The sequence below is a fragment of the Endozoicomonas sp. GU-1 genome, assembly GCF_027366395.1.
Taxonomy (GTDB): Bacteria; Pseudomonadota; Gammaproteobacteria; order Pseudomonadales; family Endozoicomonadaceae; genus Endozoicomonas.
In genome coordinates this window covers 4,957,850-5,073,192 of record NZ_CP114771.1, presented here as the reverse complement: position 1 = coordinate 5,073,192, position 115,343 = coordinate 4,957,850, and the positions used below count along the sequence as shown (strand labels likewise).

Sequence of the window (115,343 nt, the reverse complement as noted above, 5' to 3'; positions counted from 1 at the left end):
TAATGGTAAAACCCTGACCTAAGGAGCCATGGTCTTCCCAAGGGTGACGTCTCTGGTTAAATCCACCTCCTGCTCAAATCGTTCAAACGCAGCAATAAGTCCAGACACTATCGTTTCCAGCCTACTCTGTCTTTCAGCTTCTTCCAGCCCGGATAACCCCAGATATTCCACAACATAACCCATTATCTGATCAATCATCCGCTCATCAGGCTTGAGATGATCCAATGGCGATTTACCCTGGTTGTCCAGATTTTCCAAACTCGGCCAGGCTCCTTCTGCTAACAATAATGCAAATACTTTAACCCTCTCGGGATGTTCACTTCTGCCTGCGTGATGAAGTGGCCTTACACCCGCATTGGTCGGATGATTGATGGCGATTTGATAGTCAGGGTCAGCCCTGAACATATCACAGTACCACCGCACCACCTCCTCCCTGCCACCGGCTGCCAGATTAAACCGGTTATTACCTGTATTATTGGCAGCCTGCCCCTTTAAATCCCCCGGAGTTAATATTGCCTTGATGGATCGAAACAGTTGGTAATATTCCGTCCGCAGCGCTTCGGGAGCACTGTTTAACAGAAAAACCAGTATTTGATCCGGGCAATCCCTGTTTATTGCCGGACCCACTTTACCAGCAACTTCATAGGCCATTTCATCGACTGATCTGGCCCCATTGGGTTCATTAAACAGTGATACAATCCGCTCACGGGAAACTGAATGACAAATCACCTGAAATGCCTGAGAGTCTGCCGCTGCACATGCCCAGTGAAGAGGGTTCATACCAAGAGGGCAATCAACCTCCCTGCCAATACGTAATGCTTCAACAGCCATAGAAGCCAGAGGTTTTGCCTTTTCAGCAAAATCAGATACGTGTCGGCACCTGGAAAAATCAAGCACCTTCTGCTCCATAGTTGAAGCAGTTCCACCACTGGCAATCGCCTCACCAGACACATGTCTGTACGGATCAACAGGCTGAGTTCCGGGGGCATCCATCAAAATATCCTCTCGACACTAAGTAGTTTGATCTTTTGATTAGCAATCCAGCAAAAAGTTTCGTCCAATATTCCTTATACAAAAATGGAACCGGAAAATCACCGCAAGCTCAAACGGTGATATGTAAAGTCCTGGTGTGCAGGGTGTCTTTTGAAAGCAATAGCATCCACTCATTCCCCCCGAAGCCTGCCTAGTGTCAACAACAAACCGGTTCAAATGGGATTCCTGACCGCGCCGGATGCGGTGGATTATGAGCGGGGTGGCTGATTGTTGGAAAACACTATTTGGTATTCTCAGCTGCGATAGATCAGCCAGTACCATAAATACCCGGCGTACTCTCTGAAAGCACGTTCACTGTCGCTCAAATGACGGGCACTGGGCAACCATCGACGGATACGGAAATCTTTTGAGGCATTGGCCAGCATACCCGGTGCCGGAATCACCTGAAAACCCGCTCGTGCAAAGCTGAGAACGGCCCTTGGCATGTGCCAGCCATGGGTCACCAGTAAAACCGACTGAATATCCTCAGGCAGCATTGCACGGGCATACACTGCATTTTCCCAGGTTGTAGTACTTTGATCCTCCAACCACCGTGTTTCCACTGCAAAATCCTGTTTAAGACTTTCTGCCATGATGGCGGCTTCCGGTCGGAAACCGCCACCACTGACCATCACCGGCAGCTCAGTCTGACGGCTCAGCCATGCGCCATAACGGAGTCGCTCCAGGGTAAACATGGAAGGGCGAAAGCCTGACATCTCGGGGCTAATACGAGGTAAACCACCACCAAGAATCACCACTGCCTGAGGTTCTACAGGGTGGGTTTGCCCCGGCGTAAAGACCGGGTAGCGCTCAAGGCTGCGAATAAGCAGCGATGCGACCGGCTGGGTTGAGAGCAGATAAAGAATGACCAGTACCAGCCAGGCAATCCATGACTTAAAAATCAGTCCCATTATGATCAGCCAAATCAGCAACATGAAAAAAAAGAGTCCACTTGTTTTTCTAAACGACCCCACATGCCATCCGGAAAGGGAAAACTTTAGTGACGACACGGTATTGTGACACGCTCATTGAAAATCGGACAATCCCAACCTGTTTGATCAACTATCCTGAACAGTCCCATAGTTTTAACGATAAGGTTTACGCTGTGCAAGGACCGTTTGAGCATCTTGTTCTGGAAATGGCTGTCATCTTTGGTGGCGCATCGTTACTGGGCACCCTGTTTGTCTGGCTGAAACAACCCATTATTCTCGCTTATATAGGCCTTGGCATGCTGATTGGTCCCCAGGGTCTGAATGTGGTCATGGATGATGGACATATTGAAGCAATCTCCACCATGGGGATTATTCTGTTAATGTTTCTGCTGGGGTTACACCTGCACCCCAGAAACCTGCTGAAACAGTTAAAACAAACGGCGCTGGTAACCTTTCTCTGCCTGAGCGCTGTTGGTGCCATGATCTGTGCCACTCTTGCCCTGCTCTTTGGTTTTCCATTAACAGAAGCGTTGATCGCTGGCCTGTCTCTGGCCTTTTCCAGCACTGTACTCAGTTTAAAGCTGATCCCTACCACAACACTGCACCATAAGAGAACCGGTGAAGTGATGATCAGTATCCTGCTGTTTGAAGATATTCTGGCCATTCTGACCATTCTGATTCTTTACAGCAGCAATGGTGGGGCCCATATCGAAGCGCTATTACTGCCGTTGAAAACCTGTGCATTTGCCCTGGGGGCCTGGTGTTTTGTCCGCTACGTCCTGCTACCGCTAATGGGGCGTTTCGACATTATCTCTGAGTATATTTTTCTGGTGTCTCTGGGCTGGTGCCTGACAGCGGCGCAACTGGCGGAGTCTTTTGGTCTGTCCCATGAGATTGGGGCTTTTATTGCCGGAGTCAGTATTGCTACATCGCCAATCTCACTGATTATTGCCGAGGGTTTGAAACCGTTGAGGGAGTTCTTTCTGATTCTGTTTTTCTTTTCGGTTGGAGCCCAGTTTGAACCGATGCTGAAAAGCCATCTGCTGTTGGCTATTGTATTGACGTCAGTGATCGTATTAATGGCCAAGCCCATACTGTTTAAATATCTGCTGAAGCATCTGGCAGGCGAACGACACGATAATGCGGCAGAAATGGGGTTACGCTTGGGGCAGAGCAGTGAATTCTCACTACTCCTGGCCTATGGTGCCATGACGGCAGGAAGAATCCAGCAGGAGACCGCATTACTGATCGAAGGGGCGGCAATTCTAACCTTTATAGTTTCTACGTACCTGGTGGTATTCAGACTGCCAACACCGATATCACCCAACAATGAGTTAAGAAGTGATTGATACTCTGCTGAGTTATTAATGCCACAGAGTCACTGAGGATTCGATTCAACCACATAATAGATTATGCCTTCATGTTCAATCCACTGGGAGTTCGGAGGCAATTCATCTGGATGATTAGCTATTTGAATCTCACTGAGCGAACCATTAGCGGGGTTTATCTGGTCTCTGATGTGTTGCTCAACAGCCGGATGCTCCCTGATATGTTGATCAACCTCTGACAGCAGGGCTTTCTGGTTACAATTGCTAAAGGGGCAGAGAACAATCAGATTATCCAGAAACGTCCTAGTCTCTATACTGTAGCTGGTTAATGTTTTGCCGGTAACGATAATACCATCGCAATTATGCTCTCCTGTTGCTAATGAATCGTTGTTATCTATGCAAGGTTGGCAGATCGTATGATGACAGCCATCAATTTTCCTGCCGTTGTAGGTGATATTTCTGCATTGAATGCATTCCAGGCTACTCAGTGCGGATATCTGCGATGAATCATTGCTAAAGGCAACATCTACCTGTCGACCTGAGGGTGTGATCACTGAAAAGGACTGTAAAACGCCAGGCATAATCTGAGTTCCTCTAGATCCTCTGAAACAACAACCGGTTATATTTTCTGGTACTAAGACGGCTTTGACCATTACCAGCGCTGTTTAGTTCCAGCCCTCAGGACAGTTCCTTACATGAGCCCCCACAGCAACACTGCCAGTATCTGCGGCGACAAAATTCTCAAACACATCACCAGCGGATAAACCGTTGCGTAGGACAGTGCCGCTGCTCCAGACTTTTCATGCAGACTGTTGGCAAAGGCCAGCGCAGGTGGGTCCGTCATGGAACCTGCCAGCAGGCCACAGAGGCTCAAATAGTTAAGCCCACCAAACATACGGCTGGTAATACCGATCACCAGCAACGGCACCAGGGTGATCACTGCGCCGTAGAGCATCCATTGCACACCATCCCCATGCACCAGGATATCCACAAAGTTTTCCCCGGACTTTAAACCAACCACGGCCAGAAACAGAACAATACCAATCTCCCGCAACGCCAGGTTGGCACTGGGCGGCATAAACCAATATAAACGACCAATACTGCCTATTCGACCAAGAATCAACGCCACCAGCAGAGGTCCACCGGCCAGCCCCAGCTTGAGCGCCGCAGGCAGGCCCGGGATAGTCAGTGGCACAGAGCCCAGCAGAATCCCCAGACCAATACCAATAAACACCGGCATCATCTGAACCTGTTGCAGCTTCTGCTGGGCATTGCCCACCTGATTGGCCACCGCATCAATCGACTCAGGGCGACCAACCAGGTTGAGAATATCACCAAACTGCAACGTCGCGTCCCGGTTGGGCACCAGCTCCACACCAGAACGGTTCAGGCGAGAAACCACCACGTCATAACGCTGCTTGAATTTCAGGTCGATCAGCTTTTTACCCAGCACCTTCTCATTGGTTACCACCACCCGGGAAGTTCTGAGCTCCGTCCCCTTGGTGGTCAGGGACGCGTCCACCTCTTCGCCGAGAATAAGGCGGGCATTCTGCAATTTCTGCCGACTGCCAACCAGATGGAGAATATCACCCAACGCCACTGTCGTATTGCCCCTGGGGACAATCAGTTCTTCCCCACGCTTCAGTCGGGAACAGACCAGCTCACCGTCATTCAGCCCCGGAACATCCTGAAGCGCCAGACCATCAATATTCGGGTTTCGAATGGCCACATTGATGGTATACAGACTTTCCTTTCCGGTACCGGACACTTTCTCAAAGGCTTCCGCTTCCTCGTTAACGTCTATTTTGAACAGTCGCCGGATAAACCACATGCTCAGCAGAATGCCACAAATACCGAACGGATAAGCCACCGCATAAGCAGAACCTGGCAGTGCCAGCATGTTCTCTGGCGTCCCCAGCTCGGCCAGAATGCCGGTACCCGCCGCCAGAGAAGGCGTATTCGTCACAGCGCCCGAATAAACCCCCAGGACAACGGGCAGGGGAACATCAAACATCAGATGAAGCACGGTGGCCACCACCCCGCCCAGCAGTACCAGCCCTGCGGCAAAGGCATTCAGTTTCAGACCGCTGCTTTTCAGCGATGAAAAGAAACCCGGCCCCACCTGAATCCCGATGGTGTAAACAAACAGAATCAGGCCAAACTCCTTGATGTACTCCAGTGTGTGGCTGTCCAGATGGATATCCATCTGATAGACAAAGTGCCCCACCAGAATACCCCCGAACAGCACGCCACCTATGCCCATACCGACGCCACGGATGCGCCAGTTACCTATCCACAGGCCCAGCACGGCCACCAGCGACAGGATCGATATGGATATCGCGATATCGCTCATTATGTTTTCCAGAAAGTGAGAATGAATGATGAAGATTAAAAAAGGATCGCCACCTTACCAAACACTGACAGTCAGGCCGGATGATATAGATCAATACGAGACAATCTGTGTGGATAAATCATCAGGAAAAGTGCAGTTGCGCAGGCAGTGTTGTATCCTTGCGGGTTATTAGTTTCCCTGACTCTTTGATTGGTTTTCCACAAAGCTTTCCTCACCGGACTGCTTTCAGGAAAGCATCAAAGCGATCCTTTACATTAAGCCCGTTGAGCGATGATGGAAGAGCATTACCAACCGCATCAGATTGAGAGCGAAGCCCAGAAATTCTGGGAAGACAATGACAGCTTTGCTGTCACCGAAGGCACTTCACAAGAGAAGGGCAAAGAAAAGTACTACTGCCTCTCCATGTTCCCCTACCCCAGTGGCCGACTGCACATGGGGCACGTTCGTAACTACACCATTGGTGATGTGATTTCACGCTACCAGCGTATGCGCGGCAAGAATGTCCTGCAACCGATGGGCTGGGATGCCTTTGGCCTGCCTGCCGAAAATGCCGCCATCAAAAACAAGACGGCACCAGCCCCCTGGACCTACGAAAACATTGATTACATGAAAGGCCAGCTCAAGCGCCTGGGCTTCGGCTATGACTGGAACCGTGAGCTGGCAACCTGTAAGCCGGATTACTACAAATGGGAGCAGTGGTTCTTTACCCAGCTCTACGAAAAAGGCCTGGTATACAAAAAAATGGCCACCGTTAACTGGTGTCCAAACGACGCCACCGTACTGGCTAACGAGCAGGTTGAAGATGGTCGCTGCTGGCGTTGTGATACGGTCGTTGAACGTAAAGAACTGCCTCAGTGGTTTGTCAGAATCACCGCCTACGCCGATGAACTGCTGGCCGACCTCGATAAACTCGAGCACTGGCCAGAACAGGTCAAGGCCATGCAGCGCAACTGGATTGGCCGCTCCGAAGGCGTACAGATGACCTTCAAGGTTGCCAATGGGCCTGAAGGTGCCCCAGAGGAGTTCAAGGTTTACACCACCCGACCAGATACCCTGATGGGCGTGACCTACGTGGGCATTGCCTCAGAGCACCCATTGGCCAAAGCGGCAGCGGCCAATAACCCTGCCCTTGCCACCTTCATCCATGACTGCAAATCCAATGCCGTGACTGAAGCCGAAATGGCCACCATGGAAAAGGTCGGTGTCGATACCGGCATCCGGGCCATTCACCCAGTCACGGGGCGTGAATTACCCGTATGGGCGGCCAACTTTGTACTGATGGATTACGGTACCGGTGCAGTGATGGCCGTTCCCGGCCATGACCAGCGGGACTACGAGTTTGCCACCCGTTTTGGTCTGCCCATCGAACAGGTTATCGAGCCTGCCAATGGCGAAGCCATTGACCTTGGCGCAGCGGCTTTTACGGACAAGGGTAAGCTGGTGAACTCCGGTGAGTTTGACGGCCTGAGCTCAGAAGAGGCGTTCAATGCCATCGCCGACCGCCTGATTGCAGAAGGCAAAGGTGAGCGTCAGGTGAACTATCGCCTGCGCGACTGGGGTGTCAGCCGTCAGCGTTACTGGGGGGCACCAATTCCGATGCGCTACCTGGAAGACGGTACTGAGGTTCCTGTTCCTCTGGAAGATCTGCCGGTGCTGCTGCCAGAAGACGTGGAAATGGACGGGGTTCAGTCACCCATCAAAGCCGATCCCGAGTGGGCAAAAACCACCCACAACGGCCAGCCTGCCACCCGTGAGACTGATACCTTTGATACCTTCATGGAGTCCAGCTGGTACTACGCCCGCTACTGCTCGCCACAGTCTGATGACCAGATGCTGAACCCTGAGCAGGCCAACTACTGGCTGCCGGTGGATCAGTACATTGGTGGTATTGAACATGCAGTGATGCACCTGCTCTACTCCCGTTTCTATCACAAGCTGCTGCGTGATGCCGGCCTGGTCGACAGCGATGAGCCGTTCAAGCGCCTGCTCTGTCAGGGCATGGTACTGGCTGACACCTTCTACAAGCTTGATGAAAAAGGCGTCAAACAGTGGCTTGCCCCGACCGATGTCGACAGCGAGTTTGACGACAAAGGACGTCTGGTTAAGGCTACCCTGAAAGCGACAGGTGAAGTGGTTGAACATGCGGGCATGAGCAAGATGTCCAAATCGAAAAACAACGGTATCGACCCGCAGGACCTGATTGATCAGTACGGTGCCGACACGATCCGTCTATACACCATGTTCGCTGCGCCACCGGAGCAAACCCTGGAGTGGTCTGAAAGCGCTGTAGAAGGTGCCAACCGTTTCCTGCGTCGCTTCTGGAAGCAGGCCGCAGAGCATATTGCCGGTGGTGCTGTGGCCGCTCTTGATCTGAACGCCCTGACCAAAGAGCAAAAGGATCTGCGCCGTAAAGTGCATGAAACCATCAATAAGGTTTCTGATGACTGTGAGCGCCGCCTGACCTTCAATACCGCCATTGCCGCGATCATGGAGTTGAATAACGCCATCGCCAAGTTCCAGGTGAGCCATGCACAAAGTCAGGGCCGCGCCGTCATGCGCGAAGCCATTGAGGCTACCACGCTGATGCTGGCACCGATCGCACCTCATGCCATGCACAGTATCTGGCAGGCTCTGGGTCACTCTGAGCCGGTACTGGATGCTTCATGGCCGGTAGCTGACGAGGAAGCGCTGAAGAAAGAGGCCATCACCCTGGTGGTTCAGGTCAATGGTAAGGTGCGGGCAAAACTGGAAGTACCGGCAGGCCTCGATAAAGACGCCATTGAGAAGCTGGCCCTGGAGCATGAAAACGTCAGCAAGTTTACCGATGGCCTGACAGTCCGCAAGGTGATTGTGGTTCCCGGTAAACTGGTGAATATTGTTGCCAATTAATCGCAAGCTGATGACTACCCTACCGGTGCCAAGCTACTAATACTGATCTCAAGGTCTATCCCATACCCGCCCCGTTAGAAACGGGATGGGTATCAGGAAGGGGTTTTGTGATTATTAAGCAGATAACCAAATGAAATCCTGTTTTTTTGACTAAGTTGACAGACACTCTGGGCCTTACAAAGTATCTGTCCACTTAGCCAGAAATATACGATTCCATTTGCCCAACTACTTATCGACAGTTACTTTTAAGGCAAGCACGCGTTTTTCTGCAATGGCTACATCACCAACCAGAAACGCATTATTAGTGCGAAAAATCAAATCAGGGTCATCTTTGAACAGGATGGCGCTATTTTCGACACTAACATCATAAGACTCAATGGTTCCTTCTACAGGAATTGGATCTGAGCCTGTTTCACTTTTACACGCGGTGTTGATGTCTCCACCACTATATCCACATCCAGCATCCGTAATTTTTTTGTTCATCGTTACCATCATATTGATGGTGGGCTTGCAAGATGAGCTTTCATCGTGAAAGTGGTACCAGCCATGCTCCGTTTTATCCGATGTTACTTGCGCAGTTACAGGGTAACGTAGAATTTCGGCTGTCGGAATATTTATGGTGTGGCCACCCAATTGCAACTCAAAAGCCATTCTTTTAATCGCACTGAATAACAAATTGATAACTGCATCCGAGTTAACATATTTTCTGAGTTCAGGTTCAATAGCTTCTCTGTTCATAAGTTCGCAGCGGTCATCCAGGAGGAGGCCGGTAATGCCGGGCCCACTATCACCGGTCAGAGGAATGTGAAAAAAAGCAGGACTGTATTCAGGAATAACCAGTGCCGATTTGCAGAATGATTTCGTCGATTCATAAATGGTACGTATCTGATACTTCACAGATCGAAGTTCTGACTCTGGATAGCCTTTGATAACGCTATTGAAATCAGGATTTGTTTCATCATCAATAACTTTATTGGCAGCCTTGAGTTCAAATTCCGGAATGACATCATATAATTTGACGAGTCGGCCACGAAATGTGCATTGCGAGTTTTTTCCTTCTGCCTGCTTATCTTCAGTTTGATCCTGAGACTTCACGGCGTTGGAAACCAGATCCCGATTCTTAAAATTCGATGCGAGAGAGTCCATAATTTGATACTAAATACAGTTCGTTGTTTGGAAATACATCCTTTTGACACATCGATCAGGAGATAGTTCAGTTTCTGATTAAATCTTCAACATGATCTGGTAAAAAAATTTAGCTCTTGATTACATGAAATTTGAGATAATTAATCCATTATTTTCTTGCCTTATTGAGCAGCGGTAAGATCGGTGTACTTTTGGCCTGAATGGACAGACAATTGCCTTTATTCATCATCATCAAAGGGCTCAAAAGGCTCCTCATCAAATAGAAAAGACGCCCCCGTACCTTCCCTCTCTTTTCTTCCTCTTCTTTAAGTTCTTTCCTGCTTTTCCTTCTTTTATCGAGCCGATTGCCAGGATTTGTATTTGGCAAAATAATGGGAGGCAGCTGCTTTGGGCCACTTTCCACAGCCAGAGGTGGTTGTGCTGCGATATTGGCCAACCCCATTGAAGCAAGCAACTGGTTTAACGAACCCATTGCCTGAGCGGAACTGATGGCCGTTGCACTATTATTGACGCTGGTATTGGCACTGGTATTAATAGCGACCTTGTTACCTGACTCAGGGCGAACAGCTTCATTTGCACTTTTGTTCCCCGGGGAAACAGGCCCTTCCCCGTTTTTCAGCCTGTTCTCGCCATGCCCATTATTCACCCCGGACTTTGCTGGTGCAGATAATCCATCATGCTCCACTCCAGTGCCAAGCCCATTAACTACCCCTGGCTTAAATACATCCGGATGGTATTGCCGATTAACAAGAGCAAGTCCTTTTTCAGGGGCAATTTCAGCGTTAGTGGAGTACTGATTAAAAAGAGAGTCAACTTCTTGCAATAAAGCAGAGTCTGTCAGTGAGTTAGCATCTTTTAAAGCCTGCGACAGCTTCTCCGCCAATCTGGATAACTCCATCGCTTTTTGAATATCTTCCGGACGCCCCTGCAACATGAGACTGTTAATAAGGTTACCTAACAGTTCACTGATTGAATGTTGTTGAGACAAGGGCACCCTGCCCCCCTGGGACGCTGCGTGATCCTCAGGCTCCCCCTGTCCGGCATCAATGATCTGAGCACTGCCACCCGTTAACAGGGCAATCAGTTGTGCTACTTTTGCTATCACCTCAATGATACTTTGCGCTGACGGACTTTCTGTCAGGTCAGGTCCACAGACCACAACATGCAGTGCAGGTGGTGTGGTAAAGAGAGAGGCAATCGACCTATCAGGTAAGGCCGTCCATATCCTGTTACCTGAGGCCGCATTGCTGATAAAAGCTGGCGGTGAAACCGCTACTGGCATTAAAGGCAGCGCTGTAAGCGAAGATGGTGTCTGCGGGCACTGGCTTGTAATATTCCTCCCAATGACCTCTCTTAACTCACTTCCTAATGGCTTGGCAAAAAGCCTGTTTTGAACAGTCCGCAGCTCCCAACGCTCCACCAGCCGCACCTGCCTGGAGTTACCCATAGCATCGGTAACATACAGATTCTTTTCTTTGGTCAGTTCAGTACAGCTGACATTGGCTGTTTGGCCGGAATTGGGCAAATCCGGCGGCATGGATGCCGCCGGTTGCGTGGGTACCGCTAATTGCATGGATACAGCTTCTGCCATGGGGCCACCTGCTTAGTCCGAAGCAGAGAATGCACTCTGCCATCATATTGAGATAATTATTATTTTTCCCTATAAATAGTAAGACACTGAAAATCCGGATAAGTTCCGGCATGGTGGGACGGCCAGCCTCCCGGAACCTGGCAACAATCAGCAGGAAATCCCCCCCCGCAAGTAAGTAGTTATCCAAATGGAATCGTATATTTCTGGCTAAGTGGGCAGTTACTATGCAAGGCACAACGTAGGGAGCATAGTCGTAGCTATGTGACCGTAGTTGTAACGCCGCAGAGTGACTGCCCACTTAGTCAGAAAATACGATTTCATTTGGTTAACTACTTATCATTTAACCAAGGGTAAAGAGTGGGTTAAACGCACCACGCACGCGCTGTTCATTGATAAAAAATGTAGTCAGGCAGTCATTAAGTTCCTGACTCTTGGCAAAACCCGCGAAGAACCTAAACTTCCTGATGAAGTGATGGTATTCAAGTTCAGGGAAAAAGTACCTTACCCCAGAAATGAACAAGGAAATCTGACCGCAATGGTCCACAAAAAACTTCGTAAAATACTGATAGAAAAGAAGAAATATTGACATAAATTAAAACAACAACACGCAAGTCAAATAATGACTCCGATTTAATCCACTTGAAGAACCGGACAATGAATAAACCCCACTCTGGAAAATGCCCCTTTATGCACGGTGCGGTAACTGAGAGCGGCAAGTCGAATGTTGACTGGTGGCCAAAAACCCTGAACCTCGACATTCTACATCAGCATGATCAAAAAACTGACCCGATGGAGCCGGAGTTTAACTATCGGGATGCGGTGAAAACTCTCGACTTTGCTGGCCTGAAGCAAGACCTTAAAGATCTGATGACCAACTCCCAGCAGTGGTGGCCTGCCGACTGGGGACACTACGGCGGCCTGATGGTACGTATGTCCTGGCATGCTTCCGGTACTTACCGTATTGCCGATGGCCGTGGCGGTGGCGGTACCGGTAACCAGCGTTTTGCACCACTGAATTCCTGGCCCGATAACGCCAACCTGGACAAAGCCCGTCGTCTATTATGGCCGATCAAGAAAAAGTACGGTAACAAACTGAGCTGGGCTGACCTGCTGGCTTATGCAGGCACTGTCGCTTATGAATCCATGGGGCTGAAGACCTTTGGCTTCGCTTTCGGCCGGGAAGATATCTGGCACCCTGAAAAAGATATCTATTGGGGCTCTGAAAAAGAGTGGCTGAAGCCAAGCACTGAAGAAGGTGGACGCTACTCCGGGATGCGTGACCTGGAAAACCCATTGGCAGCGGTGATGATGGGTCTGATTTACGTCAACCCGGAAGGTGTGGATGGTAATCCTGATCCACTGAAAACCGCCCACGACATGCGCGTCACCTTTTGGCGTATGGCGATGAACGCTGAGGAAACCGTAGCCCTTGCCGCCGGTGGCCATACCGTAGGTAAGTGTCACGGTAACGGTAAGGCAGAACTGCTGGGTGAGGCTCCGGAAGGTGCTGAACTGGAAGATCAGGGCCTTGGCTGGCTCAACAAAACCAGCCGTGGCATTGGCCGCAATACCGTGACTTCCGGTATTGAAGGTGCCTGGACCACCAACCCGACCCAGTGGGATAACGGCTACTTCCACCTGCTGTTCAAATACGACTGGGAACTGAAGAAGAGCCCGGCCGGTGCCTGGCAATATGAGCCCATTAACATTGCCGAAGAAGACAAGCCAGTGGATGTGGAAGACACATCCATCCGCTACAACCCCATCATGACCGATGCGGATATGGCGCTGAAGGTGGATCCGGAATATCGCAAGATCTCCGAACGCTTCCGTGATGACCACGCCTACTTCTCCGATGTGTTGCCCGTGCCTGGTTCAAGCTGACCCACCGGGATATGGGACCACAAACCCGTTACATCGGCCCGGACGCACCACAGGAAGCACTGATCTGGCAAGACCCGGTACCTGCTGGCAAGACCGATTACGATGTGGCTGCGCTCAAGGCCAGAATTGCCGCCAGCGGCCTGAGCAACAGCGATATGATCACTACGGCCTGGGACAGCGCCCGTACGTTCCGTGGCTCCGATAAGCGCGGTGGTGCCAACGGTGCCCGTATCCGTTTCGATTTCCAGAAGGATTGGGAAGGCAACGAACCCAAACGCCTGGACAAAGTACTCTCGGTACTGGAACCGATTGCCGCTGAAACCGGTGCCAGCCTGGCAGACGTGATTGTTCTGGCCGGGAATGTCGCTCTGGAAGCCTCTATCAAGGCCGCTGGCTTTGACGTTAAGGTGCCTTTCGCTGCGGGCCGTGGTGATGCCACGCTGGAGCAGACGGATGTCAAGTCCTTCGAAGTGCTTGAGCCTCTGCACGATGGCTTCCGCAACTGGCTGAAGCGGGATTACGCCGTGGCAGCGGAAGAGATGCTGCTGGACCGTGCTCAATTAATGGGACTCACCGCCCACGAAATGACCGCACTGATCGGCGGTATGCGGGTTCTGGGCACTAACCATGGTGGCAGCAAACACGGGGTCTTCACCGATCGCGAAGGTCAGCTGACCACAGACTTCTTCGTTAACCTGGTGGATATGAACTACACATGGAAACCGACCGCTGATGGTCTCTATGAGATCCGCGATCGCAAGACCGATACCGTGAAGTGGACCGCTACCCGTGTTGACCTGGTATTTGGTTCCAACTCAATTCTGCGAGCTTACGCAGAAGTGTACGCCCAGGATGATAATCAGGAAAAATTCGTTCGTGACTTTGTCGCCGCCTGGACCAAGGTGATGAATGCTGATCGCTTTGACCTGGCTTAATCGCAACACCGGCTAAAACCCGATAAACACGCCGCATTCATTGCGGCGTGTTTGACCCGGATGCCTGGACCATGAGCGTACTGAAAAATATACAGAATGAAGAGCTGGATTATGAATAACCATTCATTCTCCTGGCCATACAAATACTGACCAGGCAATGGCTCTGCTTCATTGATAAGGGATTCTTAAAAAAATATCAACAAAGCACTAGATCAACGCAAGGTGGCAAAGTAAGGGTGAGACAGTGCTTCAGTGGGGGATAACCGGTCCGCAGGGTCCAGTTCCGTTAATGACAAGAATAGGTCAGCAGCTTCCTGACCTTCTTTTTCCAAAAGCTCCTCCCATGTCTGTCTTCTCAATGATTTTATTGCTTTCACAGCCTCATTAAAGGGCATGTCATCACCTACTGGCATTACCGAGTAACCCAGACGCATTTCCGCGAACGTACAACCCAGGGACCAAGAGTCGGCCCTGTCATTCTTCTGATCATCCAGTCTATATAGTTTTTCCGGTGGCTTATACCAGGAGGTTCCACTAAGGACCTGAACACTTCCGCCAAGTGGTTCTGCTAACACGAAATCACAGATTTTTACCTTGCCTTCATCATTAATCAAAATATTTGCAGGCTTTATGTCATGATGCTGATAACCGGCCTGGAATAGCGTACTGACCCCATTAACCACCTGAAAAAAAGCCTCTTTCAGCTCTACACCTTTGAAACGAACACCCTCTTTTAACGACTCACGTAAATCCTTACCTCCGTACTCTAAAAGGGCGTATTTTTTATTTGATCTTCCTCGACTCAGGGCAATGAGGTTGACAATATTCTCTGAGTTCCCGCCTGTTCTTGCGACTGCACGCTGAATTTTTATCAATTGTGCACATTCCAGTCTGCGCTCATCATCATCAGCCACTATTTTAAGGGCAAGGTTCTGACTGGTATACCTGTGAACCATAAGAATCACAACACCAAATTCTCCCGTGCCTAACTTCCTGCTCTTATACAAATCTTTTTGGGGTACGATCGGATAGTTGTACTCTGGATCGATGGTGGCACCTGTAAAAGTAATCGGTGCTGCTGGTTGCAGGTTATCAATCTCAAAGGAGAGCGCGTTTCGTTGCACAAGAGGTGTTGGGGCTTTCCCTGTTAGCGTCTCACCTTTTTTTGGGCTGACGTAAAATTGCCCTGCCACCTTAGCCACAGATTGCCCAGCAAAGTCATCTTTCCTTGGCTTAGGATTTTTTGGTGGATGAGGCTGCAAGGGAGGCCTCATGCCACCTTCAATTTTTCGAGGCATGTCTCTTTGGCTCCAGAATCCAATAAATAAGAACAATATTCTTATTTTTCTTTGTATAAAAAAGCGGCATATCAGTAGCAGGCTTGAATATAAATGTCCTGATTGCCACTGAATTTATGCTGACTTCCATCAGTAAGCGGCCCACAATCGCAATAATTTTCTTTTTTCTGCCTACCGCCGTCATGGTAGAATTACAGGTCGAATTTGGACACTTGAAGCATCATTGCTGGAGCGATCATGACCTACCCCTTTCGTTCAGTGAGCACGCTGACTTTGCTGCTGTTAACCAGCCTGTTAACGGCCTGTGGCTTCCATCTGAGAGGCGCAATGAGTACTGCCAGTGAAGTCAGCCAACTGTCCATCACCGGCAATGATCCTGTCTATATACGCTCCCTCTCCAGAGCCATGGAACGCAGTGGCATCAATATCAGCGAGGTGGCTCCATGGCGCATCAACATCATCCGCGTTGAACGTGACACCGACCAGCAGACCGTTGCCAGTGCCGGCTATTTTGAGCAGAGAATTACCATGCAGGTGGTCTATCAGTTACAAACCGCCTCTGGCCTGCCTCTGGGCGCTCCGGTTCAGTTAACCCGTGAACGCTACATCACCCTGAGCCAGGATGCGCCGAATGCGGCGGAATCCGAACAAGGAGTTATCCTTTCTGAGCTACAGCAGGAGCTGGTTGCCACAACCCTGCGCCGGATTCACAGCCTGTCTGAGGCTGAGCTGTCAGCGGCCGCTGAACAAGCCAGGGCTGCGGCGCAAGCCCAGATGGAAAGCATTGAATCCAACCGGAACCCTCTGCCTTGAAGCTTCGTATTGACCAACTGGGCGCACAGCTTAAGAAACAACTGGTACCTGTCTACATCGTCAGTGGTGATGAACCGCTTCAGGTTGCCCGGTGCTGTGATCAGATCCGCCAATATGCCAGGAACGCAGGGTTTTCCGAGCGCCATGTTTATCATATTGAAAACGGCTTTGACTGGGGGGGACTTTCTCAGCACGGCCAACAGCCTGTCGCTGTTTGCCCAGAAGCAGATTCTTGAACTGCGAATACCCAATGGCAAGCCCGGAGATGCAGGCAGTAAGGCGCTGCTGGAATACCTCAGCCACCCCTCACCGGACAATCTGCTACTGATGATCACGGATCGTCTGGACAATACCCTGCAAAAATCAAAATGGTTCAAGGCGCTGGAACAGGCCGGAGTATTTATTCCCATCTGGCCAATCGAATCCGGACAGCTACCAGGCTGGCTCGCTCAACAGCTTAAAGTGGATGGCTACCGGGCAACCCCGGATGCCCTGAGCCTGATTGCCGAGCGTGTGGAAGGGAATCTTCTGGCGGCATCCCAGGAACTGGAAAAGCTCAAGCTTCTGGCCAGGGACAAAACCATTGATGAAGCAACCGTGCGAGAAGCGGTGTCGGACAGCGCCCGATATGATGTGTTCCAACTGCTGGACAGCGCCCTGGAAGGCAATATCAAACAGTGTGTGCGCATCCTGGGCATTCTGAAAGGTGAGGGCATTGAGCCTCCGATCATTCTCTGGGCTCTGGCCAGGGAGATACGCCTGCTTAGCCATCTGAGCCGACAGCTATCCCGGGGCATGGCAAGGGATCTGGCCATTGAACAATCCGCTAAAGCGCTGGGGTTTGTGCCATTTATGCTCAAGCGCAGGTCATCACTGCTGGAAAAGGCCATTCGCCGGAGCAGCGAGCGAAACCTGCGTCAGATGCTGCTGGATACAGGAAAGATTGATCGTTGTATCAAAGGGTTAGAGAAAGGTAACGCCTGGGATAAACTGCTGACCCTGACCCTGAATCTGGCAGGTTTACCCCCCATTCCGGTCATCAACTGACTCATTCATCAATAACCTGCCCTGAACCCTGTCGGCGAACATGACATGGAACCTAATCTGGTACGAACGGTCTAAAAGTTAAAACAATGTTTAAGGGACTATGCAGTATGAACAGATCTTTTCTTGTTAAAAAGCCATCACTGGACGGCAAATTCTGGTGGGATAACAACAATATTCCCGGCTACCTGATGAATTCGGACATCGAAAAGGCGCTTGCGACCTTTCGCCGGATAAAGGAGTTTCAGTACATTGAGTTCAATCAGGGCAGGCCTACTTATGTGTTTTTGATGGAAGACGTGTGTCCGCATACCCCCTACGATAAGGTAATGGTCTCCATTACTGACCGGGGCGATATGAAATATGTCTTTGTATACAACGACCCCCGGCCAGAAGAGCGGTGGTGGATCGTTTATCAGCCCATTAATGAATCAGGTGTGCCGATTAGCACTGAACGCTGTGTCGGCTGGTTTATTGATGAGTATGCCGCGCTGGAAAAAGCCAGGGATGTCCTTGCCAAACCGGACAGAACCAGCAAAGTTAATTAAAAGACTGCTGGCAAAGCACTATACTTCGCAGCCAATACAACATCACGACACATAGAAGTAGTAGCAGGCCATGGCAAAGTGCTGCCAGCGCTACGAAAAAGAGCCACGCTGATCAACCGGCTGTGTGGCATCCTGCTGATTCTGGTGGCTCTTCGTATTCTGTGTATGTAAGTAGTTAACCAGATGGAATCCTATTTTTCTGACTCAGTGATCAGTCAAAAAGGCTCAAATCCCGAACAGCACCCTTATCGGCACTGGTGACCATACGGGCATAAGCTTTAAGCGCCGTGGAGACCCTTCTTGGCCTGGGCTTAACCGGCTGCCAGGCAGCTTTCCCCCGGGCCTCCATGGCTGCGCGTCTTACGGCCAGCTGGTCTTCGGTCAACTGGACATTAATGCTTCGGTTGGGAATATCTATCCGAATGATATCCCCATTTTCCACCAGACCAATGGCACCACCGGATGCGGCCTCAGGAGAAGCATGACCAATGGAGAGTCCGGAAGTCCCCCCCGGAAAAGCGTCCATCCGTCAGCAGCGCACAGGCCTTACCCAGCCCTTTCGATTTCAGATAACTGGTGGGGTAGAGCATTTCCTGCATACCCGGCCCACCTTTTGGTCCTTCGTAGCGAACAATCACCACCTCTCCCGGCTGCACCCGGTCTTCCAGAATAGCGTTGACCGCGTCCTCCTGACTTTCACAGATATGGGCCGGACCTTCGAAGACCAGGTTATCATCATCAACACCGGAGGTTTTGACGACACAGCCATCGGCGGCAATGTTGCCATAAAGCACTGCAAGCCCCCCCTCAGTACTGAAGGCATGTTCCAGTGAGCGAATACAGCCTGCTGCCCGGTCATCATCCAGTGTCTCCCAGCGATAATCCTGACTGAAGGCTTTTGTCGTACGAATACCGGCAGGACCAGCCTTGAAGAACGTTGTTACCGACTCATCACGGGTTTGGATAATATCCCAACGGGACAGGGCTTGACTGACGGTGGCGCTGTGCACCATGGGAATATCATTGTGCAATAATCCAGCACGATCCAGCTCACCAAGGATACCCATCACCCCACCCGCCCGGTGAACATCTTCCATATGGTATTTCGGGGTGTTGGGTGCCACTTTGCATAACTGGGGAATCCGACGGGATAACTCGTCAATATTACGCATATCGAAAGGTATGCCACCTTCCTGGGCAGCTGCCAGCAGATGCAGGATGGTATTGGTCGATCCACCCATGGCGATGTCCAGACTCATGGCATTTTCAAACGCCTTGAAACTGGCGATGGATCTGGGCAGTACACTCTCATCGTCGTGTTCATAATAACGCCGGGTGATGTCAACAATACGGCGAGCGGCTTCCAGAAACAGCTGCTCACGGTCAGCGTGAGTAGCCAGCATGGAACCATTGCCCGGCAGGGAAAGACCCAGCGCTTCCGTCAGACAATTCATGGAGTTGGCGGTAAACATCCCTGAGCAGGAACCACAGGTTGGACAGGCTGAACGCTCATACTCGGCAACGGTTTCATCATCGGCATCTGAAGCGGCGATCACCATGGCATCAACCAGGTCAAGCCCATGTTGTGACAGTTTGGTTTTACCCGCTTCCATTGGCCCACCTGACACAAAAACCACCGGAATGTTCAGGCGCATGGCCGCCATCAACATGCCCGGGGTGATTTTGTCACAGTTGGAAATACAGACCAGCGCATCGGCTGTGTGGGCATTGACCATATATTCGACGGAGTCAGCGATGATGTCCCGGCTGGGCAGGGAATAGAGCATGCCATCGTGCCCCATGGCGATGCCATCATCCACGGCAATGGTGTTGAACTCTTTCGCCACACCACCATGCTGCTCAATTTCACGGCAAACCAGTTGCCCCATGTCCTGCAAATGAACATGGCCAGGCACAAACTGGGTAAATGAGTTAGCGACAGCAATAATGGGTTTGTTGAAATCCCCATCGTTCATACCTGTTGCCCGCCATAGCGCACGGGCTCCGGCCATATTACGGCCATGGGTGGATGTTCTGGAGCGATAGGCTGGCATGAAACAGTCCCTCTACTAACGGTCAATGGCAAATGGTTTTATTCTTGCTTCTGTCTGTACACGGTAACTTTTTAGAAAGCCAATGCACTCCATTGCTGACGGGGTTTTCATCGCCATCCAATGGCGGCCAGTTAGAATATCAAAATTCAGGCGATTTGTCTGACTATGTGGCAATACCACTGGAAAAACCGGAATCGAATCCACGCTTCAAAGTCATCACAGAAAATAAGACGTAATCATTGAAAAGTGGCCATTAAAAAAACGCTCAGCCGGCAAACTGGTGCTGCCGGGCGCTGTGTTTTTCAATCATGATATCAATGGCTTCCTGGTCATAGGGCCGCAAACCGGAGAGAATCATGGTTTTCTCCCCCATCCCCACCACATCGCCATTTTCACGGTAAACAAAGTTAAGCGTTACCTTACCGCGCTTGCCATTAACGTCCAGAGTCGCGCCTGCTGCTTCCAGATGCGGGTTTACCAGGTCAACACGTGCCATTTTCAGGGTCATACTGTCGTAGATGACCAGCGGTTTGACGGTATTAATCATAACCCCATGGGATTTCATCAGCGGCACAAAGACATTAGGGAAGTTCTCACCGGAGAAAGCCACATAACTGCGCACCAGCTGCTCAATCATCAACGTATCGTGACTGCTGGCTCCGTGACGCTCAATATCCAGATACAGCTTGCCGGAAAGATCATAAATGCTCTTATGTCCTTTATCGTTGGTACAGATTTCCAGCTCAACACCGTCGGTGACCATACCATTGAAAGTGACACGCATATCGCTATACAGGCCTTCACTCAGCAGTATTTTGGCAAATAGCAGATCACCCGGAACGCAGAAGCGGGAGTTATCCACATCATGCAAAGGGTTAAAATCATTGGCAATGCGCTTCGCAAACTGGCTGGCCTGTTCGCGCGTAAAGGAAAAGCGGTTGTCTGCCAGAGAGGTACAGTATTGATCAATAAACATAGTGTTAAAGCTGAATTCCTGCCGCAGTCATCCCTTCAGTCAGACGGCACTCAATGCCGCTGGCTATCGGATGTTCAGTCATTAGTGACAAATACCCATGTAAAACAGCGAATATTCTACCCTGCTCTCGTCCACAGAACAGTAGGGACGGGAAAGCGGCTATTACTCAGAGGCATAAGAGCAATAGCCAGCACCTTACCATAAGTGGTTGACCAACCACTTTTTTTGAATATCAAGCAAGCATTGCGAAGGCCGTAGTTTCAGGAAACACATCTTAAGTGAGTAGCCCTCTGAAGCCTACCAGTAAATCGTAGCTTTTTGTTTAAAGCATCATTACCGAACTTAACGTTATTGCCGTGGTCTAAAAGTATAAAGTTCAACCGCAATTCAACCCTGACGTTAGACCCAAACCGATGGCAAACTCTTATAACCTCTCACCTCATCTACCGTTTGTCCCTCAAACCTCAAACGATCACGGGGCATTTCTGGAAGCATTAGCGTTAACTGAAGCGATAACGACTTTGAAGGCACATCTGCCAAAAGAGGGGCAAACACAGGAACCACTGGATCTACGTAACCGATCTGTCAAAGCAACTGAACATCCGGTTGTTCAGTACACGAAAGCACAACTGGAAACGAAAAAAAAGCTGTGTCATCGAGGGAACAATGCCACTTTAGAAAGAGAAAAACGATATTTTCAAACACCATCAGCAGAAACACTCTCTCATCTTCTGGACCAGTTTCAGGTTACTTATGCGAAATTCTGGGAGCTACAGGAAGTCGTGGAAGCCAGACCAGAGAGTATGCCAAAGAGCTTATTAAACATAGCGGATGATCTTGAACAGTTTGAAAATCACACTATTGATTTTTTACTGAGCTGCATGCCTTCCGATCCGGAGCAAATTCAGGATCTTTTCTTAATGGCTATTTGGTTACAGTGGACAAAAAACTCTAAACGTGAAGTAGAATCGGCCAACTATGTTTTAACCAGCAAACGGATTTTATCATTTTTCGAAAATGACAAAATGGCCAATATACCACTTGCAAAAATGAATCATAGAGTCATTTGCTGCGACCTAAAGAGTCAGAAAATGGAGCCTTTTGATGAAGACTTACTGCCCACATTTATCATCACAAGTATTACCAACTCATTAAAATACATACTTTTTTTTAGAGATACTGAAACTATAAAAGCTAATATCATTGAATTTGTTTACGACTCTGAATTATTTAAAAGAAAGCAAGACACGCAACAATTGCTTGCAAAAAGTTTAACTATCGCAGAACTGTGCGAATCAGCATTCAATTTGGTTAACAAATTGAAATGCAGTAATCTTGCTATCATTCCCGGCTCAACAGACATTCCTGATTTAAATCCGAATTCGTTATTATTCTACGTGTTTCGGTTTGGTGAAAACGGTCAGCTGGCATATAACTCACCGGACATTAGCCTGTCAGCATTGGAACAGCTCATCCGTTTCCTCCAGATCCCCGAATTCAAGAAAAAAGTATTACCTTTAATAGAGAAATTTGCATCAACAGAAATAGACCTGCCAGTTTTGAATACTATTTGTAATTTTCTGATCAATCAAGATACCTTCCACCTTATCGATATCCCCAACAAAGACAGCAGGCTCTATTTATCCGCGGTTTTGTACTACCTGAAAAACGAACCTGAAAAAGCAGCAAGTGAGCTGTTAAAATCCCGGGTCCCTGAAGCCCGATGGTTACTCAGTAAGGTGTATGAGCAAAGCAACCGATTAGAAGAAGCCATTCACCACTCCAGACTGGCCATACAACAAGGTATCAGTGCGGCCAACCTGCAACTGGCTTTGCTGCTGATCAAGAACAGCAAGAATGATCTCGGTTCAATAGAGGAAGTTATTACCCTTTTGCAGAGGGCTATAGAGCACTATGATTTTATTGATGCCAAAGACGTATCATTCTATATTCAGGGAATTATCGATGAACTGGAACTCTCCGAAACAAAACCACTCGCTCTGGAAGCGACATCTGACGAAATGACATCTGACGAAATAAAGGGATCCAGAAAACAACGACGCCGTCCAGGCTCAACCAGAAAAGAGAAAACCACAAAAATACCGGGTAAAAAAAGATTTCAGAGAAGTGTACCCAGAGACCTGAAAGATCAAAAACCAAGCCCTGGCGAAGATCAATGTTCTATCAATGCCAGCCCTGTGCGCTCTACAAGCATCGAAGAAACACCCATTCAAAGGGAAAGCATTAAATCAATCCCTCGAATCCGGCTGTCCTACATCAGCCTCTCCGTTACACAGTTATTGCACAACAGCGACTTTGAACAGGCTCGAACCGTATTAGAACACTTCTGTCAGGAAACTCAGCTCACAATACAACAGGCAAGCTTTGCTCACATGGATTTATGGAGCCTCAGGGTGATAGCAAAAGGATCTGAACATCTGGAAGCCTTCAATGCGTCAGCCAAACAAGAACAGAAGTCCGGTGAGTTAAACATACTGGCTCAATCCGGCAAAGCACTAACCGATTACGGTCTGGACCGGAAGGCTTGCGGCACGGTTTTATTATCTGACGACATTCCAAAAACCCAACTGGCCATTCGAAAACTGATTATTGATAAAGCGCTGGGCTGGCTATGCTGCCTCCACCCTCGTGACCAGACTTTAGTCGACTATAAGGCTCAGTGGATCATTCAGCCCTGCGCTATAGCCAGGCATCATTTAGCCGAATTTGAACATAGCCTGTCACTGACATTCGTCACCGGTTCTTTTTTATCCCTTATTGGCCACATACATGGTGATATGGCATCAGATTGTGATGACCAAAAAGAGAAAAACAGGCTCAAACAAAAATCGGGGGAATTTTATAGCACGGCCAATGAGTTTAATAGTTGGAGAATTCGATTAAAAAACGAACCCTTGTTACGTCATCGAATCGCAAAAAAAACCCCTTTAGGTGATATTCAAAGAGTAAGGAAAAAACTGGCCAAAGAGCGATAGACTCAAAGATGGGGGGATTGCCTCCCCCCCATTCGTATCAAAGACCAACGTTGTTCTTCTGTAAGACTTGCTCCGCACGATAGCTGGATCGCACCAGCGCACCGGAAACGACTTCAAGAAACCCTTTTGCTAATCCCCATTGCCGATATTTTTCAAACTCTTCCGGCGTCACATAACGCTCAATGGGAAGATGGTTAACCGTTGGCTGCAGGTACTGGCCAAAGGTAACGATATCCACATTAATGGCTCTCAGATCATCCATGGCTTCCAGAATCTCATCATCGGTTTCACCGAGCCCCAGCATCAGGCTGGTTTTCGTCAGGACATCAGGACGGTATTTCTTGGCATGCTCCAGCACCGCCAGTGTCTGTTCGTAACTGGCCCTGGGATCACGCACGGGGTGAGTCAGTCGGCGCACGGTTTCTACATTCTGGGCAAAGACCGCGATGGGGCTATCAACAACCTTTTCAACGTGGGACATAACACCGAGAAAATCAGGTGTCAGAACCTCTACATCAGTTTCCGGGTTTTCTTCTTTAACCCGGCGAACCACTGCAGCGTAATGTCCGGCTCCGCCATCCGGCAGGTCATCCCGGTTCACCGAGGTCAGCACCAGATATTTCAGATTCATCAGCTTGACCGAGTTAGCGGTGTGCTCTGGTTCATCGTGATCCAGCCACCCTTTGGGATTCCCGGTATTCACAGCGCAGAACCGGCAGGCCCGGGTGCAGGTATCACCCATCAACATGATGGTTGCAGTACCAGAGCTCCAGCACTCGTTGATATTCGGGCACATGGCCTCTTCGCAGACCGTACTGAGCTTATGCTCATGCACGGTACTTTTGACTTCTTTGTATTTTGTGCCGTGACTTGCTTTTATTCTGAGCCAGGATGGTTTCCGCTGAATCGGGGCATGCTGCCCCCCGGCACTGGCTTTAATGCCATTTTTAATGGCTGTGATACCTTTGTCATTGACAAATTTGGTGCCACTTTCTACTTTGACGCTACCGTCTATTTGCACGATAGGAATAATGTTTTCCGGTTTCATCCGTGGGCTTTCTCCGGTGAGGCCGCTATTCACCAGCTCATGACCTTTTAATGGCTCATGGCTGTCAAACGATTCAAGACCGCTGTTTTCGGAATGAGTAGACATGCCTCCCCCTGTTTTTTTGGATTACTGGTAAACGGGTTAACCTTTATCTCCGCTATCTGCCGTCAACAGCTCATCAATCGCCGTTCTTTCATCAATATTGATGTAACTGAGTGCTTTCTGAAAGCATACCAGTAAACGCCGACTCACTTCCTCCCTATCGACATTTCCCAGCAGCGATGCCATATCCACCACATTAAGCCCGCGATAACCACAGGGATTAATTCGGTTAAATGGTTCCAGATCCATATCGACGTTCAGGCTTAAACCGTGGTAAGAACACATCTTACGGAAGCGAAGCCCAAGGGATGCAATCTTGGCACCATTGACATAAACACCCGGCGCATCCGGCCTGTTCTGTGCCTCTAAACCATAACTGGCCAGCATTGCAATGACGGCACTTTCCAATGCAGAAACCACAGCCCTTGGACCACTCTTCTTCCGGCGCACATCCATCAGGAAGTAAAACACCAGCTGCCCCGGGCCATGATAGGTAACCTGGCCACCACGATCCACCTGAATAACCGGGATATCTCCCGGGAACAGAACATGTTCCGGCTTGCCAGCCTGCCCCTGGGTGAAAACCGGGGGATGTTCCACCACCCAGAATTCATCCCGGGTCTGATCATCCCTATTGGCAGTAAAGGCTTTCATAGCCTGCCAGACAGGCTCGTAGTTTCTCCGCCCGAGATAACGGACGATCAGGTCATTTTCAATACCGTCAGACTGTCGGGTGCTTTCAGCCATCAAAGCCCTGTCCATTACAAAACCATCTGAATACGGCCACTGGCTTTCAAATCTTCAAAGAGCGCCTGCAGTTGAGGTTCGCCAGTGGCATGAATAACCACGGTCACTGACATGTACTTGCCATTTCGGCTGGTTTTCATTTTGGCATGGCCATCGAAGTCTGGTGCGTGTTTGGCCACCACCCGCAGCACAAAATCTTTATAATCGGGAGCGGAGTGCCCTACGATACGAATAGGGTAATCACAGGGGAATTCAATTTTCGGGGCCTGTGGCTCATTCATAACCATCTACCTACATCATTGTCGGACTGAACGTCGGACTATAAACAGTAAAAGCGCTGCACCCTGGCCGGGAATACAGCGCTTTTCACGCTTATCTTTAACCCGGGTTATGCAAACAGCCCGGTAAAGAACAAGACAATACTATCCCAGATACGCTTGAAGAAACCTCCCGGCTCAACAGCCTGCTGAGCAATCAGCGGCACCTCACGAACCAGTTCATCTTCCAGCATAACGTTCACTGAACCGATGGTCTGACCTTTCTTGATGGGTGCTTCCAGCTTTGGGTCGATCTTCAGAGAGGCGGTCAGGTTCTTACCCGTCCCCCTGGGCACAGTGACAATCAGGTCTTCGGTAATACCCGCAGTAATTTCACTGATGTCCCCTTTCCAGACCTTAACGGTTTGCAGAGGCTCGCCACCTTTTTTCACGTCCACATTTTCAAAGAAGCGGAAGCCATAGGTCAGTAGTTTCTGGGCATCATCCGCACGCTGCTTCTCACTGGCGGAGCCCAGCAGCACCGCAACCAGACGGCGGTCATCACGCTTGGAGGTTACTGCCAGGTGGTAGCCGGTGTCTTCAATATGTCCGGTCTTCAGACCATCCACATAGGGGTTGGTCCAGAGCAGACGGTTACGGTTTGCCTGACGACGCAGGGGTTTGCCGGTTTTTTTATCGACGCCGTACTGAAAATACTTCTCCGCATACCAGCCGTAATATTCCGGATAGTCCTGAACGATATGCTTGCCAAGAATGGCCAGGTCACGGGCGGTCGAGTAATGGTCATCTATTGGCCAGCCGGAAGCATTCTGGAACAGCGTATTGTTCATGCCAAGCCGCTGGGCGGTACTGGTCATCAACTGGGCAAAGGCTCCCTCGCTGCCAGCGATGTGTTCAGCAACCGCAACGCTGGCATCATTACCGGAAACGATAATGATACCTTTCAGCAAATCTTCAACCGTTACCCGCTCCCCAACTTCAATAAACATAGTGGAGCCGCCCAGGCTCCATGCTTTTTCACTGACCAGAACCTGATCGTCACGGTGGATGTTGCCCGCAGCCATTTCCATTTCAGCCAGATACGCGGTCATCATCTTGGTCAGGCTGGCCGGATGCATGGGCTCATCGGGATTCTGTGAGGCCAGCACTTCACCGCTGGCGGCGTCCATCAGAATGTAACTTTTCAGGGACACTTCCGGTGGTGAAGGAATCTGTCCATAAGCACTGGCCTGGCCGACAAAAACAAGACCAGTCATGGCCAACGTTCTCAGCCAGTGGGGGGCCACCAGCTTATGAAGGGAAGATAAAATTCTTTTGCCCATGCAGGTAAATGCTCTGAATATATGGATTTTCATCATTATAATGTTCAAGTCTTTAGAGGTTAACTGCAACTTGCAACAACTGATAACAATTCATCGATTGGCACAGCAGATCTTCCGTCAAGTCAGACGCGAGCAGGCCTATTACTCATAAGGAATATTGTTTTCCCATGATAGATATCCTCATGAAAAGTACGCCAACCCAACTGCTCATAAAAGTTCACTTGATCCGGAGTATACAGGAATAGCGGACCCAGGTTCTGCTGCCGTGCATATCCCATTGCCTCCTTTACCAGCTGCTGACCATAGCCATGCCCCCGCTTCGACGGTTCCACATAGACATTGGCCAGCCATGGTGAAAACTCTGGATAGTTTGGCAGATCCTCTTTGAGAATGCTGACTGATCCCCAGACACGCCCTCCCTCTGCAAGCACCCAGGTTTGCGGGATCAGGTCGGTCAGCAAAGAAGCTTCCATATCCTTCCGAAAGTCACTCAAAGCACTCCCGGGGTATAAAGCCCCCCACTCCCTGTAATGCCAACGCGCAACCGTTTCGATGCATGAGGGCAGGTCTTGCAAATTAACAATTTTCATCAGGATTAATAGCAAAGAAATCTATAACCATGATTGTACCCCAAAGCACTGAAAAACCTGACCTTGCGTAAAGCACGGTAGATAAAAAAACGCTACCAGCCTTACACCCCAAAGCCTTGCGATGATAATGAATTATTCGGGCAAGGTTGCCAAACGCCCTCTATTTTTACCTGTGAATACACGACTATGAGCCAGCAATGCCTTTCAACCGTAACAGTAATCAATAACTCTATGATTGATAAAACATGGGACAGTGGGAGTGACACAATGTTAAATGAAGACCTGTACGAGTGTCTGATTGAGCTCGGTATCAATGAGCCCAAAGCCCGGGCGGCGGCAAAAGAGAACGCCAAGCTGACGGAGATGAGCGAAGACATTGTCACCATACGACAAACGGTCTTTGAACTCACCCGCCAGAGCAGCGGGATGAATGAGCGCCTGATCAATGTTGAAGAACTGATGAAAGCTCTGATTCAGCGCATTAACAGCATGGAGCAGTGGCAAACTCAAACCGATGAACATCTGACGGATTTTGAAGGTCGCCTGACGGGGGTAGAAGGGAAATTGATCGGTGTTTCAGGCAGGTTAACCGGCGTTGAAGATCGTCTGACCCGTGTAGAAGATGAGCTGGCCGAAATCAAAGGCATGCTGAAAATACTGGTTGATAGAGAATAGGACAGAGTTCATCCATCCTATCCATAGCCCGAATCTTATGGGGCTTTGACTACCTTTTCAGACTGTTCTGCCTCTACTTCAGTCACCATCTTTTCGGAAGTTCCCGCATCACCCATGGACTTTTCATCGACAGGCTTTTCATACACAAGATAGGGCGACGCAAACTCAGCCGAGCTTAACCCCTCCAGCAACTCCTCCAGATGATCAGGACTTTCTACCGGACCAATCCTCACCCGATACAGTGGTTCTGGTGCATCCCCCTTGACCACTTTCGCCTGGACACCCGCCCGGGAAAAGAGATCCCGACGTAAAAGCTGCGCATTATGGTAGTTTTTAAAGGCGGCCAGTTGCAGGTAAAGCAACTCTCCATCCCGTTCATGGGCGGGAGAACGGGCAAAGGTCTCCGGGTCAATGCCTTCTATTGCCACATTCGCCAGCCCTGAATCAGCGAACCCCAGCTTTTTTGCCGCAACATAAGAAAGATCGATCAGTCGGTCACCATGAAATGGCCCACGGTCATTGACCCGCACCACCACCGACTGACCATTCTCCAGATTAGTGACCTTGACATAGGAGGGCAGTGGCAATGTTTTATGGGCCGCCGTCATCTTGAACATATCATAGATTTCACCGTTGGCCGTCTGCTTCCCGTGAAACTTGGTGCCATACCATGAAGCCTCGCCCTTCTCTGCATAACCATTGGCAGAGGCCATCGGCTGATAGTGAATCCCACCCAGGGTATAGGGTGTATTTTTAACAGGGACCTGTATCGGCGATGGGACTGCATCGGGAATGGTACTGATATCAACGGAATCCGCCGGTGGGCCATCCTGAACCTGTGGACTACTGCTACAGCCAACCAGGGCTGATAGCATGACGACCGGAACCAGCCGGAACCCCCGGGTGTTAATTCCCACGATGTTCTTCATTGATAGCAAGCCTGAGAGACCGGCTCCAGATCGTCCCATTTGATCAAACATACTTTTCAACGTTAACAAATAATATTCCTGAGGGTTCGTTATCAATCAACCGGGAAGCCGCCAAAGGCTCACCTTACAGTGAGCCTTCAGCAAAGACCAGCCCGGGAAAACCATCACCCCTGTTTACCTTTCGCAACCTGCTTGTGCAATGCCAGAGACCGTTTATAACTGTCCTTCACTTCTCTGGACAACTGATAAACGGCAAGGGCATACATCTGGCTACGGTTGTAGCGGGTAATGACATAAAAATTATGCAGTCCTACCCAATACTCAGCGCCAGCACTGCCTTCATGTTTCATTGCCAGAACTTTAGAAGATTTTGGTACCATTTTCGGCACAGCCCACCCGGCCTTCTGTACAAGACTCAGTTTTTTGTCCGGTTTCAATCCTGAAGAGACGATCTGCTCATGCTTAACGCCTGACACCTTTGCCTGCACTGCCACACCACTGCCGTATTTCCAGCCGTGTTTTTGCAGATAGTTGGCAACACTGGCGATGGCATCTTCATCGCTCAGCCAGATATTTGCCTGCTGATCGCCGGTATAATCAACCGCATAGGCACGGTAGCTGGACGGCATGAATTGTGGAATGCCCATGGCTCCGGCATAGGACCCGGTCAGTTCATCAACGTCCAGATTCTGTTCACGGGCGAGCAGCAGAAAATTTTTCAGCTCTTTGCGGAAAAACTCACCTCTTCGGGGAAAGTCAAAGCCCAGCGTCGTGAGCGCATCCAACACTTTAAAGCCACCGGTCTGCCGACCGTAATAGGTTTCCACGCCAATAATCGCCACAATAATATTGGCTGGCACCCCCAGCTCCTGTTCAACACGGGCCAGGGTTTCGGCATTTTCTTCCCAGAAGCTGACACCCTTCGCTATCCTTTCTGGCGTGATAAATATCTTGCGGTAGTCTTTCCACTCCAGAGTCCCTTCGGCAGGGCGGCTGATCAACTCCAATGCCCGCTCGGAACGCTCCGCCCCGGCCAGAATATCCTCAAGCTCTGTCCTGGAAAAACGGTGTTCAGTTACCAGCTCATCAATAAAAGCATCAACATCCTGCCTGCCCAGATAGTCACTGTCGTGATTTTCCTGGGCTAGTGCCCAGGTGACAGGAGTAGCAACCACAGCAGCCATCAGCAGGCCACCACGAAACATTCGACGGAATACCCCGGGAAAATTTTTCATGTATCCGTACCTATTCAAAAATAACAAACTCAGGGTTCTCACAAACACCAAAACAACGACAACAATACATAACCCAACCTGCCTCTACATTAATCGACAGTGGTTTTGAATTCTATGCCAGAAAGGTAAAGATCTATTGGGAAGCCCTCAGAAAAGAGCGATGGGTATGTATCGACATCAGAAAACCAAAGCCGGCCAGCAGGGTCACCAAAGAAGTCCCCCCCCCGGCTAACCATGGGTAATGGAACACCCACTACTGGCAGGAGTCCACTGACCATCCCGATATTCACGAAGATATACACGAAAAACGTCAGTGTAATACTACCTGCCAATAAACGGCCAAAGAGCGTCTCGGCATTCAGGGTGATGAATAGTCCCGCCCCAGAATCAGGGTATACAGGGCAAAGAGCACCAGACATCCCATCAGGCCAAACTCTTCCGCCAGAACGGCAATGATAAAATCCGTATGGCTCTCTGGCAGAAAATCAAGATGCGATTGCGTGCCCTGTAACCACCCCTTGCCATAAAGCCCACCGGAACCAATGGCGATGGTGGATTGGATGATATTCCAACCGGCTCCCCACGGGTCACTTTCAGGGTTCAGAAATGTCAGCACCCTCCGCTTCTGATAGTCATACATAAAGAACTGCCAGAACACATAGATCGCTGGTGCCGCAAGACAGATGGCAGAAAATATCATGCGCTTGCGCAAACCGGCCAGCAGCAGCACAAACAGGCCCGAAGAGCCAATCAAAATAGACGTGCCAAGGTCAGGTTGTTTGGCAATAAGTACCACCGGTACAGCAATAATAATCAGTGAGAAAATCACATCTTTAAACGAGGGAGGCAGTGGACGCCTGGCCAGAAAAGCCGCCATGGTGATCGGCATAATCAGCTTGATCACTTCCGATGGTTGAAACCGGAAACCCGGCAGCTGAATCCAGCGCTGCGCACCTTTGGACTGTACGCCCATAAACAGAACGGCCAGCAATAGCAGCACCCCGGCCACATAAAACCACTTGGCCCACTGCATCAGCACCCTTGGCGGAATCTGGGCCACGATCAGCATGCCGGTCAGACTGATGCCCAGGTAGGTTGCCTGTCGAATAACAACCGACATATCCCGACCGGTGGCACTGTAAAGAATAAAGAGCCCCGCACCACAGAGTAAAAGCAGAAACCCAAGCAGCATAAAATCAATATGCCAGCGCATGGACAGTCCCGGGCCGCGGCCAAACCCGTGGAGATCGATCTGGCGAACAAAATCCTGGTTGGCCATTATTTCTCCCCCTTCACTTGATGGCTGTTGGCCGTTAATCTTGGCAGCAGGTAGGAATCCATAACCTTTCTGGCGACATTGGCAGCACCATTGCTGTTTTCCAGAATAACAGCAACGGCAATCAGGGGATCTTCTACCGGTGCAAATGCGACAAACAAACTGTGATCCCGCTCGAACTCTTTCAGCTTCTCAGCATCGTACTCCTCTCCCTGGGGAATACTGACCACCTGCGCTGTTCCGGTTTTACCGGCCATACGATACTTGAGTCCCCGACCGATTCGCCAGTGTGCGGTTCCCCCCGGAGAGTGAACAACATCTTCCATGGCTTTGATAATGAGTTCCCAGTTCTTGGCTTCCGCCTCGGGAGTCCGGCCAATGGTAATGTCATCCCCCCAGAATTCCCCCTGGATTTCAGGAATATCCTCTTTCACCAGACGGGGCTGAACATACTTGCCACGGTTGGCGATAAGTGCCGTTGACTCTGCCAGTTGCAAAGGGGTTGCCAGCATATACCCCTGCCCGATGATCGCAATCACCGTTTCACCCGGATACCAGGGCTGGCCATAGGCACCTCGTTTCCACTCACTGGAGGGCAAAAGGCCCGGCCGCTCTTCCCTTATATCAATACCGGTTTTGTGGCCAAAGCCGAACTGATCAGCAAAATCATGGAGATTATCGATACCCAGCTTCCCGGCCTGAATATAGAAATAGGTATCATTGGATGCTGATATCGCGCGGGATAAATCAACCCAGCCATGACCGGAACGTTTCCAGTTACGAAAACGGTGATCACTGCCCGGTAGCTGAAACCAGCCTTTATCAAAAATTCGGTCCTCCGGTTTGACGATATCATTCGCCAGCAGTGCCAGCCCCATCACCGGCTTTACTGTGGAGGCGGGTGGGTACTCACCTAATGATGCCCGATTGTACAACGGTCGCTCGATATCTCTGTTGAGCGCATTGAACGTTTTACTATCAATCCCCGTCACAAACAGATTGGGGTCAAAGGATGGATTGCTGGCCATTGCCAGCACCCCACCGGTTTTCGGGTCCATGGCCACCAAAGCCCCTCGGCGGCCATTGATCGCATCAATCGCCACCTTTTGCAGCTCACTGTCCAGATAAAGGTTAAGATCCTGCCCGGCGTGCGGGCTAACTTTTTTCAACACGCGCAATACCCGGCCACGTGCATTGGTCTCTACCTCCTGGTGACCGGGTTTACCCAGAAGTACCGACTCGTAGGCGCGCTCTACACCAATCTTGCCTGTGGTATGAGTCCCGGAGTAGAGAGTCGGGTCCAGACGTTTCAAGTCCCGATCATTGATTCGGCCTACATAGCCGATGCTGTGGGCAAAACGCTTTCCTTCGGGGTACTGCCGAATCAGTTCAGCATTGATATCCACCCCCGGCAAACGGAAAAGATTCACCGAAATGCGGGCAATCTCTTGGCGGTAAGATCAAACTTCAGAGGGACCGCTTCATAAGGTCGGCGTCGTTTCACCCGTTGATGAAAACGCTGCAGCTCACCGTCGGTCAGAGACAAAATATGACCAATATCATCCAGCAAACCAGCAAGATCTTTGGTCTGCTCCCGAACAATCGACAATATATGGCTGGGCTTGTTAACGGCAAGAAGCTTGCCATTGGTGTCGTATATCAGGCCACGGGTAGGAGGGATTGGCTGAGCCAGTACACGATTCTCATCCGATTGCGTTGACAACTCATTGTAGCGAACAACCTGAAGATAGAAGAGGCGGGAAACCAGCCCCATAGCAAGGAGCACCATAAAGCCAATGGCAACCCAGATCCGGATATTTACCAGTCTTTTTTCTGCCCCATGGTCCTTTAAGGTATCCTGCGGCATGTTATATCTCAGTCATCAGTCGTATGGTCAAAGGGCTGCTCTTAAATGCATCAACTGATACATTAGCCTGTTAATACACAAATATTAAACGTAAAAAATGCAGTGTTTCTCAAGAAAAAACACTGCATTTCAAATAAAAACTCTCACCAGAAAGCTAGCCTTCACTTTTACTTGAGTGAAAGTACTTCGTCAATCAAGGTTACATCAGTTTTACTTGTGGTAGGGATGATTGTGAAGAATGCTCCAGGCTCTGTAAACCTGCTCAGCCACCACAACCCGGACCAGCGGGTGCGGCAATGTTAATGGCGACAATGACCAGCGGAGATCCGCCTTTGCCAGGCATGATGCATGTAAACCTTCCGGCCCGCCGACCAGTAAACTGACGTTGCGGCCACTGTGCAGCCACGCTCCCATGTTGTCCGCCAGCTTCTCTGTGCTCCAGGCCTTGCCCATAATTTCCATGGTGACCACCAGGTCGCCTGAACCCACAGCAGCGAGCATCTGGCCAGCCTCTTTCTCCTGAAGGCGATTAATATCAGAGCCTTTACTGCGCTTACCGAGAGGAATCTCAACAAGCTCCAGTTTCACGTCCGCACCCAGCCGACGACTGTATTCCCTGTAGCCCTCTTCAACCCAACCCGGCATTTTTGAGCCAACCGATATCAGCCGAATCCGCATCAGGAGGGCTCAGCGACAACCAGGTCAGCACTGTCCCAAAGTCTTTCCAGGTCATAGAACTGGCGGGTAGCAGGCAGCATCAGGTGGACAACGACATCACCAAGATCCACCAGAACCCACTCGGACTTGTCCTGACCTTCAACCCCTAACGGTCGAACACCCTGTTTCTTACACTGCTCAATGACATTATCCGCCAGCGACTTTACATGGCGGTTGGAGGTACCACAGGCAATCACCATAAAATCGGTCACACTGGTTTGACCCGAAACATTCAAACAGGTGATTTCATTACCTTTTACTTCTTCAATAGCTTCGACAACAAGCTGTTTTAACTCATCAGAATGCATAGACTGCAAAATTAACCTCGTATTGACGATCCGGCAGAGCATGGTTTGTTACCCTGTGCCGAATCAGGCCATTTAAACAGGGCAGGCTCTCAGCATTAATCATAGAAGTCAATGCCCGATACCCTCCAGAGGCGGAAATCCACTATCAGAGCAGTAAGTAGTTAACCAAATGAAATCATATATTTCTGACTAAGTTGTCAGTCACTCTGCGGCGTTGCAACTCCGGTCACATAGCTACGGCTATGCTCCCTACGTTGCGCCTTGCATAGCAACTGCCCACTTAGCCAGAAATATACGATTCCATTTGGCCAACTACTTATCACTGGCGAATATGGCCATCCCCAAAAACCACATACTTTTGCGAAGTCAGCCCTTCCAGGCCGACTGGCCCACGGGCATGGATTTTGTCGGTAGAGATACCAATTTCAGCACCCAGCCCATATTCAAACCCGTCGGCAAAACGGGTGGATGCATTCACCATAACAGAGCTTGAATCCACCTCCCGCATAAAGCGGCGGGCACGGGTAAAATCTTCAGTGACGATGGCATCGGTATGATGAGAACCGTAGCGATTGATATGAGCAATTGCTTCATCCATATCCAGAACCACTTTAATGGCCAGAACAGGGCCAAGATACTCTTCTGACCAGTCTTCTTCTGTTGCTGCTATCGCACCGGGCAGAATCTCACAGGTGACGGGGCATCCCCGCAGCTCAACACCCTTCTGGGAATAAAGTCCTGAAAGCTCCCGCAGCAAAGGCTGAGCCACATCCTGATGCACCAGCAACGTTTCCATGGCATTGCACACACCATAGCGATGGGTTTTTGCATTCATGGCAATCCGGACGGCCTTGCTGTGATCTGCCCGATCATCCAGATAGACATGGCAGACACCGTCCAGGTGTTTAATCACCGGTACCCGGGCGTCGGCACTGATGCGCTCAATCAGTCCCTTGCCACCACGAGGTACGATCACATCGACATACTCAGACATGGTGATCAGCACACCGACAGCGGCACGGTCAATAGTTTCAACCACCTGCACCGCATCTTCAGGCAGCCCTGCCTGGGCCAGCCCCTGCTGAATGCACCGGGCAATAGCCTGATTGGAATGAATGGACTCACTGCCTCCACGGAGAATAACCGCATTGCCAGATTTCAGACACAGGCTTGCTGCTTCCACGGTGACGTTCGGACGGGACTCATAGATAATGCCAATGACGCCCAGAGGCACCCGCATTTTGCCTATCTGAATACCGCTGGGCACATACTTCATATCATCAATAGTGCCGATGGGGTCTGGCAGGGCGGCCACCTGACGGAGACCTTCAATCATGGTATCAATTCGGGCATCGGTCAGTTCAAGGCGATCCAGCATGGCGGCATCAAGCCCACGCTCCCGGCCAGCGTCCAGATCCCGGGTATTGACAAACTTCAGCTGAGAACGATCCGCTTCCAGTGCGTCTGCTATCGCCAGAAGTGCCCTGTTTTTCATCGCAGTATCAGCAACGGCCATCTCCTTACTGGCCTGCCGGGCTCTCTGGCCCAGTCCATGCATGTACTCCGTCACTTGATCAGCCAATGTCTTTTCTCCCGGCAACTTGCATCACCACTATCGTTTATTCTCTGCAATAAAAGGCTGCAAAACAGCCATATTATCAGTCCGCAATCGGCATGGTAAATTCAAATATCGTCCCGCCTTCCGGGTGACGCTGGAATGTCAACCGACCACCATGGGACTGAATAATGGAGTGACACACTGTCAGCCCAATACCCATACCATCCGCCTTGGTGGTGTAAAACGGCGTAAACAGTTTTTCTTCGGCATCATCTGCCAGACCATGGCCACGGTCAATGACCGACACTTTGACAAAGTTATCATCCAGCTTTTCGGTGCGAACATAGACACCGATACTGCGGGTCTCCATATCTCTCATCGCTTCCATGCCATTACGAATCAGGTTCAATGCCACCTGCTGGATCTGCACAGGGTCAACCTTCACATTCGGAAGCCCCTCTTCCTGCTCCAGATGAATTTCCATGTGGTTGTTACGGGCGTCAACTTCGGCAAGCTTGTAGGTATCCTGAATCAACCGGTTGGGATCGACGCTGCCGAGAACATGGTCCGGCTTCTTCACAAAAGAACGAATACGGGCAATGATTTCCCCGGCCCGTCGGGCCTGGGTATTGACTTTTTCCATGGCCTCGGAAAGACCAAGGTCATCGGCCAATTCCAGCCGGGCCAGCATTCTTCTGGCCACCTGGGCGTAATTGGAAATCGCGGTCAATGGCTGATTTACCTCGTGGGCAAAGCCAGCGGCCATCTCACCCATGGTGCTCAACCGGGAGACGTGGGTCAGCTGCTCTTTCTGGCTTTCCAGTTCATCCAGGGCCTTCTGCAGGGCTTCCTGCTGCCTTTTTTTCTCGGAAATATCCCTGAACACAACCACTGCGCCACTGGGGGCACTGTTTTCCATAATCGGCGTACAGGAAAAATCCACCGGAAACGGCGAACCGTCACTGTGCAGGAACGTGGCATTTTCAACGGTTTTACTGACACCCTTGCCCAGGGATACCTCAATCGGTGCCAGTGGCCCTGATGGGGCATCTTCACTGCCTTTCATTAACTGAATCAGGTTCTGGCCCGTCAGTTGTTCTATGGACCAGCCGGTCATGGCAGAGGCTGCCGGGTTGGCAAAGGTAATCAGTCCCAGTCGATCAAGGCCGAATATCCCTTCATTCATACTTTCCAGAATGCGGGCCTTATCAGCCTCCAGCTGTCGATTTCTCGCGGAAAGTGCCTGTTCAAGCTTATGGATTTTCAACTGGGTCTGTACCCGGGCAATGACCTCTTCCGCTTGAAATGGCTTGGAGATAAAGTCCACTGCGCCGGTTTCCAGGCCCCTGACCTTGTCTTTGGTATCATCCAGGGCGGACAGGAAAATCACGGTTATATTGCGGGTTTCCGGGCTTTCCTTCAGCCGTTGGCAGACCTCATAGCCATCCATGCCGGGCATCATAATATCCAGCAACACTAAAGCGGGTTTTGCCTTGACAGCGATCCTGAGAGCACTCTCTCCATTCTTGGCAATAAGAAGCTTATAGCCACGGCCACTGAGGGTTTGCAGTAATACCTGCAAATTGGTCGGATTGTCATCCACAAGAAGAATACGCTCTTCTTCATGCTGCTCTACAGGAGCTTCAGCCAGATACATCGTCAGCAGATCCTGATTTCAGAAGGTTCATCAATGTAAAAATAGACGGAAATAAGTGGCTTATCTTACTATAACTTCGGCTTTTATCAGAGACCTTACTGCCATCAATCACTCTGGCCAATGTTTTCAACGTTGAGAATTCTTTTCCTGAGTCCTCTTATTCATGTTTCAATAGAGCTATTTCCCGTATTGATCCAATGGCGTTGAATGGCCCGTGATCATTAACTCATAACGACCGAGTGCTTATGAAAATACTATTGATTGGTGGTACCGGGCTGATCGGCCAGGAAGTACAACGGTTGCTCCTTGACAAGCAGATCCATTGTATCGTTCCGAAAAGGGATGAATTAAATCTGGAAAATCCTGAGTCCATTGATGCCTGCCTGAAAAATTACCAGCCAGATATTGTGTTCAACTGTGCAGGTTATAACGATCCGGTGAAGGCCGAAAACGAGCCCTCCAAATGCTTCCGGATCAACCGGGATGCCATGGCAACACTGGCGGATGGTTGCCACCGACAGCAGGCCATTCTGGTCTATATCTCGACCTACCGGATTTTTGATGGCAACAAAAAGGAAGCTTATACCGAAAAAGATATACCTAATCCTGCCGGTGTTCTGGCCACCAGCCGATGGCAGGCAGAACAGCAAATCAGTGAGCGCTGCCCAAGGCATATCATTCTTCGTCTATCCTGGGTCATCAGCCACCGACGCACCAACCTTTTAAAGTACCTACTGGACCAGATCAGCAAAGAGCAAGAGGTTGCCGTGGTATCCGATCAACAGGGGTGCCCGACCCCCAGCGACGATGCGGCAAGAGTTATTGTCGCGATCATCCAGCAACTGGGCTGTGGGGCTGAACCCTGGGGTACTTATCATTACGCTGGTGCAGAATCTATCTCTGAAAACCGCTTTGCCGAGGTGGTGATTTCTGAGGCATCGCAATTTCAGGACCTGAAAATCCGAAAACTGCGTATGGATAAATTGAATGATCGTAATGGTATTCAGGCACCAGCCAATGCAACCCTCTCCTGCCGAAAAATTTTAAGTACCTTTGGCGTTCATAATAAACCCTGGAGAGGAGCCCTCGCCCGGATGATCAGAAGCTATTATGAAAGCGGTAACACTGAAATAACGTCATGAGGATAGCCATTAATGCCCGGTTCTCTTTTCTCTGCAACACTCTTTAAGACTGAACAGCTCAGTGCCAATACACTGCAGCTGAGCTTTGAGTTGGTACAGGACGAAGCAGCGAGTTTCAATTTTATTGCCGGACAGTTTGTGCAGCTGCAGTTTGAGATGGATGGAAAACTTCATAAACGAAGTTACAGCATTGCCAACGCACCGGAGGACTTTAAGGCAACCGGCCTGCTGCAAATAGCGCTCAGCCTGGTCAGTGGTGGGGTTGCTTCCGGGCTTTTCCAGAAAGCCCCTGCCGGAACCGAACTGAATATTTCTGGCCCGTTCGGGGCCCTCACGCTGCCGGACACCTTTCCCGGACAGCTTCTTCTGGTGGGAACTGGCACAGGGATTGCCCCCTATCGAAGCATGATTCCGCAGTTGAAAACGCTTAGTGATAAGGGAACAGCTGTCACCGTTGTAAAGGGTTTCAGGTATCGAGAGGAAAGCATTTATTCTGAAGATTTTGCCCAACTGCCGAACTTAAAGTACCGCACCTGTTTAAGCCGTGAGTCCGCCGTAAATACGGTAAACCATGAGTACACGGGCCACGTGCAAGACCAGTTTGACGCCCTCAACCTGAACCCTGAAAACGATGTGGTTTATCTCTGCGGAAATCCGGGCATGATTGATGATTGCGTGACCCTGCTCAGAGACAGAGGGTTATCCCCCCGGCAAATCAAACGGGAAAAATACGTTTACTCCGGGCATTGATTCCGCTTTTCAGCGCAAGAGCAACCAGTCCCCAGAATAAACCAAGGCACAACCCCGTCATAACGTCGCCAAACCAGTTAACCTGCAAAACCAGCCGGGCAAAAGCGTCAATCATCACCAGCCCCAAAGCAACACTCCCCGATAGCCATTGGACTTTAAACGGACGGTTTACTGCTACCGAGGCAACAAAAGAAAACAGTACATAGACGAAGACTGTTGTATGCACAGAGGGGAAAGCATAAAGATCAAGCCATGTCACAGACCTGTCACTGCCTGCCAGCCCGTTGATAAGCCAGACAGAACAAACCATTAATACACCACCAAAAAGCAGACTGAACAGAGTGGCAACCCGATTAGAACGGTAAAGCCAGAATAAGCCACCTGCGGAAACAATACCCAAAACAGGAATACTGCCAATCTGGGCCACCCAGTACATCACCTTTTGCAACCAGGGCAATTGAACCGCTTTCAGCCATTGGTCAACACCTTGATTAACGCTCTCCAGCAACCCTGCCCGGTGAGCAGTAATCAGTAAGGTAAGCAGCCCTGATACCAGCACCAGATACCCGATAAACCGAGGCTTGAAGTGACGATGAGCACTGATCAGCAATGGCGGAAGCAGGATGGCAACACCGGTAATCGCTGACAACACAACCAACAATTGATCGGGCACCTTATCATGCCACTGAAGTGCGGCTCCCGTCAGATAACCCGGAAGCAGGTAAAACGGAGACCAGGCCAAGGCTGAGAGAATATTAACGGTAAAAAAGTAACTGGGAACCATACCCATCATACCCGCCACTGCCGGTATGATGGGGCGGACAGGACCAACAAAGCGCCCGATCACAATGCTTAAAAAACCATACTCCCTGAAGAAATCTTCACCACGTTCCAACCATTGGGGATGACGATGAAATGGCCACCAGCCCCTGACTCGCTCGTGGTAATGATAGCCAAGCAGGTAACTGACCCCATCGCCGACAACAGCCCCCAGAAAAGCCCACAGGAGGATTGGATAGATAGAAATGGAAGCCGCCCCGGCAATAGCCGCTAATGCAAACAGCAGGGCCACACCCGGCAGAACAATACCCACCACAACCAGTGATTCCAGACAGGCCACCATTGCTACAGCAGGACCAATCAGGCCAGTGTTCTGCTGTAACCATATATGAATGGCATCAAAATAAGCGTTATCCATGAGTTACCGTGGCCTTGGTGGGAAATACATTGCTATTGATCTGGACTGATGTGTTATCAGAATTAGACTACAGTTTCATTCTAATAGACTACCTGGATGACATCGGACCCTTACCAGAAATATTGCCAGATGCTTGATCGTAAACAGCCCGAGCTTACCGGTGTAACCGGCCAGAATCATAAAACCCACAATTTATCAGCTATAACGGGCAATGGGCTAATAATCCTTCCTGCTGGTACAGCCTGATTTGCAAAGCAGGCCTGAGCGTTTAAACTGCGCCAGTTTTACCGGGTAAATGCGGGCCTGTTGTTACCCGATAACCTAAAGCATCAACACAATATCTGCCGCCAATCTCAACAAGGGTGTGCAGCCAGGGAGTTACAGGATGAGTGATGTACTGGAAGAACTGATTAACCAACTGAAACTGGAACCGATTGAAAACAATATATTCCGGGGCCAGAGTCAGGACCTTGGTTGGGGGCGGGTATTTGGTGGCCAGGTATTAGGCCAGGCACTGTCTGCGGCAAGGCAGACGGTGGATCCAGAACGTCATGTTCACTCCTTCCATAGCTATTTTCTTCGCGAGGGCGACAGCAGCAAGCCGATTGTTTACACGGTGGACTGCATTCGCGATGGCAGAAGCTTCAATACCCGCCGGGTAGTCGCCGTGCAAAATGGACGCCCTATTTTCAATTTGTCCGCATCCTTTCATTTAAACGAAAGTGGGTTTGAACATCAGGACCCGATGCCACACGTCATACCCCCGGACGAAGCCCTGAGCGAAAAAGCCCTGATTCAAAGGCACAGCGACCTGATCCCCAAGCCGCTGCAAAAACGACTGCTCAGCGATACCCCCATTGAGATTCGCTTTGCTGACCCGGTTGATCCAATGGCAGATGACACCAGGGCACCACATCATAAAATCTGGATAAGAGCCAATGGAAAACTGCCCGATAATCCCGGACTGCATAAATACCTTCTGGCCTATGCCTCAGACTTTCAGTTCTTACCCACCAGCATGTATCCCCATGGGGCTGCCGCTTTCCAGAAACCCGTTCAAATAGCCAGTCTGGACCATGCCATGTGGTTCCACCGCCCATTCAGGATGGATGAGTGGTTACTGCACTCTATTGAAAGCACCCATGCCAGCGGTGCCAGAGCGCTGGTAAGAGGCCAGATATTCAATCAGGCTGGAGTAATGGTAGCGTCTACCATCCAGGAGGGGCTGGTCAGGCCGATCAGGGTTCAGACCAAGGTCTAAAGGAAGAATGAGCTGACCGCTCATAAACTTCTAATTGTTCGCTATTGAAACCTAGACCACCAATCAGCCCCTGCCTTTGCTGATCGGTGGTTTTTTTTGTCCGGATGTAGGACATGGAACCAGGCTCTGGATACCTGAGTAGCCAAAAGTGGTCATTAGTACGATAGTAAATCCCCCTTGTTGAAGGTTAAAATCCCAGCCCGGATATTTCATCAACTGCCCCGAATCCCGCTGGGGGAAACCGTATTAAGGGAATACTGTGAGCTTGTCATTTCTGTTGAAGCCCGTTGTGGGTAAATTGAGGCAATACCTGCCCTGCATTTTTACACTGCTCTCGATAATCCCGGCCTTGAGTCAGGGATCCGGTTCTGCAGTCATATTGCAATATCACCATGTCAGTAATGAAACCCCGAAAATCACCAGCGTCACCCCCGAGACATTCAGGAAACATATCAACTATCTTGCGGAGAATAAATTCAATGTGATGCCACTGGTTGATGTGGTTGAGGCACTTCGCAATAAAAAGGCATTACCGGAAAAAACAGTCGCCATCACTTTTGACGATGCCTATCTGAGCATTTACACCGAGGCATTTCCAATACTCAGGGAACAGGGGTTGCCATTTACCATTTTTGTCACACCCGCACCGGTGGATAAAAACTATCAGAAGTTTCTCAGCTGGGCGCAACTGCGGGAAATGACGGAAGCAGGTGCTACCCTGGCAAACCACACCATGAACCACGCCCACAGTGTAGAAAGACTGCCCGGAGAAACCAGGGCACAGTGGCTTTCCCGGTTCCGACAGGACCTGGATATGACAGAAGCCAGAATCCGGGAACAAACCGGTCAAAGTGTTAAGATGTTTGCCTGGACTTTTGGCGAAACCACCCCGGAACTCAGAGTGACACTGGATGAAATGGGTTATACAGGATTTGGTCAGCAGTCCGGAGCCGCTGGTGAATATTCTGACTTCACTCGCCTGCCCCGTTTCCCCATGGCGGGCATTTATGGGTTGAATGACTTTGCCATTAAAGTCAACAGCAGGGCTCTGCCAGTGACCAGCCAGACCCCCGACTCATCACTGATCATTCAGGATAACCTTAAGCCCGAACTGGAGCTGGCCCTGACTGAAGGGGATTACCAGAAAAAACAGCTTAAGTGTTACGCCTCCGGCCAGGGTGAGCTGAAGGTCACCTGGTTAAATAAAGAGATGACTCTGTTCAGGACTCAAGCCAATAAACCATTACCAGTAGGCCGAACTCGCTACAACTGTACTGCACCATCCAACAGTGGCCGACACTACTACTGGTACTCCCATGCATGGCTCAGATTGACAGATGAAGGTAAAGCGCTGGATTGACAAGGTTGAATGACCAGGATTGACGTTTCGCTGCGTGCCTGCAACGAAACGTCGATAGGCTCTAACATGTAGTGGCACACGTAAAGTGGCTTATTAACCGCTCTATCAATTTAAGTGAAGTCGATGGTTTGATGAAAATAGTCTTAAAAATCAAAAAAATAGTACCAGTCGCCGTTTTTCTTCTGGCTGGGTGCACTGACCAGCAGTCTGCTACTCAAATTCAGCCGCCCCCCCAACACCTTGAAGCAGCACAGGCAAAAGCGATGCAGCTCTGCGCGGGGTGCCATGGCCCAACCGGTATTGGTACAACGCCACTAAACCCTAATCTGGCCTGTCAGAAAAAAGAATACATGGTTAAACAACTGCAATACTACCGAAACGGTGCCAGAACCACTCACCAGCCAATGAGTAATATTGCCAGGCTGATATCTGAAGAAGAAGTCGAGAGTATCAGCGAGTGGTACTCAATAACCGGATGCTTATAAGTTTCTTCCAAATTGGGATGTCCCGGTAAATTAACAAAACCCGGATGCCCCCTTTAAGATCTGTTTTTCTCCCCATCACGCCAGGATCTATTAAATTTTCAAGTAAAGGTGGGAACCTTAATTGCTTTTGTTGGTCTAACTATCAAACCGACATATTAAGTGTGCTTGAAATGACCGTATTATACCCCCCTGCTGGCATTTCCCCCAACGCATCACCCCCTTCTACTGATGCCTCACTGAGCCACAGTGATGAAGGTGGCAACAGCTTTGGCAGAAAAATCGTCAGCATTTTTACCAAAACCCGCATGTCCGCCAGCTCCAGTGAAGAGCATTCCGCATGGAGTAATATCTCAAGCTTTTTCAAAGGTCTCCACAGTCGGGCGGTAAAGCTTGTCAATTATGTGTCCAGACACTTGGGTGAAATGTTACCGCCCTTTTTTACCAAAACCGGAATTGGCAGTGTGGCAGGGTTCGTTATAGGTGTCTTAACCCCTGTCGGGCCGCTTTGGGGGACTGTTGGCGGATTGCTGATTGCTACAGGCTGGCAACTGGGCGTTGAGTATAATACTGATCGGGATAAACCCGATTTAACCAATCTTAAGTCGTCTCAACCTTGATTGGGGAAATCTCTTCCCCTTTTTATTTATCAGGCTTGAAACCCCTCCCACAGCAACTAGTTTTATATAGGTAAACGTATTTTATCTCTACAGGCATGGAGCCCATCATGGAAGATCAAAACATCGAGAAACTGGCGCTGATCATATCCGCCAACTGCATTCGTCAATCCACCATCGAAGAGTGTCAGAAAAAGGGACAAATAAACGATCAACAATTGAATCAGATCAATAAAGAAATGTCTGATCGAATCTTTACCTTCCTGACTTATCTGCTGAAAAAACCGGCTGATGAATATACCGTCATGATGGAAGCAATGGCCAAACACTACCCGGAGAACTGGGAACAGCCTGAGCTGAGCCAGCTTATTCTCCAGCAACAGGCCCAGACCGCTACTTCTGCGTCAACTCAGCATTAATAACCTGTTAAGAGGACCAGCTATGCTTGTCCCTGCGCCATCTTCAGGGACAAAAACAATGCCCGGCTGGAAGAGTCGATTCCATTACCGATTCAATTACCAGCGGTTTCTGGTAGGGACACTCATGTATCTTTCCATGCTTTCCCAGGCGGATACCGTCGATCCTGGTCAACACTATAAAATGCTCACGTTAACACTGGATGAATTGTTAACAGAGCTGTGCATTTCCCATGCCCCTACCCTGGAATCCATGATCGATACCACCCAGGTCTGGCGCAGAAAACCGGGACAGGAACGGTGGGAATTACCAGGGCTGGATATATCAACAGACAAAAGGGACAAAGTCCTTGATCTGCTTGAAAAGCTTGGACTCATATCCCCCATCGGGCCATTAACCAGGCAATATGATTATGCATTGCTATTGGGAGCCACTGCCCCTGGCATGAAACGCAGGCTGGACTTGTTAACTGAGTGGTGGCGTCAGGGTGTCCGATTCAAGCGTTTGATTTTTCTGGTGGGCCAACGCCCTCTCACCCCGGGGGCTGACTACCTGGACATTCTCACCAAAAAGTCTGACCAGAAGACCCCGGACCCACTTCCTTTTACCGAAACAGAGGCGGCAATCATGCTGCATCAACTGGTGCCCATGCCAGAGGCAATGAAAGCCCTGCCGGTTGAGTTTATTGATACGCCAAGAAACTGGAGGAGCGGATTCTGGCACAGGCCCAATACCCGCGACACACTCAAGCACTGGGTAAAATCAGGCCCACTACCGGGAACTGCCCTGGTTATCTCAGAACAGCCCCATGGGATTTACCAGAAAGAAGTCGTAAGACAGGAGTTGCCGGGTTTTGACATTGATCTGGCGGCAGGTCCGGCAGACCCGGCAACCAATCTGCCCATCTACCTGGATGCCCTGGCGTTATGGCTTTACAACCTGAAGCCTTTTATTCCGGGGGCAGAACAACCAGCCCCTTCAAAGACAATGATCCCCCCAGGACGGCATTAACTTCTGGGAAATTCCCAGCTGATCCAATATCCGGGCAACAATAAAATCGACCATGTCATCCACGGTTTCCGGCCGATGGTAAAAGCCCGGAGACGCAGGAAGAATAACACTCCCCATCCGGCTCAATTTCAACATATTTTCCAGATGTATTTCAGAATAGGGGGCCTCCCGGGGCACGATGATCAGCTTACGTCGCTCCTTTAATACCACTGTTGCTGCCCGCTGTGTCAGATTATTACTTAAACCACAGGCAATGGCCGACAAGGTTCCGGTACTGCAGGGGCAAATCACCATTGAGCTGGGAGCACCACTGCCTGAAGCAACAGGCGACATCCAGTCATCCTCACCAAACACACGAATCTGTCTGGGAGCAGCACGGTATCGGTGGGTAAAAAATTGCTCAATAGCGTCCGGCGTATCACCGATCTCAAGGTCCATTTCTGTGGCCAGAACCACTTTGGCCGCCCTGGAAACCAGAACAAACACCTGCCGCTCTGCCGCAACGAGGCTTTCCAGTAGCCGAAGCCCGTACTGGGCTCCGGAAGCCCCCGTGATGGCTAATGTCACTCTTTCAGGATTTGACCGACTCATCACTTAACCTTAATTTTTCTTGAGTTTTGCTTTCAACCCACTGGCTATACGGCCATGAATCCCTTCAAACCCACCATTACTCATCACCAGCAAATGGTCACCAGCCGAGGCGGTATCAACCAGATAACGCACAATGGCTTCTGTGGAATCCATAACCGATGACTTTATCGCGCTATCCTGCACTAACTCGGCCAGTGGCCAGTCAAGCCCCTGTGGCTTAAACCAGATAACTTCGGAAGCCTCTGCGGTAGACGCGATCAATGTCTCCTGGTGCACGCCCATTTTCATGGTGTTTGACCGGGGTTCAATAATCACACGAATATTTGCATTTTCCCCCAGTTTGGCCCTCTGCCCGGCCAGAGTGGTAGCAATCGCCGTTGGGTGATGGGCAAAATCATCATAAATCCGTATTCCCTCAACCTCGTCAACCATTTCCATCCGCCGCTTTACCCCCTGAAAGACAGAAAGCGCCTCACAGGCTGTATCTGGCAAGACTCCGACATGGTGAGCTGCAGCAATGGCGGCCAGGGCATTGGCAACATTATGATCACCTTCCTGCTGCCAGTTCACGGTTCCGACCTCAGTGCCTTTATAGAAAACCTTAAAGTGGCTGCCATCGCTACTGACCGGTGCAACTTGCCAAGGGCTGTGACTGCCACCCAACTCTTCCTGTTCAGACCAGCAGCCCATAGCCATAACGGCTTCTATCTCGGGAGTACCGGCAGGATAAATAATTCGACCCGTACCCGGAATGGTCCTGACCAGATGGTGGAACTGCCGCTGGATAGCCGCAAGATCATCAAAAATATCCGCATGGTCAAACTCAAGATTATTGACAATCAGAGTGCGTGGCTGGTAGTGAATAAATTTTGAGCGCTTATCAAAGAAAGCGGTGTCGTACTCATCCGCTTCGATCACAAAAAAGGGGGTACTGCCAAGTCTTGCGGAAATCCCGAAATCTTTCGGTATGCCCCCGATCAGAAAGCCCGGAGACATACCGGCATACTCCAGGATCCAGGCCAGCATACTGCTGGTGCTGGTTTTACCGTGGGTACCGGCAGCCGCCAATACCCAGCGGTCAGGGGCTATGTACCTGGCAAAAAATTCGGGTCCTGAAACGTAGGGAAGCCCCTTCTCCAACACGTACTCTACAGCCGGAATCCCCCGTTTCATGGCATTGCCAACCACCACAAGATCCGGTGACGGGTTGAGCGCTTCAGCACCATATCCCTGAAATAATGAAATACCCTGTTCTTCCAGTTGTGTACTCATCGGGGGATAAACGTTCTCATCAGAGCCTGACACGTCAAACCCAAGCTCTCTGGCCAGCATGGCCAGACTGCCCATAAAAGTTCCACAAATACCCAGAATATGTATGTGCATTCCCGATCTCTCCAAAAAAAATGCTCTCAGGTTCTGTTGACAATCAGCTGGCAGCACTAAACAGACCCTAAAGTCCCTGATACCAGAATTTTGACATTGTTTTTGCCTTGTGCGCAAAAGGACGTTGACATTGAAAGACCATCAGCCCATAAAGTTGATACATAACAGCGCTACCAATAAACTCTTGATCGGGTATCATCTGCAACCAGTCAAGAACACAAAACAACACACAGCAACACCCGGAATTTAACCGATGACATTGAAGCACGCTTTTTACGCACAGTCTGGCGGTGTTACCGCTGTTATCAATGCCAGCGCCTGCGCGGTTATTGAAACAGCTCGTCGTTACCCGGATAAAATCGGTAAAGTCTACGCAGGGCATAATGGCATACTGGGCGCTTTGCGTGAGGAGCTTATCGACACCTCCTACGAGTCCGATGAAACCATCGGCGCATTACTCAGGACACCCGGCGGTGCCTTTGGTTCCTGTCGTTACAAGCTGAAGTCATTTGAAGAGAGTGAAGCGGAATATCGTCGGTTAATTCAAGTCTTTCAGGCCCATAACATTGGCTACTTTTTCTACAACGGTGGCAATGACTCCATGGATACTGCCTGGAAAGTGTCCCAGCTCAGTGAAAAAATGGGATACCCGATCACCTGTATCGGAGTCCCCAAAACCATCGATAACGACCTGGCGGTTACCGATAACTGCCCGGGCTTTGGTTCGGCGGCCAAATACCTTGCCGTATCCACCAAAGAGGCCAGCCACGATATTGCTTCCATGTGCGATACCTCAACCAAGGTGTTTGTCATGGAAGTCATGGGACGACATGCCGGCTGGCTGGCAGCCGCTACCGGCCTTGCTGCCCGCCAGGATGGTGATCCACCGCACATTATCCTGTTCCCTGAGTTGCCGCTGGACAAAGAAAAGTTTCTCAAAAAAGTCCATGAAACCGTCAATAACGAAGGTTATTGCGTGATCGTTGCCTCAGAGGGAGCCAAATACGAAGATGGCAGCTTTATCTCTGCGTCCACAACCGTAATTGACTCCTTTGGCCACCAGCAACTTGGCGGTGTAGCTCCGGCCCTGTGTAATATGATCAAGCAGGAGCTGGGTTACAAATACCACTATGCTGTCGCCGATTACCTTCAGCGCTCTGCCCGCCATATCGCTTCACGTGTTGACGTAGAGCAGGCCTACGCTGTGGGTAAAGCAGCGGTTGAACTGGCCGTAACCGGTCACAATGCCGTAATGCCTGCCATCGTTCGAGAGTCTGACATGCCCTATCGTTGGGCGATCAAAGAGGTAGCACTGGAAAAAGTCGCCAACTTTGAACGCACCATGCCATTGGACTTTATCAATGAAGATGGCTTCAACATTACCCAAACCTGTCGGGGCTACCTTGAACCATTGATTGAAGGCGAGGAGTACCCTGCTTACCTGAACGGCTTACCTCGTTTTGCCAGGTTGAAAAAAGTGTTTGTCGAGAAACAGCTGGATACAGCATTCGACGTGTAATGTTAACTTAAGCATTCATTGATTAACCCGGATATTTCATAAACGTGCTCCCGTTCTCGCTTGTCCTTTGTCGCTCTGAGGGAGTTTTGCTCAGTCGACCGTACTCCCCGGTACGGCGCACCCTCACAAAACCCCTTAGAGCAACAAAGCCCTCGGCTTTGGCATCCTGCGTCGTCCTACCTCCCACATCCATGTGGTCGTACGCGAGATTCGGGGCAGTTTATGAAATATCCGGGTTAAAATTCACCGATCAATTTTACTGGCAGCCTGGATATAGAGCATATCCAGTGCCACTGTTGCTGCAGCCAGGGCGGTAATGTCGGCGCTGTCATAAGCGGGAGCCACCTCAACCACATCCATTCCGACAATATCAAGCCCTTGCAAACCACGCACCAGCTGCAAAGCACGGTCTGATGTCAGACCACCACAAACCGGCGTACCGGTTCCCGGTGCATAAGCGGGGTCCAGACAGTCGATATCAAACGTCAGGTAGGCAGGGCGATGCGCTACTGTCATATGAACCCGGTCAATAACCTCAGTGACTGGCACCTCATTGACGTAGCCCGCATCAAATACCTGAAAGGGCGTATTCTCCTGATCGTGATGGGTGCGTATACCAATCTGTACAGACGATTCAGGATTGATCAACCCTTCCTGTACCGCATGATAAAACATCGTGCCATAGTCAAATGGTCCTCCCTGGTCATAATCATCCGTATGAGCATCAAAGTGGATAAGCGACAGTGGTCCAAATTGCCGGGCATGGGCGCGAAGCAGTGGCAGGGTGATGAAATGATCTCCGCCAAAGGTAAGCATCTTTTTACCTTCAGCCAGTATTGCCTCAGCATGTAACTGCAGCGACTCGCACAGATCGCTGGCGTTACCTGGCTCAAACACCAGATCACCACAGTCGGCTATAGACAGGTAGTCAGTTAACCGGAACCCCCAGGGCCAGCGCGGGGATTCCCAGGCGAGATTCTTAGGGTAGACATTAAGGCCAAGTTGTTGTGAAACAAGGGCTGTAGAGCAGGTATGTAATCAAGTATTGCGATTCTACTTCATTGCACATACCCATACAGCCCAGAGAGCTCGTTTCTGAATTCTTATACGGGAGGTCAGAAACACCCCTACAGCCTTTACCAATAAAGGGCTTCGCTTAATGTCTACCCTAAGAGGCGAGATTAACCGATGCCTTACGTATGGCTTCAGGGCCAAAACGACTACCGCTCCTGCCGGTGGTGGCAAGATCAAAAGGTACACCGGTTACTATCCATTCGGCATCACTATTGACTGGGTCAAAATCCAGTGGCTGCCGTAAAAAACCAAAAGCATTGGAATAGAGCGAAAAGTCTGGCTTTTTTTCCAGGGTTGTCATTTCCTGCTCCTTATGGCTCTTTTCGTATCGCAAACTGCTGACTATTTTTGTTGAAAAAAAGCGAACACGGGTATTGTTCATGAATTCGGGCTGGATTGCCAACCCCATTTCTTGAGAACTGACCGCCGGAATAGCCCGGTACTTTCACTGTGCAGAGTGACCAGCAATTAGTGGTAAATGACAGTGAAGGACGTGGTTAGCATCAGTCAACCAGCCAGTTACGCAGCAGTTAGGCAGTCGAAAAGCATTTTTTGTTTTTCCCCGGGCAATAGACGTTTGACCACTAGCAAGGGATGCCGGTTTGAGCCAATCGGGTACAATCTCACCTAACAGGGGGCTTTGCAAAGTTTGAGCAGGATTGCCTGAATTAACAGAAACGTTGCTTTTACAGGCCTCCAAGTAGATTGTTAACAGCTCTTCGACCTTTTCGTGAACCGCATTTATGCTTTTCAAAAGTTCACTTCGGGAAGCCGTTATATCAACAATTAATTTATTGTCGTCTGATCTGTTCCAGAAAAGGTGCTGAAATTTAGCAAATAAATCGTCAAAATCCGAAGTATTGATGACCCTGTTAAAAAAATCATTCTGAAAAAAATGTTTGGAATAAGTTTCGCTCAACTTAACCAGCTCCTGCTCGACAACATCGAGAACAGGCATACCATCAATATCACCCGCACGCTTAAGATATTCCGGGCATTTAGTCATTACTGACAAAAAGTTTGCCTTTTCATAATCGGTGATTGCATCAATAATTTTGCCCATTTCTTTTTTAATGTCATCCACTTTCAGAGCTTCAGCAATCTCATCTGTTTTTTTTCTGATCGCATCCTTGTCATCTTTATCTACCAACTGCAATTGAACCCGATTCATCAGCATGATCAATCGCTCTGTTGCCAGCTGAAGTTTGCCAATTAAGGGGGTGAAATGCTCAAGGTATATCAACTGCTGAGCCTGTTGGGTGAAGTCCAGAATACCGATATTACTTTTCTTAACCCTGTTTCTGATCTTTTTCTTTAGTGTGTCAATGATTACCAGCAACACTTCGTGCTGTGCGGTTTCTCTGTCCATTACAGGTAACTCATGATTTTTGTTAGTCACCAGCATTGCTGCGTTACAACCGGATTGTGGGTGCCCGCCAACACCACCAGGAATAAGCATCCGGTAAGTTGCTCCAGTGGCATCTTCACCAGACTCAGTGGTCAAAATCGGGAATTGGTATTTTTTAAGCTCAATACAAGGCGGACTCTTAAACAACTCTTGATGCCTGAGCGTTGGTGTAGTCTGACAGCCATGCCACTCTGAGGAAATATTCATATAGTGTTTATGACAGCCAATATAGGCATAGTGGCAACCTACGACCCCATCCCTGAGAAACCGGATACCCGCTTCAGCCATGTTTGCCGGAGACAGATTATCTGTAAAGGTAGTGTCCTCTAACGCACCGTCATCGGTGTAATAACTTTTTTCAATCATTGGTTTTACGGCATTAACATCATGTCGTTGAACTTCAGTCAAGGCGTAAATCCTTTTCTCACTTAAGCTCCAGACAATCCCCTGAAAATCAGTGCCACACCACGCATCGCCAACCACCATATAACGACTGGATAAATCCATTTCTACAAGACAACTGGCTACCCTGCACGGATCAACCAGGATAGGATGATCACAGGATACCGCCCTTACAATCCGGCCAGTGTCGACACGGCGGACTTTCCTGTTATCGTCCTTTTTTTCATCTGAATATATATTTAGCTTTGTTACATCCCCAAACCCATCGTAGGGTTTGTCTTCACGATAAAAATCTCTTAGGCCCCAATAATATTTGACGTTAAGTGCAACATTCATCGACCTTTCACCACCCCGTGATTTCACCCATTTGAGATGACTTGCTGACAATGAAAGATCAGACCTTCATTAACCGATTTAGTTCTATTGAGCCATTTCAGAAATTATGATTATTTCCACAGAATGACAGAACACCCAAAGAATCTATAGAAAGAATTAAACAGAAGGTTGAACTTCCCTCTCAACGATGGAGGTGGAGAATTCATTGATTTCTTTGAAAATAAGATACTTCTTTTTTCGTTTCAGTGCTGATCTCACTTTTCGCGGCAACTCTGAAAAGCAATAGATCACAGAACGATTGGAATCAAGGTCAATCCTTGTAGTGGCTGGAACATACCAGTACATAAACTGCTTACGTTTTGAATAAATCACAGCCCCGGCCTCCAGATGATTAAGTTAAAGAATTAGCCTGTTGATCAATTAGTCAACTTAATCCTGAAAAAGTTCCCCTGAAGGCTGCATAAAAGTGCAACTATCCAAAATCTTCATAAAGACAGTTGCTTATTCTAACTATCCTGCGGCCTTCCTGGCTGCCCGAACCTGATCATAAGCGCCCTGAATTTCCTGGGTTTTTTCTTTGGCAACCGCCATCATTTCCTCAGGCAACCCCTTGGCCACCAGTTTATCCGGATGGTGTTCGCTCATCAGCTTACGGTAAGCCTTCTTGACTTCAGCATCTGAGGCACTGTCTGACACGCCCAGAACATCATAGGCCCGTTTCAGATCCATTCCTGAAGATGATCGGTTGCCACCGGCTCCGGAATGATAGCCACCTTGTTGATAATACTCTCTCTGGGCAGTAAACCGTTTGTGAATCTGCTCAAAAGCAAAGTTGCCCACACCCAGAATACTGCAAACCTGCTTGAATACCGCTTTTTCTGAAGGGCTCAGCCCACCGTCGGCATAGGCTGCCGACAGCTGAATCTCCAGAAACATGGGAATCAGTGTGCTGGCACCGGCCACCTCACGAAATGACCGAAGCGCACCCTCAATATCGGAAGACGGCTTCTTGCCCTCATTAAACAGCTCTATTGCCATCCTGCGCTGCTCTTCTGAGAGGCGCATGTTATCCATAATGGCTCGTGCTGTTTCTATTTCGTACTCACTTACCCGGCCGTCCGCTTTTGCCACACGGCCCATCACCAGAAACGTTGCCCTGAAAAAGGCGGTCTGGGCTTTTTGACGATAAGCGGCAGAAGCCCCGAAGCCAGCAGCTCCCTGCCCACCTAAATAGGTCCGGTTAATCCAGGAACCCACAAATGCGCCCAAAATAGCGCCAAAGGGTCCACCGGTCATGAATCCAACCAACGCGCCAATTACTATTGCGGTCATGAAGTCCTGCTCTGATCTTGAAGATTGTTTTGGCTTTGCGGCCGGTCCTGCTGCTGTTTTTGAAGATAGCCTTCCAGTCCCTGAAGCCGTTCAACAGAACCCACATCCGTCCAGAAACCATGGTGGTACTGGCCACTGACCCGGCCCTGTTGCATGGCCTCAATCAATAACGGAGCCAGGGCAAAGGCTGTGCCACGCTGACAGCCGTCAAACAATCGCGGGGATAGTATGCTGACGCCACTGAATGTCAGTCCGGCTTTTTCCGGCATTGCTGCTTTCTCAAAAAGCATCCCATCGTCGAGACAAAAATCCCCTGCCGGATGGAAGTCCGGATTATCGACCATCACCAGATGCGCCAGCATGCCTTGCGGGAGGTGCAGATTTTTCAGACAGATATCTGTATAAACATCCCCATTCATCACCACAAACGGAGCATCACTTTCACCCGCCTGACCTTGAGCCAGCAGCGGCAGGGCTCGACAAATCCCACCGCCGGTTTCCAGAGGCTCGCCTTCCGGGGAATACTGAATAGTTACCCCCCAGCCGGAACCTGAGCCAAGTGCCTCCTCAATCTTTTCACCCAACCAACCATGATTAATGACCAGTTCTCTGAAACCAGCCTGCGCCAGCCGCTCGATATGATAGGTAATCAGGGGTTTTCCTGCCACTGGTACCAGCGGTTTGGGAATGGACAGGGTAATGGGTCTGAGTCTTTTGCCATAACCAGCAGCAAGTATCATGGCCTTCATACACCAGCTTCCTCCATTACCTGTTTGAGCCGCCCTTTAACCAAAGGTTCAACGCCCTTTTGCAGCCACTCGGCATGGGCTTTGAATTGAGGGTATCGCTGGCAGATGGACATCACATACCCCAGAGTTCTTGGAATATCGTTAAGGTAGCCGGGTTTGCCATCACGCAGCCATAACCTGGAAAAGATCCCCAGACATTTCAGATGACGCTGTAAACCCGTGAGGTCAAACCAGATTTTCAGCTGTTCCCGGTCATAATCTGCCAGCACCGGATGATGGGCAATAAAGGAGGAAAACCAGCGATCTATCTTTTCTTCCGGCCAGGCTATGTAGCAGTCCCTCAATAAAGAGACGACGTCATAAAGCAATGGCCCATGCAGCGCTCCCTGAAAATCAATAACCCCGACAGTGCCATCCGGTGCCAGCATCAGGTTTCGGGAATGGTAATCACGATGAACCGTCCCCTTTGGCTGCTCAAGAAACGTTGTTACCAACGAGGAGAACAGCCCCGTCAGCGGCTGCACAATGTGAGGATCTTCAGCATCAAATCCCATAAGTGCCCCAAGAAACCACTGGGGATAAAGAGACAGCTCAAGGCGAATCAGCTTTTCATCGTAGGGAGGCAGGTTATCAGGTGACTGTTGCTGCACGGTGAGTAAGGTGTCCAGAAGCTGCGGATAATGCTGGTCGGCGGCAGAGCCTTGCAGTAAAACCTGCATTGGCGTATCCCCCAGGTCCTCCTGAAGCATAAAGCCATGCTCATAATCAACCGCAAACACCTCAGGAACGTGAACCCCGCCTGCCCGCCAGTGAGTGGCTATGTCAACAAAGGTGCGGGTATCTTCCGTTGCCGGAGGAGCATCTACGGCAACCAGCATCCGCCGAGGGGTTTTAACCCGATAATATTTTCGAAAACCGGCGTCACTGCCAATGGCCTGTAAAGGCATTGAAGCACCTGCATCAAGATTCCCATGATCAAAGGCAGGGCTTTGTCCGCCAGATAACACTGAGACAACCCATTGGGCCAGTTGTTCCCGACGGCAAGATGCTTCAGAAACGTTCTGAAGCTCTGAAATTGTTGTGGCCAACGCTTTTGCTTCCCATTAGCAATGTCAGATCAATACCCAAGACTATCACAGAGAGCTATTCTGGCCTATTGGCGCTTAGGCTCTATTGACATAAGGTTCCCAGCCCGGGAGAAAATGAAAAGCCTGTGGCTATTTGACATTTCAGGCTCTCGTGTCCAAAGTTCCCAATGGATTTAACACTGCATTTCCTGTGCAAATGCATATAGAATATTGCGACTCAAATGCAGTAAGAATGTTGCCCCAGGATTGCTGAGCTTATGGATATGCACCTATTACCCTTTACCCCAAAAGCACTGACACTGGTCATTGCAACCAGCATTATTGCCAGCCAACCAGCAGCCAGAGTCATTGCCGCTGAACCCTCGGGTGCTCAACAGAGCGAATGGCACTGCCAGACACTGGCTAATGGTCATTGGAGTTGTCATCCTGCCACCGGCAAATCCAAACCGGCGCAACCGAAGCCCGGGGCCAAACAGCAGGTCAGAAACCCGAAAAAATCGACGACGCCAATAAAGCCTGCCACCAACGGTCAAAACGCCGCCCTCAAACAACAACTGGACTGGCAACCTATCCGGGACCTCTCGGCACAGAGAAGATCAACTGAGCCTTTCTATAGCTGCGGCGCTTATATCGAGCCGCCCAGACCTGGCAAGGACTATAGCGGGGATAGCAATAATGCACCCATTGTCGCCGAGTCCAATGAATCCAGTTATGACAAAGACTCAGTTGCAACCTTCAAGGGTGATGTTACGGTCCGTCAGGGCAGCCGGCAGTTTGAAAGTGACCACGCCACGCTGGACAAAAGCCGGAACCATGGCCAGTTCGAAGGCAACGTTCGCTTTCGGGACAGTGGCGTCCTGCTGGTCGGTGACAAAGGTGATCTACAACTCGACAGTGGCCGTGCAACCCTTGAGAACACCGCTTATGTGATGCATGAGCAGAAAGCCCGAGGCAGCGCTAAACGCATCGTCCGCAATGAAGACACTACACTTGAGTTGTCTGACGCCACCTACACCACCTGCCCTCCGGGTGACAAAGGCTGGCAGCTGTCCGGTCAACAGGTAACCCTTGATATGGGTAGTGGTCAGGGTCTGGCCAAAAATGCCGTCGTTCGTGTGCAAGGGCTGCCAATCCTCTACACGCCATATTTGTCTTTCCCAATTGATGACCGCAGAAAGTCCGGTTTCCTTTACCCTACGTTATCCCAAAGCAGTGATAACGGTTTGGACTTTGCCATCCCTTATTACCTGAATATTGCACCCAACTATGATGCCACCCTGACGCCCAGATATATGAGCAAACGGGGATTAATGCTGGAGAACGAATTCCGCTATCTAGTGGGTAACACCCGGGGTGAACTGGGGCTTTCCGGATTGCTGGACAAAGATCAGCTGAAAAAAGAGAACCCTTATTACAATGACCAACGCTGGTTGCTCAACTATCGTCAGCAGACCAACCTGACCAGCCGCTGGACGGCAGAAGTCGACTACGCCAAAGCCAGTGATAAAAACTATCTGGATGATTTCAGCACCAGCCTTAACCTGTCTGCCAATGCACCGCTGAACCAGCGGATAGGTACCCGCTACCTGGGAGGGGATACCAACCACAGCTGGCAGTTTAGTGTGGATGCTCACCAATACCAGAATATGAACCAGACGGCAGATGACCCTTATAACAAACTGCCACAGATCAAACTGTCTGGTAACTGGCTGGCCAGTAGCCGCCTTAACCTGAATTATGTGGCCGACTACACGAAGTTCTCCCGTGATGATAATTGGCATTATGTTAAGGAAGAATCGAAAACAACATCGGATAACGAATACTTCGAGAGCGTATACGACGAAGGTTACGGTATTAAAAGCGCCAATGGTGAACGGCTCTACCTGGAAACCGGGGCAGGTTACTCTTTTGACTGGAGCTATGCATTTATCCGCCCGGCGGTGAAAGTGCAACATGTTGAATACCGGCTGACGGACCTGAGTGCAACTGAGGTAGAGACTGACCTGAATAGGGCCTACGGCAACTTCACCGCTGCTGACTACACCGAGTCACCCAAGACAACAGTGCCCACATTCAGCATTGACAGCGGCTTTTACTTTGACCGATTCACCAATATCGGTGGTACCGAATTCACCCACACTCTTGAGCCCAGGATGAAGTATCTCTACTCCCCTTATAAAGAGGGGCAGGAGATGAACCCGGTGTTTGATACCGCACTGATGAACTTCAACTACAACTCACTCTGGCGCGACAGCCGCTTCTCAGGCCACGACCGGTTAGGTGATGCCAACCAGCTCTCCCTGGGCCTGACAACCCGGCTGATAGAAGGTGATGGCTTTGAGCGGGTGCGCTTTGGCATTGGCCAGATCATCTATTTTGAAGATCGTCAACTGTGGATCAGCCCTATTGCCGGTATTGACCAGGGTGTTATTGACCAGGACCTGGATACCGACCCGGGCGATGAGACAAGGCGTCTGCTGGAAGAAATGCAGGATTCAGTGTCACCACTGGCATCGGAACTGGTCTATAACATTAATCGCAGCATGAACATCCGTCAGGATCTGATGTGGGATACCAGTAACAACAAACTGGATAGCTACGGTCTTTACTACCAGTACCAGCCGGGTGATCGCCGTGTCATGAACGCTGGCTATCGTTTCCTGCGTCAGGCTGATCGTTTTGTTAAAAACGAGCTGGATCAAAATACCGGTCTGACCACCGACAACAACCTGAGCCAGACCGACCTCTCTATCGCATGGCCTGTGACCAACAACTGGTCAGCCATGGGCCGCTGGCAGTACGATTTAACCAACAAGCGGAACCTTGAGATATTATCCGGAGTCGAATATAACAGTTGCTGTTATCAGGTACGTGTACTGTGGCGCAAGTGGGTCGAGGATGATGACAACATTGATCACCCTGACAGCAAAAACGGCATATTTCTCCAGTTTGTCCTGAGAGGACTTGGGGATCTGACCGGTGGCACCACAAAACAGTACATCAAAGGTATTAAAGGTTACGCAGGGGATGAGAAGTAAATGATGAAGGGATTAAAAAGCATGGCACTGGCTACCCTGTGCCTGCTGTCTTTCAGCAGCGGTGGCGTTTACGCACAGTCAAATGATGCAGCGCAAACCCCGCAGAAAGGCACCATCCGAAACCAGCTGCCACTGGATCGAATCGTTGCCAAAATTGATCAGGACGTGATCATGCAAAGTGAGCTGGATGCCCGTATTGAGGCGGTGCATCGCCAGCTGGCATCCAGAAATATCAACCTGCCACCGGAAGATGTGCTGAAAAACCAGGTACTGGAACAGCTGATACTGGAAAACATTCAGATCCAGATGGGCAAGCGCGGCGGCATCCGCATTGATGACTGGGCTCTTAATGACGCCATTGCCCGAATCGCCCAGCGCAACCAGATGACCCTGGAAGCGTTCCGGCAAAACCTGGAAGCGGATGGCCTGTCGTTCAGCCAGGCCCGTGAAGAAATTCGCCGGGAAATGATTCTTAACCGTGTTCGTCAGCGCCAGGTTGCCCAGCGGGTCCAGGTCAGCGAACAGGAAATTGATAACTTCCTGAGCTCTCCTGAAGGGCTGGCACAAGTGCAGACGGAATATCGTCTGGGTCATATTCTGATTGCCACTCCCGACAATGCCACACCCGACCAGGTCCAGAGTGCAGAGCGCCTTGCTGATGACCTGTCCGGACAACTGCGCCAGGGAGCAGACTTTCAGGCCCTGGCCATTGCCAACTCCAGTGGGCAGAATGCCCTGGAAGGAGGCGACCTCGGCTGGCGAAAAGCCGACCAGCTCCCCACGCTTTTTGCGGAACAGGCCATTAACATGACCCCGGGGCAGACCTCCGACGCTATTCGCAGCCCTGCCGGTTTCCATATCATCAAACTTATGGATACCAGGGGGAATGCAAAAGTGGTCCAGAGTCAGGTTCATGTGCGCCATATCCTGATCAAGCCCAATGAAATTCGCAGTAACCTTGAGTCCCAGATGCAGGCGAAGAAACTGTATCAGCGGGTTCAGGCGGGGGAAGCGTTCAGCGAGCTTGCCAAAGCGTATTCTGACGATACCGCTTCCGCGCTCAATGGCGGTGATATGGGATGGATCTCTCCAGAAACACTGGTTCCGGAATTCCAGACCGTGATGAACATCATTCCGGAAAAAGTAGTCAGCGAGCCATTTCGCACCACCTACGGCTGGCATATTCTCGAAGTGCTGGGCAAACGGCAGTCTGACATCAGCACCCAGGTTCGCCGCAACCAGGTAAGAGAACTGCTCAGTAATCGCAAGTTTGAAGAAGAACTGCAAGTCTGGCTGCGGGAAATCCGTGATCAGGCCTACGTTGAGATCCAGCTCTGATATGACCGGTTACACCCCCCAACCCATTCCCCGGCTGGTAGTTACCGCCGGGGAGCCTGCAGGCATCGGTCCCGACCTTTGCCTGATGCTGGCAACCCAGGGCCACGAGTTTTCCAAACCGGTGCAACTGGTGATTGCAGCCGATCCGGAGTTATTGGCACAACGGGCAATACAGCTGGGCCTATCCGTTGACCTGCAACTCTTTAGCCCGGATATCAGAGAACCTTCCCGGGCAAACACCCTGGTGGTTGCCCCGGTCTCCATGGCTACCCCGGCAACAGCGGGTGCCGTTAACCCCGCTAACGGTCAATATGTTCTCGATACCCTGAAGTTAGCCCTGGATGGATGCGTGAACGGCCTTTTTGATGGAATGGTGACCGGCCCTGTTCATAAAGAAGTGATCAATAACGCCGGCATTCCCTTCAGTGGCCACACAGAGTTTCTTGCTGAACAGACCCACACCGGAAAAGTTGTGATGATGCTGGCAACAGAGGGCTTAAGAGTCGCCCTGGCCACCACCCACCTCCCCCTTTCCGAGGTTTCTGCAGCGATTACCCGTGACTCCCTGACTCAGGTTATTCACATTCTTCATCGGGAGTTACAGGATAAGTTTGCGATCCGCACGCCTCATATTCTTGTCTGTGGAATGAACCCCCATGCCGGCGAGGGTGGCCACCTGGGAATGGAAGAGATTGAAACCATTATACCCGTTCTGAACCATTGCCGGGCTCAGGGAATGAACCTGACCGGCCCCTTACCCGCAGACACCCTGTTTAACCCAAAACTGCTGCAACAGGCTGATGCCGTACTGGCCATGTACCATGACCAGGGGTTACCGGTGCTCAAATACAAAGGCTTTGGGCAGGCCGTCAATATCACCCTGGGGCTGCCGATTGTCCGCACCTCGGTGGATCATGGCACCGCCCTGGATCTTGCGGCCACCGGGAACATTGACTCAGGCAGTTTATACACCGCCATCGAAACGGCACTGGAGATGCTTTCCTTCCCTGATTGACATCCTCCCCATTGATTCTGAGAAATCAGTGTGGGGTCTAAGTAGTTGGCCAAATGGAATCGTATATTTCTGGCTAAGTGGGCAGTTGCTATGCAAGGCGCAACGCAGGGAGCATAGCCGTAGCTATGTGACCGGAGTTGCAACGCCGCAGAGTGACTGACAACTTAGTCAGAAATATATGATTTCATTTTGGTTAACTACTTATACGCCGAAGGATTAGTCCTTTAATAAAATAAGTTTCCTGTATCAATCAGTATGCAATATCCGCTACTTTTATATCTTCACTAAGCTGACTTTTTGATGACGAGGCTTTGCTTTTCCGGCTCTCTTCCAGAATCCAGCTTCTGAATACTTTCGCCTTGGGATGCAAGTACTGACGGGCAGGAGAAGTAAGATAGAATCCCTCAGAAGCCCTGACTCTTTGCGGCAATGGTGCCACCAGCTCACCACTGGTCAACATTCCTGCGACAAGGGATGTCCGGCCCAGCGCAAAACCCTGACCATACTTCGCCATTTCCAGTGCTGTAATCAGGGTATCAAACTGCAGGCCTGGAGAGTTTTCGCGGAATTCACAATCCAGCTGATTGAACCAGTACCCCCAGCCTTCTTCATAGCCAATAACATGCAACAGGGTATGTTCTGATAGCTGTTCGGGACACTCGGGCAGTGGCAGACCATTGGCCAGCTCTGGACTGCAGACGGGGAAGAGCTCGTCCTCAGTGAGACAATCAGCCTTCAGATCTGGCCAGTCACCCCGGCCATAACGTATTTCAAGGTCTGCTTCCCTGTCCTTGTCCTCTGCCCAGATATTACTGGTAAAACGTATGCCGATCTCAGGAAACTCTTCCCTGAAACGGCCCATTCTGGGAGTCAGCCAGGTCGTGAAGAATACCAGATTCACCCTGACAGTTAACAATCTGTCCCTGCCCTGACCAAACAGCTCTTCCGTCGCCACAGCCAGCGAGCTGACTGCTTCATGAACAGCAGGAAGATAAGCCATGCCGGCTTCCGTCATTTCCAGCCCACGGGGAAGCCTCTTGAACAGGGCTACTCCAAGCTGAGACTCAAGACCTTTAACCTGTTGGCTGACCGCAGCCTGGGTAAGATTCAATTCATTGGCTGCATGGGTAAAGCTGAGCAGGCGGGCAGATGCCTCAAAGGAGCGCAGCCAGTTCAGAGGAGGTAGTCGCTTTTTCATTATAATAATCACTACATGGCCAGACCATGCAGTATTAACCCCAGACAACCGAAAGACTGTTCATTTTTTGTAACAAAACGACAATCAAACTGTTTCCAGGGCTATTACCTGGGCTCCGCTTACTTCATGGTGGGCATGGAAAACTGGACATTTTCCCGGACGCCCGCAGAAGGCCAGCGCTGAGTAATGGTCTTGCGACGTGTATAAAAACGAACCGCATCCGGACCATAAGCATGGAGATCACCAAACAGTGAGCGCTTCCAGCCACCAAAGCTATGATAAGCCACAGGCACTGGCAAAGGCACATTGATGCCAACCATTCCTACCCTGATGTGTGCGGAGAAATAGCGAGCGGCTTCCCCATCCCGGGTAAAGATGCAGGTACCATTACCGTATTCATGACGATCAATCAGGTCCATGGCTTCCTGCATACTGTTGACTCGGACCACCTGCAGAACGGGGCCAAAGATTTCGTTCTGATAGCTGGTCATTTCTGGCGTTACCCTGTCAATAAGGGTACCACCGACAAAGTAACCTTCCTGATAACCGGCGACCTCGGGCTGGCGACCATCAACCACGATCTCGGCTCCCTGCTCTTCGGCACTGTCAATAAAACCGATCACTTTTTCCTGGTGCTGTCGGGTAATGACCGGTCCAAAATTATTGGAGCTGTCGCTGTAAGCACCCACTTTCAGGGACTGCATGGCTTCTTTCAGCTTGTCTACCAACTGGTCGGCCGCTGCATCACCCACGGCAACGGCTACAGACAATGCCATACAACGCTCGCCGGAGGAACCAAAAGCTGCGCCCAACAGCTGATTAACAGCATTATCCATATCGGCATCAGGCATTACGATCGCGTGGTTCTTGGCACCACCCAATGCCTGGCATCTTTTGCCATTAGCTGTCGCTGTCGTGTAGATATACTCAGCGATGGGGGTAGATCCAACAAAGCTGATAGCCTCGACTCTTTTATCATGGAGTAGAGCATCCACAGCTTCCTTGTCACCATTGACAACATTCATGACACCTGCTGGCAGACCGGCTTCGTGCAGCAGTTGAGCCACGAACAGCGTTGAACCTGGCACCCGCTCGGAAGGCTTCAGAACAAAGGTATTGCCACAGACAATGGCCATCGGGTACATCCACAGTGGCACCATGACCGGGAAGTTAAAGGGAGTGATCCCGGCAACAACCCCCAGAGGCTGGAACTCGCTCCAGGAATCAATGCCTGGTCCGGCATTACTGCTGTGTTCTCCCTTTAACAGCTCTGGCGCACCGCAGGCATATTCAACGTTTTCAATACCACGCTGCAGCTCCCCCATGGCATCGTGGGAAATCTTGCCATGCTCCTGGCCAATCAATTCGCAGATACGCTCAGCATTCTGCTCAAGCAGCTCCTTGAACCGGAACATGATCCGGGCACGCTTGATGGCAGGCGTGTTTCTCCAGGAAGGAAAAGCTGCTTCTGCAGCAGCAACAGCTTCCTCTACTGTAGCTTTGGAAGCCAAAGCAACCTGCTTTTCAGCCTGACCGGTTGCCGGGTTATAAACCGCCTGATGACGTATATCATCATTGACTGCTCTACCATTGATCAGATGGCCAATTGTGTTCATGATTCACTCTATGGTTTTGTTAGAAATGTTTTTCTTAACTCTTTGACTGACTTGTGTTGAATTAGTCCCAGAGCTGCTGGTAAATGGCTTTAATCTCTTCTGCATCAGGCACCCTGGGATTATTAGCAGGTGACCCGGATGCCAGAGCCTGCAATGCCATGGTGTCCAGCACTTCAAAAAATGCAACTTTATCAATGCCAAATTCCTGTGGACCCGGAACTGAAAGCTCATCATTCAGAGCTTTCAGTTCGGTCAGCAGCTTATGGTTTGCCACTTCATCACTGTCTCCCTGTTCGGCAACACCCATAGCCCGCGCACAGTCGGCATAACGATCAGGCGCAGCGGGAATTGAATACTCAGTAACAGCCGGCAACAGCATGGCATTAGACAAGCCATGGGGAACATGGAAAAAAGCTCCAATAGGTCTGCTCATACCATGGACCAGAGCTACCGAGGCATTGGAAAAGGCGACACCCGCGAGGGTTGAGCCCAGCATCATGGCTTCACGGGCTTTTTCATCCTTGCCATTGTGATAGGCGGTACGCAGATTCGGTGCAATCAGGCGCATGGCTTCCAGAGCCTGGCTGTCACTGTACAAGCTGGCTTTTTTACTGACATATGCCTCCATGGCATGGGTCAGTGCATCAATACCTGTGTCTGCTGTCGTACGGGGAGGCACACTCAATGTCAGGTTATAGTCCACCAGTGCTGCTGACGGCATATAAGCAGCCCCGACACAGAGCATTTTTTCGTCACAGGACTCATCTGTGATAATGGTGACTCGAGTGGCCTCAGAACCCGTACCGGCCGTAGTGGGTATAGCAATCACCGGCAGTCCGGGCTGATCCATAATCCTTGGGAACTTATAATCCCGCATTTCACCACCATGGCATGAGAGAACAGCTATTGCCTTTGCACTGTCGATAGGGCTGCCTCCACCGAGAGCAACAACACAGTCGTAGCTTCCCTGCCTGGCCATTTCAACACCCGCCTGAATGGAGCCGACGGTGGGTTCCGGAACGGTATCTGCAAAAACACTGGAATCAATGTCGTTTTTTGTCAGACAGTCCTGCAGTGCCTGGACATAACCTAGCTGAACCATCATGGCATCAGTAATAATGAGAGGCTTCGCACAGCTCAGACTAGTCAGAACATCAGGAAGAGCCAGGCTGGCCCCCGCCCCCACCTGCATGATGCGGGGCAAAATCACTCGCGTAGACATAACAAACCTCGTGCAATCTACTGAAATGGCTGTGTACCTCTTGCGCACAGCCAATATCTATCAGGAACGTCCATCTCTTGCCATGGACACCTTGTAAGCCTCTTCACCTGGTAAAGCCTCCTCGCGCAGGGCCTTGATAAGGCCATAGGTGGCAAGAAACAGAATGATCGAGAATGGCAGGGCCGCAACAATAGAAGCTGTTTGCAGAGCCTTAAGACCACCGGCATACAGCAAAACGGCTGCCGAGGCACCAATCACCAGTCCCCAGAACACTCTGTACCGGGCAGGCGGATTATCACTCCCCATGGACACCAGGGTACAGATCACCAGGGTCGCCGAGTCCCCGGAGGTAACAAAATAAGTCACCAGCAGAATGGTGCAGATGCCCGCCATCAGCACGGACATCAACTCACTCTCAATCAGCAGCTTCACTGTGGTAAACAGAGCAGTAGTGATATCCTTGTTCACAGCCTCTGTAACACCGCCGTCACCGTAAAGTTCCAGATAGAAGGCACTGTTACCAAATATAGTGATCCAGAAAGCTGCCAGTGTCGTGGGTGCAACGAGAACACCAAGGACAAACTCACGAATGGTCCGGCCCTTGGAGATACGGGCAATGAACATGCTGACAAAAGGAGCCCAGGCAATCCACCAGCCCCAGTAGAAGATAGTCCACCATCCCTGCCATTGAGCGCCTGGCTCTGGATCAACCCATAACCCCAGGGAAACGGCATTCAACAGATAGTCACCGGTATTGGTAAAGAATGCACCCAGCAGATAGGCAGTAGGGCCAAAGATGACGAACAGACCCAGAATGACTATGGTCAGCTGCATATTGAAAACACTAAGGATACGAATGCCTTTGTTCAAACCGGTCAGTACCGAAGAGTTGCCACAACCGAAATCACTGCGATCAGGATCACTTGATTGGTGGTCGACACTTCTATGCCCAATAGATAGCCCAGCCCGGCATTCATCTGTTGTGCACCCAGTCCCAGCGAAGTAGCTATACCGAATACGGTTCCGAATACGGCCAACAAGTCAGCTGCATGACCGATAGGCCCATAAATCCTGTCACCGAAGATGGGGTAGAGGCTTGAGCGGATAGTGATGGGAAGCCCTTTACGATAGGCGAAATAGGCCAGAATCAGACCAGTAACAGAAAACAACCCCCAACCATGCAAACCCCAGTGAAAAATCGAGATTCTCATGGCAACCTGGGCCGCTTCTGCCGTCATGGCCTCGTCATCACTGATGAACGGGTTGCTTTGAAAGTGGTAAATCGGTTCGGCAATACTCCAGAACAGGATTCCAATTCCGATGCCAGCACCAAACAACATGGAAAACCAGGCGAAATTACTGAACTCCGGTTTGTCATCATCACTGCCCAGGCGAATATCACCGTAGCGGCTGAACACCAGCCAGACAGAAAAAAACAGGAAAAACGACATTATCCCTATGTAATACCAGCCCAGATCCGTAGCAATAAAGTTTTTTGCCGCCGTATAAATGCCATCGGCGTATTCAGGATCGGCAACGGTAAAAACAATAAATGCCAGAACCAGTAAAGCGGAACCAACGGCCATCACTGGATTGGCTCCCTCAAGCAAGCCAGCATACGGCGTTGTATTATTATTTTTATTATTCATTTTTAACTCTTCTTTTTGAGGTATTGATCCTCAGGGACATCATCAAATGTAATCTATATATCAGAGCACGCCACCATTATCTGTGGCTGAAAAAAAAATGAGAAACAATAAAATAGACACCTGAGACCAAATTATTTTTATAACAAACCCTTTTCCAGCAATAAAAAAAATCAGGTCTCAGGGGTATTTTTTTTTGCTGGTCGATCGGGCCATCCATTCATAACATTTTCCTTGCATAAGCGCGTGCAATGAACGCACCGTATTTTAATAAAGCGCTGCCTCTTTATTAGCAGGATTACCAGATGCACAATAAGAATAAATTGCCATTGAATGGTGTCAGGGTTGTTGATTTTGGCCAGCAGATTGCCGGTCCGGCTGTTGCCATGGCGCTGGCCGATCTGGGCGCAACCGTTGTCCATATTGATCCACCCGAAGGTCCTCAATGGGACCATCCCGCCAATGCCGTTCTGAATAGAAACAAACTCTGCCTGAAGCTTGATCTTAAAACTAAGTCTGGCTTGCTCCAGGCACTGTCATTGATTGAAAAAGCCGATATCGTCATCGAGAGCTTCAGACCCGACGTAATGAAACGTCTGGGCATTGATTTTCAGCAATTGAGAGAATCACGCCCCGACCTTATCTCATTGTCGATTCCCGGCTTTGCCAGTAATGACCAGTTGAGAAGGGAATGGAAAGCCACTGAAGCCGTTGTTGCAGCTACTGCTGGTGCCTTCACGGACATGGGATTCAACCGTATCCTGATGGGCTTGAACCCAAGCTTTTCTCCTCTGCCTCTGGCCTCTTCCTACGCCACATCCCTGGCAGCCAGCTCAGTGGTTCTGGCGCTCACCGCACGTGAGAAAACCGGTAGAGGTGATCACATTGAAGTCCCTATCGTTGCCGCAATGATGGAAGGCCTCTCCTATAATTCTTACGTTGTCGAAGGATTGCCAGAGCGCTACAAAACCATGCGTGAGCATGAGATCGAGCATCGCAAGAGCAACAACATTCCCATGGATCTCAGCTATGATGCGCTTCAGGAGTACCTGGACCCCTTCTACCGAACCTATCAATGCGCCGATGGCCGTATGTTCTACTGCGTATGCCCATCCCACCGTAATCATGCCCGTCGCTGCCTGGAGGCTCTGGGTATTTATGACGAGCTGCTGGCTGAGGGACTGCCAGACGTTAAAGATCTGCACCAGCCCATTAAGGAGTGGGATGGTGAAACGTCCATAGGCGTCTATCCATTACCGAAAAAATGGGCTGACATCATTGCAGCCAAAATGAAGAAAGTATTCATGACCAAAACCTCACAGGAGTGGGGAGAGATTTTCGGTGAAGGACAGATTCCAGGCGCTCCTCACAGAACAACCCGGGAGTGGGTGAATGATGAGCACACCAACCAGTCAGGCCTGATCGTTGAGGTTAATGACCCCGTTTATGGTCTGATGAAACAACCTGGCCCCATTGCCTGGCTGGAAGAGTTTGCCGGACAAATGGTTACTCCCGCTCCGCGCAAGAATGTCAGCTATGAAGAGGCCCTCTTTGCGCTGAATACAGTCACGGACGAAGATGACCAGAGCCGATTTTCCGCTCGCCGCCAGCAGAAAGCCACTGCTCACTGGCTGGACGGACTGCGAATTCTTGATCTGACCAATGTTATTGCCGGCCCACACTCTACCGCCTTTATGGCACGCTTTGGTGCCGAAGTGATTAAGCTGGATCCGGTCACCCCGCTTTATGATCCTCTGATTGGTACCCTGTTTACCTTCCAGACCGGCGTTGGTAAACGCAGCGCGCTGGTCAACATCCTGTCTGAAGAAGGACGAGAGGTATTCAACAAACTGGTCAAGTCAGTGGATATAGTGGTTATCAATGCGCCTGAACGGCAGATGAAGCCTCTGGGTCTGGACCACGAATCACTGCAAGCCATTAACCCGGGCGTTCTCTTCTGCCGCCTGGATTGCCTGGGCGGTCCTTTGCCCGGTCCAAAAACCAATTACATTGGTTATGACGACATCATTCAGGCCAACAGTGGCATCATGAGTCGCTTTGGTGGCTCACAGACACCGGAAGAACACGCCCACCTCGGCACACTGGACGTCAACTGCGGTTTCTCCGCCGGACTGGCTATGGCGGTTGCTCTCTACCACCGCCAGAAAACAGGTCAGCCTACCCGGGCAAGAACGTCGTTGTCTGCGGTAACCAATCTGGCACAGATTCCCTATGCCTTTGACTACCAGGGAAGAGTTCCGTTTAATGAGCCTTCAGGTCGACAGGCTCTGGGTTATAACGCGCTTTCTCACTTCTATGAAACACAGGAAGGATGGATTTATCTGGACAGCAATGACTCCGAGCTGAGCAGACTGGGTCAGGTAGAAGGTCTCGGAGGTATAGTGACTGCTGACAATCTCTCAGACTATCTGACAGAAGCCTTTAAAAGGGCTCCAGCCGTTTACTGGAAGTCCGCGTTGGACAAGGTAGATGTCGCTTCGGCCATGCCACAGGCTATTGAACATCTCAGAGAGCAATACAGCCGTGTTGCCGATGGTAAAGCAGGTACCGACCTGGGCAGCTTTGCCTTCTCGATCTATCCTGAGCATCCCAGCGGCCACCAGATCACACAGATCGACCATTATTCCATTCGACCCACAGAGTCAACTATCGTAGCCGCCACGCCTACTGAAAGGTTTGGTCATTCAACCAGGGAAGTGTTAGCTGAAATGGGTTATGACAGTGAGTCTATTGAATCAATGATTGAGCGTGGAATTGCGGGTACTGGCTGGGGCAAGGAGTTCCTTCCCAGCTGATAATCAGGCGGCAGCGATAACCTGCCGCCTTCTTCCATAAGGGTACTACATTTGGTGATAGTGCTTCGGCAAGTAAAGGTTCTGTATGATGCGAGTTCCCTGAGGATTACTTGATGATCTGAAGTGAGCATGGCAACCATCTCGAATTTCGCCGTTGGGATGAGGCATTCTTCGGGGAACTGCTGGCTGCCGGTGAGACTATTGTCGGAAAGTCTCGCGAAAACAGCAGTCGGGCGTTATTATTGCCAGTTTGACCGACATCCATGCAATCTATTTTTCATGGCTGATGGTCATCGACTGTTTCTTCCCAGATGAGCAATACTCCTCATGCCCCAGACAGACGTTCCTTACCATAAGGCCCGCAAACGTTTCGGCCAAAACTTTCTTCACGATCATGGCGTTATCGGTGAGATCGTTGCGTCAATCAACCCGAAACAGGGCGAGCATCTGGTTGAGATTGGTCCTGGCCAGGGAGCCCTGACCGCCGACGTGCTTGAGCGTGCCGGTGGACTGGACGTGGTAGAGCTGGACAGGGACCTGATTCCCACCCTGCTCCTGCGCTTTGGCCTGAACCCGAACTTTCATATTCACGAAGCCGATGCGCTGAAGTTTGATTTTGCCAGTCTGAAAACCGATGACCGACCACTGCGCATCATTGGCAACCTGCCCTATAACATTTCAACCCCGCTAATCTTTCAACTGTTAAGCTTTGCAAGCATGATTCAGGATATGCACTTCATGCTGCAAAAAGAAGTGGTTCAGCGCCTGGCCGCCGCACCGGGGGAAAAACACTATGGCCGCCTGGGTATCATGGCGCAGTATTACTGCAAGGTTGATTATCTGTTTACGGTAGGGCCAGGAGCATTCAAGCCTGCGCCCAAAGTCGACTCAGCCATCGTGCGAATGACCCCGTATCATGAGCTACCTCATCCCTGTAAAGATATTCTGAAACTGGAACAGGTTGTTCGGGATGCTTTCAGCCAGCGGCGTAAAACCATCCGTAATACACTCAAGCAGCATCTCAAGGCAGAAGAGCTTGAAACACTGGCCATTGATCCTGCCGCCCGGCCAGAAGTACTGACCCTTGCCGATTTTGTTCGAATAGCCGACTACTTGACTGATAGACAACATTAACAGCCCGGGAACAGCCAATGACCACTTATGCAGTCGGGGACATCCAGGGTTGCTATGACCCTCTGCGACAACTGTTGGATAAACTCAAGTTTGACCCTGACCACGATATCCTCTGGGTTGCTGGTGATATGGTCAATCGTGGCCCGGAATCTCTGGCAACACTGCGCTACCTGAAAAGTCTTGGCAATAGCTGTATCGCCGTTCTCGGGAATCACGATCTGCACCTTCTGGCCGTGGCCTGTGGCATTCGCAAGCAGAAAAGCAAAGACACCCTGACTGAAGTGCTGGAAGCCCCTGATGCGGATGAGCTGCTCCAGTGGCTACGCTTTCGCCCAATGCTGCACCACGACGACCAGAGAAAGATCACCATGGTGCATGCTGGTATCCCCCCCATCTGGACTATTGACCAGGCGATCGAACAAGCCCGGGAACTGGAGCAGGCTCTACGCTCTGAAGACCATGTCAAATGGCTTAAAAAGATCTTCAAAAACACCAAACCCCAGCCATGGGATGACGAGCTTAAGCTGAAGAAAAGGCTACGGCTTAGCGCAGCCTACTTTACCCAGATGCGTTTCTGTAATGACCATGGCGTGCTGGACCTGGAAAGCAAAGGGTCTGTCCCGAAAAACGGTTATGCGCCCTGGTTCAGCTTTTCCGGGAGCCCCTGCTTTCGAGAGCAGATCATTTTTGGTCACTGGGCAGCGCTGGAAGGGGTCACTGGTCATGATAATATCCACGCCCTGGACACTGGCTGCGTCTGGGGTAAAAGCTTGACAGCGATCAATGTGGACGGTTTCCAACGAACCGAAGTTTTCAATTAAAAACACACGACAGACCAGGCTCTGTTGACCAAAGGTAACAGACCTGTTGGCTCCTTCGCCTACTTCCGCAGGACGGACCGGGGAGATCTAATCAAACCGGTTCAACGCAGCCTGAAGGCGGCTATAAAAGCCAGACTGCACATCCCGCTGAACGTGCAGTGAAACCTCAGCAGGCCCTAATGACCCACTGTATTTGACCGAAACAAACAGTAATCAGTTCTCAATTTCAGAGGATTATCTGTTTTTATGAACGCCCTGATATAAACTGGGCGAAAGTAAACTTATAATCTGCTCATCAAGAAGAACAGCTATGGATCGCGCATACAATGGCCGCAAAACCAACCAAAACAGCCACCTTTGTCTGGCAGGGCAAAGATAAAGCCGGCAAAAAGATCAAAGGGGAAATGCAAAGTGCCAGTGCTGCGCTGGTCAAGGCTGAGCTTAGAAAACAGGGCATCCTGGCGACCAAAGTCTCTAAAAAAAGCCTCTCCCTGAGCCTTGGCGGTGGGGGCAAAGTCAAGCCCATGGACATAGCCCTGTTCACCCGCCAGATGGCAACCATGATGAAGGCAGGGGTACCACTGCTTCAGGCCTTTGACATTACCTCCGGCGGTATCGAGAAAGAGGCCATGAGAAATCTGGTTGGCAAGATCAAGAATGAAGTAGCCTCAGGCAGCACTTTTGCCGACTCCCTCAGACAACACCCGGATTATTTTGACGACCTGTACTGCAATCTCGTCGCCTCTGGTGAACAGTCCGGAGCACTGGAGACATTGCTGGATCGAATCGCTACCTATAAAGAAAAAACCGAAGCACTCAAGGCAAAAATCAAGAAAGCGATGAACTATCCAATTGCCGTAGTGCTTATTGCGATGATCGTTACCGTCATCCTGCTGGTGAAGGTGGTCCCTCAATTTGAAGAGGTTTTTCAGGGCTTCGGTGCTGAGCTACCCGCCTTTACCCAGGTTGTCATCAACATATCAGAGGTTGTCCAGGAATATTGGCATATCGTCCTAGGCGCTTTGGTCGCTGGCGGCTTCCTGATATCACGGACACTGAAGTCATCCAAGGCAGCCAGAGATGGTCTGGATCGCCTGATGCTGAAGCTGCCGATTATTGGTGAAATTCTGGATAAATCCGCCGTTGCCCGTTTTGGCCGAACCCTGTCAACCACCTTTGCCGCCGGGGTTCCCCTGGTCGATGCGCTCGACTCGGTCGCCGGTGCTGCTGGCAATGTCGTTTATGCCAATGCCGCTAGAAAAATTAAAGAAGATGTATCCACCGGTCAGCAGCTACAGTTTGCCATGAAAAGCACCGGGATATTCCCGCCTATGGCGATACAAATGGTCTCTATCGGTGAGGAATCAGGCTCTCTGGATGAGATGCTTGATAAAGTCGCCACGTTCTATGAAGAAGAAGTGGATAATATGGTTGATGGCATGACCAGCCTTATGGAACCCATCATCATGTCGGTGCTGGGTGTACTGGTCGGTGGCCTGATTGTGGCAATGTATCTGCCAATCTTCCAGTTGGGGTCTGTTGTTTAACGAACCTCCTGTCGATTTAATATCGTTTCAAAAAATCTAAAGGGCTAATTATAGCCCTTTATTCACAAGACAAACCCACCAGAAACCTCCTGATCGCCTTTAAGGTGTTTCATAATACTCAGAGGATACTCCAGTCACGTGGTCGCTCATTTTTGGAGTATCACAGCCAGGGCCAGTGAATAGAGGCTTGAGGGTTGCCCACTCGTCATCGGTCAGGTCGGATGGATACATAATTATCCTCCTTCTTAAACTAATCAGGTACTGTAGTTATAGACGACTTTGAGTTTTTATCCTGAGTTAATGGTCAGTAACTTTTACAACAATCTCTTAGGACATCATTTAAATGGCATTTAAATTATCAAAACCAGCTCCCCTGACCGTCGCTGCTATTGCGGTTATGGTTAGCGCATACTCCCTTATCCCGGAAAAACAAACGGGCACCACCTTCGACCCGGATACAACTTACCAGTTAACGGTACTGCACACTAATGACCATCATGGTCGGTTCTGGCATGACAGCAAAGATCAGTTCGGGATGGCAGCCCGCATGACTTTGATTGAGGAGATTCGCAAAGAAGTATCTGAAGAAGGTGGACATGTGCTGCTACTGTCCGGGGGCGACATTAATACAGGGGTACCCGAGTCAGACCTGCAGGACGCTATCCCTGACTTCAAAGGCATGAATATGCTTGGGTACGATGCAATGGCTGTTGGCAACCATGAATTTGATAACCCGCGAGATATATTGATGATGCAGGAAGAACTGGCAAAATTTCCATTCCTGTCAGCCAATATTATCGATCAGGAAAGTGGGGAGCCATTGTTTGCGCCTTACACCATGTTCAATCTTGATGGCCTTCGAGTCGCGGTTATGGGTTTAACCACAGACGATACCCCTAAAACGTCTAATCCTGAGAATGTGCAAGGTCTGACATTTGCCAGCCCGATTGAGGTAGCGCGTGAAATAATGCCCAAACTGGAAGAGCAGGCCGACGTGATCATTGCTTCAACGCACATGGGTCACTACCCCAATGGCAATCATGGTGTTAAGGCTCCCGGTGATGTAACGCTTGCTCGTACCGTAAACGGCATCGACCTGATTGTTGGCGGTCACTCCCAGGATCCATTGTTTGAGCCTGATCTGCAAAATGACACCTGGATCGTACAGGCCCATGAGTGGGGCAAATACGTTGGGCGCGCAGACTTCGTTTATCAACAGGGTGATCTCGAACTTATTAATTACCAGCTGATCCCTGTTAACCACAAGGGAAGTGAAACCAGAATTCCTTATCATGAAGCAATGATGAGGCTTCTTTCTCCTTATCAGGAGGCGGGCGCAAAGCTGGTTGACGTTAAAATTGGCAGTGTCGACCAACGCTTAATGGGCGAACGTAATGAAGTGCGGTTCCAGCCAACCAATCTGGGCACGTTATTGACCCGGGCTTTTATGGACAAAACCGGTGCTGACTTTTCGGTAACCAATGGAGGCGGGATTCGTGCCAGTATCAATGCCGGGGAGATTACTTATAAAGATGCTCTGATCGTATTTCCATTCGGCTACACACTGACTACTGTTGAGATGTCTGCTCAGCAGGTTCTCGATTATCTTGAGGTTGTTGGTCAAATGCCCGCTAATAGCGGTGCATTTGCTCACTTCTCTGGTGTTGAGATGGTGATCACCGCATCGGGAATTGAACATGTCCGTATTGGCGGGAAACCACTGGATAGGAATAAAACTTATAAGATGGCAACTCTGAGTTTCTCTGCAAGGGGAGGTGATAGGTATCCTGATGTGAGTTCCTATCCGGGCTTTGTAGATACTGGCTTTCTGGACGCAGAAGTGATTCGCGAGTACATCGAAAAAAACTCACCCATTAACGTTGCCGATTATGAACCAAAAGGTGTCGAGCGACAGACATCGATTTCATTCGGCAGTGGTTAAGGAGACGCTGCTGATGTCTGAATAAAGTGAACGCGGTGAAAAAGGACTAGCGCACACTTGCCCTTTTTCAGGATGCATCATCGCCAGCAGCGCTTTGATAAAGCCCTTCCTCTTAATCTGGTAATCATTTTGCATGGTCGATAGACAGCCATTTACCCGGTGCTCAAAATCATGACGGCAAACATGGCCATTCAATTTCGTTTGAAGCTTCGCAGTCAGTGTATGCAGGCGTTGTTGTTGTTCTTGCAGCTGGTCAGTCCGAAAGTCTGATCTTCCGGTTTGTTGCTCAGAGTACAGAGCGATAAATTGCCTGGCTTTATTCAGAGTAAGCAAGGAGCGCATCAGCAAGCCATAAATTCGTTCCCCGGTGTTCATAGGGTTGTTAAAAAGAAGCGTTCGGGGTAAGTCAAATACCTCCCCTTGTTGCAATTGCACTGTCAACGGGTCGAGGTTCTCAGCGAGGTGTTCCAGCGTATCGTTCATAAGCCTGGTTTCTTCAGCAAACGACAAATACCATACCGGCCTCTCAACGCCGGGAACGCGAACGGCAGATTGCTCTGCATTCTCATGGATGACTCTGTCATCAACACTGACCTGAAACTCCATTGCTTTCGTACCCAAATCACCGTCTATAAGATGAATATTGTAGGCTTTTGGCAGTTTAATCGCCTGACATCCCGGGATTGATGAGATGGTGATGTCTGTTGGAATTTCTGAATCCCTGTCGGTGTTCAGTGCCTGCAGCTTGTCAAAAAGCGCTCTGGCGACCTCTTCTGTCGTGCAGATAATATCAATATCATTAAATACCGGGCAGAGGTTCTGTAAAAAACGTGAGTATGAACCAGTAATCAGAATGGTTGGAGCGGTATTGGCATCATTGATTTCCTGAATAACCTCCAGTGTTTTCAGCGTTAGCGCATTTAACTGCGGCCCCCTCCGGACACTCGTTGCGCCTGTTTCTGGCCATTGTTTCAGGGGTTGATACCCACTGACGATCATTGCCCAGGTAGCAGACACAGGTTTTGTTTCATCCCGGGATTCCCTGGCCTGATAAGGGAATAGTTTCTCCCTGTCAGGATTGGCAACGGATACCTCTACCGATGTTGCTCTTCGGCCAGAACTCTCTGTATCGGGTATCACTTCGGAGAGGAAATCCGATTTGAACAGCAACTCATCCATGATATTGGATGCCGGGCTGCATTGTTCAAACCAGCAGCTTAAAGCGTGGCGGAGCTTGCTGGCTTCAGGAAAACTCTGAAGACACGCCATAACCTGATCTTTATGGATCTGTCGTTTATTAACAGACTGGCTGTTGATATAGCAGTATGCGAGGAAAAAGAAATGCAGGCGTGAATTCTGAAATGAACGCCTCAGTATTTTGATGGAATGCAATACCTGCTCTGCGAACACCCGCTTACGATCAATTCGCAACTCATGATGCATAGCCATGAATTTTAATATGCATTGCAGCCGGTGTTGTTCATCACCTTTGACCAATACGTTGTCCAGGATTCGCCAGGCCGCTTGCAGCAAATCCTGAACTTCTTTGGTTTCATCGTACCGCCAGGATTGTCTCAGCCTTTGAATCAGATACCTGACCTGCTTTGAAGAATGATCCCCCGGAGCTTGATGAAACGCGGCCAATACTTCCTTGTTATCCAGATAGCGGCCATTCAATGCCCTGCCACTCAATGCCAGCTGAGCATAAAAAATTGCACTTTCGAGCAGCCATCGACCCCGCGCATAATCCTTAACCACCACATCCGGTGCCACCTGCCGGCCATTCAACGTCAGGCCCCTCAGGCAACATTCTGCTTGAAAGCGAGCCAGCTCCCGTGTTGCCCTGAGTGCCTGAAAGTCCCTGACCACTGCCTCTGGTGTCACCTGTCGGTCATTCAATGGGAACCCTCTCAGACAACATTCCGCCTTTAAGCGTGCCTGCTCCAGTGTTGCGTTGGCTGCCTGATAATCCCTGACCACCATATCCGGTGTTACCTGCTGGCCATTCAACATCAGCCCATTCATACAACATTGCTCTTTAAAGCGCGCCAGCGCCAGTGTCGCGTTGGCTGCCTGAAAATCCCTGACCACTTCATCCGGTGTCACCTGCTGACCGTTCAGTGGCACACCTCTCAGGCAACATTCCGCTTTAAAGCGCGCCAGCCCCAGTGTTGATTTGGCTGCCTGAAAATCCTTAACAACGGCCTCCGGTGTCACCTGCCGGTCATTCAACGCCAGCCCCATCAGGCAACATTGTTGCTTAAAGCGTGCCAGCTCCAGTTTTGCGTTGGCTGCCTGAAATTCTTTAACCACCGCCTCCGCTGAGACCAGTTGGCCATTCAATTTCACTCCCTTCAGGCAACAATGTTCCTTAAAACGCCCCAGCGCCCTTGTTGCCCCGGCTGCCTGAAAACCCTTAACCACCGCCTCCGTTGTGACTTGCTGGCCATTCAGCATCAACTTCTTCAGGTAACAGTGCTCCTTAAAGTGCGCCAGGGCCAGTCTGCCCTTCGGGCTATTCGGGAAATCCTTAACCACGACATCCGGTGTGAACTGCCGGTCATTCAACGCCAGGCCACTCAGGCAACATTTTTCCTTGAAGTGCGCCAGTGCCATTCTGCCCTCCGGGCTATCCGGGAAATCTTTAACCACTGCCGCCGGTGTGAGCCGTTGGTCGTTCATTGACAGCCCCTTCAGGCAACATTCCGCTTTGAAGCACGCTATCGCTAATTCGCTCTTACTCCGATCTGGTTTCAGGTTAAACGCCCGGACAACCTGATCCGGGGTGATGTTTCTATTGTTATGGAGAATGTTCCTTAAGCAGAGTTTTTGCAGGAAGAAACCGCTTCTAAGAGACGTTCTATCATTGCCGTAAGCTGTAATCACACAAGCCGTGGTGATTTGACGCCCTTGCAACATTTTTTGTTGCCAAAAGGCATCTTCAATACGTCTGCTATCGTCCAGATTCTTGGCTGTACCACCAGAGGACTGATGGCAAGAGACTCTTTTACCATTAAATAGACTTATGTAGTGGTTAGACGTCCCACTTGAACCGGCTTGCTGTTCAACCCGGCCATCAGGCTTTGGACGGGTATAGGTTGATGCCATTGTTTTCAGAATAAAACCCTGCGCAGTTGAACTATAAACACCGCAGTTTGACCTCAAAACGGTTATTAGGTTCACTAGCTTTTGGTTCGTGGGCTTTGCTTTACCTCCATTCGCCATTGCAGGGCGACCAGTACCGTCACGACCATTAAGCCCGGCAATGCCCCGCCATATGGATTAAATAGCAGCAGAGGCAAACTAATCAGGGCCATCAATCGCTCCCGGGCATTTAACTTTCTTAGCAGATAGCCTTCGATAGTCATTGCCATTGCCACAATAATCGCGACCGTTTGCAGGGTTGCTATAACCAGCCCCAATAGATCTGCGGAAGTATTAATCAGTCCGGTATAAGCCATCATCATTGGAATGACAAACAAGCCTGCAGCAAGCTTAAATGCCTCAACCGAAGCCTTCATTGGTTTGGCATTAGCCACACCCGCACCGGCAAATGCGGCCAGGGCAATGGGGGGCGTGACATTAGAGGTTTGTGACAGCCAGAAAATAATCAGATGGGAGGTTAATAATGGTAACCCGAAATCACCTAATAAAGGCACGGCAATAACAGCAAGCACAATATACGCAGCGGTAACCGGTAATCCCATGCCCAGAATCAGGGCAACAAGGCTGATCAACAACAAAGCCGTGAACAGGTAACCACCGGACAGTGCCATAACAAACTGGGTAAACTGCAGGCCAATGCCGGTCTGCCCAACAACACCGACAATAATACCGGCACCACCACAGGCTACAGAGATAGGAAGTGCCAGCAATGCCGGCACTATGGAAGCAATCATAATGTCGCTGTAGGGCACACCGGTAAACTGTGCCATTACAAAAGCGCCCGCCCCCATGATCGGTGGCATAATCTGTCCACCGGTTGAAGCGGCAGCTTCAATACCTGCTGCCTGTTCGGGTTTGTAACCCAGTCTCTTCATCATGGGGATGGTGATTGAACCGGTGGTTACCGTGTTGGCAATGGCAGAGCCGGAGATTGAGCCCAGTCCGGCAGAAGCAATGACCGCAGCTTTTACTGGTCCGCCTCGATATTTGCCAGCAATGGCAAAAGCCAGATCAATAAAGAATTTACCTGCCCCGGTCACCTCCAGAAAAGCACCAAACAAGACAAAGATAAATACGGTGGTAGCAGCAATACCCAGTGCTGAACCAAAAATACCGTTACTGGAAAAAATCTGGAACTGTACCAATTCCTGCAGACTGTATGCCTTGGTTGCCAGTGTTCCCGGAAGCAGATCCCCAAAAGCACTGTAAGCCAGAAATATACCGGCAATAATCACCATGACCCAGCCTACAGTACGTCGACAGGCTTCTAACAATAACAGCGTAAAAACGACACCCGCCAGCAAATCCGTATTGGCCAGGCCAAACAGAAGATAGTTAATATCGTTATAGTCAAACTGGATGATCTGAAATCCGGCAAACAGGGCCAGAGCACAGAACCCAAGGTCTAGCAATCGGCCAGCCACCATTATCGGGCTGCCTTCCTGTTTATTCCCGGCGTTTTTAATGAGTGGATAATGCAGAAAAATCAGTACCATCACCCAGGTCAGGTGAGCTGGCCTGAAGTACGTTGCAGAAATGGTTGAGGTCACACCCTGCCAGATCTGGAACACTGACAGCAGCACAGCAAGGGCTAACAACAAATAGCCCAGTCCCTGATTAAACCTGCTCATATAATACGCCCAACAGATTACAAGAGAGGAAGTCGCGATGCCCAATCGGCTATCGCTACTGTTCAGTGCTGACTCAGTACTGAATTTATTGAATGCTGTTCAGATACTTTTCAGCACCCGGATGAAGAGGCACACCAGCCAACTGTTTCGCATTAGCCGGAATGGTCGCCTCAGCAACATTTACCACCTTGCGTACTTCATCCATGTTTTCATAGGCAGCCCGGGTCAGTTCAAACGCCATGTCATCTGACATATCTGCCCGTACCACCAGCACGTTCCAGATACTCAGCGTGTCAGTGGCTGGCACATTGTTATAGACACCTTCGGGAATGGTGTACTCGCTGTAGGCTGGATACTCGGCAATAAATGTCTGACGTTCTTCCTGGGTAATGGGAATGACACGCAGCTTGTGGGTCAGTGCAATCTGGGTCACCGCCCCAACCCCCTGGCCACCAACAATAAAGCCAGCATCAATCTGACCATTGGCGAGCGCATTGGTGGTTTCAGAGTAATTGAGATAGACGGCGTTGATGTCCTTTTCAGGGTTAATCCCCAGGGTTTTCAGTAAGGCTGCCGAAGTGACGGCAGTGCCTGAACCCGGCGCTCCCAGGGAAACACGCTTGCCTTTCAGGTCATCCAGGGTCTGAATATCAGAATTTTGCAGTGTCATGGGATGAACAAGGTTTGGATAAAGCGCGAACAACACTTTGACGGGCATTTTTGCGGGAAATTTACCCTCTCCCTGATAGGCGTCCATCACGACATTGCCCATGGCAATACCCGCTATACGTTTCATGAGGATCATCCCCCTATTACAGGTCATTTTGTTGTTTTTTTGAACGGGATCTTCCGCTCTATTTTTTTATTTGAGCAGAGCTTACTACAGGAAGCGCTGATGGAGAATACTCTCTGATAAAAGATGGTGCCACTGACAAAATAAAATAATGGATTAGAGATAAGCCCAAACCTTGCTGTAATACTCCTTCGTAATGATCACCTCATTAAAATAATAGACGAAAAATGTAGTTAATAACTTCCATGGGATTAACTAATAGCACAGAAAAAATTTCAATTAGATACTCTGTTTTTTTCAAGGCGGGGTTTTCCACTTCAATTTTCTCATTTGCTTTGAGAAATTTTTTTATCATTTCATCATTAAAATCCATGTTGTAGTCATTAAATTTATCCAGCACTTCTTCTACCATTTGCCGAAGTTGAGCTGAATTAGCACTCTTTAAATCTTCGTGCAAACGTAGTCTTGTTTCTTTGGCACAACTGACTGCTCTTTGATACTTGTCCCCCCGGGATTCGGAGGGTTCTTCATCACCAAACACATCTAACAATGAAGTTAATAAACTTAAATAGCGTATGAGATACTCTCTCAGAGGTGGTCTGGTCAGGGCTTTCTTACAACAGTCACTGATCAAAACTACATTTTTCAAGAAACCTTGACCAGTATAAAACCACTTCAGAGTTGACCTTTCAATTGATTGATCTTCAGGTGTTCGAAAATGATCACATAAAATTTGAGCATTGTGATGTAATTCAGATTCAGGATCAGATACTGTTTCAGAGTAAAAACATGCCATTTCAAGCAGCGTATGATGGAGTTGAGTTTTTTCTTTAGTTAAATTCCTGATACCCTCATCACGAGGAGCTATCCGTTCGTGCATATTAGCTCCGCAGTTTAATAATAGTTTGATCATCTTTGCTGCTGCAGGATTTCTGGAAAAACTTGCCATAAATAATGGTGATTGTTGAATGGGATTAGCCGGATCAATATTATTTGGATCTCCACCATTTGCGAGCAGTTGCTCCAGAATAATGTGGTTGCCATATTCAATTGCAGACATAACAGGAGTATACCAAAGCAGCCCTGGTGGTATTGATTCATTCTCTCCAAAGTTGCCAATGGATCTGAATCCAATCTTATCATCCCCAGCGCAACGAATTTTGTAGTTGGGGTCAGCCTTGTGCTCCAAAAGGATTTTCGTGGTCTCGGCGTAACCCTTTTTTATGGCCATGATCAATCCGGTGATGCCATCTTTCCTGGGGTTGTCAGGATCAAACTGTTTGGATTTGGTCATTACCTGAATGACCTTCGTTTGATTTTCCTGCGCAGCAATAGTTAGAGCACTACTCTGAAGGGAAGAAAATGGATTGTTTTCACAGGGATTTGCCTGATGGTCGATTAATGTCTCAACAACTGCTGCATGACCACGCCGGGCAGCATATATAATCGGAGTGTCTTTTTTATCGCTGAACGACAGTGGGCAACTGAACCATTCCTTCCGTGTTTTTTCATCCGTACCCGATAATAGACGAGCAAGCTTCTCGCCATCATCCGAGTTGCACGACTCTTGAAAGCAAGAGGTTAAAGCCTCCGGTGTTATCTGAGCTATTGCGTCAGGTTGTGAAAGCACATTGGGCATTTCAAGCCGTGCTTTTTTAGCAGCGGGCTCATAGTCAACATCAACCCTGGTTATGGTGAAATCTGCTAACGGTACGGTCTCAGGTGCAGGAGGATTGCGATGTTCGCAGAGAATCTGAGGAATGCCCGCTGCAGTCTTATTATCCGACGGTTTTTCCGGGATAGCTCTGGGTTGTGCGGAAGGGACTAATGAATAATTGCAGTTCATTGTTGTTGGACCTCAGTCATTTGTCAAATACATTTTTGGACTCTCCACTGGATAAAAATGGCAGTCACACCCTGTCGGGCAAAGTGCAAAAACGGACCGGGTAGAGTCTGACCGTACATTTTCACAACAATTTATATTCAAATTTGTTTTTTTTTATGACTGATCGATCATTGGAAAGTTCCCCTATCAAGGCATAGCTGGCAAACTTAGCCAGAATTCAACAGTTGAATTGAGAACCTGCTCAAATCCCGATTTACGGTTCAGCCGTTGTTTTCCTTACGCTTCAGAGGTTTGATTACGGCAACAGGCATGCCAATATTGGACTATCAAACGATCAGGTACTGGCGGGGAGGACTGGCCAGCCATACTGATCACCATCAGGGAACTGTGTGAATGTCACCGATTATAGAACTTATAGAGACCTCAACCCCTTACCTGACCTTTGTGCTGACCATCTTTGGCTTGATTGTCGGTAGTTTTCTCAATGTGGTGATCCACCGGTTACCGATAATGATGGAAAGGCAGTGGCAGCAGCAGAGTGAAGCTATTTTACACCCGGAAAAGATACCGGATCCTCTGCCTGCTTTTAACCTTGTGGTGCCTGCATCTACCTGTCCTTCCTGTCAGCATAAAATCCGTGCCTGGGAGAATATTCCGGTGATCAGCTATCTGTTCCTGAGAGGTAAATGCTCAGCCTGCCGGACCCCGATTTCATTGCGCTATCCGGCCATCGAGATACTCAGCGCCCTGATGACGATAATGATTGGCCTGACCTACGGCGTGACATTACAGACACTGGTCTTCTGTCTGTTCGGCTGGTCACTGCTGGCACTGACCATGATCGACTACGATACCCAGCTACTGCCTGACGATATTACTCTGCCACTGCTCTGGACAGGCCTGATCGTCAACAGCTTTGGACTGGTGGTAAGCCTTGAACAGGCGCTGTGGGGAGCCATTGCCGGTTACCTTTCCCTGTGGAGTGTTTACTGGGTATTCAAACTGGTGACCGGCAAGGAAGGCATGGGCTACGGTGACTTTAAACTGCTGGCGGCGCTGGGAGCCTGGCTGGGCTGGATGAAGCTGCCCCTGATCATCCTGCTCTCATCACTGGTTGGCACTGTTGCAGCGATACTGTTGATCGTCAGTAAACGCCAGGAACGATCCAACCCGATTCCCTTTGGTCCTTATCTGGCCATTGCCGGCTTTGTTGCCCTGGTCTGGGGCGATCAACTGATTGCGGTTTATCTGAGCTTTTCGGGTTTGAACGGATGACCACTGTAAAATCACAGCAGCCCCGAGCTCAACAAAAGCGCCCATTTACGGTTGGAGTCACCGGCGGTATTGGCAGTGGCAAAACGGCAGTGACCGACTTTTTTGCCAACAAGGGAATTTGCATTGTTGATGCGGATATCGCTTCCCGCGTGGTGGTAGAGCCGGGAAAACCGGCTTTGGCTGACATTGAACGGCGCTATGGCCCGGAGATTTTGCTCGATGGCAGTCTTGACCGTAGAAAGCTGAGAACCATCATCTTTGCTGATGCTGATGAGCGAAAGTGGCTGGAAGGTCTGTTACACCCGCTGATACGGGATCAGATAATCCTTGAGCTGAGCCACGCTGAATCACGTTATGCCGTACTGGTTTCGCCGTTGATGCTGGAAACCAGTCAGCATGAATTGGTGGATCGTGTGCTGGTCGTGGATGTGCCAGAGAGTGTTCAGCTATCCCGCACCATGGCCCGTGACCAGATGACAGAGGATCAGACCCGGCAGATCCTCAGTAGCCAGATGGAACGGCAACAGAGAGTTGGCAGAGCCGATGATATCGTTGATAACAGTGGCTCTATAAGCCAGTTGCACCGGTCATTGGATAAGCTGCATCACTATTACCTGAGCCTCGCTTGAAACTCAGGTGCTTTGAAGTTAGTTAAACACCCGGTCTCCAGCCATTCGTAATCGGATAGCGACGATCCCGGCCAAACCCTCTTGGCGTAATTCTGACCCCAATAGCTGACTGGCGACGTTTGTACTCATTGATGTCCACCAGCCTCAGAACGCGATAAACCGTATCCCGGTCAAACCCTTCTTTCACGATGGATTCGGCACTTTGATCCTGTTCAATATAGAGTTCAAGAATGCGATCCAGCTCATCATAGGGCGGCAGGCTGTCTTCATCCACCTGATCCGGGGCAAGTTCAGCGGAGGGCGGACGGTCTATCACTCGCTGGGGAATCACATAGCCCCGGGTATTGCGATATTCGGACAGTTTAAACACCAGTGTTTTCGGTACATCTTTCAGAACATCAAAACCACCGGCCATATCGCCGTAGAGCGTGCAGTAGCCCACTGCCATTTCACTTTTATTACCGGTAGTCAGTACCAGGTAACCCTTCTTATTGGAGATCGCCATCAGCATGACACCCCGGCACCGGGACTGCAGGTTTTCTTCGGTGGTATCCCGACCATAACCGGCAAACTCGGTATTCAGGGTGTCCATAAAGGCATCAAACATCGGTTCAATCGGCAGCACTTTATAGTCAATACCCAGAATTTTCGCCTCTTCTGCCGCATCCTCAAGGCTCATATCGGAGGTGTAACGGTAGGGCATCATCACCGCCTGAACCCGATCTTTACCCAGGGCATCGGTAGCTACTGCCAGAGTCAGTGCAGAGTCAATGCCTCCGGACAACCCCAGAACGATGCCCTTAAAACCATTCTTATTGACATAATCCCTGACACCAGTCACCAGGGCATCATAAACCCTTGAGCAAACGTCGGGGATTTCAGCAACCTCTCCCGGTTCAAATGTCATAGAGCCTTTATCAAAGGCAACGCAGAACAACTCTTCGGTAAACCAGGTTGCCCCCACAGCCACTTCACCATTACCGTTCATGGCAAAGGAGCCCCCGTCAAACACCAGCTCATCCTGACCACCCACCAGGTTGGTATAAAGGACAGGAAGGCCCGACTCCAGACAGCGCTCACGAACCACCTGCTGACGCAGTGACTGCTTGTTCATGTGGAAGGGTGACGCATTGAGACTGATAATCAGGTCTGCTCCGGCTTCTTTAGCCCGGCGAACCGGCCCTTGGTACCAGAGATCTTCACAAATCAACAGGGCAATATTGACACCTTTGCAGGCATAAATAACCGTGTTCTGACCTTTCACAAAATAGCGTTTTTCATCAAAAACCTGGTAATTGGGCAGATGCTGTTTTCCGTAGCGGGCGACAATCTCGCCATCACGCAGCACCAGCGCCTGGTTTTCCAGACCATGTGGCCCCATCAGCGGGACACCGATAATCAAGTCAATACCCTTAACCACCCTGAGTCGGTTCAGCGCCTGTTCTACCCGCACAATGAGACTCGGCCGCAACAGCAGGTCTTCTGGGGGATAACCACAGAGGGTCAGCTCCGGAAAGACAACAACATCCGCATCCAGCTGATCCCGCGCCTGCTCGGCAGCCTCAATGACACGGGACGTGTTCCCGTCAATGTCGCCCACCACCAGATTCAGCTGGGCCATGACCATATTGAGCTTTGCTGACATGGAAATACCTGTCTATCCCTTGTTTAAACACATCAATCAGGGGCGGTATTGTCTGGTAAGTAATGGTGTCTGTAAATTGAAATACCCAATGAAGGGGATAAACCCATAAATCCAGGTGCTGAGAAACAGCCTCGAATCATGGGAGGGTGGGGAACAGCCATTAGAAGATGCAGGATGGCAGGGCGGTGTTACCCATCCGCCCCGAAATCAAAATCCATGCGCTCTGAAGGGGGTTGCATATAGCTGCCCTGAATAAAATCGGCGCCATACTGCCAGACAGGGGTCATTTCTTCCGCTGTTTCAATCCCGGGCACAATCACTTTACGGCCACTTTGACTGAGATCCTGGATCATCTTTTGTAACTCCTGGGCATTTCCACCACTGCTAAGGTCTTCTGTGAAGGATTGGTCAAGCTTTACCAGGTCAATATCAAGATGAGCAATCCCCTCCAGTGGGTTAAGGCTGCAACCGAATTCACTGATCACTGTCTGGCATCCCATCGCTTTCAGAGTGCTGAAAAAATCCGGTATCTCTTCTGAATAACGGGCCAGGTTCTGTTCACTCAATTCAATGGCAACAGCATCCGCAGGAATGCCCGCCGTTTTCAGAGCAGCCTTCATCCATGGGATAAATGTATCATCTGTTGCAGAACAACCACCGACATGCAGCAACAGCCGGGTATCACTCCCTTCTTTTCTTTTGGCCATTAATGCTTTACTGGCTTCAATCAGTTGCCACCGATCCAGCTTGTTCCACAAACTGATTTTTTCCAGTTTGGGCCTGAATTCCGAAGCCTCATGTTCCTTTCCTTCCGGGTCGGTCAGGACAAAAGAGACTTCGTAATACTCAGATGGCGATCCTGCAAGGGAGATAACGGGTTGATAACTCAACCTGAATGTTTTGTTCTTTATCGCCTGGCTGACCATGCCAGCCAGCTGCTTTTCAACGGAATGAACCGAGCTGACTTTACGCTTCTGGTAAAAGCACAGTTGGTTGCCACCCTGCTTTTGTGCCAACACGGTGGCCTGACGACTTTGACCAGTCAATGTTTCAGCATCGCTGGCGGTATCACTGAGAATAACAGCACCTATTGACAGCTTGACCGGCAACGGATGTTGATCAATGACAATATCCTCACCGGTAACCGCTGCCAGTAAACTTTCCATCAGTTCGGTAACGCCCTGTTCTTCCCCTTCCCGAAGCAGGGCTGCAAAGTTTGCCCCTCCCCGACTGGATACATGATGCGTGGCGTCAAGATGTGACGTTATCTTATGCGCAACCGATTTAAACAGCTTCTGGCTAACCTCTTTCCCATGCTGTTCATGGGCGGCTTTCAGAGTTTCCAGATGGAGATAACATAATGTTGACTTTCCTTTGCCTTCTACCGCTCTCTGGATAGCAATATCCAATGCCTGATCGAACAGTTTCCGGTCAAATAGCCCCGTTTCGGCGTCCGGCGCTGACTTTTCGAGAGTTTTATCTACTTCGTCCTGCTCACCTTCTTTCTCGCAGTGCTTAATCTGCAGACTGAGAGTGAACTCACCATTAAATGACGTTGGTGAGATCACTATGGACACAGGCACTTCTGAGCCATTGTGAGCGACTAAAGGACATTGAATAGCCGCCAGTGCCTGACCACTTTCTTCAATGCCCATGAGAAACGCTTCAACGTCCTGCTGATCTTTGGTAATGATCAAATCCCTGAACAGCTTTCCATCCAGAGACTCCTCTTCCGCCAGCCCCAGCAGGTTGATAAATGCCGTGTTAGCAAACCGGATGTGTCCATAATTAATGTATACAACCGGATCAACCTGGTCATCGAGCAATAATTGACGCTGCTTTTCTGATTCATGCAAGGCGACGCTCATGCGTCGATGGTGTCGCCGGATCTTCAGGTCTTCGAACTCCTTCCGGGCAACCGTCAAAAGATATTCGTCATGCCCCGGTGGAATCACTGCACGGGCACCCATTTGTATAAGCGACAGCTCATCGGTTTCATCATCCGGGTTTATCAGGACGATACCCGGCAAATCAATGCCTTTCTGATTAATATCATCAAAGATTCGGGAATAAGTTAATGGCTCGGGAGGCTCTGCCATCAGCAGTAGATCCCAGTGCTGCTGTCCGGACGTGGCTTCAGTGAGATCATCCAAAGAGTTGATCTGTTTTGCCCGAGTGGAATAACCAGACTCACGGAAAATATTCAGGAGCGATTCTGCTTCCCTGGTTGATGAGTCAATGATTAAAAAGCGAATTAAGTCTTTGTCGCCCAATGCCATGGTTATGCTTTCCCTGTTGATCTTAGAAAGCTATCGGCGGTTACCTGCTGAATTATATAGCGCAAAGATCATCGTCAGAGGCTGTTGACGTTTCAAACTGCGCGATCAGGTAATTGAGCAAGGCGGAAACCCAGTAATACCAGGAAGAAAGAATCCAGTCACTGGTAAGGGCGACATTAACTGGCATTTATATATTATACAAGGACAGACAGGGAGCACGTTTATGAAATATCCGGGTTAAGGTCGGAATAAAACCGAAAGTCATTCCGACCTTCATTCTTCGCCACATACATGGCTTCATCTGCCGCCTTGATCAAACCGTCAGCATCACTGCCATTCTCAGGGTAAAGTGCAATACCAATGCTAGTACCTACTTTTCTTGCAACATCGCCCAGTTCATGGGGTTCCTTCAGTGCCGCAAGAATTTTATTGGCAACCGTTCTGGCATCTTCCGGGTTCCTGACATCGTCCAGAACCACGGCGAACTCATCACCACCGAGCCTGGCAATCAGGTCAACCTTCCGGATACAACCCTCCAGACGATTGGCAACACTGGTCAGTAACTGATCCCCTGCATCATGGCCCAGCTGATCATTGATCTGTTTAAAATGATCCAGATCCAGAAACATAACCACTGTCTTATTCTGGTAGCGGTCACTGCGATCCATTGAGGACTGAAGAAACTCCCGGAATAACGTCCGGTTAGCCAGACCCGTCAGGCTATCGTACTTGGCCATTTTCACTAGCTGATCTTCCAGCTGTTTGCGCTCAGTTATATCCTGAAAGACAAACACGGCTCCCTGAACCGCGTTCCTGTTATTAACGATGGCCGCAATATTGAATTCCGCCGGAAACCGTCCCCGGCTCACGTTGATTAATTCGGTGGACTGTTTAAGTGTACTGCCCTGTTCCAGGCACTCACGATAAATAGCTGACTTCTGCCATTGCTCCTGAGCTGTTTCACCCGTGGTGTCGTCCAAAAGAAACTGGCTGATATGCTGATCCAGAAAAGCTGCTTCAACACCGCCCAATAACTCACAGGCTGTCGGATTGATAAAGGTTATCCTGCCCTCTTTATCGACCCCGACAATACCTTCTCCTGCACAGTCCAGCAGCAGCTTGTTCTTCTGACTGATCCATTGCAACTCCCTGGTTACCTGTTCAAGCTCCAGCCGCTGTTCCTCAAGTTGTAAAAATACTTTCACTTTACCCAGAAGAATTTCCGGCACAATCGGTTTAGGCAAATAGTCAACAGCACCTGACTGATAACCCTTGGCTACGTAGCTTTGATCTTTATTAATCGCTGTCACAAAAATGATGGGTATATTGGCCGTTTGCTTGTTACTGTGCAGCAATGTCGCCGTCTCAAAGCCATCCATGCCGGGCATCTGCACGTCCAGAAGAATAACCGCAAAGTGATGGGCCAGAACCTCAGACAGCGCCTTCTCGCCAGAATCTACCTTGTGAATCTCAGCCCCCAGCGGCTTAAGTAACTTATCCATCGCCAGCAGGTTTTCCGGGCGATCATCCACAACCAGAATTTTGACTTTGCTCTTTGTCTCCATACCAGACAATCCCTGTCTTATTCCCAAAAGGTTCCATTGATTCTGTCAGCCGACTGAATTCACGAGCCCAGCTTCCTGTAAATTCGCAGCTTATTACTGACATCTTCAAGATGCTCACTGATCTGGCTGAACTTCAGGTTCTCTCTTCGGCCGATACAGAGAAATCCCCTCGGGCATAAACTGTCGTTAATCAGAGTTAACGCCCTGTCCTGCAACTGCTCATTGAAATAAATCAGTACATTGCGGCACATCACCAAATGCATTTCGCCAAAAACCCCATCCGTCACCAGGTTGTGATTGGCAAAGGTCAGCCGTTCCGATAAACGACTTTTGACCTTTATTGAATCATAAAGGCTGACCCAATAATCACTGAGCTTATGTTTCCCACCGGCAAGGCGGTAATTGTTTTCATAAAGCTCAATATCTTCTGCCGGATAAATCCCTTTTTTGGCCAGATTCAGAGCATCATCATTGAAGTCCGTGGCGTAAATCTGACAACGATCCAGTATCCCTTCCTCTGCCAACAGGATCGCCATAGAGTACACTTCCTGACCGGATGCACACCCTGCATGCCATATCTTGATAAACGGGTAAGTCTTGAGCACAGGAATGACCTCTTCCCGCAAGACTTTAAACACATCCGGGTCCCGGAACATTTCCGTCACCACAACGGAAATACTTTTCACAAAGCGATAAAATGCCCGTTGATCGTGCAGGAACAGGGGGATCAACTCACTGATATGATTGATGCCGGTCTGCTCCATGTATTTTCTTACCCGACGGATCATAGATGCTTTGGCATAGTCATGGAAGTCATAGCCATAGTGCTTCTTGACCGCGTCCAGCAGTAAGTTGAGTTCCAGATCCGCTACCGGGCAAGTCTCCATCATCGCAGCAGCCACACCTTCAGCATTGCTGTCAGCTTGTCCATATCCAGCGGTTTGGTCATGTAATCATTGGCGCCTGCCTCAAGGCATTTGGCCTTGTCACCCGCCATGGCCTTGGCGGTCAGGGCAATCACCGGAAGCTCTTTGAATTCATTCATTTGCCGAATAGTGGCGGTGGCTTCATAGCCATCCATAATGGGCATCATAATATCCATTAATACCAGTTCAATGCCGTCTTCTTCCTCAAGCTTGCTGATCGCATTTTTGCCATTGTCTGCCAGTACAACTTCCAGCCCCATGCCCTGAAGGGCTTTGGAAAGGGCAAAGGTATTTCTCAAATCATCATCAACCAGCAGGATCTTGTGTCCATCAAGACGCTTCTCTGACCCGGCCACCGGCTCATCGGACGTATCATCCTCCTGATCCTTATTAACGGTATGCAAGAACAGGCTGACTTCATCCGTAATTCTTTCCAGGGCTCTATCACCTTTCATCACCATGGCATTGGTGAATTCCTGCAGCCGGGAGTGCTCAGTCTTATCGACAGGTTGTGCGGTGTGAATCACCACTGACGGCATATCTGATCCCAATTTGCCTGTCATTTTTTCCAGGAACTCCAACCCTCGTACCTCTCCCAGCTCCAGGTCCATAATCAGACAATGCCACTGTTGATCAACAAGCCTCTTCTCAGCTTCTTCTGCAGTGCTGGCATACCCTACATGGAGTCCTTTTTGTTCCAGCATGCTGCCTACCTGGGATCTTTGCTCTTCATCCAGATCGAGAATCAGTACATCGTGAATATCCCGGCTAATGGCCTGCCCAAGGGTCAAAAACGCTTGATCAATATCGGTAACCGTCACGGGCTTTCTCAAATAACCAATAGCGCCAAGACTGGAAACCAACTCCGGATCCCGTCCCGAAACAATATGCACCGGAATATGTCTGGTTGACTCATCGCCTTTTAACTGAGCAAGTACCTCCTGCCCATCCATATCCGGCAAGCCTAAATCCAGAATAATGGCCGATGGTTGATGTTGTTGGGCCAGGGCAATTCCCTGCTCTCCTGTTTCTGCATGCAAACAGCCAAAGCGATGTTTACCCGCCAGTTGACCAAGAATGGTGACAAAATGAGGATCATCTTCAATAACCAGCAGCTGGTAATCAAACGATGCCGCAGGCACAGATAACTCCGCCTCCTGGGGCGCATTATTTATTTCTGGCTTTTGAGCAGGAGCCTCTGAAGCTCCCATTGACTGGTCAAACACATCGGACACATAGTTTTCTGCCAGTACTTTCTCAGGACCAAGAGCACACACGGGATTAGTCGGCAGGAACAGGGTAAAGGTGGTTCCTTCACCTTCCTTGCTGTCCAGCTCAATAAAGCCCCCCAGAAGTTCTGCCATCTCTCTGGAGATCGCCAGACCAAGCCCGGTGCCGCCATATTTTCGGCTGGTAGACCCATCGGCCTGCTGGAATGAGCCAAAAATCGATTCCTGCTTCTCTTTAGGAATCCCGATCCCGCTATCTTTAACAGCAAAACCAGTCCAGGTGTCGTCTGAAAAATGGCCAGGGCGGGTTTCATTAAACATCCTTACCTGAACACTGCCTTTCTCGGTAAATTTGAACGCGTTAGAAAGGAAGTTCTTGATAATTTGCATTAACCGCTGGCTATCAGTGAAAACAGACCGGCTGGTCCCGCTCTCTATACTGATCTGAAATTGCAGGCCACGGCTTTCTGCCAGCGGGTTAAACATGGCTTCAATACTGCCTGTGATCTCGTTCAGGGGCGTATCATCAAGGTTGACCGACATTTTTCCCGCTTCAACCTTGGACAGATCAAGAATGTCGTTGATCAGCTCCAGTAACTCTTTACCACCGTTGTAGATCACCTGTGCAGACTCTACCTGGTCCTCTGTCAGGTTACCTTCGTCGTTTTCTGCCAGCATCTGGGAAAGGAGCAATAAAGAATTCAGGGGCGTGCGCAGCTCATGGGACATATTGGCAAGAAATTCAGATTTATATTGACTGGCCCGGGCAAGCTCCTCAGCCTTTTCCGTTATCTTTTTACTGGACAGCTCAATATCTTTATTCTTTCTCTCAATCTCTTCTTTCTGGAGCATCAGCTGTTCGCTGAGTTCTTCCAGTTCGGCATTGGATTTCTGCAGCTCCTCACTCTGGGCTTTCAGCTCTTCTTCAGACTCTTCCAGAATACCGGCTCGCTTTTCCAGCTCTTCATTAACCGAACGCAGCTCTTCTTTTTGTTCCTTAAGTGCTTCTGATTGCTGGGTGGTGGTATCAAGCAGCTGATTCACCCGGGTTCGATACTGGGCAGAGTTAATGGCAATGGCAATACTTTCAACAGAGTGTTGCAGAAACAGGCGCTGTTCATCCGTCATTGGACCAAGCCGTGCAAACTCAACGCCCCCTTTCAGATCATTTTCATAGCACAACGGGACAATGATCAGATGAGTCGGCCTGGCAGAGCCCAGTCCGGACTCAATTTCAAGATAGCCATCGGGTACATCGGCTATCTCCATCGTTTCCCTTGCCAATGCTGCCTGACCAATCAGCCCCTCACCCATGGCAAAAGACTTTGCCTGCTGATTGCGTTTACTCCAGGCATAGGTGCCCATCAACTGCAGCCGGTTGTTATCATCTTTGACAAACATGGCACCGGAATGCATATCCAGATAACGGGCAGTATAAGTCACAATGTTACGGCACAGCTCAGCCATTGCCTGCTCGCCACGCACACTGTTATACAGCCCGGCCATACCTTCCTGAAGCCAGTTTTTCCGGGTATTTTCCGCACTGACGGTACGCAACCTTTCGGTCATCTGGGCAAAACTGCGACTGAGTTCGCTGATCTCATTATTACCGTTCAGGACAGTCCCTTCGGCATAGTCACCTGCGGCGACTCGATTGACCCACCGGGTAATCCGGCGGATGGGCTTCACCAGTTGTCGGGTAACAAACAGAGCAATAACCACCACCAGGGCAAAAGTGATGGCGATGAGCACAAAAAGGCGTTTTTGAAAGTCCTGAACTGAGGCAAAAGCATGCCGGTGCGTTACTTCTGAAAGGATGACCATAGGGGTTCCGGCAATATTGATTGGCAGATAAATCCCCAGAACTTCTTCACCATGAATGTAGCTTCGAATATGGTTCAAGCTCGCTTTAGCCGCCCGACCGAACACGTCCTGCTCGTCCAGATTTAAAGTATCAAGACTTTCTGAAATGGATTCCAGATCATGCTCATGCTGGCCAATAGACTCAAAAGCATGACCATTATCTGCAGAGAATCCTCCGAAATGGTCTTCTTCCTCTCTGTAGCTCCCATCATCCTCAAGATGGCTTAACCACAAGTTAATCAGCGGATTATCATCGCCAAATTTAAGCTGTTCCTGATTTTCAAACCGGGTACCAAAGCGAATTTTACGATCCTTACCGACAAGAAACGACGAGAGACCGACGTCACTGGACTCACCTTTATCAAACATCACCTGAATATTCTTCGGGTGAATCTGCACCGCAATAAAACCCACCGCTTTCTGGAAGGAATCCGCCAACGGTAATATCAAAAAGATGACTTTCTCATTGCCTATGGGCGGGTAGGCAGCAAGGTCGGCATACTTTGGCTGCTGATCATTCAGGCTGGCTTTAACAGCCCGGGAAAACAACGTATTTTCCAGTTCTGAAGAGAACAGGTTTTTGCCTAAATCACTGTATTCATTCACTGTGAAGAGAATATTGCCTGCCGCATCACCCAGAATCACATCGGAGTAGTCATAGAATCGCAGGAAATCCACATACTCCATGGAGTACTTTTCATAGATATCCCCGTATTCCCTGGAATTAATAAACTCAGAAACCGGCTGGCTTTTAAAGCCGGGAGCCAGCATCAGTTCGCTAATAAATGTTTCGGAAGATGACGCCATAATGAATAAATTGGTTAACACCGTATCAAAGTATTCATTAATGCGTTGAGTTAACTGAAAATTTATTGATGAAAGCTGATCATAACGATCTTTGATAATGGCTTCTTTTCCGGTCTTGTACTCATTCAGCCCAACAATCACAACAGGCCCAATGGATAAAACAATAAACCAGAGAAAAAGCGTGAGTGCCAGACCACCCGTCTTTCGCTGACTGTTTTCACTGGGTGACTCTGAACTCATGGCCTGATCTCTGTGCTTTAGCAAAGGATGGAATCTGGAACTTTTCCATCTCTTAATCATCGTTAAATTGCACAAAAAACTTAGGGTTTGGTGCCATAAGAACCCAAGAAAAAACCAATGCAGAGATGGCTGCTACAGGTGGTTATAAATCGGTATGCTGATGATTTGGAGGGGAGTGTTGTTTTGCCTGGCGGTCCCCCGCCAGGTCTTTGTAACCGTAGACTTAACCCTGATATTGCCGGATGACTACTGAATCAGCATTCCAAGGGTAACCAGTGAACCCGCCAAAACGCTCAGTGAGCTGGCTAACATCAATACTTCCGGCGTGGTCAGCTTATCGTATTCAGGTTTCATGGTGCACTTCCTTGTACTGCTGGTTCAGTTATAGGGAAAGTATAGTACTGGGAACATGGCCTTTTAACCAGAACTACCACGCCATTAACAGATTGATTTCAAATGAATAAATAAAAAATAATGATAATTTTAATTACTATTAAAAATTTAAATTGTTATTTTGATTCCAAAATATGGCTGACACTAGAGTTTTACCCAGTTAACCTATTGAAACCAAAGCGGCTCCTACTGTGGTACCTCATCATTTCGATAAGTTTGATGTGTACAATCTCCGTTCACCCTGAGCGGAGTAGAAGGACGCTCAGGACGAACAGAGCCTGGGAGCCATTGATAGAAGTTCTCTCAAAGCCGCGTATGGCAACCCCTTCAGACATCAAAGGAAAATACCGCAATCACCCTCCCAGATAGGCCTCCTGGACAGATTTATTCACTAGCAGAGCCTGTCCGGAGTCATGCAGAACAATCTTCCCATTTTCAAGCACATAGCCGCGATCTGCCAGCTTCAGCGCCTGGTTGGCATTTTGCTCAACCAGAAAGATCGTCATCCCTTCATCCCTCAGCCTGGCAATAATGTCAAAAATCTGTTGAATCACGATAGGAGCCAGGCCCAGTGAAGGTTCATCCAGCAGTAATAGCCTGGGCTTACTCATCAGTGCTCTTGCTATGGCCAGCATCTGTTGTTCACCTCCGGACATGGTGCCTGCCCGCTGGGTGAGCCGCTCCTCAAGACGTGGAAACAGCTCAAGAACATGGCGATACAGCTGACGATAATCCTGCTCATCAGTGAAAAAGCCACCCATGCTGAGATTTTCTTCCACGGTGAGCCGGGAGAAGACACGCCGACCTTCCGGCACCAGGGCGATACCGGAACGCATGATATTCGCCGTATCGTTCCGGGTAATGTCCCGCCCACCATAAAAGATCTGTCCACTGCTCGCCCGTGGATCACCACAGAGTGTCATCAGCAGAGAGGTTTTTCCCGCACCATTGGCACCAATTAACGTCACAATTTCACCGGCCCGGATCTCTACATTCACGTCTTCCAGTGCCTGAATCTGGCCATAAAAGGTAGAAACATGCTCAAGGCTTAGCAGTGGTTTATCGCTATTCATAAAACTGCATTCCTGTTCATTCGTTTGGGTGCCGATAAACTTTCCAGATATTGCCGCGAAATGGGATTTCGTTTTCCAGAACAGCTCCCAAACGCTCTGCCAGCTTAATAGATGGTTGGTTATTCGGGTGAATAAAACTGATTAGAGGTATCTCTGGCAGATATTCCCGTCCGATAGACTGCACCTCTCTGGCAGCTTCAGAAGCAAACCCCTTACCCCAATAGTCAGAGGCCAGTGCCCACTTGATTTCCGGTTCAGGCCAGTCATTCGGATACCAGAAACCTACTGTCCCCATAAGGCAGGCAGAGCTTTTTTCGATCAGAGCATACGGTCCATAACCACGCACCTGCCAATGGCCAATCATGCTGCACAGGGTTCGCCAGGTTTCCCCCTCTGTGAAAGCCCTTCCCACGGTATAGCGGGTCGCCTCTTCATCAGAGTAATACTTATGCAAACAACGCCAGTCTTCTTCCTTAAACTGCCTGAGGTATAGCCTTTCGGTTTCTAACGCCAGTGGAACCCTGTACTTCATATCAGGACTCCCCCAGGTAAGCCTTGATCACTTCAGGATGATTGCGCACCGCTTCCGGTGTTCCGGATGCCAGGGGCCTCCCCTGATTAATAACATAGATCCGGTCCGAGATTTCCATTACCAGTTTCATGTCGTGTTCAATAAGCAGCACTGACACACCATGATTTTTCCTGAGATCGGAAATCAACTTATCCAGCTCCCGGGTTTCATTAGGGTTCAGTCCAGCAGCGGGCTCATCCAGCATCAACAGTTGTGGGTCGGTCACCATACAGCGGGCAATTTCCAGTCGTCGCTGCTGACCGTAGGCCAGGTTGCCGGCTTCACGATTGGCAAACTCAGTCAGGCCCACTTTATCCAGCCAGTAAGCGGCCCGCTCCATCGCTTCGGCCTCACTCTTGCGAAACGAAGGTGTTTTAAACAGCCCGGCCAACAACCCTGTGTTTAAATGACGGTGCTGGGCCACCAGCAGATTTTCCAGAACCGTCATGGCTTTAAACAACCGCACATTCTGAAAAGTTCGCACTACACCTAAACGGGCAATTTTAAAGCCAGGCAGCTTTTCTACCGCCTGGCCCTGAAAAATAATCTTCCCCTCCGGTTGGCTTATAGAAGCCGGTCAGACAATTAAACACTGTCGTTTTCCCGGCACCGTTCGGGCCAATCATGGAGACAATTTCGCCTTTACGAACTTTGAGCGCCATCTGATCCACGGCCAGCAGACCGCCAAAGCGCATACTGAGATCCGATGCTTCCAGCAAACACTGACTCATCTTATAACTCCCTGCAGATTAAACGCTTTCAGCAATGGGCTGACGATTAACAGAAGCATCATCTTTTTTATCCGACGGATGATCTTTCAACGTCAGATGTGGACGTTTCATGGGCATCAACCCTTCCGGACGCCACATCATCATCAACACCATCATCAGACCAAACATCAGCATCCGGTACTCCTGAAACTCCCGGGCAAACTCGGGCAGTACGGTCATGATAATGGCGGCAAGAATAACGCCCATCTGTGACCCCATGCCTCCCAGGACCACAATCGCCAGGATGATCGCTGACTCAATAAAGGTAAAAGACTCCGGACTGATAAAACCCTGCCGGGCCGCAAAGAAAGTACCGGCAAACCCGGCAAACGCCGCACCGATGGTAAAGGCCGACAGTTTGATGGCTGTTGGATTCAAACCCAGTGAGCGACAGGCAATATCGTCTTCCCGAAGCGCTTCCCAGGCCCGGCCAATGGGCATTCTCAACAGCCGGTTAATAATGTAGAGCGTTAACAGCACCAGAAGCAGCGCCAGGATATAAAGGAAAATCACTTTATAGCCGCTGCTGTAGTCAATCCCGAAGAACTCGTGAAATGGTACATTGCCGTCTTCTTTGGCTCGCCGGGAAAATTCCAGACCAAACAACGTTGGTTTTGGAATCTGACTGATCCCGTTTGGCCCGCCGGTAATTGAGGTCCAGTTATTCAGCAAAATACGAATAATCTCGCCAAAGCCAAGGGTAACAATGGCCAGGTAGTCTCCACGGAGCCTTAATACCGGAAACCCCAGGATAAAGCCGAAGAATGCCGCCATAACACCGCCAATCAGCAGGCAGCTCCAGAAATCGAGACCAAAGTATTGGCTCAACAGCGCATAGCTGTAGGCTCCAACGGCGTAGAAGCCCACATAACCAAGATCCAGAAGACCTGCCAGACCAACAACCACGTTAAGGCCCAGACCAAGCATGACATAAATAAGCGCCAGTGTTGCCAGGTCCACCGCACCACGGGAAACCAAGAAAGGCCAGACCATCAGCCCGGCCACGGCAAAACTGATCAGCAGCCGCTTCAGAGGTTTATTGTCATCCAGTGATGGCAGCTGAACTTGCGGTAGTGGGTTGTGTTTTTGGCCCCCTGCCAGAAAGCAGAGATGGGGTTGCGGAATAACTGAACCAGGAAAACCAGAACAGCACCGGCAAGAATCAGCTGCCACCGTTCACTGGCCGCAAAGTAAACGACCAACTCTGTGTTTTCAGTGGATAGCTGAACCCCGAGCATTAACACAGCAAGCAGCAACAGCGCTCCGGTTGCCATAAAAGCGGGAAACCAGCGCAGTGTGGTAGATGACTGACGATTCATACCTTTTCTACCTCCGGCTTGCCGAGAATCCCTGAAGGTCGGAATAACAGAATCAGCACCAGCAGACTAAAGGCGACGACGTCTTTATATTCGCTACTGAAATACCCTGCGGTAAACGCTTCGGTAACACCAAGAATCAGGCCGCCAAGCACAGCTCCCGGAATACTGCCGATGCCACCAAGAACCGCCGCTGTAAACGCTTTCAAACCCGCCAGAAAACCAATATAGGGGTTAATAACGCCGTAGTAGAGACCCAGTAACACACCGGCCACTGCCGCCAGTGCCGCACCGATAATAAAGGTCAGGGAGATAACCTGGTTGGTATTGATGCCAAGCAGCCGGGTCATGCCCAGGTCTTCTGCACATGCCCGGCATGCACGCCCCATCCTTGATTTGGAAATAAACAGCGTCAGAAGTGTCATGGTGATAAACGTAATAATGAAAATCACCACCTGCATGTACGACAGAGTGACATTAAACGCATCAGCGGGCCCAAACGTCCAGCCACCGGTAATCATGCTGGGCATTGCGATATCTCTCGAGCCCTGGGCGATACGCACATAGTTCTGCAGAAAAATCGACATACCGATTGCCGAGATCAGGGCAATCAGTCGGTTACTGTTTCTTAATGGTCGATAGGCCACCCGCTCAACGGCAAAGCCATAAGTACTGGTAATAATAATACTGATGATAAAGGCGGCGGCCAGCATCAGAGCAATACTGTCAACCCCCATCAAGGCAAGACCGGCCAGCACGGCAAAGGCAACATAGCTGCCGATCATATATATCTCGCCGTGGGCAAAGTTGATCATTCCAATGATGCCATAGACCATCGTGTAACCGATGGCTATCAGGGCATAGGTGCTCCCGACAGTAAGGCCGTTCAGCAATTGCTGGATAAAATAATAGGCTGACTCAGGCATGGTCGAATCCATAAAAAAGGCCCGCATGTTGCAATAACGCTTATGGCGTTCTGCACTCCCTGCAGGCCTTTTACTGCTTTCTCATTGTTAGACTGGTGCCGTCTGGTTAGTCGACTGCACTATTTCCTTTATTGATACCCTGCCCATGCAGGCAAGGCATTGTTCCGATCACTTGGTCAGGGCCGTTTTGCTGCCGTCAGAATGCCACTGATAAACGACAAAGTTGAAGTCCTTCAGGTCACCCTTGCCATCAAAGCCAAGCTCACCGGTGGGTGTTTTGAAGTTATTGGCCCGCAGGCTGCTGGCAACTTTCTCAGGGTCTTCACTGGCGGTCAGCTTCATGCCATCTGCCATGACCTGCACCGCAGAGTAAGCGGGAAAGACAAACGGGCCGGAAGGGTCTTCACTCCTGGCCTTGAATGCCTCCACCAACCGGGCATTGGCCGGATCCTGGTCAAAACTCTTGGGCAGAGTGACCAGCAAGCCTTCTGAGGCCTCACCGGCAATGGCAGAGATATCCTTGTTGCCGACACCTTCAGGCCCCATGAACTTAACATCCAGCCCCTTCTCTGCACTCTGGCGCAAAATCAGGCCCAGCTCAGGGTGATAACCACCGTAATAAACGAAATCGACATCCTCTTTCTTGAGCTTGGCAATCAGGGCAGAGAAGTCTTTGTCGCCAGCCGTGACACCTTCATAAAGGGCGACTTTAACGCCGGCCTTCTGAACTTCGTCACGAACACTGGCGGCCAAACCTTCACCGTACTGCTGCTTGTCGTGAATTACCGCCATTTTCTGTGGTTTTACCGCATCAATGATGTATTTCGCAGCCGTTGGCCCCTGCATGCTGTCCAGACCAATGGTTCTGAAAATCAGCTCATAGCCACGGGTGGTGATGTCCGGGCTGGTTGAGGCAGCGGTGATCATCAAGACACCTTCATCTTCATAAATATCAGAAGCAGGCTGAGTTGAAGAGGAACAGAGATGACCGACAACAAATCGAATATCGTCGTTTACAATCCTGTTGGCAACCGCTACGGCTTGCTTGGGGTCACAGGCATCATCGAAGACAACCCCTTCCAGCTCCTTGCCATTGACGCCACCTGCCTGGTTAATCTGCTCAATGGCCATTTTGGCACCAATAAACTGCATATCACCGTACTGGGCAACCGGTCCGGTGACCGGGCCTGCCAGGGCGATTTTGATGGTATCTTCTGCGGATGCGATGGATGCACTGCCCAGTGCCACTGCGGCAGTCAAGACTGCCATTTTTTTATTGAATGATTTCAGCATGTCAGTCACTCTTTATTGTTGTTTTTCATGCCTGAGTTTACAGAGCATTCACCAGAAAGTGGCCGCCCTCCCCCGAAACTCAGGACTAAACCACAGATTACGCTCAACGCAGGTCGCCAAGCATTTCTATTATTAGCAATGGCTATATTAAGGATTTTTTCTATTCGATCCAGCCTAATATTGCGGTTTTTTTTATGGAAACAGCGGGATCCACCTATCAACAACTAAAGATCACAACTGTTCCAGAGAACCCGTTGTAATCATTTGCCGGTAATTGTTCTAACACCGTCGTTTGTACCCAACAGCAGCACATCAGCAGGACGACAGGCGAACAGACCATTAGTCACCACACCAACAATGCCATTGATCTTTTGCTCCAGTGCAACCGGATCCAGAATCTTCATATTCCAGACATCCAGAATCACATTACCATTATCAGTCACAACCCCTTCGCGGTAGGCAGGATCGCCTCCCAGCTTTACCAGCTCCCGGCCAACATAACTGCGAGCCATGGGAATGACTTCCACCGGCAATGGGAATTCACCCAGCACACCCACCGCCTTGCTCTCATCGGCAATGCAAATGAACTCTCTGGCTACCGCTGCAATGATCTTTTCCCGGGTCAGTGCCGCACCACCTCCTTTAATCAGGTGAAGATGTTCATTGGCTTCATCTGCCCCATCAATATAAAAGCGCAGGTCAGACACCGTATTCAGGTCATAAACAGGAATACCATGGAATTTCAGCTGCTCGGTAGATGCCTCAGAGCTGGAGACACAGCCATCAAAATCATCCTTGTACTCAGCCAGCGCATCAATAAAAAAGCGCGCAGTAGAACCGGTACCAATACCGATTACCATATCTTTTCCAGATGGGGCAGGATATATTGCAATGCGGCTTCGGCGGTGGCCTTTTTGAGCTGATCCTGATTCATGGGGTTTCCTGATAATACTGAGCGGTTAATAGGGCTGAAAACGCGCCGTATATTACACCATTTTCCGGCAAATTGGACGAGTGCCATCCTGAAGCTTATTCCTATAGAATGAGAGCTTCGCAGCACTGCCTGAACTCAATAAAGCTAACAGAAAACACCAGCAGGACAGCATGCCACACCGTTATATTCGAAAAATACTGGAAGCCAGGGTCTATGATGTCGCCATCGAAACCCCGATTGATGAGGCCCGCTTCCTCAGTCAGCGCCTGGATAACCGGGTTCTCCTGAAGCGGGAAGACTTACAGCCAGTATTCTCCTTCAAAATTCGGGGCGCTTATAACAAGCTGGCCCAGCTCACGACGGCAGAAAAAGAACGTGGCGTTATTGCCGCTTCGGCCGGGAATCATGCCCAGGGAGTAGCCCTGGCCTCCCGGGAAATGGGGATCAAGGCCACCATCGTCATGCCGGTCACCACCCCCGAGATCAAAGTGAAGTCGGTACGGGCTTACGGAGCCAAGGTCGTACTGCATGGCGACGCTTTTGACCAGGCTCTGGCTCACTCTTTTACCCTGGTTGAAAAGCACGGCTACACCTTTATTCACCCTTATGATGATATAGATACCATCGCAGGTCAGGGCACTATTGGCATGGAGATCCTGCGTCAACAGACCGGTGCCCTGGATGCGGTGTTCATCCCGGTGGGCGGCGGTGGTCTGGCGGCAGGTATCAGCGCCTATATCAAGTACCTGCGGCCCGACGTCAAAGTCATCGGTGTTGAATTTGAAGAGTCGGCCTGCCTGAAGGCGGCGCTTGATGCGGGTGAACGGGTTGTCCTGCCCCATGTGGGCATCTTTGCCGATGGTGTAGCGGTGGCGCAGATCGGTGAAGAGACATTCAGGATCTGCCGGGAGTGTATCGACGAGGTCATCACCGTCACCGCCGACGAAATCTGTGCCGCGATCAAGGATATCTTTGATGATACCCGCTCTGTCTGTGAGCCTGCCGGTGCCCTGGGCATTGCCGGTATGAAGAAGTATGTCAGCCGGGACAAGGTCCGGGGCCAAACCCTGCTGGCCGTTGACAGCGGTGCCAACATCAACTTTGACCGTTTGCGCTATGTCTCGGAACGCACAGAGCTGGGTGAAAAGCGGGAAGCGATCATCGCTGTTACCATTCCGGAACAACCCGGAAGCTTTAAACAGTTCTGTGAACTGCTGGGTCGCAGAAATATCACCGAGTTTAACTATCGCTACCATAACCCGGACAAAGCCAGAATCTTTGTCGGTGTTCAGGTCCACCCGGATCAGATGCCCATCGACCGGCTGGTTAATGAACTCCAGCAGCACGGCTACCCCGTGGTTGACCTGACCGACAATGAAATGGCCAAACTCCATGTTCGGCACATGGTGGGCGGGCATAGCGAAGCGGTCACCAATGAACAGGTTTACCGGTTTGAATTCCCGGAGCGCCCGGGAGCCTTATTAAACTTCCTGAGCAAACTGGGCCAGCGCTGGAATATCACCATGTTCCACTATCGCAACCACGGAGCGGCCTATGGACGGGTTGCGATAGGCCTGGATGTCCCGGAAGAGGAGCACCAGCATATCCCGGAATATCTTGATGCCATTGGCTACCGTTACTGGTCTGAAAATGAGAATGAGGCTTATAAGGCGTTCCTGGGAGACTAGCACACCATTTCAATGAGTTTGAGGTGTATAACTTCCGTTCACCCTGAGCGGAGTCGAAGGGTGATTGGCACAGTCTTTATTCAGGGTATGGAGCTTAGCCCTTCGACCGTGCACCCTGAGCAGGGTCGAAGGACGAACGGAGTTTGGACGCCATATAAAAGGAAACCATCAATTACCTTGAAACCGTGTACCAGGAGGCTGACCATGCAGGTCGGCACCTGAAGAAGCCGACACCCGAACCTACCGTCATGCACCATGATCTCTAAGTTTTATGGCGGATGCCGGTGGGGCCTCGAGCCCAAAAATCCAATCAATAGATACCCACCTAACGATCCTGCCTGCAACAACAAGCTTCACTCTTTTCTGAGCTGAGGGATAGCCGTGGAACTTTTTAGAGCGTTCGTACTCTAAAGGTTTCAAGCAAATGAATCATGAGAATCAAGCAAGGGATATCATTTAATGGATCATATCAAGCTTAGTGTTTTGTCAGCACTATCACATTCATGGTGCATACATTCAGAATCCTTACTGCCAATAAGGGTCATAAAATCCCTTGTTAATGGCATCAAGGCTCTGTTTGGTCGTTATTCTGTCAGCGTTTTAGACGGTAACACCCAAAAGCTGATGAAAGAACACCCAAATGCATGGTTTACCAAAAGACTCCATAAGCCATTAAGTGCTTATAACATCAGCATTCCGTCAGCCTGCAAGAGCTCAACTAGCTATGTTTCCAATAAGATAGACAAACTGCATGATGAAGGGCGCATACTTAAGGTTAAACTTGCTTTCAAACAGGATGGCAGTATTGCTCCAATTCCCATGTATTACTCCATTAAACCCTGGCACTCCAAGTGCCTTAATGGCTCAGCGCGTCGCTCTGATACTGACACCGTCGCACCTGGAGAAAAAATAAACTGCCGACACATCGCCTGGGCTTATGCCACAAAAGTGTTTGGTCGGGGAAAGGAGACTTTTAAAAGAATAAACACCCCGAAAAAGATACAGTCAATCTTTGCAAATACACCTGATATTCCTTTAAAGCATGCGCTCCGTAATCCAGATGGATTAAAAAAAGGCCCAATTACTAACAGATCCTTTTATGCCGATGGATATTATTTCCACGAGGGAGCGTTTTCTGAGGCTCTTTCGGGACTGGTAGAAAAGTATTGGAATATGCCTGCTGGCGATGAAAAGAATTTCTATTTTCGGTCAAAAGTTGATAAAGGCTTGGGCCACGCAATGGCCCTTAGATTAAAGAAGCAGGATGGATGCATGAAGGTTATTTTTTATGACCCTAACGAAACACTTATGCACAAAACCTTCCTGCTCTCGGAACCAGGTTTGGCTGCACACATTACCGGCAAAGATCTACAAGACAGTTACCGTAACATCTTTGATGGAGCACTAATTAATATTGATGACAGGAAGAAATCTGCTGATGAATGTGATGTCCAGTGCTTTGGTGGGTCACCTGACGACTTGCGATGTTTAACAGCAGGGCATAATCTTCATCCCTTATTCAGAGGTAGACGTAATGGTTGACAGATCACCCCACAACTTACCTGACATTTTTTATAAACTGGGATTAGCGCTCCCGGCTGATAAAAAAATATACAACCTCTCAAACATAAAACATCACTCTTTCCTGAGCTGATGGATAGCCGTGGAACTTTTTAGAACTTTTATACTCTAAAAGTTTCGAGCAAATGAATCATAAGAATCAAGCAAGGGTTATCATGTAATGGACCATATCAAGCTTAGTGTTTTGTCAGCACTATCACATTCATGGTACATACATTCAGAATCCTTACTGCCAATCAGGGTCATAAAATCCCTTGTTAATGGCATCAAGGCACTGTTTGGTCGTTATTCTGTCCGCGTTTTAGACGGTAACACCCAAAAGCTGATGAAAGAACACCCAAATGCATGGTTTACCAAAAGACTCCATAAGCCATTAAGTGCTTACAACATCAGCATCCCGTCAGCCTGCAAGAACTCAACCAGCTATGTTTCCAATAAGATAGACAAACTGCATGATGAAGGGCGCATACTTAAGGTTAAACTTGCTTTCAAACAGGATGGCAGTATTGCTCCAATTCCCATGTATTACTCCATTAAACCCTGGTACTCCAAGTGCCTTAATGGCTCAGCGCGTCGCTCTGATACTGACACCGTCGCACCTAGACAAAAAATAAACTGCCGACACATCGCCTGGGCTTATGTCACAAAAGTGTTTGGTCGGGGAAAAAACAATAGATACCCCAAAAAAAATACAATCAACTTTTGCAAATACATCTTCTTTTCCATCAGTAGACGCACACTATATTCCAGATGGTTTGAAAAACATCCGAACTACTCCCAAATCCTTTTATGCTGATGGATATTATTTCCACGAGGGAGCATTTTCTGAGACTCTTTCGGGGCTGGTAGAAAAATATTGGAATATACCTGCTGGCGATGAAAAGAATTTTTTGTTTAATACACAAGGTGATTCAAGATTTGGCCACGTAATGGCTCTGAGATTAAAGAAGCAGGATGGATGCATGAAGGTTATTTTTTATGACCCTAACGAAACAATTATGCACAAAACATTCCTACTCTCGGAACCAGGTTTGGCTGCACACATTACTGACAAAGATCTACAAGCCAGATACCGTAACATCTTTGATGGATCACTAGTTAATATTGATGACAGGAAGACATCTGCTAATGAGTGTGATGTACAGTGCTTTGGTGGCTCACCTGACGGCTTGCGATGTGACTCAGAAGCAGGGCATGAACATCATCCCTTATTCAGAGGTAGACGTAATGGTTGACAGATCACCCCACAACTTACCTGACATTTTTTATAAACCGGGATTAGCGGTCCCGGCTGATAAAAAAGATACCGTTTCTCAGACATAAAATAACGCGACCGATGCGGCTGTCAGTGAAGCCAGAGACCAGTTAAAAGCCCTTAAACTTTGCTCATTTTTCAGAAATCGCCTCAGTCCTGAGCCAAAAACCACCCAGACTGAACAACAAGGCAGATTGATTAGAGTAAATATCGCCCCGACCAGTAAAACAGAAAGCGTGTAGTTATCACCAGGCAATGTAAATACAACAGCGCTACTGACGGCCATCATCAGGGCTTTCACATTCACAAACTGAAAACTGATGGCCTGAAGAAAAGTCATTGGTCTTTTACTGCCCGCCTGTTCTGAAACACTGGCAGCCGTGGCAATCTTCCATGCCAGCCACAATAGATACATGGACCCAATATATTTCAAACCCGTTTGCAGCTGTGGATACCGCTCAAAGACACTCCCCAGCCCAAATGCAACCCCAAGAAATAAAATAAAGAACCCAATAGACACACCCAGCATATGGGGAATACTTCTGGCAAAGCCATAATTTACCCCGCTGGCTGCTAGCATAATATTATTGGGCCCTGGTGTAATACTGGAGCTCAAGGCGAAGGTTACCAATGGTAACCAGAGTATCTCTATCTCATTCATTTTTCTCTCTGTAAATTTTAACAATGCCCTTGAAAATTGCCCCCATACAATCAAACAAACGACGATATAAAGGTTCCAATGCAGTATGATGCATGGACAAAAAGCGTGCAATTAATAAATTGTCACCATGACAAAGATATCATTTCATACATAATAAAAAGACAATGGATAAAAAAATAAGCTTCCCGGGCTGGCTGAAAAGCCTTTCCTTCAATTCCGGCCCCAAATATATGGCTCTCGCTGATGCCATCGAGCAGGCCGTTAAAAACGGATCATTACACTCAGGCGATAAACTGCCTACTCATCGCTGGCTTGCCGATGTTCTTAACGTAACCATTGGTACTATTACCCGGGGCTATGCTGAAGCAGAAAGACGACGGTTGATTACCGCCAGAGTGGGGAGTGGAACTTTTGTTACCGGTAAGGTCTGGCAGCAGGCCCAATTCAATGTACCTCAAAAACCAGAGTCTACGGTTATTGATATGAGCCTGACCCTTCAGGTTCCGGCACCGAGAGAAGAGATACTGGCCGAGACGCTGCAAATGATTGCATCAGACCCTCTGCGCATGACTTCTCTGCTGGACTATCTACCTGAAACCGGACTTGAAAGGCATCGCAGTATCATTGCCGGATGGCTTGCAACGCTGTCGATCCATGTAAATCCAGACAATATTCTTATCACCAATGGGGGCCAGCATGGCAATATGATGGCTCTTCAGGCAGCCACCCGGCCAGGGGACACCATCGTTTCCGAGTCCCTTACCTATCCGGGGTTCATCAATGCGGCAAGGCAATGGCAAACTCACCATATAGGTTTGCCGATGGATGAGCATGGCCTGATTCCAGAAGCACTGGAACAGTGCTGCCTGCAACACCGCCCGAAACTACTGTATCTAATGCCATCCCTGCAAAATCCGACAGCGTTTATTATGCCAATACAACGGCGAGAGCAAATCATTGAGATAGCACGCAGGCACAAACTGCTGATCCTGGAAGATGATGTGCAATTCGTCGCTTCCGATAAACGACTGACATCGCTCTACAGCCTTGCTCCTGATCTGGTAATTTACAGCGGCAGCTTTTCAAAAACGCTGTCGGGTGGATTAAGGACCGGCTACCTCTGCTACCCTGCTCACCTGAGAGAACGGCTGGTTATGGCCATGAGGAGCGACTGCTGGGTGCCACCACCATTGATGGCTGAAGTTGCCAGTGAATGGATTGAATCCGGTATTGCAGAACAACTGATTCACTGGCAGACCGAAGCCATTGCCAGGCGTCAGAAACTCATGACCCACCACCTCAAAGGTATGGATATACAGGCACAAACTTATAGTTTTCATGGCTGGCTCAAGCTACCCGAACCCTGGCGGGCCGAGACTTTTGTACGACATCTGAATAATAAAGGAGTAAAAGTACTCCAGTCAGAACTGTTTGCCGTTGGCAGCTACCCAGTTCCCCAGGCCGTACGCCTTTGTATCAGCAGCCCTGATAGTGACAATAAAGTTCAGTTCGCTTTGGCAACCATTCGGGACATCCTGACCGTAGAACTGGACCCCATCTATCGCCCACTGGTGTTCTAATAATGATGACAAACGACAAAATAAAACTGATTGCTAATTACCTGCTTTTCCAGCTTGGCTGGTTTGCCTGTGTTCTTGGGGGGGGATCAAATTGCCCTGACTGCAGCCGTAATAGTCCTTTTTATCCACTTGCTATGGATAGGTAACTGGCATAAGGAAAAACAAATACTGGCTCTTACCTTGCTACTGGGGTGCGCTATCGATAGCTTTCTTGGAAATCTGGAAATCCTGAAGTTTAACTCTCAACTGGATGACGCTGGACGTATTTTACCACTCTGGCTGGCCTGTCTGTGGCTGATCTTCGCCACCACTCTAAGGCACAGCCTTGACTGGTCCCGAACCCACAAACTCTACGGTGCCATACTGGGCTTCTTTGGGGGACCATTAAGCTATTTGGCTGGGTCAAAAATAAGTGATGTAACCCTTGCCCAGCCTTTATGGCAGACGCTGTTGATCCTGGCCATTATCTGGGCAGTTGTTATCCCAATGCTTCAGTCCTTTTCCCAGGCATGGCTGGATAAAGCAAAAAGTGGATAACGCCTTATGCTACTCAGCAGCTTTTTCAGTTTAAAAAGCTGCTGTCAGCTATAAAACCACCGGTAAACAGTCAATCAATTTCTGCCTCGTACTCTTTATAAGCGAAAATCCGATTGATGTGATGACTCCTGGTCAGCTTCTTAAACCAGTACGTACACCAATGCTCCGGCGTTATTGAATCCGCCGGGGCAGGAACACCTGCCTCAAAATAATCAACCAGAACACTCTGACCTTCATCATCCAGCACATTAAATAATATTCCGGGACCGGCGGTAGAGCCGTCATCCAGCAGCCGCGCCCCGGGATGAAAGATCATATCTATATTAACTCGCCAGATATCATATTTATTACACATCATCAGGCGAAAACGCGCAGTATCAAACTGGACACCTGAACCTGCTTTAATAAATTGATCAGACTCCAGCCAGGCGGGAAATTTACGAACAACCAGACCTTCGATCTTGCGACCACCGCTGGCAAGCCATTGCTGCAACGCTGCCGACTGTTGCTGCAGCAAATCATCGATAGAAGAACAAGGCAAAGTTAGTGCTCCCATCCGATTCTCCTGATTCATCAATTATCGCTATTCTTCTTTCGCTTTGGATCAACCTGATCCGGGGGAGTAGCAATATGTAATCCAAAATATATGGTTTTATACGGCTAGCTACTTACACTGACGTCTAAAATTATCTTTTATCATAGAGAAATGACATTAGAAACCACTGTTTTCTATGGACACCCCGCAAATGTGTGCAACCTTCTCACACTTGAGGCATTTAATGAAAGGGTTCGCAGTGCTAAAGTACGCGCATTTCAAGCGTTAGCTCAGAGGCAGTATTAATGAAGGATCTGAAGCTCACAGAATACAGTCATGGTGCGGGATGTGGATGTAAAATTTCACCACAGATTCTTGACGGTATTTTGCAAACCAACCTTACTCTTCCAGAGTTTCCTAACCTGGTCGTAGGTAATGCCAGCAAAGATGATGCAGCTGTTGTTGACCTGGGCAATGGTGAAGGGATTATCAGCACGACTGATTTCTTTATGCCTATTGTTGATGATCCATTTGACTTTGGTCGCATCGCTGCCACCAATGCCATCAGCGATATTTACGCCATGGGCGGCACGCCCTTGATGGCCATTGCCATTCTTGGCTGGCCCGTTAACAAGCTACCGCCGGAAGTCGCAGCCCAGGTAGTAGACGGCGGTCGTCAGGCATGTGCTGACGCTGGTATACCTCTGGCTGGAGGTCACAGTATTGACGCCCCTGAACCCATCTTCGGACTTGCCGTCACCGGTCGTGTATCCCTTGAGCACCTGAAAAGAAATGATCAGGCTCAGGCGGGTCACAAGCTTTATCTGACCAAGCCGCTTGGCGTTGGTATTCTCACAACCGCGCAAAAGAAAAAGCTGTTGCAGGAGGAGCACCAGCATATTGCCCGTGACTCCATGTGCGTAATGAACACCATGGGTGCCGATCTGTCTCTGCTGAATGGCATCAGTGCCATCACCGATGTTACTGGCTTTGGTCTTCTTGGCCATCTTCTGGAGGTTTGTGAAGGCAGCAAGGTAAAAGCCACGCTGTATACCGACAAGCTGCCACTTCTTCCTCATGTGGAAACCTATCGTCAGCAAGGCTGCATTCCCGGCGGAACGGAAAGAAACTATGCCAGCTATGGCCACAAAGCCGCCAATATTTCCGAGCAACAGAAACACATTCTCTGTGATCCCCAAACCAGCGGTGGACTGTTGGTCGCGGTAGATCCGGCAGCGGAAGAAGCTTTCCATAACGTCGCGGCAAGATTTGGATTGTCTCTGGAGCCAATTGGAGAACTATCGCCTTACGACGGTGGTAATTGGGTAGAAGTCGTTTGAATCTTCTGGAAGCGCTCACTGATCATTTTTCATGGGCAGTCTTGCATCCATGCTGTCGTGCGCTTCTGGTATAAAATATATATGCAAAAAAAACCCGGCGAATGCCGGGCTTTAACGGTTAAACTATATTGGTCTGTTACCATATTCACCGGAGGGCTTTTTCGGTGGGTCTGCGGTAATGTTCGATGGAATCTCCTCAATCTGGCCTCCTTTCTTCAAAAACTCTTCTACCTGGGCATCCAGACTTGCCCTGAGTTTTTTACGAGACTCGACGGTCCTCTCTTCAGCAGGTTCGTCGCGGCTCCCCAGAAACCCTATATCAGCGCCATCAAAACCAGCAGCAGCTTTAGTCGGCTTTTTCCGTGCCATAGCTATGTCCTCTAGGTACTGGTTTTCGGAATGTCCATTCCGAAATATTGAGATTGACTTCTTGTCCAATTTTTATAGTTATAGTCCAGCATTGTTAAAATGCCAGTTTGGTCTCACCCTCCTGTATAAAAAATACATTGTTAATGCTTGTTTTTTATCATTACGTATAACTTTCACCGTGTAAAGTGATGATTAACTTACGACTTCCGCCACTGTCTCTGTGTTCCCCCAGCCATATCCCCTGCCAATGACCCAAAGCCAGCGAACCATCCGTGATTGGAATGATTACATCGGCACCAAACAGGCTGGATTTAATGTGGGCCGGCATATCATCACTGCCTTCTATCACATGGAGAAAATACTCTTCATTTTCAGGGATATAATGATTGCTGAAGGCTTCCATATCATGACGGACATTGGGGTCGGCATGCTCATTGAGTGTCAGTGAAGCAGAAGTATGCTGTAAAAAGATATGACAAAGCCCTGTCTTATAATTCTCCAGCTCCGGTAACTGACCAATAATTTCGGCCGTAACCACATGAAACCCCCTCCGGTAGGGACGCAGCTGAACCTGTTTCTGAAACCACATGATTTAACCCTCGCTCAAAGGTGCCGATAACAATCCGTCAGTCATCAAAGGATCCGTATCCATGATGTCACTTTACGATAAAAATGTGACAGTTTTGCAATTTGTCGCGATGTTCATAATCCGGAAACCGGGCTACCTACCCATGGCTGTTTATATAAGTCCAGATTAAGCTTTCAGAATTTAAAAAACACTATATGGAGAGAAGTTTTGAAGACGAGGCTTTTCGGCTGAGTTTCCCCCTTGCCATCAAGTTCTACACAAAGCATACCTGCCAAAAAACGACACCTGAAGAGTAAACATGGCGGTCATGATCTTTGGGAAACCGGTCAAAAATAAACCCCTAAATTCACTTTGAACCGATGACAAACACACGCGACATCTCTAAAATCTCGTCCCTTTCCCTTAAACAAAGCGGCTTAATCATCATGGACAAAGTGATCGAAACCCCTGACGCTCCTCCGGCTATCGGCCCATACTCTCAGGGTATGCGCTTTGGTAACCTGGTTTTCACATCTGGCCAACTGCCAATCGATCCGGAAACCGGAGAAGTGTCTGAAGACACCAAACAGCAGGCTCATCAGTGCCTGAAAAACCTGAAAGCAGTATTAGAAGCGGCCGGCAGCGGCATGAACCGGGTGAAAAAAGTCACCGTATTCGTTCGCGATATGGATGAGTTCAGCAATATTAACGAAGTCTACAAACAGTATTTCAAAGTACCTTTCCCTGCCCGCAGCCTAGTTGAAGTTGCCCGTCTGCCAAAAGATGTGAAGGTAGAAATTGAAGCCCTGGCAACGGTTGACTAACCGTTGCCAGAGCAGCCAACAATGGTTCTCATTCATTAAGTAACATCTTGAGAACACATTCATTGAACGGGGGGGTGGCCCCCGTTACCACATCAGGTCATCCGGAATCTGATAATCCGCATACCAGTCTTCTTCTTCCTCGGTCAGATCGCCAGACTTATTATTCTGCATGACAATCGCTTCTGGCTTTCGCTCTGCAATCTTACTGGCCACCGGCGCAGGGATGACCAGAAAATCGTCGCCCAGTATCGCCAGGGCCAGCAAGCCCCTTTCCAACCTGGTTAACTGTTCATCAGTCACATAAATTTTCTTGATTTTGTTTTCATAAACAAACTTATATTCTGCTTCGCCCCCATTACGGGACAATGCATTAGTCTCAATCAGTTGACGAACCTGTGCGTCCAAGGCCTTACGCTGACGTTCATCTTCAAGCTGTCGATTCAGCTCACGATCTTTCTCAGCCTGAGCCTGCCTCTCTTTCTCCAGCTCAATACGGCGCTTTTCCTGATCGGTCATATCACCAGAGCGGGCAGCCTGCTGTTTCTTTTTCTTATTACTGGTTTTGGCCTGTAATGCCTGTTGTTTTGTCGCAAGGCCAGCTTTCATCAGCTGGTCACGAAGTGATTTACTCATCGTCTTAAATACCAGAGGGGGATTCAAAAAACTGGAATCTTAGCAAGCCCTTCTACTGACAGCCAGAGATGAAGCCTGTCATTGTCGGCTTTTTGATAACCATAAAAAGCACAAAGCCCACAAAGAAGAACATTCCTTTGTGGGCTTGTTGGTTCAGAGAGCCGATAACGGCGACTATTGCTTAGTGGACATCCTTCCAGAATTCCCGTTTGAGCAGATAGGCAAACACGAAGAACAGCGCCAGGAACAGGTATACATAAATACCCAGCTGCTTACGCTGTTCTTGCATTGGCTCCGCAGAGTAAGCCAGGAAGTTGGTCAAATCATAGGCCATTTGATCGTATTCGCTGGGCGTCATACTCCCCTTACGCTCCGGATCAACCGTCAGGCCACAGATCTTGTCTCCGGTCAGCGGGTCACGGGCCGTTGGGTCTGTATCACCGCAATTGTCGATCTGTACTCCCTGAAGCCCCAGAAGCACATGGGGCATACCAACATCCGGGAAGACCTTGTTATTTACCCCATAAGGGCGGCTTGGGTCTTCGTAGAAGGTCCGGAGGTAGGTATAAAGCCAGTCAGGCCCACCTTTAACGCGGGACACCAGTGTCAGGTCCGGAGGTGTAGCACCAAACCAGACCTTCGCTTCGTCCGGGTCCATGCTGTTATGCATCAGATCACCGATCTTGGCAGACTTATCGAATACCAGGTGCTCCATCATCAGGTCATGGGGAATGCCAAGGTCATCCGCTACCCGCTCATAGCGCTGATACTGGGTCGCATGACAACCTGCACAGTAGTTCTGGTAATACTTCGCCCCCCGCTGCAGCGAAGCTTTGTCAGAAGGGTCCAGATTGGCTTCATCAAGAGGGTATCCCCCACCGGCTGCTGCCGCCAACGATGAAAACAGCACCGAAACCAGAAACAACTTAATGGTCAGTATTATTCTTTTCATTAGCCGGTCACCCTCTCAGGTACAGGTTTGGTCTTCTCCCATCGTGTGTAGAAAGGCATCAACAGGAAGA

Annotated in this window: 90 protein-coding genes and 8 pseudogenes (1 of these 98 cut by a window edge); 36 read left to right on the top strand and 62 right to left on the bottom strand. The window is 49.6% G+C overall.

The annotated features are described in order from the left end of the window. Positions 1–18: 18 nt before the first annotated feature. Complete coding sequence (locus O3276_RS21195; RefSeq protein ID WP_269673086.1) at positions 19–993, bottom strand: ankyrin repeat domain-containing protein; 975 nt, start codon at positions 991–993, stop codon at positions 19–21. Positions 994–1,286: 293 nt separating this feature from the next. Continuing rightward, positions 1,287–1,943 (bottom strand): YdcF family protein, encoded by a 657-nt coding sequence (locus O3276_RS21190; protein WP_269673085.1) that lies wholly within the window; start codon positions 1,941–1,943, stop codon positions 1,287–1,289. An 89-nt stretch (positions 1,944–2,032) separates the two neighbouring features. On the opposite strand from O3276_RS21190, the gene O3276_RS21185 reads away from it, so the two are divergent. Next, the gene (locus tag O3276_RS21185) at positions 2,033–3,313 is read left to right on the top strand and encodes a cation:proton antiporter domain-containing protein (RefSeq protein ID WP_269673084.1); all 1,281 of its coding nucleotides are present in this window, start codon (positions 2,033–2,035) and stop codon (positions 3,311–3,313) included. Between the two features lie 29 nt (positions 3,314–3,342). Here the strand turns inward: O3276_RS21185 and O3276_RS21180 are convergent, their stop codons facing one another. Together O3276_RS21180 and O3276_RS21175 are read right to left on the bottom strand one after the other, a co-directional pair. Further along, entirely contained in the window at positions 3,343–3,873 is a 531-nt protein-coding gene (locus tag O3276_RS21180; protein WP_269673083.1) for a hypothetical protein, read from the bottom strand. Positions 3,874–3,983: 110 nt separating this feature from the next. Continuing rightward, positions 3,984–5,645 (bottom strand): putative transporter, encoded by a 1,662-nt coding sequence (locus O3276_RS21175; protein ID WP_269673082.1) that lies wholly within the window; start codon positions 5,643–5,645, stop codon positions 3,984–3,986. A 273-nt stretch (positions 5,646–5,918) separates the two neighbouring features. Between O3276_RS21175 and leuS the strand changes: the two genes are divergently transcribed. Next, the gene (leuS, locus tag O3276_RS21170; RefSeq protein ID WP_269676032.1) at positions 5,919–8,534 is read left to right on the top strand and encodes a leucine--tRNA ligase; all 2,616 of its coding nucleotides are present in this window, start codon (positions 5,919–5,921) and stop codon (positions 8,532–8,534) included. Between the two features lie 225 nt (positions 8,535–8,759). Here leuS and O3276_RS21165 read toward each other — a convergent pair whose 3' ends face one another. After that, entirely contained in the window at positions 8,760–9,680 is a 921-nt protein-coding gene (locus O3276_RS21165) for a hypothetical protein (RefSeq protein WP_269673081.1), read from the bottom strand. Between the two features lie 148 nt (positions 9,681–9,828). Next, the gene (locus O3276_RS21160) at positions 9,829–11,271 is read right to left on the bottom strand and encodes a hypothetical protein (protein WP_269673080.1); all 1,443 of its coding nucleotides are present in this window, start codon (positions 11,269–11,271) and stop codon (positions 9,829–9,831) included. A gap of 286 nt (positions 11,272–11,557) precedes the next feature. Here O3276_RS21160 and O3276_RS21155 point away from each other — a divergent pair, with 286 nt between their 5' ends. Then, a complete protein-coding gene (locus O3276_RS21155; protein ID WP_269673079.1) occupies positions 11,558–11,857 on the top strand; it encodes a hypothetical protein in 300 nt (99 codons plus the stop codon). A gap of 68 nt (positions 11,858–11,925) precedes the next feature. Next, positions 11,926–14,090 (top strand): annotated as a pseudogene (katG, locus tag O3276_RS21150) (catalase/peroxidase HPI). A gap of 212 nt (positions 14,091–14,302) precedes the next feature. Here the strand turns inward: katG and O3276_RS21145 are convergent. After that, complete coding sequence (locus O3276_RS21145; RefSeq protein WP_269673078.1) at positions 14,303–15,388, bottom strand: protein kinase domain-containing protein; 1,086 nt, start codon at positions 15,386–15,388, stop codon at positions 14,303–14,305. 237 nt (positions 15,389–15,625) lie between these two features. On the opposite strand from O3276_RS21145, the gene O3276_RS21140 reads away from it, so the two are divergent. From O3276_RS21140 to O3276_RS21125, 4 genes are all read left to right on the top strand, one after another. Beyond that, positions 15,626–16,201, top strand: a complete 576-nt coding sequence (locus O3276_RS21140; protein WP_269673077.1) for an LPS-assembly lipoprotein LptE — start codon at positions 15,626–15,628, stop codon at positions 16,199–16,201. Next, positions 16,198–16,437, top strand: a complete 240-nt coding sequence (locus O3276_RS21135) for a hypothetical protein (protein ID WP_269673076.1) — start codon at positions 16,198–16,200, stop codon at positions 16,435–16,437. Before O3276_RS21140 ends, O3276_RS21135 begins: the two co-directional genes overlap by 4 nt. Next, the gene (gene holA, locus O3276_RS21130; RefSeq protein ID WP_269673075.1) at positions 16,370–17,248 is read left to right on the top strand and encodes a DNA polymerase III subunit delta; all 879 of its coding nucleotides are present in this window, start codon (positions 16,370–16,372) and stop codon (positions 17,246–17,248) included. Before O3276_RS21135 ends, holA begins: the two co-directional genes overlap by 68 nt. A 107-nt stretch (positions 17,249–17,355) precedes the next feature. Continuing rightward, positions 17,356–17,793, top strand: a complete 438-nt coding sequence (locus tag O3276_RS21125) for a hypothetical protein (RefSeq protein ID WP_269673074.1) — start codon at positions 17,356–17,358, stop codon at positions 17,791–17,793. A 211-nt stretch (positions 17,794–18,004) separates the two neighbouring features. On the opposite strand, the pseudogene ilvD reads toward O3276_RS21125, so the two are convergent. Beyond that, positions 18,005–19,847: pseudogene (gene ilvD / locus O3276_RS21120) on the bottom strand (dihydroxy-acid dehydratase). Between the two features lie 265 nt (positions 19,848–20,112). Next, on the bottom strand, positions 20,113–20,823 hold the full coding sequence (locus O3276_RS21115) for a DUF3581 family protein (RefSeq protein ID WP_269673073.1): 711 nt from the start codon (positions 20,821–20,823) through the stop codon (positions 20,113–20,115). Positions 20,824–21,236: 413 nt separating this feature from the next. On the opposite strand from O3276_RS21115, the gene O3276_RS21110 reads away from it, so the two are divergent. Beyond that, positions 21,237–23,819 (top strand): tetratricopeptide repeat protein, encoded by a 2,583-nt coding sequence (locus tag O3276_RS21110; protein ID WP_269673072.1) that lies wholly within the window; start codon positions 21,237–21,239, stop codon positions 23,817–23,819. Positions 23,820–23,856: 37 nt separating this feature from the next. On the opposite strand, the gene lipA is transcribed toward O3276_RS21110, so the two are convergent. From lipA to O3276_RS21085, 5 genes are all read right to left on the bottom strand, one after another. Then, positions 23,857–24,867: a lipoyl synthase gene (gene lipA, locus O3276_RS21105; RefSeq protein WP_269676031.1), complete on the bottom strand. Its 1,011-nt coding sequence runs from the start codon at positions 24,865–24,867 to the stop codon at positions 23,857–23,859. Between the two features lie 141 nt (positions 24,868–25,008). After that, complete coding sequence (gene lipB / locus O3276_RS21100; protein ID WP_269673071.1) at positions 25,009–25,716, bottom strand: lipoyl(octanoyl) transferase LipB; 708 nt, start codon at positions 25,714–25,716, stop codon at positions 25,009–25,011. Between the two features lie 14 nt (positions 25,717–25,730). Further along, positions 25,731–25,997, bottom strand: a complete 267-nt coding sequence (locus tag O3276_RS21095) for an HP0495 family protein (RefSeq protein ID WP_101746054.1) — start codon at positions 25,995–25,997, stop codon at positions 25,731–25,733. A 107-nt stretch (positions 25,998–26,104) separates the two neighbouring features. After that, positions 26,105–27,316 carry a D-alanyl-D-alanine carboxypeptidase family protein gene (locus tag O3276_RS21090; protein ID WP_269673070.1) on the bottom strand — a complete coding sequence of 404 codons (1,212 nt, stop codon included), beginning with the start codon at positions 27,314–27,316 and terminating at the stop codon, positions 26,105–26,107. Positions 27,317–27,438: 122 nt separating this feature from the next. Further along, positions 27,439–27,906 carry a GNAT family N-acetyltransferase gene (locus O3276_RS21085; protein ID WP_269673069.1) on the bottom strand — a complete coding sequence of 156 codons (468 nt, stop codon included), beginning with the start codon at positions 27,904–27,906 and terminating at the stop codon, positions 27,439–27,441. A 267-nt stretch (positions 27,907–28,173) separates the two neighbouring features. On the opposite strand from O3276_RS21085, the gene O3276_RS21080 reads away from it, so the two are divergent. Further along, positions 28,174–28,581 carry a hypothetical protein gene (locus O3276_RS21080; RefSeq protein ID WP_163369678.1) on the top strand — a complete coding sequence of 136 codons (408 nt, stop codon included), beginning with the start codon at positions 28,174–28,176 and terminating at the stop codon, positions 28,579–28,581. A 35-nt stretch (positions 28,582–28,616) separates the two neighbouring features. Here the strand turns inward: O3276_RS21080 and O3276_RS21075 are convergent, their stop codons facing one another. The 8 genes and pseudogenes from O3276_RS21075 to O3276_RS21040 form a co-directional block, all read right to left on the bottom strand. Then, positions 28,617–29,510, bottom strand: coding sequence for a septal ring lytic transglycosylase RlpA family protein (locus O3276_RS21075; RefSeq protein WP_269673068.1), 894 nt, complete (start codon positions 29,508–29,510; stop codon positions 28,617–28,619). A gap of 164 nt (positions 29,511–29,674) precedes the next feature. Continuing rightward, positions 29,675–30,745 (bottom strand): lytic murein transglycosylase B, encoded by a 1,071-nt coding sequence (gene mltB, locus O3276_RS21070; protein WP_269673067.1) that lies wholly within the window; start codon positions 30,743–30,745, stop codon positions 29,675–29,677. Between the two features lie 133 nt (positions 30,746–30,878). Further along, positions 30,879–32,024: pseudogene (gene rodA, locus O3276_RS21065) on the bottom strand (rod shape-determining protein RodA). Continuing rightward, positions 32,024–33,795 (bottom strand): annotated as a pseudogene (mrdA, locus tag O3276_RS21060) (penicillin-binding protein 2). Before mrdA ends, rodA begins: the two co-directional pseudogenes overlap by 1 nt. A gap of 303 nt (positions 33,796–34,098) precedes the next feature. Continuing rightward, the gene (rlmH, locus tag O3276_RS21055) at positions 34,099–34,566 is read right to left on the bottom strand and encodes a 23S rRNA (pseudouridine(1915)-N(3))-methyltransferase RlmH (RefSeq protein ID WP_101746028.1); all 468 of its coding nucleotides are present in this window, start codon (positions 34,564–34,566) and stop codon (positions 34,099–34,101) included. Next, positions 34,566–34,913: a ribosome silencing factor gene (rsfS, locus tag O3276_RS21050; RefSeq protein ID WP_101746053.1), complete on the bottom strand. Its 348-nt coding sequence runs from the start codon at positions 34,911–34,913 to the stop codon at positions 34,566–34,568. Before rsfS ends, rlmH begins: the two co-directional genes overlap by 1 nt. A 319-nt stretch (positions 34,914–35,232) precedes the next feature. Further along, positions 35,233–36,471, bottom strand: coding sequence for a glutamate-5-semialdehyde dehydrogenase (locus O3276_RS21045; protein WP_269676030.1), 1,239 nt, complete (start codon positions 36,469–36,471; stop codon positions 35,233–35,235). A 100-nt stretch (positions 36,472–36,571) separates the two neighbouring features. After that, positions 36,572–38,128, bottom strand: coding sequence for an ATP-binding response regulator (locus O3276_RS21040; protein ID WP_269673066.1), 1,557 nt, complete (start codon positions 38,126–38,128; stop codon positions 36,572–36,574). 245 nt (positions 38,129–38,373) lie between these two features. On the opposite strand from O3276_RS21040, the gene O3276_RS21035 reads away from it, so the two are divergent. Next, complete coding sequence (locus tag O3276_RS21035) at positions 38,374–39,270, top strand: SDR family oxidoreductase (protein ID WP_269673065.1); 897 nt, start codon at positions 38,374–38,376, stop codon at positions 39,268–39,270. Between the two features lie 12 nt (positions 39,271–39,282). Continuing rightward, the gene (locus O3276_RS21030) at positions 39,283–40,020 is read left to right on the top strand and encodes an FAD-binding oxidoreductase (RefSeq protein WP_269673064.1); all 738 of its coding nucleotides are present in this window, start codon (positions 39,283–39,285) and stop codon (positions 40,018–40,020) included. Here O3276_RS21030 and O3276_RS21025 read toward each other — a convergent pair. Then, on the bottom strand, positions 39,986–41,218 hold the full coding sequence (locus O3276_RS21025; RefSeq protein WP_269673063.1) for a VTT domain-containing protein: 1,233 nt from the start codon (positions 41,216–41,218) through the stop codon (positions 39,986–39,988). The genes O3276_RS21030 and O3276_RS21025 overlap by 35 nt on opposite strands. Positions 41,219–41,603: 385 nt before the next feature. Here O3276_RS21025 and tesB point away from each other — a divergent pair, with 385 nt between their 5' ends. The 6 genes from tesB (at position 41,604) to O3276_RS20995 (ending at position 46,366) form a co-directional block, all read left to right on the top strand. Further along, entirely contained in the window at positions 41,604–42,479 is an 876-nt protein-coding gene (gene tesB / locus O3276_RS21020) for an acyl-CoA thioesterase II (RefSeq protein ID WP_269673062.1), read from the top strand. A 259-nt stretch (positions 42,480–42,738) separates the two neighbouring features. Next, a complete protein-coding gene (locus O3276_RS21015) occupies positions 42,739–43,839 on the top strand; it encodes a polysaccharide deacetylase family protein (RefSeq protein WP_269673061.1) in 1,101 nt (366 codons plus the stop codon). A gap of 131 nt (positions 43,840–43,970) precedes the next feature. Then, positions 43,971–44,324 carry a c-type cytochrome gene (locus O3276_RS21010; RefSeq protein ID WP_269673060.1) on the top strand — a complete coding sequence of 118 codons (354 nt, stop codon included), beginning with the start codon at positions 43,971–43,973 and terminating at the stop codon, positions 44,322–44,324. 44 nt (positions 44,325–44,368) lie between these two features. Then, positions 44,369–44,941, top strand: a complete 573-nt coding sequence (locus tag O3276_RS21005) for a hypothetical protein (RefSeq protein ID WP_269673059.1) — start codon at positions 44,369–44,371, stop codon at positions 44,939–44,941. A 107-nt stretch (positions 44,942–45,048) separates the two neighbouring features. Beyond that, positions 45,049–45,357, top strand: a complete 309-nt coding sequence (locus tag O3276_RS21000) for a hypothetical protein (RefSeq protein WP_209203357.1) — start codon at positions 45,049–45,051, stop codon at positions 45,355–45,357. Between the two features lie 22 nt (positions 45,358–45,379). Beyond that, positions 45,380–46,366, top strand: a complete 987-nt coding sequence (locus tag O3276_RS20995) for a hypothetical protein (protein ID WP_269673058.1) — start codon at positions 45,380–45,382, stop codon at positions 46,364–46,366. Here the strand turns inward: O3276_RS20995 and O3276_RS20990 are convergent. Both O3276_RS20990 and mpl read right to left on the bottom strand, forming a co-directional pair. Next, positions 46,334–46,957, bottom strand: coding sequence for a flavin prenyltransferase UbiX (locus O3276_RS20990; RefSeq protein WP_269673057.1), 624 nt, complete (start codon positions 46,955–46,957; stop codon positions 46,334–46,336). The genes O3276_RS20995 and O3276_RS20990 overlap by 33 nt on opposite strands. 9 nt (positions 46,958–46,966) lie before the next feature. Further along, positions 46,967–48,340, bottom strand: coding sequence for a UDP-N-acetylmuramate:L-alanyl-gamma-D-glutamyl-meso-diaminopimelate ligase (gene mpl / locus O3276_RS20985; RefSeq protein ID WP_269673056.1), 1,374 nt, complete (start codon positions 48,338–48,340; stop codon positions 46,967–46,969). 253 nt (positions 48,341–48,593) lie between these two features. Here mpl and O3276_RS20980 point away from each other — a divergent pair, with 253 nt between their 5' ends. Beyond that, a complete protein-coding gene (locus tag O3276_RS20980) occupies positions 48,594–49,859 on the top strand; it encodes a 6-phosphofructokinase (RefSeq protein WP_269673055.1) in 1,266 nt (421 codons plus the stop codon). 243 nt (positions 49,860–50,102) lie between these two features. On the opposite strand, the pseudogene speB reads toward O3276_RS20980, so the two are convergent. The 6 genes and pseudogenes from speB to O3276_RS20950 form a co-directional block, all read right to left on the bottom strand. Further along, a pseudogene (gene speB, locus O3276_RS20975) lies at positions 50,103–50,828 on the bottom strand (agmatinase); the annotation flags it as partial. Between the two features lie 199 nt (positions 50,829–51,027). Then, positions 51,028–51,336 carry an arginase family protein gene (locus tag O3276_RS25545; protein WP_332328142.1) on the bottom strand — a complete coding sequence of 103 codons (309 nt, stop codon included), beginning with the start codon at positions 51,334–51,336 and terminating at the stop codon, positions 51,028–51,030. A gap of 42 nt (positions 51,337–51,378) precedes the next feature. Further along, positions 51,379–53,079, bottom strand: coding sequence for a hypothetical protein (locus tag O3276_RS20965; protein WP_269673054.1), 1,701 nt, complete (start codon positions 53,077–53,079; stop codon positions 51,379–51,381). A gap of 510 nt (positions 53,080–53,589) precedes the next feature. Then, a complete protein-coding gene (gene djlA, locus O3276_RS20960; protein WP_269673053.1) occupies positions 53,590–54,411 on the bottom strand; it encodes a co-chaperone DjlA in 822 nt (273 codons plus the stop codon). Next, complete coding sequence (gene murU, locus O3276_RS20955; protein ID WP_269673052.1) at positions 54,408–55,160, bottom strand: N-acetylmuramate alpha-1-phosphate uridylyltransferase MurU; 753 nt, start codon at positions 55,158–55,160, stop codon at positions 54,408–54,410. Before murU ends, djlA begins: the two co-directional genes overlap by 4 nt. Beyond that, entirely contained in the window at positions 55,157–56,248 is a 1,092-nt protein-coding gene (locus O3276_RS20950; RefSeq protein WP_269673051.1) for an aminoglycoside phosphotransferase family protein, read from the bottom strand. Before O3276_RS20950 ends, murU begins: the two co-directional genes overlap by 4 nt. A gap of 257 nt (positions 56,249–56,505) precedes the next feature. Between O3276_RS20950 and O3276_RS20945 the strand changes: the two genes are divergently transcribed. Genes O3276_RS20945 through pdxA form a run of 3 tightly spaced genes read left to right on the top strand, consistent with a single transcriptional unit; the run spans position 56,506 to position 61,639 of the window. Next, positions 56,506–59,286, top strand: coding sequence for an LPS-assembly protein LptD (locus O3276_RS20945; RefSeq protein ID WP_269673050.1), 2,781 nt, complete (start codon positions 56,506–56,508; stop codon positions 59,284–59,286). Continuing rightward, the gene (locus O3276_RS20940; RefSeq protein ID WP_269673049.1) at positions 59,287–60,624 is read left to right on the top strand and encodes a peptidylprolyl isomerase; all 1,338 of its coding nucleotides are present in this window, start codon (positions 59,287–59,289) and stop codon (positions 60,622–60,624) included. Between the two features lies 1 nt (position 60,625). After that, positions 60,626–61,639 (top strand): 4-hydroxythreonine-4-phosphate dehydrogenase PdxA, encoded by a 1,014-nt coding sequence (gene pdxA, locus O3276_RS20935; protein ID WP_269676029.1) that lies wholly within the window; start codon positions 60,626–60,628, stop codon positions 61,637–61,639. Between the two features lie 250 nt (positions 61,640–61,889). Here pdxA and gcvA read toward each other — a convergent pair whose 3' ends face one another. The 4 genes and pseudogenes from gcvA to O3276_RS20915 form a co-directional block, all read right to left on the bottom strand. Continuing rightward, positions 61,890–62,837, bottom strand: coding sequence for a transcriptional regulator GcvA (gcvA, locus tag O3276_RS20930; RefSeq protein WP_269673048.1), 948 nt, complete (start codon positions 62,835–62,837; stop codon positions 61,890–61,892). A gap of 119 nt (positions 62,838–62,956) precedes the next feature. Beyond that, positions 62,957–64,453 carry a CoA-acylating methylmalonate-semialdehyde dehydrogenase gene (locus tag O3276_RS20925; protein ID WP_269673047.1) on the bottom strand — a complete coding sequence of 499 codons (1,497 nt, stop codon included), beginning with the start codon at positions 64,451–64,453 and terminating at the stop codon, positions 62,957–62,959. A gap of 61 nt (positions 64,454–64,514) precedes the next feature. Then, positions 64,515–65,675: an iron-containing alcohol dehydrogenase gene (locus tag O3276_RS20920; protein WP_269673046.1), complete on the bottom strand. Its 1,161-nt coding sequence runs from the start codon at positions 65,673–65,675 to the stop codon at positions 64,515–64,517. A gap of 60 nt (positions 65,676–65,735) precedes the next feature. After that, positions 65,736–67,261 (bottom strand): annotated as a pseudogene (locus tag O3276_RS20915) (BCCT family transporter). Between the two features lie 365 nt (positions 67,262–67,626). Between O3276_RS20915 and O3276_RS20910 the strand changes: the two are divergent. The 4 genes from O3276_RS20910 to O3276_RS20895 all read left to right on the top strand — a co-directional run bounded on the left by O3276_RS20910 (position 67,627) and on the right by O3276_RS20895 (position 73,639). Beyond that, positions 67,627–70,137, top strand: a complete 2,511-nt coding sequence (locus O3276_RS20910; RefSeq protein ID WP_269673045.1) for a CoA transferase — start codon at positions 67,627–67,629, stop codon at positions 70,135–70,137. A 327-nt stretch (positions 70,138–70,464) separates the two neighbouring features. Beyond that, a complete protein-coding gene (gene rsmA / locus O3276_RS20905; RefSeq protein ID WP_269673044.1) occupies positions 70,465–71,271 on the top strand; it encodes a 16S rRNA (adenine(1518)-N(6)/adenine(1519)-N(6))-dimethyltransferase RsmA in 807 nt (268 codons plus the stop codon). Between the two features lie 17 nt (positions 71,272–71,288). Further along, a complete protein-coding gene (locus O3276_RS20900) occupies positions 71,289–72,092 on the top strand; it encodes a symmetrical bis(5'-nucleosyl)-tetraphosphatase (RefSeq protein WP_269673043.1) in 804 nt (267 codons plus the stop codon). Between the two features lie 326 nt (positions 72,093–72,418). Next, positions 72,419–73,639, top strand: coding sequence for a type II secretion system F family protein (locus O3276_RS20895; RefSeq protein ID WP_269673042.1), 1,221 nt, complete (start codon positions 72,419–72,421; stop codon positions 73,637–73,639). Between the two features lie 99 nt (positions 73,640–73,738). Here O3276_RS20895 and O3276_RS20890 read toward each other — a convergent pair whose 3' ends face one another. Continuing rightward, positions 73,739–73,870, bottom strand: coding sequence for a hypothetical protein (locus tag O3276_RS20890; protein ID WP_269673041.1), 132 nt, complete (start codon positions 73,868–73,870; stop codon positions 73,739–73,741). 112 nt (positions 73,871–73,982) lie between these two features. Here O3276_RS20890 and ushA point away from each other — a divergent pair, with 112 nt between their 5' ends. Continuing rightward, positions 73,983–75,581: a bifunctional UDP-sugar hydrolase/5'-nucleotidase UshA gene (gene ushA, locus O3276_RS20885; RefSeq protein WP_269673040.1), complete on the top strand. Its 1,599-nt coding sequence runs from the start codon at positions 73,983–73,985 to the stop codon at positions 75,579–75,581. Here ushA and O3276_RS20880 read toward each other — a convergent pair. From O3276_RS20880 to O3276_RS20865, 4 genes are all read right to left on the bottom strand, one after another. Further along, complete coding sequence (locus O3276_RS20880; RefSeq protein WP_269673039.1) at positions 75,564–78,689, bottom strand: hypothetical protein; 3,126 nt, start codon at positions 78,687–78,689, stop codon at positions 75,564–75,566. The two genes, ushA and O3276_RS20880, sit on opposite strands and share 18 nt — an antisense overlap. Positions 78,690–78,763: 74 nt before the next feature. Beyond that, a complete protein-coding gene (locus tag O3276_RS20875) occupies positions 78,764–80,377 on the bottom strand; it encodes a TRAP transporter permease (protein WP_269673038.1) in 1,614 nt (537 codons plus the stop codon). Positions 80,378–80,462: 85 nt separating this feature from the next. Further along, positions 80,463–81,173, bottom strand: coding sequence for a TAXI family TRAP transporter solute-binding subunit (locus O3276_RS20870; protein WP_269673037.1), 711 nt, complete (start codon positions 81,171–81,173; stop codon positions 80,463–80,465). Between the two features lie 205 nt (positions 81,174–81,378). Then, a complete protein-coding gene (locus O3276_RS20865) occupies positions 81,379–83,016 on the bottom strand; it encodes an ankyrin repeat domain-containing protein (RefSeq protein WP_269673036.1) in 1,638 nt (545 codons plus the stop codon). Positions 83,017–83,409: 393 nt separating this feature from the next. Between O3276_RS20865 and O3276_RS20860 the strand changes: the two genes are divergently transcribed. Next, positions 83,410–84,291, top strand: coding sequence for a prepilin peptidase (locus tag O3276_RS20860; protein ID WP_269673035.1), 882 nt, complete (start codon positions 83,410–83,412; stop codon positions 84,289–84,291). Beyond that, positions 84,288–84,920: a dephospho-CoA kinase gene (coaE, locus tag O3276_RS20855; protein ID WP_269673034.1), complete on the top strand. Its 633-nt coding sequence runs from the start codon at positions 84,288–84,290 to the stop codon at positions 84,918–84,920. Before O3276_RS20860 ends, coaE begins: the two co-directional genes overlap by 4 nt. 22 nt (positions 84,921–84,942) lie before the next feature. Here coaE and O3276_RS20850 read toward each other — a convergent pair whose 3' ends face one another. From O3276_RS20850 to rpiA, 15 genes and pseudogenes are all read right to left on the bottom strand, one after another. Further along, entirely contained in the window at positions 84,943–86,565 is a 1,623-nt protein-coding gene (locus tag O3276_RS20850) for an NAD+ synthase (protein ID WP_269673033.1), read from the bottom strand. Between the two features lie 188 nt (positions 86,566–86,753). Beyond that, positions 86,754–88,844 (bottom strand): EAL domain-containing protein, encoded by a 2,091-nt coding sequence (locus O3276_RS20845; protein WP_269673032.1) that lies wholly within the window; start codon positions 88,842–88,844, stop codon positions 86,754–86,756. Between the two features lie 221 nt (positions 88,845–89,065). Next, a complete protein-coding gene (locus O3276_RS20840; RefSeq protein WP_269673031.1) occupies positions 89,066–90,409 on the bottom strand; it encodes a two-component system response regulator in 1,344 nt (447 codons plus the stop codon). 59 nt (positions 90,410–90,468) lie between these two features. Beyond that, on the bottom strand, positions 90,469–91,299 hold the full coding sequence (locus tag O3276_RS20835) for a CheR family methyltransferase (protein WP_269673030.1): 831 nt from the start codon (positions 91,297–91,299) through the stop codon (positions 90,469–90,471). Further along, positions 91,296–95,474 carry a response regulator gene (locus tag O3276_RS20830; protein ID WP_269673029.1) on the bottom strand — a complete coding sequence of 1,393 codons (4,179 nt, stop codon included), beginning with the start codon at positions 95,472–95,474 and terminating at the stop codon, positions 91,296–91,298. The genes O3276_RS20835 and O3276_RS20830 overlap by 4 nt, the downstream gene beginning before the upstream one ends. Before the next feature lie 746 nt (positions 95,475–96,220). Further along, positions 96,221–96,940, bottom strand: a complete 720-nt coding sequence (locus O3276_RS20825) for an ABC transporter ATP-binding protein (protein WP_269673028.1) — start codon at positions 96,938–96,940, stop codon at positions 96,221–96,223. A gap of 16 nt (positions 96,941–96,956) precedes the next feature. Further along, a complete protein-coding gene (locus O3276_RS20820; RefSeq protein ID WP_269673027.1) occupies positions 96,957–97,472 on the bottom strand; it encodes a GNAT family N-acetyltransferase in 516 nt (171 codons plus the stop codon). Position 97,473: 1 nt separating this feature from the next. Next, positions 97,474–97,590 carry an ABC transporter ATP-binding protein C-terminal domain-containing protein gene (locus O3276_RS25930; RefSeq protein ID WP_442876610.1) on the bottom strand — a complete coding sequence of 39 codons (117 nt, stop codon included), beginning with the start codon at positions 97,588–97,590 and terminating at the stop codon, positions 97,474–97,476. Between the two features lie 98 nt (positions 97,591–97,688). Next, positions 97,689–98,013: pseudogene (locus O3276_RS25925) on the bottom strand (ATP-binding cassette domain-containing protein); the annotation flags it as partial. A 1-nt stretch (position 98,014) separates the two neighbouring features. Further along, positions 98,015–98,242 (bottom strand): ATP-binding cassette domain-containing protein, encoded by a 228-nt coding sequence (locus tag O3276_RS25920; protein WP_442876542.1) that lies wholly within the window; start codon positions 98,240–98,242, stop codon positions 98,015–98,017. 18 nt (positions 98,243–98,260) lie between these two features. Then, entirely contained in the window at positions 98,261–99,313 is a 1,053-nt protein-coding gene (locus O3276_RS20810; RefSeq protein WP_442876609.1) for a high-affinity branched-chain amino acid ABC transporter permease LivM, read from the bottom strand. Next, a complete protein-coding gene (locus O3276_RS20805; RefSeq protein WP_269673026.1) occupies positions 99,310–99,600 on the bottom strand; it encodes a DUF3382 domain-containing protein in 291 nt (96 codons plus the stop codon). The genes O3276_RS20810 and O3276_RS20805 overlap by 4 nt, the downstream gene beginning before the upstream one ends. After that, positions 99,597–100,523 (bottom strand): high-affinity branched-chain amino acid ABC transporter permease LivH, encoded by a 927-nt coding sequence (gene livH, locus O3276_RS20800; RefSeq protein WP_269673025.1) that lies wholly within the window; start codon positions 100,521–100,523, stop codon positions 99,597–99,599. The genes O3276_RS20805 and livH overlap by 4 nt, the downstream gene beginning before the upstream one ends. A gap of 168 nt (positions 100,524–100,691) precedes the next feature. After that, the gene (locus O3276_RS20795) at positions 100,692–101,816 is read right to left on the bottom strand and encodes a branched-chain amino acid ABC transporter substrate-binding protein (protein WP_269673024.1); all 1,125 of its coding nucleotides are present in this window, start codon (positions 101,814–101,816) and stop codon (positions 100,692–100,694) included. Between the two features lie 260 nt (positions 101,817–102,076). Further along, positions 102,077–102,750 (bottom strand): annotated as a pseudogene (gene rpiA / locus O3276_RS20790) (ribose-5-phosphate isomerase RpiA). A 125-nt stretch (positions 102,751–102,875) separates the two neighbouring features. On the opposite strand from rpiA, the gene ilvA reads away from it, so the two are divergent. The 3 genes from ilvA to O3276_RS20775 all read left to right on the top strand — a co-directional run bounded on the left by ilvA (position 102,876) and on the right by O3276_RS20775 (position 107,254). After that, positions 102,876–104,438 (top strand): threonine ammonia-lyase, biosynthetic, encoded by a 1,563-nt coding sequence (ilvA, locus tag O3276_RS20785; protein ID WP_269676028.1) that lies wholly within the window; start codon positions 102,876–102,878, stop codon positions 104,436–104,438. A gap of 459 nt (positions 104,439–104,897) precedes the next feature. Further along, entirely contained in the window at positions 104,898–105,980 is a 1,083-nt protein-coding gene (locus O3276_RS20780) for a hypothetical protein (RefSeq protein ID WP_269673023.1), read from the top strand. A gap of 692 nt (positions 105,981–106,672) precedes the next feature. Then, positions 106,673–107,254: a hypothetical protein gene (locus O3276_RS20775; protein ID WP_269673022.1), complete on the top strand. Its 582-nt coding sequence runs from the start codon at positions 106,673–106,675 to the stop codon at positions 107,252–107,254. A 78-nt stretch (positions 107,255–107,332) separates the two neighbouring features. Here the strand turns inward: O3276_RS20775 and O3276_RS20770 are convergent, their stop codons facing one another. Next, positions 107,333–107,935, bottom strand: a complete 603-nt coding sequence (locus O3276_RS20770) for a LysE family translocator (RefSeq protein WP_269673021.1) — start codon at positions 107,933–107,935, stop codon at positions 107,333–107,335. 164 nt (positions 107,936–108,099) lie between these two features. Between O3276_RS20770 and O3276_RS20765 the strand changes: the two genes are divergently transcribed. Further along, a complete protein-coding gene (locus O3276_RS20765) occupies positions 108,100–109,515 on the top strand; it encodes an aminotransferase-like domain-containing protein (protein ID WP_269673020.1) in 1,416 nt (471 codons plus the stop codon). Between the two features lie 69 nt (positions 109,516–109,584). Next, complete coding sequence (locus O3276_RS20760; RefSeq protein ID WP_269673019.1) at positions 109,585–110,052, top strand: DUF2878 domain-containing protein; 468 nt, start codon at positions 109,585–109,587, stop codon at positions 110,050–110,052. Positions 110,053–110,122: 70 nt separating this feature from the next. Here the strand turns inward: O3276_RS20760 and O3276_RS20755 are convergent, their stop codons facing one another. Continuing rightward, a complete protein-coding gene (locus O3276_RS20755; RefSeq protein ID WP_269673018.1) occupies positions 110,123–110,608 on the bottom strand; it encodes a hypothetical protein in 486 nt (161 codons plus the stop codon). A gap of 284 nt (positions 110,609–110,892) precedes the next feature. Between O3276_RS20755 and selD the strand changes: the two genes are divergently transcribed. Beyond that, positions 110,893–111,927: a selenide, water dikinase SelD gene (gene selD, locus O3276_RS20750; protein WP_269673017.1), complete on the top strand. Its 1,035-nt coding sequence runs from the start codon at positions 110,893–110,895 to the stop codon at positions 111,925–111,927. 123 nt (positions 111,928–112,050) lie between these two features. Here the strand turns inward: selD and O3276_RS20745 are convergent, their stop codons facing one another. Together O3276_RS20745 and O3276_RS20740 are read right to left on the bottom strand one after the other, a co-directional pair. After that, the gene (locus O3276_RS20745) at positions 112,051–112,296 is read right to left on the bottom strand and encodes a hypothetical protein (RefSeq protein WP_206679310.1); all 246 of its coding nucleotides are present in this window, start codon (positions 112,294–112,296) and stop codon (positions 112,051–112,053) included. Between the two features lie 160 nt (positions 112,297–112,456). Next, the gene (locus tag O3276_RS20740) at positions 112,457–112,885 is read right to left on the bottom strand and encodes a secondary thiamine-phosphate synthase enzyme YjbQ (protein WP_269673016.1); all 429 of its coding nucleotides are present in this window, start codon (positions 112,883–112,885) and stop codon (positions 112,457–112,459) included. 425 nt (positions 112,886–113,310) lie between these two features. Here O3276_RS20740 and O3276_RS20735 point away from each other — a divergent pair, with 425 nt between their 5' ends. Then, the gene (locus tag O3276_RS20735) at positions 113,311–113,688 is read left to right on the top strand and encodes a RidA family protein (protein WP_269673015.1); all 378 of its coding nucleotides are present in this window, start codon (positions 113,311–113,313) and stop codon (positions 113,686–113,688) included. 84 nt (positions 113,689–113,772) lie between these two features. Here the strand turns inward: O3276_RS20735 and O3276_RS20730 are convergent, their stop codons facing one another. The 3 genes from O3276_RS20730 to O3276_RS20720 form a co-directional block, all read right to left on the bottom strand. Continuing rightward, positions 113,773–114,321, bottom strand: coding sequence for a DUF2058 domain-containing protein (locus O3276_RS20730; protein WP_269673014.1), 549 nt, complete (start codon positions 114,319–114,321; stop codon positions 113,773–113,775). Positions 114,322–114,502: 181 nt separating this feature from the next. Continuing rightward, the gene (locus O3276_RS20725; protein WP_269673013.1) at positions 114,503–115,273 is read right to left on the bottom strand and encodes a cytochrome c1; all 771 of its coding nucleotides are present in this window, start codon (positions 115,271–115,273) and stop codon (positions 114,503–114,505) included. After that, positions 115,273–115,343: the final stretch of a cytochrome b gene (locus O3276_RS20720; protein WP_209203477.1), read on the bottom strand. The gene runs 1,165 nt beyond the window's last position; 71 of the gene's 1,236 nt are visible here — the last part of the coding sequence; its start codon lies beyond the right edge, outside the window; it ends in the stop codon at positions 115,273–115,275. The genes O3276_RS20725 and O3276_RS20720 overlap by 1 nt, the downstream gene beginning before the upstream one ends.

What these genes read in the sequence shown, in the direction of transcription:
- O3276_RS21080 (WP_163369678.1), top strand. Translation starts at nt 28,174, where the DNA reads ATGTTAAATGAAGACCTGTACGAGTGTCTGATTGAGCTCGGTATCAAT.
- selD (WP_269673017.1), top strand. Translation starts at nt 110,893, where the DNA reads ATGAAGGATCTGAAGCTCACAGAATACAGTCATGGTGCGGGATGTGGA.
- O3276_RS20940 (WP_269673049.1), top strand. Translation starts at nt 59,287, where the DNA reads ATGATGAAGGGATTAAAAAGCATGGCACTGGCTACCCTGTGCCTGCTG.
- O3276_RS20875 (WP_269673038.1), bottom strand. Translation starts at nt 80,377, where the DNA reads ATGAGCAGGTTTAATCAGGGACTGGGCTATTTGTTGTTAGCCCTTGCT.
- O3276_RS20900 (WP_269673043.1), top strand. Translation starts at nt 71,289, where the DNA reads ATGACCACTTATGCAGTCGGGGACATCCAGGGTTGCTATGACCCTCTG.
- O3276_RS20735 (WP_269673015.1), top strand. Translation starts at nt 113,311, where the DNA reads ATGGACAAAGTGATCGAAACCCCTGACGCTCCTCCGGCTATCGGCCCA.
- O3276_RS20795 (WP_269673024.1), bottom strand. Translation starts at nt 101,816, where the DNA reads ATGCTGAAATCATTCAATAAAAAAATGGCAGTCTTGACTGCCGCAGTG.
- O3276_RS20890 (WP_269673041.1), bottom strand. Translation starts at nt 73,870, where the DNA reads ATGTATCCATCCGACCTGACCGATGACGAGTGGGCAACCCTCAAGCCT.
- lipB (WP_269673071.1), bottom strand. Translation starts at nt 25,716, where the DNA reads ATGGCTGAAAGCACCCGACAGTCTGACGGTATTGAAAATGACCTGATC.
- O3276_RS21160 (WP_269673080.1), bottom strand. Translation starts at nt 11,271, where the DNA reads ATGGCAGAAGCTGTATCCATGCAATTAGCGGTACCCACGCAACCGGCG.
- O3276_RS21145 (WP_269673078.1), bottom strand. Translation starts at nt 15,388, where the DNA reads ATGCCTCGAAAAATTGAAGGTGGCATGAGGCCTCCCTTGCAGCCTCAT.
- pdxA (WP_269676029.1), top strand. Translation starts at nt 60,626, where the DNA reads ATGACCGGTTACACCCCCCAACCCATTCCCCGGCTGGTAGTTACCGCC.
- O3276_RS21125 (WP_269673074.1), top strand. Translation starts at nt 17,356, where the DNA reads ATGAACAGATCTTTTCTTGTTAAAAAGCCATCACTGGACGGCAAATTC.
- O3276_RS25920 (WP_442876542.1), bottom strand. Translation starts at nt 98,242, where the DNA reads ATGAGTCAGTGTTTGCTGGAAGCATCGGATCTCAGTATGCGCTTTGGC.
- ushA (WP_269673040.1), top strand. Translation starts at nt 73,983, where the DNA reads ATGGCATTTAAATTATCAAAACCAGCTCCCCTGACCGTCGCTGCTATT.
- O3276_RS21010 (WP_269673060.1), top strand. Translation starts at nt 43,971, where the DNA reads ATGAAAATAGTCTTAAAAATCAAAAAAATAGTACCAGTCGCCGTTTTT.
- rsfS (WP_101746053.1), bottom strand. Translation starts at nt 34,913, where the DNA reads ATGCATTCTGATGAGTTAAAACAGCTTGTTGTCGAAGCTATTGAAGAA.
- O3276_RS21075 (WP_269673068.1), bottom strand. Translation starts at nt 29,510, where the DNA reads ATGAAGAACATCGTGGGAATTAACACCCGGGGGTTCCGGCTGGTTCCG.
- leuS (WP_269676032.1), top strand. Translation starts at nt 5,919, where the DNA reads ATGGAAGAGCATTACCAACCGCATCAGATTGAGAGCGAAGCCCAGAAA.
- mltB (WP_269673067.1), bottom strand. Translation starts at nt 30,745, where the DNA reads ATGAAAAATTTTCCCGGGGTATTCCGTCGAATGTTTCGTGGTGGCCTG.
- O3276_RS21005 (WP_269673059.1), top strand. Translation starts at nt 44,369, where the DNA reads ATGCCCCCTTTAAGATCTGTTTTTCTCCCCATCACGCCAGGATCTATT.
- tesB (WP_269673062.1), top strand. Translation starts at nt 41,604, where the DNA reads ATGAGTGATGTACTGGAAGAACTGATTAACCAACTGAAACTGGAACCG.
- O3276_RS20865 (WP_269673036.1), bottom strand. Translation starts at nt 83,016, where the DNA reads ATGAACTGCAATTATTCATTAGTCCCTTCCGCACAACCCAGAGCTATC.
- lipA (WP_269676031.1), bottom strand. Translation starts at nt 24,867, where the DNA reads ATGAAACCGGAAAACATTATTCCTATCGTGCAAATAGACGGTAGCGTC.
- rlmH (WP_101746028.1), bottom strand. Translation starts at nt 34,566, where the DNA reads ATGCGGATTCGGCTGATATCGGTTGGCTCAAAAATGCCGGGTTGGGTT.
- coaE (WP_269673034.1), top strand. Translation starts at nt 84,288, where the DNA reads ATGACCACTGTAAAATCACAGCAGCCCCGAGCTCAACAAAAGCGCCCA.
- O3276_RS20870 (WP_269673037.1), bottom strand. Translation starts at nt 81,173, where the DNA reads ATGAAACGTATAGCGGGTATTGCCATGGGCAATGTCGTGATGGACGCC.
- O3276_RS20965 (WP_269673054.1), bottom strand. Translation starts at nt 53,079, where the DNA reads ATGAATGTTGCACTTAACGTCAAATATTATTGGGGCCTAAGAGATTTT.
- O3276_RS20725 (WP_269673013.1), bottom strand. Translation starts at nt 115,273, where the DNA reads ATGAAAAGAATAATACTGACCATTAAGTTGTTTCTGGTTTCGGTGCTG.
- O3276_RS20745 (WP_206679310.1), bottom strand. Translation starts at nt 112,296, where the DNA reads ATGGCACGGAAAAAGCCGACTAAAGCTGCTGCTGGTTTTGATGGCGCT.
- O3276_RS21195 (WP_269673086.1), bottom strand. Translation starts at nt 993, where the DNA reads ATGGATGCCCCCGGAACTCAGCCTGTTGATCCGTACAGACATGTGTCT.
- rsmA (WP_269673044.1), top strand. Translation starts at nt 70,465, where the DNA reads ATGCCCCAGACAGACGTTCCTTACCATAAGGCCCGCAAACGTTTCGGC.
- O3276_RS21180 (WP_269673083.1), bottom strand. Translation starts at nt 3,873, where the DNA reads ATGCCTGGCGTTTTACAGTCCTTTTCAGTGATCACACCCTCAGGTCGA.
- djlA (WP_269673053.1), bottom strand. Translation starts at nt 54,411, where the DNA reads ATGACCGCAATAGTAATTGGCGCGTTGGTTGGATTCATGACCGGTGGA.
- O3276_RS20770 (WP_269673021.1), bottom strand. Translation starts at nt 107,935, where the DNA reads ATGAATGAGATAGAGATACTCTGGTTACCATTGGTAACCTTCGCCTTG.
- O3276_RS20730 (WP_269673014.1), bottom strand. Translation starts at nt 114,321, where the DNA reads ATGAGTAAATCACTTCGTGACCAGCTGATGAAAGCTGGCCTTGCGACA.
- mpl (WP_269673056.1), bottom strand. Translation starts at nt 48,340, where the DNA reads ATGCACATACATATTCTGGGTATTTGTGGAACTTTTATGGGCAGTCTG.
- murU (WP_269673052.1), bottom strand. Translation starts at nt 55,160, where the DNA reads ATGAAGGCCATGATACTTGCTGCTGGTTATGGCAAAAGACTCAGACCC.
- O3276_RS21190 (WP_269673085.1), bottom strand. Translation starts at nt 1,943, where the DNA reads ATGGGACTGATTTTTAAGTCATGGATTGCCTGGCTGGTACTGGTCATT.
- O3276_RS20920 (WP_269673046.1), bottom strand. Translation starts at nt 65,675, where the DNA reads ATGTCTACGCGAGTGATTTTGCCCCGCATCATGCAGGTGGGGGCGGGG.
- O3276_RS21165 (WP_269673081.1), bottom strand. Translation starts at nt 9,680, where the DNA reads ATGGACTCTCTCGCATCGAATTTTAAGAATCGGGATCTGGTTTCCAAC.
- O3276_RS21045 (WP_269676030.1), bottom strand. Translation starts at nt 36,471, where the DNA reads ATGCATGGACTGGGCCAGAGAGCCCGGCAGGCCAGTAAGGAGATGGCC.
- O3276_RS20835 (WP_269673030.1), bottom strand. Translation starts at nt 91,299, where the DNA reads ATGATGGAGACTTGCCCGGTAGCGGATCTGGAACTCAACTTACTGCTG.
- O3276_RS21040 (WP_269673066.1), bottom strand. Translation starts at nt 38,128, where the DNA reads ATGTATCTGGCTGAAGCTCCTGTAGAGCAGCATGAAGAAGAGCGTATT.
- O3276_RS21175 (WP_269673082.1), bottom strand. Translation starts at nt 5,645, where the DNA reads ATGAGCGATATCGCGATATCCATATCGATCCTGTCGCTGGTGGCCGTG.
- O3276_RS20845 (WP_269673032.1), bottom strand. Translation starts at nt 88,844, where the DNA reads ATGGCATTGGGCGACAAAGACTTAATTCGCTTTTTAATCATTGACTCA.
- O3276_RS20780 (WP_269673023.1), top strand. Translation starts at nt 104,898, where the DNA reads ATGGATCATATCAAGCTTAGTGTTTTGTCAGCACTATCACATTCATGG.
- O3276_RS20805 (WP_269673026.1), bottom strand. Translation starts at nt 99,600, where the DNA reads ATGAATCGTCAGTCATCTACCACACTGCGCTGGTTTCCCGCTTTTATG.
- O3276_RS21030 (WP_269673064.1), top strand. Translation starts at nt 39,283, where the DNA reads ATGCCCGGTTCTCTTTTCTCTGCAACACTCTTTAAGACTGAACAGCTC.
- O3276_RS20840 (WP_269673031.1), bottom strand. Translation starts at nt 90,409, where the DNA reads ATGGAGACAAAGAGCAAAGTCAAAATTCTGGTTGTGGATGATCGCCCG.
- O3276_RS21000 (WP_209203357.1), top strand. Translation starts at nt 45,049, where the DNA reads ATGGAAGATCAAAACATCGAGAAACTGGCGCTGATCATATCCGCCAAC.
- O3276_RS20980 (WP_269673055.1), top strand. Translation starts at nt 48,594, where the DNA reads ATGACATTGAAGCACGCTTTTTACGCACAGTCTGGCGGTGTTACCGCT.
- O3276_RS21110 (WP_269673072.1), top strand. Translation starts at nt 21,237, where the DNA reads ATGGCAAACTCTTATAACCTCTCACCTCATCTACCGTTTGTCCCTCAA.
- O3276_RS21115 (WP_269673073.1), bottom strand. Translation starts at nt 20,823, where the DNA reads ATGTTTATTGATCAATACTGTACCTCTCTGGCAGACAACCGCTTTTCC.
- O3276_RS20820 (WP_269673027.1), bottom strand. Translation starts at nt 97,472, where the DNA reads ATGAAGTACAGGGTTCCACTGGCGTTAGAAACCGAAAGGCTATACCTC.
- O3276_RS20825 (WP_269673028.1), bottom strand. Translation starts at nt 96,940, where the DNA reads ATGAATAGCGATAAACCACTGCTAAGCCTTGAGCATGTTTCTACCTTT.
- O3276_RS20895 (WP_269673042.1), top strand. Translation starts at nt 72,419, where the DNA reads ATGGCCGCAAAACCAACCAAAACAGCCACCTTTGTCTGGCAGGGCAAA.
- O3276_RS20925 (WP_269673047.1), bottom strand. Translation starts at nt 64,453, where the DNA reads ATGAACACAATTGGCCATCTGATCAATGGTAGAGCAGTCAATGATGAT.
- O3276_RS20880 (WP_269673039.1), bottom strand. Translation starts at nt 78,689, where the DNA reads ATGGCATCAACCTATACCCGTCCAAAGCCTGATGGCCGGGTTGAACAG.
- O3276_RS21035 (WP_269673065.1), top strand. Translation starts at nt 38,374, where the DNA reads ATGAAAATACTATTGATTGGTGGTACCGGGCTGATCGGCCAGGAAGTA.
- O3276_RS20765 (WP_269673020.1), top strand. Translation starts at nt 108,100, where the DNA reads ATGGATAAAAAAATAAGCTTCCCGGGCTGGCTGAAAAGCCTTTCCTTC.
- O3276_RS20945 (WP_269673050.1), top strand. Translation starts at nt 56,506, where the DNA reads ATGGATATGCACCTATTACCCTTTACCCCAAAAGCACTGACACTGGTC.
- O3276_RS20990 (WP_269673057.1), bottom strand. Translation starts at nt 46,957, where the DNA reads ATGAGTCGGTCAAATCCTGAAAGAGTGACATTAGCCATCACGGGGGCT.
- O3276_RS21095 (WP_101746054.1), bottom strand. Translation starts at nt 25,997, where the DNA reads ATGAATGAGCCACAGGCCCCGAAAATTGAATTCCCCTGTGATTACCCT.
- gcvA (WP_269673048.1), bottom strand. Translation starts at nt 62,837, where the DNA reads ATGAAAAAGCGACTACCTCCTCTGAACTGGCTGCGCTCCTTTGAGGCA.
- O3276_RS21025 (WP_269673063.1), bottom strand. Translation starts at nt 41,218, where the DNA reads ATGGATAACGCTTATTTTGATGCCATTCATATATGGTTACAGCAGAAC.
- O3276_RS20740 (WP_269673016.1), bottom strand. Translation starts at nt 112,885, where the DNA reads ATGTGGTTTCAGAAACAGGTTCAGCTGCGTCCCTACCGGAGGGGGTTT.
- O3276_RS20830 (WP_269673029.1), bottom strand. Translation starts at nt 95,474, where the DNA reads ATGAGTTCAGAGTCACCCAGTGAAAACAGTCAGCGAAAGACGGGTGGT.
- O3276_RS21140 (WP_269673077.1), top strand. Translation starts at nt 15,626, where the DNA reads ATGACCTACCCCTTTCGTTCAGTGAGCACGCTGACTTTGCTGCTGTTA.
- O3276_RS20860 (WP_269673035.1), top strand. Translation starts at nt 83,410, where the DNA reads ATGTCACCGATTATAGAACTTATAGAGACCTCAACCCCTTACCTGACC.
- O3276_RS21085 (WP_269673069.1), bottom strand. Translation starts at nt 27,906, where the DNA reads ATGAAAATTGTTAATTTGCAAGACCTGCCCTCATGCATCGAAACGGTT.
- O3276_RS20850 (WP_269673033.1), bottom strand. Translation starts at nt 86,565, where the DNA reads ATGTCAGCAAAGCTCAATATGGTCATGGCCCAGCTGAATCTGGTGGTG.
- O3276_RS21090 (WP_269673070.1), bottom strand. Translation starts at nt 27,316, where the DNA reads ATGGGCAAAAGAATTTTATCTTCCCTTCATAAGCTGGTGGCCCCCCAC.
- O3276_RS25930 (WP_442876610.1), bottom strand. Translation starts at nt 97,590, where the DNA reads ATGGAAATCTCGGACCGGATCTATGTTATTAATCAGGGGAGGCCCCTG.
- livH (WP_269673025.1), bottom strand. Translation starts at nt 100,523, where the DNA reads ATGCCTGAGTCAGCCTATTATTTTATCCAGCAATTGCTGAACGGCCTT.
- O3276_RS20755 (WP_269673018.1), bottom strand. Translation starts at nt 110,608, where the DNA reads ATGGGAGCACTAACTTTGCCTTGTTCTTCTATCGATGATTTGCTGCAG.
- O3276_RS20995 (WP_269673058.1), top strand. Translation starts at nt 45,380, where the DNA reads ATGCTTGTCCCTGCGCCATCTTCAGGGACAAAAACAATGCCCGGCTGG.
- O3276_RS20910 (WP_269673045.1), top strand. Translation starts at nt 67,627, where the DNA reads ATGCACAATAAGAATAAATTGCCATTGAATGGTGTCAGGGTTGTTGAT.